Annotated in this window: 84 protein-coding genes (2 of these 84 cut by a window edge); 36 read left to right on the top strand and 48 right to left on the bottom strand. The window is 45.2% G+C overall.

What is annotated here, in order from left to right:
* Together FHS57_RS21355 and FHS57_RS21350 are read right to left on the bottom strand one after the other, a co-directional pair.
* A protein-coding gene (locus FHS57_RS21355) for an ABC transporter ATP-binding protein (protein WP_183977257.1) crosses the window boundary here: on the bottom strand, nucleotides 1–151 show its beginning. The gene continues 1,631 nt to the left of window position 1, outside the view; the window shows 151 of its 1,782 coding nt (coding positions 1–151); it begins with the start codon at nucleotides 149–151; its stop codon lies off the left edge, out of view.
* Between the two features lie 5 nt (nucleotides 152–156).
* Nucleotides 157–1,476: a hypothetical protein gene (locus FHS57_RS21350; protein ID WP_183977255.1), complete on the bottom strand. Its 1,320-nt coding sequence runs from the start codon at nucleotides 1,474–1,476 to the stop codon at nucleotides 157–159.
* A gap of 174 nt (nucleotides 1,477–1,650) precedes the next feature.
* Between FHS57_RS21350 and FHS57_RS21345 the strand changes: the two genes are divergently transcribed.
* The 5 genes from FHS57_RS21345 to FHS57_RS21325 are packed head-to-tail and all read left to right on the top strand — an operon-like array spanning nucleotide 1,651 to nucleotide 8,256.
* On the top strand, nucleotides 1,651–3,690 hold the full coding sequence (locus tag FHS57_RS21345) for an ATP-binding protein (protein ID WP_183977253.1): 2,040 nt from the start codon (nucleotides 1,651–1,653) through the stop codon (nucleotides 3,688–3,690).
* A 15-nt stretch (nucleotides 3,691–3,705) separates the two neighbouring features.
* On the top strand, nucleotides 3,706–5,742 hold the full coding sequence (locus FHS57_RS21340; protein ID WP_183977251.1) for a tetratricopeptide repeat-containing sensor histidine kinase: 2,037 nt from the start codon (nucleotides 3,706–3,708) through the stop codon (nucleotides 5,740–5,742).
* A 17-nt stretch (nucleotides 5,743–5,759) separates the two neighbouring features.
* Nucleotides 5,760–7,577: a tetratricopeptide repeat-containing sensor histidine kinase gene (locus tag FHS57_RS21335; RefSeq protein WP_183977249.1), complete on the top strand. Its 1,818-nt coding sequence runs from the start codon at nucleotides 5,760–5,762 to the stop codon at nucleotides 7,575–7,577.
* A gap of 37 nt (nucleotides 7,578–7,614) precedes the next feature.
* A complete protein-coding gene (locus FHS57_RS21330) occupies nucleotides 7,615–7,965 on the top strand; it encodes a type II toxin-antitoxin system RelE/ParE family toxin (protein ID WP_183977247.1) in 351 nt (116 codons plus the stop codon).
* Between the two features lie 6 nt (nucleotides 7,966–7,971).
* Nucleotides 7,972–8,256 (top strand): helix-turn-helix domain-containing protein, encoded by a 285-nt coding sequence (locus tag FHS57_RS21325; protein ID WP_183977245.1) that lies wholly within the window; start codon nucleotides 7,972–7,974, stop codon nucleotides 8,254–8,256.
* 6 nt (nucleotides 8,257–8,262) lie between these two features.
* On the opposite strand, the gene FHS57_RS21320 is transcribed toward FHS57_RS21325, so the two are convergent.
* Entirely contained in the window at nucleotides 8,263–8,910 is a 648-nt protein-coding gene (locus FHS57_RS21320; RefSeq protein WP_183977243.1) for a response regulator, read from the bottom strand.
* A gap of 163 nt (nucleotides 8,911–9,073) precedes the next feature.
* Between FHS57_RS21320 and asnS the strand changes: the two genes are divergently transcribed.
* From asnS to FHS57_RS21280, 8 genes are all read left to right on the top strand, one after another.
* On the top strand, nucleotides 9,074–10,525 hold the full coding sequence (gene asnS, locus FHS57_RS21315; RefSeq protein ID WP_183977241.1) for an asparagine--tRNA ligase: 1,452 nt from the start codon (nucleotides 9,074–9,076) through the stop codon (nucleotides 10,523–10,525).
* A gap of 122 nt (nucleotides 10,526–10,647) precedes the next feature.
* Nucleotides 10,648–11,742, top strand: a complete 1,095-nt coding sequence (locus tag FHS57_RS21310) for an AAA family ATPase (RefSeq protein ID WP_183977239.1) — start codon at nucleotides 10,648–10,650, stop codon at nucleotides 11,740–11,742.
* Complete coding sequence (locus FHS57_RS21305; protein WP_183977237.1) at nucleotides 11,735–12,247, top strand: hypothetical protein; 513 nt, start codon at nucleotides 11,735–11,737, stop codon at nucleotides 12,245–12,247. The genes FHS57_RS21310 and FHS57_RS21305 overlap by 8 nt, the downstream gene beginning before the upstream one ends.
* A 25-nt stretch (nucleotides 12,248–12,272) precedes the next feature.
* On the top strand, nucleotides 12,273–12,596 hold the full coding sequence (locus FHS57_RS21300) for a DUF3467 domain-containing protein (RefSeq protein WP_183977235.1): 324 nt from the start codon (nucleotides 12,273–12,275) through the stop codon (nucleotides 12,594–12,596).
* A gap of 112 nt (nucleotides 12,597–12,708) precedes the next feature.
* On the top strand, nucleotides 12,709–13,572 hold the full coding sequence (locus FHS57_RS21295) for a bestrophin family protein (protein ID WP_183977233.1): 864 nt from the start codon (nucleotides 12,709–12,711) through the stop codon (nucleotides 13,570–13,572).
* Between the two features lie 87 nt (nucleotides 13,573–13,659).
* Entirely contained in the window at nucleotides 13,660–14,580 is a 921-nt protein-coding gene (locus FHS57_RS21290) for an aspartate carbamoyltransferase catalytic subunit (protein WP_028523540.1), read from the top strand.
* 24 nt (nucleotides 14,581–14,604) lie between these two features.
* Nucleotides 14,605–16,392, top strand: coding sequence for a family 43 glycosylhydrolase (locus FHS57_RS21285; protein WP_183977231.1), 1,788 nt, complete (start codon nucleotides 14,605–14,607; stop codon nucleotides 16,390–16,392).
* A 183-nt stretch (nucleotides 16,393–16,575) separates the two neighbouring features.
* Nucleotides 16,576–17,196, top strand: coding sequence for a putative polyvalent protein kinase domain-containing protein (locus FHS57_RS21280; protein WP_183977229.1), 621 nt, complete (start codon nucleotides 16,576–16,578; stop codon nucleotides 17,194–17,196).
* A gap of 101 nt (nucleotides 17,197–17,297) precedes the next feature.
* On the opposite strand, the gene FHS57_RS21275 is transcribed toward FHS57_RS21280, so the two are convergent.
* A complete protein-coding gene (locus tag FHS57_RS21275) occupies nucleotides 17,298–19,871 on the bottom strand; it encodes a phosphoenolpyruvate carboxylase (protein ID WP_183977227.1) in 2,574 nt (857 codons plus the stop codon).
* A gap of 215 nt (nucleotides 19,872–20,086) precedes the next feature.
* Between FHS57_RS21275 and FHS57_RS21270 the strand changes: the two genes are divergently transcribed.
* The 4 genes from FHS57_RS21270 (at nucleotide 20,087) to FHS57_RS21255 (ending at nucleotide 25,135) form a co-directional block, all read left to right on the top strand.
* On the top strand, nucleotides 20,087–22,144 hold the full coding sequence (locus FHS57_RS21270) for a ComEA family DNA-binding protein (protein WP_221225693.1): 2,058 nt from the start codon (nucleotides 20,087–20,089) through the stop codon (nucleotides 22,142–22,144).
* Between the two features lie 95 nt (nucleotides 22,145–22,239).
* Entirely contained in the window at nucleotides 22,240–22,755 is a 516-nt protein-coding gene (locus FHS57_RS21265; RefSeq protein ID WP_183977225.1) for a hypothetical protein, read from the top strand.
* Between the two features lie 91 nt (nucleotides 22,756–22,846).
* Nucleotides 22,847–24,061, top strand: a complete 1,215-nt coding sequence (gene mraY / locus FHS57_RS21260; protein ID WP_183977223.1) for a phospho-N-acetylmuramoyl-pentapeptide-transferase — start codon at nucleotides 22,847–22,849, stop codon at nucleotides 24,059–24,061.
* Nucleotides 24,062–24,244: 183 nt separating this feature from the next.
* Nucleotides 24,245–25,135, top strand: a complete 891-nt coding sequence (locus FHS57_RS21255) for a porin family protein (protein WP_183977221.1) — start codon at nucleotides 24,245–24,247, stop codon at nucleotides 25,133–25,135.
* Nucleotides 25,136–25,174: 39 nt separating this feature from the next.
* Here FHS57_RS21255 and FHS57_RS21250 read toward each other — a convergent pair whose 3' ends face one another.
* The 4 genes from FHS57_RS21250 to FHS57_RS21235 all read right to left on the bottom strand — a co-directional run bounded on the left by FHS57_RS21250 (nucleotide 25,175) and on the right by FHS57_RS21235 (nucleotide 32,154).
* Nucleotides 25,175–25,480, bottom strand: a complete 306-nt coding sequence (locus tag FHS57_RS21250) for a winged helix-turn-helix domain-containing protein (RefSeq protein ID WP_122932904.1) — start codon at nucleotides 25,478–25,480, stop codon at nucleotides 25,175–25,177.
* 38 nt (nucleotides 25,481–25,518) lie between these two features.
* Nucleotides 25,519–26,154, bottom strand: coding sequence for a hypothetical protein (locus FHS57_RS21245; RefSeq protein WP_183977220.1), 636 nt, complete (start codon nucleotides 26,152–26,154; stop codon nucleotides 25,519–25,521).
* Nucleotides 26,155–26,172: 18 nt separating this feature from the next.
* Nucleotides 26,173–26,547, bottom strand: coding sequence for a diacylglycerol kinase family protein (locus FHS57_RS21240; RefSeq protein ID WP_183977218.1), 375 nt, complete (start codon nucleotides 26,545–26,547; stop codon nucleotides 26,173–26,175).
* Nucleotides 26,548–26,670: 123 nt separating this feature from the next.
* A complete protein-coding gene (locus FHS57_RS21235) occupies nucleotides 26,671–32,154 on the bottom strand; it encodes an alpha-2-macroglobulin family protein (protein WP_183977398.1) in 5,484 nt (1,827 codons plus the stop codon).
* 714 nt (nucleotides 32,155–32,868) lie between these two features.
* Here FHS57_RS21235 and FHS57_RS31690 point away from each other — a divergent pair.
* From FHS57_RS31690 to FHS57_RS21215, 4 genes are read left to right on the top strand one after another with little or no spacing between them, the layout of a single operon-like run.
* Nucleotides 32,869–33,564 (top strand): sensor histidine kinase, encoded by a 696-nt coding sequence (locus FHS57_RS31690; RefSeq protein WP_221225692.1) that lies wholly within the window; start codon nucleotides 32,869–32,871, stop codon nucleotides 33,562–33,564.
* Nucleotides 33,565–33,567: 3 nt separating this feature from the next.
* Complete coding sequence (locus FHS57_RS21225) at nucleotides 33,568–34,248, top strand: LytR/AlgR family response regulator transcription factor (protein ID WP_183977214.1); 681 nt, start codon at nucleotides 33,568–33,570, stop codon at nucleotides 34,246–34,248.
* A gap of 37 nt (nucleotides 34,249–34,285) precedes the next feature.
* The gene (gene vapB / locus FHS57_RS21220) at nucleotides 34,286–34,495 is read left to right on the top strand and encodes a type II toxin-antitoxin system VapB family antitoxin (protein ID WP_183977212.1); all 210 of its coding nucleotides are present in this window, start codon (nucleotides 34,286–34,288) and stop codon (nucleotides 34,493–34,495) included.
* A 5-nt stretch (nucleotides 34,496–34,500) separates the two neighbouring features.
* Nucleotides 34,501–34,878 carry a type II toxin-antitoxin system VapC family toxin gene (locus tag FHS57_RS21215; RefSeq protein ID WP_183977210.1) on the top strand — a complete coding sequence of 126 codons (378 nt, stop codon included), beginning with the start codon at nucleotides 34,501–34,503 and terminating at the stop codon, nucleotides 34,876–34,878.
* A 63-nt stretch (nucleotides 34,879–34,941) separates the two neighbouring features.
* Here FHS57_RS21215 and FHS57_RS21210 read toward each other — a convergent pair whose 3' ends face one another.
* Entirely contained in the window at nucleotides 34,942–36,567 is a 1,626-nt protein-coding gene (locus FHS57_RS21210) for an ABC-F family ATP-binding cassette domain-containing protein (RefSeq protein ID WP_183977208.1), read from the bottom strand.
* Between the two features lie 158 nt (nucleotides 36,568–36,725).
* Between FHS57_RS21210 and kynU the strand changes: the two genes are divergently transcribed.
* Nucleotides 36,726–38,012 (top strand): kynureninase, encoded by a 1,287-nt coding sequence (kynU, locus tag FHS57_RS21205; protein WP_183977206.1) that lies wholly within the window; start codon nucleotides 36,726–36,728, stop codon nucleotides 38,010–38,012.
* A 114-nt stretch (nucleotides 38,013–38,126) separates the two neighbouring features.
* Here the strand turns inward: kynU and FHS57_RS21200 are convergent, their stop codons facing one another.
* The 24 genes from FHS57_RS21200 to FHS57_RS21085 form a co-directional block, all read right to left on the bottom strand.
* Nucleotides 38,127–38,735: a transposase gene (locus tag FHS57_RS21200; RefSeq protein ID WP_183977205.1), complete on the bottom strand. Its 609-nt coding sequence runs from the start codon at nucleotides 38,733–38,735 to the stop codon at nucleotides 38,127–38,129.
* A gap of 125 nt (nucleotides 38,736–38,860) precedes the next feature.
* Nucleotides 38,861–39,706, bottom strand: a complete 846-nt coding sequence (gene lgt, locus FHS57_RS21195; protein ID WP_183977203.1) for a prolipoprotein diacylglyceryl transferase — start codon at nucleotides 39,704–39,706, stop codon at nucleotides 38,861–38,863.
* 203 nt (nucleotides 39,707–39,909) lie between these two features.
* Entirely contained in the window at nucleotides 39,910–41,226 is a 1,317-nt protein-coding gene (locus FHS57_RS21190; RefSeq protein WP_183977201.1) for a TolC family protein, read from the bottom strand.
* A gap of 32 nt (nucleotides 41,227–41,258) precedes the next feature.
* Nucleotides 41,259–41,921, bottom strand: coding sequence for an ABC transporter ATP-binding protein (locus FHS57_RS21185; RefSeq protein WP_183977199.1), 663 nt, complete (start codon nucleotides 41,919–41,921; stop codon nucleotides 41,259–41,261).
* Between the two features lie 211 nt (nucleotides 41,922–42,132).
* Entirely contained in the window at nucleotides 42,133–43,635 is a 1,503-nt protein-coding gene (rny, locus tag FHS57_RS21180) for a ribonuclease Y (protein WP_374758003.1), read from the bottom strand.
* A gap of 159 nt (nucleotides 43,636–43,794) precedes the next feature.
* Nucleotides 43,795–44,103 (bottom strand): cell division protein ZapA, encoded by a 309-nt coding sequence (locus FHS57_RS21175; protein ID WP_183977195.1) that lies wholly within the window; start codon nucleotides 44,101–44,103, stop codon nucleotides 43,795–43,797.
* Between the two features lie 10 nt (nucleotides 44,104–44,113).
* Nucleotides 44,114–44,527, bottom strand: a complete 414-nt coding sequence (locus FHS57_RS21170; RefSeq protein WP_183977194.1) for a hypothetical protein — start codon at nucleotides 44,525–44,527, stop codon at nucleotides 44,114–44,116.
* 9 nt (nucleotides 44,528–44,536) lie between these two features.
* Nucleotides 44,537–46,966 carry a phenylalanine--tRNA ligase subunit beta gene (gene pheT / locus FHS57_RS21165; protein WP_183977192.1) on the bottom strand — a complete coding sequence of 810 codons (2,430 nt, stop codon included), beginning with the start codon at nucleotides 46,964–46,966 and terminating at the stop codon, nucleotides 44,537–44,539.
* Nucleotides 46,967–47,120: 154 nt separating this feature from the next.
* Nucleotides 47,121–49,514 carry an ABC transporter permease gene (locus FHS57_RS21160; protein ID WP_183977190.1) on the bottom strand — a complete coding sequence of 798 codons (2,394 nt, stop codon included), beginning with the start codon at nucleotides 49,512–49,514 and terminating at the stop codon, nucleotides 47,121–47,123.
* 43 nt (nucleotides 49,515–49,557) lie between these two features.
* Nucleotides 49,558–50,472 (bottom strand): winged helix-turn-helix domain-containing protein, encoded by a 915-nt coding sequence (locus tag FHS57_RS21155; protein ID WP_183977187.1) that lies wholly within the window; start codon nucleotides 50,470–50,472, stop codon nucleotides 49,558–49,560.
* 47 nt (nucleotides 50,473–50,519) lie between these two features.
* Nucleotides 50,520–51,644 carry a ligand-binding sensor domain-containing protein gene (locus FHS57_RS21150; RefSeq protein WP_229601413.1) on the bottom strand — a complete coding sequence of 375 codons (1,125 nt, stop codon included), beginning with the start codon at nucleotides 51,642–51,644 and terminating at the stop codon, nucleotides 50,520–50,522.
* Nucleotides 51,645–51,845: 201 nt separating this feature from the next.
* Entirely contained in the window at nucleotides 51,846–52,952 is a 1,107-nt protein-coding gene (locus tag FHS57_RS21145) for a ligand-binding sensor domain-containing protein (protein WP_183977185.1), read from the bottom strand.
* A gap of 120 nt (nucleotides 52,953–53,072) precedes the next feature.
* Nucleotides 53,073–53,699, bottom strand: a complete 627-nt coding sequence (locus FHS57_RS21140) for an FISUMP domain-containing protein (protein WP_183977184.1) — start codon at nucleotides 53,697–53,699, stop codon at nucleotides 53,073–53,075.
* A gap of 102 nt (nucleotides 53,700–53,801) precedes the next feature.
* Nucleotides 53,802–54,254: a hypothetical protein gene (locus FHS57_RS21135; RefSeq protein ID WP_183977182.1), complete on the bottom strand. Its 453-nt coding sequence runs from the start codon at nucleotides 54,252–54,254 to the stop codon at nucleotides 53,802–53,804.
* A gap of 21 nt (nucleotides 54,255–54,275) precedes the next feature.
* A complete protein-coding gene (locus tag FHS57_RS21130) occupies nucleotides 54,276–54,686 on the bottom strand; it encodes a hypothetical protein (protein WP_183977180.1) in 411 nt (136 codons plus the stop codon).
* Between the two features lie 114 nt (nucleotides 54,687–54,800).
* Complete coding sequence (locus tag FHS57_RS21125; RefSeq protein WP_183977178.1) at nucleotides 54,801–57,209, bottom strand: ABC transporter permease; 2,409 nt, start codon at nucleotides 57,207–57,209, stop codon at nucleotides 54,801–54,803.
* A 144-nt stretch (nucleotides 57,210–57,353) separates the two neighbouring features.
* On the bottom strand, nucleotides 57,354–59,774 hold the full coding sequence (locus FHS57_RS21120) for an FtsX-like permease family protein (RefSeq protein WP_183977176.1): 2,421 nt from the start codon (nucleotides 59,772–59,774) through the stop codon (nucleotides 57,354–57,356).
* A 2-nt stretch (nucleotides 59,775–59,776) separates the two neighbouring features.
* On the bottom strand, nucleotides 59,777–62,194 hold the full coding sequence (locus FHS57_RS21115; RefSeq protein ID WP_183977174.1) for an ABC transporter permease: 2,418 nt from the start codon (nucleotides 62,192–62,194) through the stop codon (nucleotides 59,777–59,779).
* A 66-nt stretch (nucleotides 62,195–62,260) separates the two neighbouring features.
* Nucleotides 62,261–64,672: an ABC transporter permease gene (locus FHS57_RS21110; RefSeq protein WP_183977172.1), complete on the bottom strand. Its 2,412-nt coding sequence runs from the start codon at nucleotides 64,670–64,672 to the stop codon at nucleotides 62,261–62,263.
* 40 nt (nucleotides 64,673–64,712) lie between these two features.
* Nucleotides 64,713–67,076 carry an ABC transporter permease gene (locus FHS57_RS21105; RefSeq protein WP_183977170.1) on the bottom strand — a complete coding sequence of 788 codons (2,364 nt, stop codon included), beginning with the start codon at nucleotides 67,074–67,076 and terminating at the stop codon, nucleotides 64,713–64,715.
* Between the two features lie 78 nt (nucleotides 67,077–67,154).
* Nucleotides 67,155–69,587: an ABC transporter permease gene (locus FHS57_RS21100; protein WP_183977168.1), complete on the bottom strand. Its 2,433-nt coding sequence runs from the start codon at nucleotides 69,585–69,587 to the stop codon at nucleotides 67,155–67,157.
* 50 nt (nucleotides 69,588–69,637) lie between these two features.
* Nucleotides 69,638–72,019, bottom strand: a complete 2,382-nt coding sequence (locus FHS57_RS21095) for an ABC transporter permease (RefSeq protein ID WP_183977166.1) — start codon at nucleotides 72,017–72,019, stop codon at nucleotides 69,638–69,640.
* 52 nt (nucleotides 72,020–72,071) lie between these two features.
* Entirely contained in the window at nucleotides 72,072–74,501 is a 2,430-nt protein-coding gene (locus tag FHS57_RS21090) for an ABC transporter permease (RefSeq protein WP_183977164.1), read from the bottom strand.
* Nucleotides 74,502–74,544: 43 nt separating this feature from the next.
* Nucleotides 74,545–76,974, bottom strand: coding sequence for an ABC transporter permease (locus FHS57_RS21085; protein ID WP_183977162.1), 2,430 nt, complete (start codon nucleotides 76,972–76,974; stop codon nucleotides 74,545–74,547).
* A 278-nt stretch (nucleotides 76,975–77,252) separates the two neighbouring features.
* Between FHS57_RS21085 and FHS57_RS21080 the strand changes: the two genes are divergently transcribed.
* From FHS57_RS21080 to FHS57_RS21050, 7 genes are all read left to right on the top strand, one after another.
* Nucleotides 77,253–77,834: a restriction endonuclease subunit S gene (locus tag FHS57_RS21080; RefSeq protein ID WP_183977160.1), complete on the top strand. Its 582-nt coding sequence runs from the start codon at nucleotides 77,253–77,255 to the stop codon at nucleotides 77,832–77,834.
* Complete coding sequence (locus FHS57_RS21075) at nucleotides 77,809–79,344, top strand: type I restriction-modification system subunit M (protein WP_183977158.1); 1,536 nt, start codon at nucleotides 77,809–77,811, stop codon at nucleotides 79,342–79,344. The genes FHS57_RS21080 and FHS57_RS21075 overlap by 26 nt, the downstream gene beginning before the upstream one ends.
* A 96-nt stretch (nucleotides 79,345–79,440) precedes the next feature.
* A complete protein-coding gene (locus FHS57_RS21070; protein ID WP_183977156.1) occupies nucleotides 79,441–80,448 on the top strand; it encodes a PDDEXK nuclease domain-containing protein in 1,008 nt (335 codons plus the stop codon).
* A gap of 28 nt (nucleotides 80,449–80,476) precedes the next feature.
* Complete coding sequence (locus FHS57_RS21065) at nucleotides 80,477–81,727, top strand: restriction endonuclease subunit S (RefSeq protein WP_183977154.1); 1,251 nt, start codon at nucleotides 80,477–80,479, stop codon at nucleotides 81,725–81,727.
* Between the two features lie 134 nt (nucleotides 81,728–81,861).
* Nucleotides 81,862–82,479, top strand: a complete 618-nt coding sequence (locus FHS57_RS21060; protein ID WP_183977152.1) for a hypothetical protein — start codon at nucleotides 81,862–81,864, stop codon at nucleotides 82,477–82,479.
* 10 nt (nucleotides 82,480–82,489) lie between these two features.
* Nucleotides 82,490–85,840, top strand: coding sequence for a type I restriction endonuclease subunit R (locus FHS57_RS21055; RefSeq protein ID WP_183977150.1), 3,351 nt, complete (start codon nucleotides 82,490–82,492; stop codon nucleotides 85,838–85,840).
* 3 nt (nucleotides 85,841–85,843) lie between these two features.
* A complete protein-coding gene (locus tag FHS57_RS21050; RefSeq protein WP_262889953.1) occupies nucleotides 85,844–86,557 on the top strand; it encodes a M48 family metallopeptidase in 714 nt (237 codons plus the stop codon).
* A 7-nt stretch (nucleotides 86,558–86,564) separates the two neighbouring features.
* Here the strand turns inward: FHS57_RS21050 and FHS57_RS21045 are convergent, their stop codons facing one another.
* From FHS57_RS21045 to FHS57_RS20980, 14 genes are all read right to left on the bottom strand, one after another.
* Entirely contained in the window at nucleotides 86,565–88,973 is a 2,409-nt protein-coding gene (locus FHS57_RS21045; RefSeq protein ID WP_183977146.1) for an ABC transporter permease, read from the bottom strand.
* A gap of 2 nt (nucleotides 88,974–88,975) precedes the next feature.
* Entirely contained in the window at nucleotides 88,976–91,318 is a 2,343-nt protein-coding gene (locus FHS57_RS21040; RefSeq protein ID WP_183977144.1) for an ABC transporter permease, read from the bottom strand.
* A 243-nt stretch (nucleotides 91,319–91,561) separates the two neighbouring features.
* Nucleotides 91,562–91,786 carry a Kazal-type serine protease inhibitor family protein gene (locus FHS57_RS21035; RefSeq protein WP_183977143.1) on the bottom strand — a complete coding sequence of 75 codons (225 nt, stop codon included), beginning with the start codon at nucleotides 91,784–91,786 and terminating at the stop codon, nucleotides 91,562–91,564.
* Between the two features lie 64 nt (nucleotides 91,787–91,850).
* On the bottom strand, nucleotides 91,851–94,214 hold the full coding sequence (locus FHS57_RS21030) for an ABC transporter permease (RefSeq protein ID WP_183977141.1): 2,364 nt from the start codon (nucleotides 94,212–94,214) through the stop codon (nucleotides 91,851–91,853).
* Nucleotides 94,215–94,274: 60 nt separating this feature from the next.
* The gene (locus FHS57_RS21025) at nucleotides 94,275–95,363 is read right to left on the bottom strand and encodes a Gfo/Idh/MocA family protein (protein WP_183977139.1); all 1,089 of its coding nucleotides are present in this window, start codon (nucleotides 95,361–95,363) and stop codon (nucleotides 94,275–94,277) included.
* Between the two features lie 13 nt (nucleotides 95,364–95,376).
* Entirely contained in the window at nucleotides 95,377–97,839 is a 2,463-nt protein-coding gene (locus FHS57_RS21020; protein ID WP_183977137.1) for an ABC transporter permease, read from the bottom strand.
* Between the two features lie 195 nt (nucleotides 97,840–98,034).
* On the bottom strand, nucleotides 98,035–100,449 hold the full coding sequence (locus tag FHS57_RS21015; protein ID WP_183977135.1) for an ABC transporter permease: 2,415 nt from the start codon (nucleotides 100,447–100,449) through the stop codon (nucleotides 98,035–98,037).
* A 31-nt stretch (nucleotides 100,450–100,480) separates the two neighbouring features.
* On the bottom strand, nucleotides 100,481–100,774 hold the full coding sequence (locus FHS57_RS21010; protein ID WP_028523494.1) for a hypothetical protein: 294 nt from the start codon (nucleotides 100,772–100,774) through the stop codon (nucleotides 100,481–100,483).
* Nucleotides 100,775–100,778: 4 nt separating this feature from the next.
* A complete protein-coding gene (locus FHS57_RS21005) occupies nucleotides 100,779–101,081 on the bottom strand; it encodes a hypothetical protein (RefSeq protein ID WP_028523493.1) in 303 nt (100 codons plus the stop codon).
* A gap of 14 nt (nucleotides 101,082–101,095) precedes the next feature.
* Nucleotides 101,096–103,525: an ABC transporter permease gene (locus FHS57_RS21000; RefSeq protein ID WP_183977133.1), complete on the bottom strand. Its 2,430-nt coding sequence runs from the start codon at nucleotides 103,523–103,525 to the stop codon at nucleotides 101,096–101,098.
* A gap of 247 nt (nucleotides 103,526–103,772) precedes the next feature.
* On the bottom strand, nucleotides 103,773–104,615 hold the full coding sequence (locus FHS57_RS20995; RefSeq protein WP_183977131.1) for a DUF4097 family beta strand repeat-containing protein: 843 nt from the start codon (nucleotides 104,613–104,615) through the stop codon (nucleotides 103,773–103,775).
* Nucleotides 104,616–104,619: 4 nt separating this feature from the next.
* On the bottom strand, nucleotides 104,620–105,489 hold the full coding sequence (locus FHS57_RS20990) for a DUF4097 family beta strand repeat-containing protein (protein ID WP_183977129.1): 870 nt from the start codon (nucleotides 105,487–105,489) through the stop codon (nucleotides 104,620–104,622).
* A 23-nt stretch (nucleotides 105,490–105,512) separates the two neighbouring features.
* Entirely contained in the window at nucleotides 105,513–106,331 is an 819-nt protein-coding gene (locus FHS57_RS20985) for a zf-HC2 domain-containing protein (RefSeq protein WP_183977127.1), read from the bottom strand.
* The gene (locus FHS57_RS20980; RefSeq protein WP_183977394.1) at nucleotides 106,321–106,869 is read right to left on the bottom strand and encodes an RNA polymerase sigma factor; all 549 of its coding nucleotides are present in this window, start codon (nucleotides 106,867–106,869) and stop codon (nucleotides 106,321–106,323) included. The genes FHS57_RS20985 and FHS57_RS20980 overlap by 11 nt, the downstream gene beginning before the upstream one ends.
* A gap of 392 nt (nucleotides 106,870–107,261) precedes the next feature.
* On the opposite strand from FHS57_RS20980, the gene FHS57_RS20975 reads away from it, so the two are divergent.
* The 7 genes from FHS57_RS20975 to FHS57_RS20945 all read left to right on the top strand — a co-directional run bounded on the left by FHS57_RS20975 (nucleotide 107,262) and on the right by FHS57_RS20945 (nucleotide 114,375).
* A complete protein-coding gene (locus FHS57_RS20975) occupies nucleotides 107,262–107,780 on the top strand; it encodes a GFO_1088 family ECF-type sigma factor (RefSeq protein ID WP_183977125.1) in 519 nt (172 codons plus the stop codon).
* Nucleotides 107,764–108,522 carry a HEAT repeat domain-containing protein gene (locus FHS57_RS20970; RefSeq protein ID WP_183977123.1) on the top strand — a complete coding sequence of 253 codons (759 nt, stop codon included), beginning with the start codon at nucleotides 107,764–107,766 and terminating at the stop codon, nucleotides 108,520–108,522. The genes FHS57_RS20975 and FHS57_RS20970 overlap by 17 nt, the downstream gene beginning before the upstream one ends.
* Nucleotides 108,523–108,552: 30 nt before the next feature.
* Nucleotides 108,553–109,326: a DUF4097 family beta strand repeat-containing protein gene (locus FHS57_RS20965; RefSeq protein ID WP_183977121.1), complete on the top strand. Its 774-nt coding sequence runs from the start codon at nucleotides 108,553–108,555 to the stop codon at nucleotides 109,324–109,326.
* 24 nt (nucleotides 109,327–109,350) lie between these two features.
* Nucleotides 109,351–110,049 (top strand): DUF4097 family beta strand repeat-containing protein, encoded by a 699-nt coding sequence (locus FHS57_RS20960; protein WP_183977119.1) that lies wholly within the window; start codon nucleotides 109,351–109,353, stop codon nucleotides 110,047–110,049.
* A 141-nt stretch (nucleotides 110,050–110,190) separates the two neighbouring features.
* A complete protein-coding gene (locus FHS57_RS20955; RefSeq protein ID WP_229601412.1) occupies nucleotides 110,191–111,303 on the top strand; it encodes a sensor histidine kinase in 1,113 nt (370 codons plus the stop codon).
* A gap of 18 nt (nucleotides 111,304–111,321) precedes the next feature.
* Nucleotides 111,322–112,029, top strand: a complete 708-nt coding sequence (locus tag FHS57_RS20950; protein WP_183977117.1) for a LytR/AlgR family response regulator transcription factor — start codon at nucleotides 111,322–111,324, stop codon at nucleotides 112,027–112,029.
* Nucleotides 112,030–112,323: 294 nt separating this feature from the next.
* A complete protein-coding gene (locus FHS57_RS20945) occupies nucleotides 112,324–114,375 on the top strand; it encodes a M3 family metallopeptidase (protein WP_229601414.1) in 2,052 nt (683 codons plus the stop codon).
* A gap of 297 nt (nucleotides 114,376–114,672) precedes the next feature.
* Here FHS57_RS20945 and FHS57_RS20940 read toward each other — a convergent pair whose 3' ends face one another.
* A protein-coding gene (locus FHS57_RS20940; protein WP_183977112.1) for a metallophosphoesterase family protein crosses the window boundary here: on the bottom strand, nucleotides 114,673–115,343 show its 3' portion. The gene runs 226 nt beyond the window's last position; 671 of the gene's 897 nt are visible here — the last part of the coding sequence; its start codon lies off the right edge, out of view; it ends in the stop codon at nucleotides 114,673–114,675.

Below are 115,343 nucleotides of genomic sequence, written 5' to 3'. Positions count from 1 at the left end.
ACTGTACCCGATTCACGGTATATTCCATCACGAGGGGCGTCACTTGCGCCAACAGCGCCCCAATGGAGGTCAACACCAACGCCCCTACGAGGCTCTGGCGGTATTTTTGGACAAACGGCCAAAGTTTTTTTATCAACGTACCTGTGGACATAGTGCTTAGATTTTACGCATAAACTCGCGGGTATTGAGGGCTGCGTCGGATTCATAATCGTAGAATAATTCGACCATCGACGACACAATGTGCGGGTCGTCGGTCAGGAAAGCCGTGAGTTTTGAGGGGCGCCCGCTGGAATTGGAACCGCTGCCTAAGATACACACGCACAAGTTTTTCTGAATTCCAGGTTTGTTGTCGTTGGGCGTGCTAATAAAGAGCTGAATCGGTAAGGTTTTGTTCACTTTTGTCACCCGAACGCCCAAGTCTTGCATTTCGCGCATGGCCTGAGCGTGGTCGTTGTACAACTGCCGAATCAAGGCCGATTGAGCATCACCATTCTCCTGTCCATTGGTAGCAATCATAAACCGATTGTGGTGCGGCACGGCTTCGTTTACCGCCAAAGGAGAGTTGCTCCCGCTTCGGTAGGTTTCTACCGATACGTGTTCGTTGAAGATTTTGCCCAAATACTTCAAAAACGCGTGACTTGCCCCTTCGTTTTGGTCGTTGAGGGTCACAAATTCCACGCGAGCGTCGCTGCCAATTTTCTGAAGATAAATGGCCGTTTCTTTGAGTTTATTTTCTACGTCCGAACAATCCCGCAGTAAGCTTTCGGCTTTGCGGGCATAGTCAAACTGCGTAGCGTGACGAAGTTCGTGGGGTTTCAGGTCGGCGTGTTTTGCCACCAAATCCATCCGAAACGGCGAAATTGCCTCGATACGCGCCGTATTTGATAACACAAGCAGGTTGTTTCCTTGGGCTTTGGACAATTCTACGACCTTGTCGATACCTTCCAACACATCTTTGGTTCCCTCCATCAATTGCACCTTTTCATTCACTTTTCCGCTTACTTCGACCATAATCGAATTGAGCGACTTAGTGGCCTGCACGAGCAAGCTCGTCTGGGTCTTGAGATGATCCATTTCTTGCTGGTTGGTACGCTCCTTTTGGCGGTTTAGTTTTTCGGTCGTGACTGTCAGGTACAAGCCAATAAAAATCCCGATAATTCCTCCCACCAAGCCCGCTATGTCTAGCTCACGGATGTATTTATCAATTCCTGGACTAAAATAGGGATGGCCGTCCGACCACTTCCCGCCTTGCAGTTGGTGCTCCGTCAAATAATGCGAAGTGTCAGTAAATACATAGTACCATTTGAACCCCAAGGAGATGAGCAAAATCACGAACGGAATCAGAAAAAACACCGTAAACAACACGGGGTGCTTTTTGGTGATGTCGAACAATACGCTAAAAAAGCCTTCGTCTTGCACTTCCACGTCCGTGTGTTTGGGGGCTGGTTCGGACAAATGCGTTGTAGTAGGATTCATGTGTAAAAAGGTTGACGATTGAACACAACAAAGGTCTTTCAAAATCTCCCCCTCGTAAATCCAGAAACACCTACATTTCGGGTATAGGAAAACCTGTATTTTTGGTATTTACGCTTGTGCTAGATGCTCTTTTATCGTTAATTTTCACCAAGTTCTCCAACTCGTTACACGCTCATGAAGAAATGGTTGTTTTGTATTTGGTGGTTTTCACTGGCAGCTCAAGCCCAGAAGGCAGATTCGTTGGTAGGAGTTTTGAAAAAAGCCCCCCGTGACACCAACAAAGTGAACACTCTTTTTGAAGTAGGTAGGGCCTATTGGCGAGAAGGAAATGACTCTTTGGCGCGGCTTTACTGTGACCAATCCATTGCTTTGGCTCAGCAGCTCCATTATCCACGAGGGGAGGTCAAAGCGCGTTTACAGTTGGTCAGAATCGAATTTGAGTACCTCACCGACCTCAAAACCGCTTATGCGCATTTGGACATCGCGCTGAAAAATGCCCAATCCATCCCCGACAAATCACTAGAAGGCCAGGTTTATCTTCGTCGGGCGCAGCTGTACGAGTCGTTTTTTGAGAAACAATCGCAAGTCAATCCTTTATTAAACAAAGCATTACGCTTGTTTATCGAAGCCAACGACTTGGTTTGGCAAGGCACTGTGTATGCCGAAATGGCCACGCTACTTACCAACGAAGGGAAATACGCCGAAGCCGTTGATTTGATGCTAAAAGCCCGACGCCTCCAAGAAAAAGCCAATGACATCAACGCGCTGCGCTCTACGATACCTAATTTGGGGACATTCTACGCTTCATTGGGTCGGTACAAAGACGCGCTCCAATGCTATAAAGACGCCGAAAAAATCGCCGACAAGCTCAACGATTTACGCCTTCGAGCGTACGTCATCGGGCAGCGCGCTGACATTCACGAAAAACAAAAACAATACCCCGAAGCGCTCAAGGCTTTCCAAGAAGCCGCCAAAATCCACGAAATGACGCGCTCTACCCAATGGCTCCCGCGTACGTACGGACGCATAGGCGGGGTTTATTTTCAACTTAAAGACTACAAAAAGGCGCTTTATTATACGACCATTGCCGACAGTGTTTACAAAAACGAAATTGACTCCAAAGAATCGTTGGAACACGTGTGTCAAATCAATTTTGGCAACATTTTTTTAGCCCAAAAACAGTATGATAAGGTCATCAAGTACGCTACTGCGGGCATCGAGTGGGCTTCGTCGTCTCAGCCTCCACTTCGGAGAGAATTGGCCGAATACCACCGTCAGTTGGCTGAGGCGTACACCCATTTGGGAAAACCTGCGTTGGCATTGGGTCATTTTAAGCAATTTAAGTCGGAGTCGGACAGTCTCATCAACAACGAGGTATTGCAAAAAACCATGGTTTCGTCGATGACCTACGATTTTGAGAAAAAACAACAAGGCAACAAACTCCGCATCCAAACCCTTGAAAACGAAAAACTGACCCAAACCCGAAACATCCTCCTTGGACTTTCGGCCATTGGGCTGCTGGGATTGGCTTTTGTGCTCTGGTATAACCGCCGTTTGAAGCTTAAAAACCAAGAACTCAGCCGTAAAAATCGCGAAATTGAAGAAGCTTTGTTCAAAGGTCAAAAAATAGAACGCAAACGCGTCGCTTCCGAATTGCACGACAACCTAAACACCAAACTCGCCGCTCTCCGTTGGCATTTGGAAGCCATGCAAACCGACGAACTAAACGGTTTTAACCAAAAAATCCACGACAAGCTCCTCGAAATGGCCAATGACGTCTATGCCGATGTTAGGCTTATTTCCCACAATATGCTGCCCGCCGAGCTCGAAACCCATGGGTTGGCTTCTGCTCTTCAAAAACTGGTGGAAAAGTTGACCATTAATACCAAAACACAGTTTCATTTGGTCGTCACCAATCCTTTTCCTCGCCTCCCGTCGTCGGTTGAACACCAGTTGTACACTATTGTATTGGAACTGGTCAACAACGTTATTAAACACGCGCAAGCAACCGAAGTTTGGCTCAGCCTCAGCCACAACGAAAACCAACTTTCGCTGACCGTAAGTGACGACGGCATTGGGATGCCCCAAGAAATCCATTCCGATGGTATGGGAATGCAAAACCTAAAAAACCGCGTAGAAACCTTGCAGGGCGTATTACGCATCGAGAGCGAACCTCGCAAAGGCACAAAAGTATCCGTTACCATACAGCTTTAAGCCCGTATCGATCCCATGAAACTACGACTTGCCCTTGTATTTTTACTGCCCTTCCAGCTCTTTGCTCAAACTACCGACTCGCTTCTGCGGCTTGTTCGTTCGTTGCCTACAGGTGTTCATCGAGCAGAGGTGTTAATAAATTTGGGAAAAAACCTGTGGATTGAAGGCAACGACTCATTGGCGCGGCAGTACCTGAATGAAGCTATAAAGCTAGGACAAAAACATAATTTTGGAAAACACGAAGCAGAAGCAAGGTTACAATTGGTGCGTATCGAACGAGATAACCTCGCCGACGTCGCCACCGCCTATGCACACCTAGATGCCGTCGATTTGCTCGCCAAAAACCTTAACGACAAGTACTTGGAGGCATTTTCCTACATTCGACGGGCACACCTGTATGAGCCCAATTTTGAAAAACAAAAAGAGATTCCTAACCTTCTTGCCAAAGCCCAGCGCATTGTATCAGAAATCCATAACGACGAACTTCAAAGCTATATCTATGAGCGAGAAGCACTTCAGCTAATGAATCAAGCCAAAAACGCCGAGGCGATTGAGCGGATGTTTCAAGCCAAACGCTTACAAGAAAAATACCCAGATTTACGCATCCGTAGATCGTCGGTCGCGAATTTGGGCGTTTTTTTTCTTTCGGTAAACAAATATGACGAAGCCTTGCGGGCATTTGAAGAAGCCGCTGTGATTGCCAAACAGCTACATGACCCACGCGCCGAAGCGCATATAGCTAGTTATCAAGGGGAAATTTTGGAGAAAAAACACCGCTACGCCGAAGCGTTGGTGGCTAACCAAAAGGCTGTAGCCATTTTAGAAATGACCAAAAGCAGCGGCAAGCTCCCTCGCGCCTACGCCCGCTTGGGAGGCGTGTACATTGCTCTAAAGGACTACGACAAAGCCCTCAAATACAACCAAATGGCCGCCCAGTTATACCATAAAACAATGGGAGGAGAAACCATGCAACATCTTTCTCAGATTAATTTGGGGAAAATTTACCTCATTCAGAAGAAGTACTCTTTAGTGATTGAAAAAGCAACGGTGGGCCTCACATGGGCACTTGAGAACGACCCACCACTCTTGGAAGAAGCCGCCGAGTACCACCACCAATTGGCCATTGCCTACGAAAAATTGGGACAACCTCTCAAAGCCCTCGAACATTTTAGAGCGTACAAGACTGAATCGGATAGTATTCTCAACAACGAAGCAATTCAAAAAATTACCGCGTCGTCGATGACTTACGATTTTGAGAAAAAACAACAAGGCAACAAACTCCGCATCCAAACCCTCGAAAACGAAAAACTGACCCAAACCAGAAACATCCTCCTTGGACTTTCGGCCATTGGGCTGCTGGGATTGGCTTTTGTGCTCTGGTATAACCGCCGTTTGAAGCTTAAAAACCAAGAACTCAGCCGTAAAAATCGCGAAATTGAAGAAGCTTTGTTCAAAGGTCAAAAAATAGAACGAAAACGCGTCGCTTCTGAGCTTCACGACAACCTAAACACCAAACTCGCCGCCCTCCGTTGGCATTTGGAAGCCATGCAAACCGACGAACTAAACGGTTTTAACCAAAAAATCCATAACAAGCTCCTCGAAATGGCCAATGACGTCTATGCCGATGTCAGGCTTATTTCCCACAATATGCTGCCCGCCGAGCTCGAAACCCATGGGTTACACGCAGCTTTGCAGAAGTTGATGTTGCAACTGAATGTTAATTCTAAAACGGTGTTTCATTTTGTGACCAGTGGCTCAAATGAACGTCAACCCTCTCCAATAGAGCATCAACTCTACAACATCGCCCTCGAACTTATCAACAATGTCCTCAAACACGCTCAGGCTTCTGAAGTCTGGGTAAGCCTGAGTCAGTCTGACCACCAACTTTCACTTACCGTGAGCGACAATGGCGTTGGTATATCCGACGAAAGCAAGTCCGAAGGGATGGGCATGAACAACTTACGCAATCGGATGGAAGCGCTTTTGGGCGAACTAACCATCGAAAGCGCCTATACACAAGGCACTAAAGTCACCGTTGGAATACCGATATAGACAGAAATCGACCAACCATGAAGAAAATTGTACTGAATTTCTTTTTGTTGTATGCACTCTCAACGCCTTTGCTGGCGCAAAATCCGCTGCTGGATAGCCTCATTCAAAACATTGAAGGCTGGGGCAAAAAACCACCTTCGGTCGAGCGGGATACCAACCTTATTTTGAGCCTTAGCTTGCTTACCGAGCGCTCTATCAATCTCGGGGATGCCCGCAAAGTATTTTTTCTGGATTCACTGTCTCGCTTTACCCAAAAAGCCAACTGGCTCAAAGGATTGGGGTTGTACCAACGGGCTTTGGGTAAAAAAAACGACGTACAAGGCAATTATACCGATGCCTTTAACCACTACGAACAAGCGATTCAGCTGTTAAAAAAAGCAGGCGGTGATCCTTACGAGTTGGGATATGCTTACGTATTGGCAGGCTTTGTATTGAACAATAATAAACTGACCAACAAATGTTTAGAGTATCTTAACGAAGCTCTCCCTTACGCCAAAGCCACCAAAAACAAGAACAATTTATGCTGGATTTATGATTTTTTGGGAGACTACAATTACTATGACTCGTTTGGCGTCCGCAATTACAAAAAAGCACTATTTTACTACCAAGAAGTCGAAAAAAATATTCCGTTTACAACCAGCCCAACGCTCAAAGCTGATAACCCGCATTGTTTGGCCAATGTACATATGAAACTCGGGAATGAATCTCTCGCCAATCAGTACCGCGATAAAGCATTGACCATCGCGAAGCATTACAACAACCGAGTTGTGATTTTTGCTACTTATGCCGACCTAGCCGATATTTACCAACAACGAAAAGACTATCCTAAAGCCATTGAATACCGCCTTGCTAGTCTTGATTACGCGCGGCAATCGGGGTGGAAAGAGATGGAATCGCGGGCCGAAAATTACATTTACACTACATATAAGCTTGCGGGTGACTATCAAAACGCGTTGAAATATTTTGAAGCCCACAAGGCGCATGAAGATAGTTTGGGGCGATTTTCGGTTCAAAAAGCCTACGACGAGCTACAGGCCAAATACAAAACGGAACAACAACAACTTCGCATTACCGAACTTGAAAACGAACACCTCACCCGCACGCGCAACATCCTCATTACCTCTTTGTTGTTGGGCGTCGGGCTGGTGCTCTACATCATTTGGAGCAACCAAAAGTTACGTTCTAAAAATGACGAATTACAACGCAAAAACAAAGAAATCGAAGAAGCCTTGTTTAGAGGACAAACCATTGAGAGAAAACGCGTAGCGTCAGAATTACACGACAATTTAAACACCAAAATCGCTGCACTTCGTTGGCGGCTCGAAGCCCTTGACACCTCTCGCTATCCTCAAGCAGATCAAAAAATTCACGAGAGTTTGGTGCAAATGCTGGAAGATGTCTATGCGGATATTCGCTTAATTTCGCACAATTTGCTCCCTCCTGAGCTAGAAACCCAAGGACTTGTAGTGGCGCTGCACACCCTCACCGAAAAGCTCAATCTCAACACCAAAACGCATTTTCGGCTGGTTTCGGCCGACATTAACGAACGCTTTGACCCCAAAATAGCCTACCAGTTGTACAGCATTGCGCTGGAATTAGTGAATAACGTGCTCAAACACGCCCACGCCCAAAATGTCTGGATGAGTGTTTCAAAAAACGAGCGGCATATCATCCTGACCGTCAGCGACGACGGTGTGGGATTTCAAACAGAACACCAAACCGATGGGGTGGGATTGCGCAACATCAGCGCCCGCGTTGAGGCATTGGAAGGGCATTGGGAAGTCGAAACAAAACCCCATGTAGGCACAAAAGTAACGATTGAAATTCCTGTCTAAAATTTGAATATGTTATAGAATTATATAACTTTAAACCATGGATTCTAAACTTAGAGAAATCATCGCTTACAAGCACTATTTCCCTGAGTTCTTTCAGTCGTTACCCAAAGAGGTTCAGGAAAAATTTGTTTATCTTTTTAGGTTAATACAAACAGTACAGAGAATACCTGAAAAGTTTTTGAAGCATCTTGAGGGGACAAAAGGACTTTACGAAATACGTGTCATGGTAGGAAGTAATATTTACCGTGCCTTCTGCTGTTTTGACAAAGGCAATCTAGTGATTCTTTTCAACGCTTTTCACAAGAAATCACAAAAAACACCTCCAAAAGAGATTGAACTTGCGGAGAAACTAATGAACGAATATTTTGACCAAAAGAAAAACCAGTAAACGCTCATGTTAACTAATGTAGAATCGCTTATCAATGACTCATTTGGGCCCAAAGGCACACCAGAAAGGGATTCGTTGGAAGAACGCGCTGAGTTGTTCGTAATTACAGAAATGATTAAAGAAGCCCGTAGAGAAGCGCACCTAACACAAGCCCAGTTAGCCGAACGAATTGGCGCAAAAAAAGGCTATATATCTCGCATCGAAAACGGCAAGACAGATATTCAATTACGAACGCTCAAGCGAATAGTTGAAAAAGGGCTTGGGAAAAAGCTAAAATTAGTATTTGAATAACTCATTCTAAACCAATTTATGCTTCACGGCATACTTGATAATCCCGATGGAGTTCTTCACGCCTAATTTACGTAGAATATTATGACGGTGCGTTTCGACCGTTCCGACACTGATAAAAAGCCGTTCGGCGATTTCGGAGGTGGAAAGTTCTTGGGCTATCAATCGGATAATCTCTAACTCCCTTGCCGTCACCGCAATGGGCTGTCCTGGCGGTTCGTCGGTAGGGGTCGCTGTCAGCGCCGACGGGCTTAGAAGCTCTTTCATCACCGCTTCGCTAAAGTACTTTTCACCGCTTGCCACTGTTGTCAGGGCGCGTTCTAACTCAGCGCGATTGGCTTTTTTCATGACATAACCCGCAATTCCCGCCTGAAATGCCTTCCGAATCGTATCGGCATCTTCCGAAACCGTTAGCATCAAAATTTTAAGTTGGGGAAATTTACTCCGAAGTTGCAACGTCAAGTCCACTCCCGTCAGATACGGCATACTTAAATCCGTCACCAACACATCGGCTTCGTGGGTTTCCAAAAAAGCGAGTACTTTTCGGCTATCGTTAAGTGTACCTACCACTTCCATGTTTGGAATGATAGAAATAAGCAACGAAAGGCTATCGAGCACGATTTGATGATCGTCGGTAATAACAACACGAATTGGCATTTTTAGGGGAGATTAGGGCTATTCAAAAGTAAAAGAAGATTTTTGAAAAATCAAAACCTGATTTCAAATCCCTTCATTCTTTGTCCTGACGCTTTAAAACCCTAATTTTGTAGCCCTTTCGTGGTTATAGTTTATAACATTCACAATTTACCAATTACAAAAAGTGGGTCCGATACAGATTAAACAGATTCTTTCCGAGGCCAGTGTAGGCAGCGAAGTGGTAGTCAAAGGTTGGGTACGCACCAAGCGGGAAAGTAAAAACGCCATTTTTATCGCTATCAACGATGGTTCGACCATCCATAATATACAGGCTGTAGCAGAACCTGGTCAAATCGCCGAAGATACCCTCAAACTTATCACCACAGGCTCTTGCCTCAAAGTGACGGGCGAGCTCGTGGCGTCGCAAGGTTCGGGACAAGCCGTTGAGGTAAAACTCACGGATGTACACGTGTACGGCACCGCAGACCCTGACGAATACCCGCTTCAGCCTAAGAAGCACTCGTTGGAGTTTTTGCGCGAAATCGCTCACTTGCGCCCGCGTACCAATACCTTCAGCGCTATTTTGCGTCTTCGCCACGCGTTGGCGTTTGCCGTTCACAAATATTACAACGACAACGGTTTCTTTTACCTCCATACGCCTATTATTACGGCATCCGACGCCGAAGGAGCAGGTGAAATGTTTCGCGTAACAACCTTAGATTTAGATAAGCTTCCTCGGACAGAAGAAGGGAAAATCGACTTCAAAGAAGATTTCTTTGGGCGCGAAACCAACCTCACCGTATCGGGGCAGTTGGAAGGTGAACTTGGCGCCATGGCCTTGTCAAAGATTTATACATTCGGACCAACATTCCGTGCCGAAAACTCAAACACAACTCGCCACTTAGCAGAGTTTTGGATGATTGAGCCAGAAATGGCCTTTTTTGAGTTGGAAGACAACATGAACTTGGCTGAGGATTTTGTAAAATACGTGATTCGTTATGCGTTGGAAAACTGCGCCGACGACCTCAATTTCCTTCAAAAACGCCTCGAAGAAGAAGAAAAACAAAAGCCTCAAAACGAGCGTTCGATGCCATTGTTGGAGAAATTACGTTTTGTGGTTGACAACAATTTTGAACGCGTCACTTATACCGAAGCCATCGACATTTTGTTGAAATCAAAACCTCACAAAGAGAAGAAGTTTCAGTACAATGTGGAATGGGGCATCGACCTTCAATCAGAACATGAGCGTTTTTTGGTAGAAAAACACTTCAAAAAACCCGTGATTTTGATCAACTATCCACGGGCTATCAAGGCGTTTTACATGAAGCAAAACGAGCCAAATCCTGCCGAACCAGGGCCAACCGTACGCGCGATGGACGTACTGTTCCCAGGCATTGGCGAAATCATCGGTGGCTCGCAGCGGGAAGAAGACCACGACAAATTGGTAGCGCGGATGCACGAAGTAGGAATCGAACCCGAAGCTATTTGGTGGTACCTAGAAACCCGCAAGTTTGGAACCGCTCCACACGCAGGTTTTGGACTCGGCTTTGAGCGCTTAATTTTGTTCGTAACAGGCATGGGTAACATTCGTGACGTAATTCCATTCCCACGCGCACCAAAATCGGCTGAATTTTAAGCCCGTTTTGTCATCCGTAGGAATCTATTTATTAGGTCCGTATCGACTGTGTTTAAATCCTTTTTTGTAGCTTTGACAACTCTAACAGGGTTGTCAAAGCTATTTATAGACCTTTCTAATACATGAAAATAGAACTCCAAAATTTCGGCCCCATTGACCATTTCGAGTTTGATTTGGACAAAGACCTGTACGTGATTTACGGAGAAAACAACCTCGGTAAGTCATATGCTATGAGTGCTGTTTATTTGATTTTGAAGAATCTATTATTTGTATCAGAGAAAAATTTCAACGTACAATTAAAAGACCTGATTCGTCAATCAGTTGCCATATCTTTCCCTACGCAACTAACTAATAATCGGAATGCAAAAGGTGTTGAAATTCTATTAAGCTCTTCACAAGGCGCTAGTTATCAAATTCGTCTGAACGATTCTGAATCCCCTACCCTTACCTTGAATGAGTTCATGGATGTAAAAGATTTATATTTCCTAAAAAAATACTCCCTGCACTACTTACCTGCTTCACGTTCTGGGCTTTACAACGGCATAAATTCTCTTTCACCCATTATTGCTCAGTTATCACAATTGCGAAATTCCATTAAAGAAACTATTAGCATACCAACATATTCGGAGCCTATTTCTGATTACTTCTTACTACTAACATCTATTAATCAATTACCTAAAAACGAACCAATTACATCCATCGTTGAAAAAAAAATCTTAAAAGGAGAAGTTATTTTTGACAAGGTACAAAGAAAGCTTTTATTCAAACAAGAAGGGTTAGATTTTGACTTAGAACTCTCACAAACCTCTTCAATGATAGCTGAAATAGCTCCTTTAGTTGCTTTTATTAAATATATTGTCACCGATAAAAGTATCCTCTTCATTGAAGAACCTGAAGCCCACTTACACCCTAAAATTCAGGTTGAAATGATGAAGGTGTTTGTCGAGTTAGTTAAAGCAGGAGTCAAAGTAGTGATGACGACCCACAGCGATTACATGAAGGATACGTTAAGCAACTTGTTATTAGCAGGAGAAATTTCACCCGATAAAGTCGCAAGTTATCACTTTGTGATGGGGGAAAATGGAAGCTACGACGCAGGCGATATGAAAGCAACAGAAGAGGGTATTGAAGACCACAATTTTACCAGCGTGTCGGTGGCGTTGTACGAAGAACGTATGAAACTATTAGAGAAACGCTACGCAGGCAACCATGATTAGTGATATAAAAAACGATTTTATTCTCAAGAATTTTGTGAGAGAAAAGTGTGAAGACGAAGGACTCTGTGTTGACATTGATTCACGAATTCCACCAGAAAGAGTAGTGATTATCAAGGTTGATGATTATTATAATAGTTTCAACGTCGAAAAACGTCCTGCTTCTCCCGACTGTCTTATTATTGTTCAGTGCAGCGACACTACATTTTCAGCAACGATTGTTGAAATGAAAAACATTGATTATTCTGCGGGGTTCACGGTTGAAAACATGAAGGAAAAATTTGATACCTGCTTAAATGACTTTATGCGAAAACAGTTTGCCAAATATTTTGACCGAGAATTTAAAAAAATCACCTTGTTTTTCGTAAATAGAATTGAATTACATCGGGCTTCCGCTTACGATGACACTTTGAAAACGAAAATTTTGATGAATACGTTATTTACTTTTCGGGATCGTCCTTGTAAAATAGAACTCAGGTTTCCAACACCCGCCGTCAGGCCTTGTTAAACGATACAAAATACCAACATATACCATGCAAGAAGATAAACACATCGAAATCGAACAACAAATCAACGTCGAAATCTCAGAAGAAATGGCCGAAGGCGTTTATTCTAATTTGGCTATGATTGCCCATTCCAACAGCGAATTTATCTTAGATTTCATCCGTCTCATGCCTAACGTTCCCAAAGCGAAAGTGAAAGCAAGAGTTATTCTTACCCCCGAGCACGCCAAACGTTTGTTGGCCGCTTTAAAAGACAACATCCGTAAATTTGAAGATGCCCACGGCGACATTCGCCAATCTAGCGAAGAAGAGTTTCCCTTTATGAATTTTGGCGGCCCTATGGGCGAAGCCTAAATGGAGTGTCGAGGGTAGAGTGCAGAATGTCGAGTGAGTTTTATTCGACATTCTGCACTCTACCCTCGACATTCTGAATTCTTTACTCTGCATTCTCCCCTCGACATTCTCCATGATTAGTTATAATCCCAAAGATTGGTGGAAGCTTATTTTTGCGTTCCACAAAAGCGACACTTTTCGTTCTTTATTGCCTGGAATTCTGGGCGTTGCAGCTTACACAGTGGTAGTCGCCTACATCGAAAACGATATTTTTCACGCCTCTTTCAAAAACACGACGGTCGTTCACTCGTTGGTAGGTTTTGTGCTTTCGATGTTGTTGGTTTTTCGTACCAATACCGCCTACGACCGCTGGTGGGAAGGCCGTCGGCTTTGGGGAAGTTTTGTGAATAATTCGCGCAACTTAGCGCTTAAACTCAACGCGTTTTTACCCCATCATCCCGAAATCCGAAAGACGTTCAAAGTACTCATTACCAACTACATTCTTGCCGCAAAAGAACACTTGCGTTCGGGAGTGCATGTGAAGCACCTAGAGAATATAGGGGAATACGACAGCCAGTTTTACAGCAAAAAAAAGCACGTTCCCAACCAAATTATGGGGGCGATTTATGACGAAGTCAATACCCTTTACCAACACAAACAGCTTACGGGCGACCAGCTTTTCCTCATCAATGAAGAACTCCGCTCTTTTACCGACAACATCGGTGGCTGTGAGCGTATCAAGCGCACGCCCATTCCGTTTGCCTACAGTTTGTTTTTGAAAAAAGTCATTTTCTTGTACGTATTTACGATGCCCATTGGGTTTGTGGTAGAGTTTAAGTATTGGGCAGCCCCCATTGTAGCCATCGTTTTCTACATCTTCGCCAGCATCGAAGTATTGGCCGAAGAAATTGAAGATCCTTTCGGAACCGACGCCAACGACCTCCCTACGGATACCATTTACGAGACCATCAAAGCCAACCTCGACGAGATTCTATAAGCATACTTTTCAAGGTTTTTGAGGCAGAATATTTCGCAAACGTGCAGGGATTTGTACCTTTGCAAAACTTTTTTTGTGCTCCTGACCATGTCACAACTTTCCGTAAGGCACCTACTCGGCATCAAAAACCTCACCGAATCAGATATTTACACGATTTTAGATACGGCTACTCAGTTCAAAGACGTCATCAATCGGCCCATCAAAAAAGTCCCTTCTTTACGCGATGTGACGATTGCCAACGTTTTTTTTGAAAACTCTACCCGTACTCGTTTATCGTTTGAATTGGCCGAAAAACGACTTTCTGCCGACGTAGTTAATTTTTCTGCTTCGGGAAGTTCGGTCAAAAAAGGAGAAACCTTGCTCGATACCGTCAACAACATTTTGGCCATGAAAGTCGATATGATTGTGATGCGGCACAGTAGCCCAGGCGCTCCGCATTTCTTGTCTGAACGGATTCCTGCCAATGTCGTAAACGCAGGCGACGGCACCCACGAGCACCCTACCCAAGCGCTGTTAGACGCGTTTTCCATTCGTGAACAAATTGGCGATTTGGCGGGAAAAAAGATTGCCATCATTGGCGATATTCTTCACTCTCGGGTTGCGCTTTCTAATATCTTTTGCCTCAAAAAACTAGGCGCTGAGGTCCGCGTGTGTGGGCCCACTACACTTATCCCAAAATACATTTCTTCGTTGGGTGTGCAAGTAAGCCACAACGTAAAAGAAACGCTCCAATGGTGCGATGTCGCCAACGTGCTTCGTATTCAGCTGGAACGCTTGCAAGTAAAGTATTTCCCAAGCCTTCGTGAGTATTCGTTGTATTTTGGCATCAACCGTCAAATGCTCGACGAACTCGACCGCGACATTGTCTTGATGCACCCTGGGCCTATCAACCGTGGGGTTGAGCTTACGTCGGATGCCGCCGACTCGCGTCAAAGTATCATCTTAAACCAAGTAGAAAACGGAGTAGCTGTGCGCATGGCGGTGCTTTATCTATTGGCTCAACAGTAGTTGGGAGCTAATAGATAACCTATCATGAAAATACTACCAAAAAGTCGTGCGTTTACTACGCATACGGCTAAGGCTGTGGCCTTTTGCTTCTTGCTCTTTTTTGCATTTGGTTCAACTTTTGCCCAAACACGAACGTACTGCAACCCGATTAATCTGGATTATGGCTTTACTCCCATTCCCAATTTTTCGGAAGCAGGACGACATCGTGCCACCGCCGACCCCGTCATTGTCAATTTCAAAGGCACCTATTTTCTTTTTTCTACCAACCAATGGGGCTATTGGTGGAGCAAAGATTTGTCAACGTGGAATTTTGTAAGTCGTAAGTTTCTCCTTCCGCACAACAAAGTCTATGACGAACTATGCGCCCCCGCCGTTTGGGCCATGGACGATACGCTCTACGTTATTGGTTCTACGCATACCAAAGAGTTTGCAATTTGGAAAAGTACCAACCCCACGGTTGATGACTGGGAAATTGCCGTTTCGGCTTTTGAAGGGGCAGCTTGGGATCCTGCCTTTTTGTACGACGACGACAAACGTCTTTACCTTTACTACGGTTCTAGCAATTTTTACCCCTTGTACGGTTGGGAAATCAACCCCAAAACGCTCCAACCCATCGGCGAGCGCAAAGAACTCGTTCGCCTCCACGACGACCAACACGGCTGGGAACGTTTTGGCGATTATAACGACAATATTTTCTTAAAACCGTTTATCGAAGGTGCGTGGGTGGACAAACACAACGGAAAATACTATTTCCAATACGGCGCCCCTGGAACAGAGTTTAACGGATACGCCGACGGGGTTTATGTATCAGATAGCCCATTGGGGCCATTTACCTACCAAAAACACAACCCGTTTTGTTATAAACCTGGCGGATTTGTGCGCGGGGCAGGTCACGGCGGAAGTTTCAAAGATACGTTTGGCAATTGGTGGCACATCACGACGGGTGTTGTGGCCGTCAAAAACAACTTCGAACGCCGTTTGGTACTCTTTCCCACGGGTTTTGACAACGACGGCATTATGTATTCTAACACCACGTTTGGCGACTATCCCCATACGTTACCCACGGGCAAAGCTGACCACCTTACAAGTCGTTTTACGGGCTGGATGTTGTTAAATTACAACAAGCCTGTACAGGTTTCCTCATCATTGAGTGGTTTTACGCCCAACTTCGCCGTGGACGAAGACATCAAAACCTACTGGAGTGCTACTTCGGCCAACGCAGGCGAGTGGCTACAAAGCGACTTGGGCGAGGTATCGACGGTCAATGCCATTCAAATCAACTATGCTGACCAAGACGTGGATTCGATGTATTTGGGGAAATTTACCAATATCTACCACCAGTACCGTCTCTGGCATTCGCTAGACGGTAAAAAATGGCAGTTGTTGGTGGACAAAAGCAAAAACAAGACCGACGTCCCCCACGATTACATTGAGCTGAACAAACCCGTTGAAACGCGTTTTATTAAACTAGAAAATCTTCACATGGCTACGGGTAAGTTTGCCATCAGTGGGCTGCGGGTATTTGGAAAAGGAAAGGGGAAAGTGGCTAACGCCGTTAAAGGCTTTGTGGTACTCCGACAAGAAGACGACAAGCGGAATGCGTGGCTCAAATGGTACCCCGAAAGCGGCGCGCAGGGCTACAATATCCATTATGGTATCGCCCCCGACAAGTTGTATAGCAGCGTGATGGTGTACAACAAAAATGAATACTACCTCAAAGCCCTCGATAAAAATACGACTTATTACCTTTCCATTGAGCCTTTCAACGAAAATGGCATTGGGCAACGGACAGCGGTCATGAAAGTGGAGTAAAACCTTCCCGAAAATTTGAAACTTTCGGGAGGGTGAATGATTATGATATATAACAAAAACGAGTACTACCTCAAAGCCCTCGATAAAAATAGGGAAACGCACAGCGGTGATGAAGGTGGAGTGACGAGGGGTAAATCGACCTTTTGCTAAAAATCAGTTTCGTAGTTATCTTTGATAAAAAAAATGACCGATGAACTTAGACATATCCTTGAAGGAACTGGCGGAATTACAGAAACAGATCTTATCCAAACAACCCTCTTTTACCTTAGAAAAGGCCAAACAGCAAGTGGAAAGATTGAAAAATCAAAATTCGTCAATAAAGAAGACGAGGTAAAACACCTCACTACCTTTGCCTCTCGCTATCATCTTTGGTACACTGCAATACCTCAAAATGCCTATATTGGAGAAGGTGCCGAACAAAAAGTCTATCTGAATGAAGATGGAAAGAATGTTATCAAAATCAACGATACCATTTTCTATTTAAGCTGGGAAGACTATTTTGTCAGCTTACTGATCCACAATTATTTGTTCCCTAACACCGCTTACCAATTATTGGGTTTTTATCAGCAAGAGAACATCTTCTATGCTGTTGTTAAGCAGCCATTTATTGAATCTACAGAGCCTACTGACCTCTCTGCACTTAGGTTATTTTTGGAAAATAATGGATTTAAGCACAAGAAAAATAATGATTTTTTTCATCCAGAGTTAGGCATTATTCTTGAAGACCTTCACGACGAAAATGTATTAACTAATCAGGGGCTTTTCTTTTTTATTGACAGTGCTATTTATTTGATTACCCATTAGAAGAAAGCACTATTGAAAAATACGCCCCATAGCCAATCAATACGAAGAAGTTATCTCAACCTTCCCGAAAGTTTAAAACTTTCGGGAAGGTGAAAAAAGGATTAGGCAGAGTTACGCGCGGCGTTGATGATACCAAACATCGCCCGAATGACAAGTTTGTTATACACATCCACGTCGGCGGCAGAGAGTTCTCCGCTTTGTAGTTTTTGAAGCGCGTACTGCTGAATCGTCATCAACGGCAAGACAATTCGCTCCCGAATCTTGATGGATTCTTTGGTAACGGGATTTTGGTTAAGCAGGTCTTTCTCCCCCGAAAACTCCAACATCAACGCAATACTACGCTCGTATTCCTCAAACATCATGTTCCAAATCGTTGCGAACTCTGGATTGTCTTGGAGGTATTTGGTAGCTGGATAGTACGCCTTCATCAGCGACTGCATTGAGTTTTCGACCAACGTACGAACAAACAACGAACGCTTGTAGAGCTTCTTCAAAGCATCCATTTTCCCTTCGTTTTTCAACGTTTCCAAGCCCGACCCAAACCCGTAAAAACCAGGTACATTTTGTTTCATTTGGGCCCAAGAACCTACAAACGGAATGGCACGAAGGTCTTCAAACTTGAGTCCACCGCCGCTTCCACGCTTGTCGGGGCGGCTACCAATTTTGGTTTGTCCGTAAAAACGCAAAGGCGTAATTTTCTCCAAATACGGCACAAACGTCGGGTGGTTTTTGAGTCCCAAATACGCATGATATGCCGCATCGGCCAACTCCTCCATCAATGCCTTATCGGCTTCAGAAAGTTGGTCTTTGGTGTTTTTGGACATAAAAAGATTGTTTTCCAATCCTGCCGTAAACAATCTTTCTAGGTTATAAATGGCCGTTGGTACAGTACCATAGTTGGAGCTAATGGTTTGTCCCTGAACCGTCAACTGAATTTCTTTGTCTTCAATATCTTTCCCCAACGACGCATAAAACGCGTGGTTGTTGCCACCCCCACGACCTGGAGGCCCTCCACGACCATCGAAGAAGGTCACTTTGACATCGTACTCGCGCGAAATCTTTGTGAGTTGTTCTTTGGCCGAGAAAATTGACCAGTTTGCCCGCAAATATCCTCCATCTTTGGTTCCATCGGAGAAACCCACCATGATGGTTTGTTGATTGCCTCTCTTGGCTAAATGCGCACGGTAATACGGATTTTCGTACAACATTTTCATTACCTCCGACGCATTCGCAAGGTCATCTACGGTTTCAAAAAGCGGGACAATATCAACGTGCAAATCATCCGTTTTCCACACATTTTTAAACAGTGCCAATACTTCCACCACATTCAGCGCACTCGCACAGTTGCTGATGACGTAGCGGTGAGCCCCTTCTATTCCATTTCGTTTCTGAATTTCACGAATGGCTAACATCGACCCGTAAATATCTTGCGTAATCGGGTCTTTGAAATCGCTTTCTGCCAATTCTACCTGCAACGACAACAAGAAATCTATTTTTCGTTTTTCATCCCAACTTTCATAATCAGAGAATGAGAAAACAGGAACTTGTTTTTCAATTTTCGTAAGAATCTCCTGCCACGCCAACGAGTGTTTAGGACTTACTTGACGAATATCCAAACTAGCAAAGAAGAAACCAAATAGCTTGACTTTCAGCACTGTTTCATCCAATAACTCCACAAAGAGCGAGTCATGGTCGCGAACCAATACCTCTCGGGCTTGGCTCAAGTCCGCCAATAGTTCTTCGGCTTTGGTGTAGTGCTCTTGATCAGGGTAATAAATCGCGTTGTTGGTCTTACGCTCTGCCGTTGAGATAAACTCCTCTACGCCATTAAACGTCAATCGGCGCTTGAGGTATTTAATATCACGCCAATAGCACTTGAGCAATATTTGGCGCAAGCGGTCAGCCACCTCCAATGTCACGTCTGAAGTAACAAACGGGTTTCCGTCGCGGTCGCCTCCAGGCCAAAAGCCCAAGCGGAACAAACCCGTGTGTGTCCATTCGTGCATCGGTACTTCAAGGCCATTGAGCAGGCGCTGCACAAGCATCGGAATGGCTTTGTAAAATACGTTCTCCAAAAACCAACACAACGTCATGGCTTCATCCAGCGGCGTCGGCTTGTTTTTGTTGATAAAACCCGTTTTTCCCAACTGCAACAGAAGATGGTTTACTTCCACAAAGTCATTGTCTTTGATGGATTCTTCCAAATCAGTAATGATACCGAGTACTTTGCCTGGGTAAAACTGCGTAGGGTGCGCTGTCAACACGATGCGTACGCAAAAATCTTCCAACTTACGAAGGAGTTTTTGGCGCAAATCGTCGCTATCGACGCGATTGAGCAGCTGCGTAATCGACCCTTGCCCATTGCTGTCATGTGTGTGGTCAAAACCCGCATCTTCTACGGAATCAAACAATACAACCTGCCGTTCGATGAACTTGATTAAGTTAAATAGCAAGTCGCGACGTTCATCTTCGGTCGCATTTTCGGTGTATTCCTCAAAAAACGACTCGATGATTTGCAAAGGGCTTTTGCCCGCATTAAACCCTTCCTCACTCGCCTGAACAAGCAACGGAAGAAGCGTACCCGTACGGTAGATGTCCTGAAACGGTAAGCTCAGAAACAGGCTGTTGAAAATGTTATATTTCGTTACAACAGCGTCTTGATAAACGTTAGGCATGTGGGTTGTTAATGTTAGGTGGGTATTAGACAGCGAATAAAAGCATAAAATTGTACATTTTCAAGAAAAAAGGCCAATTCTTATCAATTTTAATAATTAAAGTAGGGGTTTTATTGAAAATTTCTTAATTTAACCCTAACAATCATACGTTATGTTCAATTCTCAAACACAAAGAAGAAACCATTGTATGTTTAAACGTATCCATTTTTACTCGTTTGAAATCACTACTTTTTCTCTCGTTTGGGGTTGGCTTAGTTGGAACCGTTTCCTATGCGCAAGAATTTCGCCGCCGCGAAATTGACCCCACTTCATTTGTTCAGAACCTGCTGCCCATCACGGCAGAAGACCTCAATTATGGCACGGTCTATGAGAATCTGATTCAGCTCTACACTGCTCCGCTCGACCTCAACACCTGCACGCGCGAAGAACTAGCCGCCACGTATCTCCTCAATGAACGTCAGCTCAATCGCTTCTTTGAGTACCGCGCTCAGTTTGGCATTTTCCTCTCTATCTATGAGTTACAGGCTATTCCTGAGTTTGAGCTAGCACTCATTTACCGATTGCTCCCCTTCGTCACTGTTGCCCCTCAAAACCGAAAATTATGGAATGGATTGACCAATCCTAGTGACCATTATTTTTTGGTAAGAACAGAGCAACTTTTGGAACAAAAACGCGGAGCTACGGCCGACGCACCCCAGTCACGCGATGGGACATTGCAGAAATTTGCGGGTAGTCCGCTGCAATGGTACGCTCGCTATCGCTACAGCCGAAGCCGCGACTTTAGTTTTGGCATTACGGCCGAAAAAGACGAGGGAGAAGCTTTTTCGTGGAAGCCTTCGGCGCACAAGTACGGCCCTGATTTTTTATCATTTCACGCCCAAGTACAGCACCGTGGTCGCCTCAAAAACCTCATTTTGGGCGATTACCAACTCCAAGTAGGACAAGGGTTAATTTATTCGGCGGGTTTTTCGCTGGGGAAAGGCATGGAAACCGTTTATACCATTCGTCGCCCCACGACAGGCATCCGCCCCTACACTTCTGTCACCGAAACGGGCTTTTTTCGCGGCATTGCGGCTACGTATTCTTTGGGCAAGCGTCTCGAACTCACCACGCTACTTTCTCGGGTTCGGCAGAGTGGAACACTCACCGCTCAACAAACCGTCAGCTCGTTCCAAACCGACGGGCTTTTTCGCATTCCCAACGAACTCCAATACCGCGCCAACCTCGTAGAACAAAACGCGGGAGCGCATTTGGTGTATCATCTTGACCGTGGGCAACTAGGTGCTACCTATCTTCGTACTTCTTTTGACTATCCGTTGCAGAAGGCAGAAGCACCACGCAATGAATTTGAATTTCGGGGAAAACATAATCACCTTTTGGGGCTTCATGGCAATTATGTTTGGCGAAACTTTCATTTTTTTGGTGAAACAGCACGCTCCAAAAGCGGTGGAACGGGTACCGTTGTGGGCGTACTCGCCAGCCTCACCAAACGCTGGGATGCTTCCCTCCTTTTTCGGAATTTTGACAGAAACTTCCATAGTTTTTATGCCAATGCTTTTGGTGAAAACAGCCGTACTATCAACGAAGCGGGGCTGTACTTGGGGGCAAAATACAGCGTTCATAAGCGACTAAAATTAGCGACTTACGTTGACCTCTATCGCTTCCCTTGGTATAAATATTTAGTCGATAAACAACCTACCAAAGGTTGGGATTATCTGGTACAGGGCACGTGGACACCTTCCAAAAAATGGACGTTGTACGCCGTTTACCGCCAAGAGCAAAAAGAAAAAAACATCGCGTCTGATTTGTCAAAACAAAAATTTGTAACCCAAACCCTGCGCCGTACCCTCGTGCTGAATGCCGAATATGCTCCCCACCGCAGTTGGTCGTTTCGCAGTCGAATCCAGGGAGGGACGTTTGGTTACCACGGCTTCAAAGCCGACAAAGGATGGTTGGTGCTGCAAGAAGTAACGGCCAAGTGGAACAAATTGGCGGCTACCGCCCGCGTTTCTGCGTATAATACCGATAGCTACGACGCTCGGCAATACGCCGTAGAGCAGGATGTACTATACGCGATTTCGATGCCTGCTTATTACGAACGTGGCTTTCGGCATTTTTTGTTGCTGCGGTATTCGGCAAATGCACACACAGATATTTGGTTGCGGATTTCGCGCACAACCATGCCCGAACGCGAAGCCCTCAGCTCATACGTGGACGAAATCCAAGGTACAAACCGAACAGATATTAAATGCCAAGTACGCTATCGTTTTTAGTGATTTTCAACAAATTTAACTTTGGCATAACTTTTGATAAGTGATGGTTAACGTATCTAAAAGGTATATAACCCTCTGCTTTTCAATTGTTTTTTATGAATCGTTTTTACCGCTTTGGAATTTTAGGGATTTTAATGATTGTATTTTTAGGCTGGATGATTAATTGTACTGGCACAAAAACCGCATCGCATACTCCCTCGTTTATTAACCTCAATACTTCCGAAGTAATTACGTCGGACTGGATTGATGCCAACCAATGGGTGACGACAACGGTATTTGGCTTACCCGCTCGTACTTGCGAGCTAACGTCCAAACAATTAAGCCCGTCGTTGTTAGAAGGGAATCAGTTGTACGTCTATTCTAAAATTGACGAGCAAATACATCCCATGCCTTTTAACATTCGCCAAAACAGCGCCGAATTGCGTTTTGACTATACCATGCCTACGCCCTCTACCCTAAAAATTGTGATGATTGGCTTGAAAGGCAACCTAAAACCCATGGGCGAGCAGCAGTACCGCTATGTGTTAATTCCAAATTCGTTGGTCAAAAAATCCCCGATTAACATGGGCGATTATGAGATGGTCAAAACGGCTTTTCATTTAGAAGACTAATTTCTTTTTCTGATTTTCTTAAAAATGCCTATACTTGCCGACATCGTGCCAAGTATAGGCATTTTTGCGTTTGCCTAACCTCCAATTTACTATGCTTTATTACCTATTTTCGTATTTAGACAAGACCTTCAATTTCCCTGGGGCAGGGGTATTTCAATATATTTCGTTTCGGGCGTTAGGAGCTACCGTCACCTCGCTCCTCATCGCGGCCATTTTTGGACGACGTATCATTGATTTTTTACGTACCAAACAAATTGGCGAAACCATTCGTGACTTGGGACTTCATGGACAGATGGAGAAAAAAGGAACCCCAACCATGGGCGGGTTTATCATCTTGGCTTCTTTGTTAGTTCCCGTGCTTCTTTTTGCCAAACTCTCCAACGTCTATATCGTTTTACTGCTCATCACGGCGGTTTGGACAGGCTTGATTGGGTTCGTTGACGATTACCTCAAAAAATTCAAAAACAACAAAGAAGGACTTCATGGAAAGTTTAAGGTAGTAGGCCAAGTAGGGCTCGGATTGATTGTTGGGATTACGTTGTCGTTTAACCAACACGTTAAAATTCGGATTTATGACAAACCCCTCATTAGCTCGGCCATTGGCGAGGTTCAGCGTTATAATGACCTCATTAACCCTACCGTTACGACGCTTCCTTTCATCAAAAACAATGAGTTTGACTATTCAAACCTTCTTTTTGGACTTCTTCCTGACAGCTATTCTTGGATTATTTATACCATCGTTGCTATTTTCATCATTACGGCTGTGTCCAATGGCTCCAACATTACCGACGGTATCGACGGTCTTGCCGCGGGTACTTCTATTATTATTGGACTTACGCTGGGCGTTTTGGCTTATGTATCGGGAAATGCCAAATTTTCGCAGTATCTCAACGTCATGTACATTCCTAACTCTGGGGAGATGGTAATTTTCGTGGCGGCTTTTGTGGGGGCTTGTATTGGATTTTTATGGTACAATTCCTACCCCGCCCAAGTGTTTATGGGCGATACGGGCAGCTTGATGCTCGGGGGCGTCATCGCCGTTATTTCGTTGGCGATTCGGAAAGAGTTACTGATTCCTATTATGTGCGGAATTTTCTTTGCCGAAAGTCTCTCCGTCATTATGCAAGTGAGTTATTTTAAATATACCAAGAAAAAATTCGGCGAAGGGCGGCGCATTTTCTTGATGTCGCCGCTTCACCACCATTTTCAGAAAAAGGGATACCACGAAGCTAAAATCGTGGCACGTTTCTGGATTGTGGGCATTATTTTGGCCATTGCCACCTTGGTTACGTTGAAACTCCGCTAACCAAACACATCTTTTTTTGCAACGGCGAGCAACTTCTATAAGTCACTCGCCGTTTTTGTTTTACACATCCAAAACAAGTAAAAACACGTAGATAAAAACCGTACAATCCCTCAGAAGGGTACGGGTAAAAATCTGCACTTTTGTAAACTTTTTAAATCAGTGTTTTCCTAACTCCAACAAATCATGAATAAGCTCTCGACACTGCTGCTGTGTGCCGCTCTTTTTGTTACTGGATTTTCACAAACTACCCTTGCTCAAACGCAGCCTACTCCAAGTATGCAAGAGCAATATGATAAACTCCACGGAATCAAGCCTAAAACGCCGACCACTGATAAATCAAAAGAAAAAACGAAAACTACTACCCAAAAACCTGAGAAAACCACCGCTCCCTCTAAACCTCCCAAGCAGGCCAAAACGGTTGAGCCAGCCAAGCCCAAAACTACTAAACCTATCCCTGCACCAGCACCCGCGATGGCAAGCGAAGGTGGATTTGGGGTAAAAATAGGTCTTAGAGGCGGTGTCAATTACAGTTCTATCACTTCAGATGCCATCACAGCCAGCGGAATCACCGTTGACCCTCTGTTGGGCTACCACGGTGGGTTGGTGGTAGAACTTGGTGGAAAAACGTTTTCAGTTCAGCCAGAAATCCTGTACTCTCAAACAGCCTATAAAATCAGCGCCTCGCAAGCAGGAAATTTGCTCGTGGGCGAAAGCCGCCTCAACAGTGTGACCGTCCCGCTTTTGTTCAAAGTATCGCTTGGTAATGGCCCCACGAAGTTTTTTATCAATGCAGGAGGCTTTGGAAGCTATGCCCTCAGTGGCAAGGCGAAAACAACCTTTAGTGGCATTACGACCACCACTGACTTGAAATTTGACTCGGGTGATCAACGTCTCGAATACGGAGCTGTGGGAGGTGCAGGGGTAGCGTTGGGACTTGGAAGGGCACAATTGCTCATTGAAGGACGCTACTATTATGGTCTTGGTAGCGACGGGGATGTGCCTGCTGCGAGTAAAATGTTTACGCGAAACATCCAAGGGTCGGTAGGGCTATTGATTCCGCTTGGGGGGAATTAATCACAAACGAAATGAGCGCGTGAGTATAAATTCACGCGCTCATTTCGTTTCTTGAAAAGTTCCTGAGCGAATAAATGCTTCTAGGGTATTGAGGTGCTGCGTAAACGCCGTGCGGCCATCGTCGGTAGCGGCGTAGGTAGTGTTGGGTTTTCGTCCAATAAATTGTTTTTGAACACTCACATACCCTTGCTCTTCGAGCGCGCGCAGGTGCGTAGCGAGGTTTCCGTCGGTCAGTTGAAGGAGGTCTTTGAGGGCGTTGAAACTCAACGACTCATTGACAATCAACACCGACATGATTCCTAACCTTGCCTTACTCTCAAAAGCTTTATTGAAATGTTCGAGCATTTAGTGTGTCTTTTCTTTAGTTGCAGTAGGGTAATCTGCTAGCGTTTTATGTCGTACTTAAAATACATGTAAGTTCCATAAACAATGTGAAGAACTCCAAATCCTAGCGCCCAGACCAGTAAGTTATACCCCGTCATAAACAGTGAAATCAAGCCTAAAATTACTTCACAAATACCCAGGTATTCGACGTCACGAACGGTGTATTTACTAGCATTGAGCAGGGCTAATCCGTAAAAAATGAGGGTTGCGGGAAAACTCACCCACAAAATACCTCTATAAAACATCGCTAAGCAAAAAATCCCTCCCGTTACGAGCGGAATCATTAAACTAATGACCAAGCGTTTTGATGTACTATTCCAAACACTTTGCCCCGACTTCTTTGCTTTACGGATGGTAAAGAATACCCCAAAAATTAATGCTAAAACCAAGACGATGGTTCCATCGAGGAGCACAAAACGCATCATTTCACCGCGAGTGAGCTCCGAAACGTCGCTCATGCCATCGTAACTCAGCGCATCGGTTTTGAGACGCAAATACGCCACTAACGCCCCCCCGAGTGCAACAATACCAGCGAATATCCCTGACAAACCACTTAAAGACAGGAATTTTGACGAACGCTGCATCAAATCCCGAATCTCGGTCAAGGTTTCTAATGATTGATTGTGAGAATCCATCTGTTTATTTTATGGAATTTACATATTCAAGAACCAACACCACAGCTTACCGCCAAACACAATCGCTCCCACCACTACAGCCACTACCGATGTTATCATTACGCCTGCCGCCGCCAAATCTTTGGCCGCTTTGATTTGTGGATGGTAATCGGGTGAAACCAAATCGCACAACTTTTCAATGGCCGTATTAAACGCTTCTGCTGCCCAAACTGCTCCTACTACTATCGCCACCAGCGCCCACTCGAAGCGCTCTAACCCAAGCACCATTCCTAACAAAACTACTCCAAAAGCCGCAATAAGGTGAAAACGCGCATTGTTTTCGTAACGAAATAGTGCTACAACTCCTTCAAAGGCATAGCTAAAACTACGAATCATTTTGCGAATATCAACCATCGAATTTATTCATTCAAAACGCTTTCTACTAACAAAACGTTTTTTTCGTTTGATGCAAAGATAGGGAGAAGACATCAGAAAACTAACGTCCACTCCCTATCTAAGCACTTTTCGGCTAGGTTTTTAGTCCACTTTTACCTTTCCACCACCCGAATAACTTCTAAAATCGCCCGAGTACATGGCATCAGCACTTACGGGGCCAAGCGTGAATGTGCCTTTGGTAATGACTCGAACCATGTAATAAAACGTTTTGGGTTCGGACGTGGCGGTAGTATAATAACTGATACGGTCGTCGCGAATGTCAAAGTGATCGGGAACAGTAGGTGCCTGAATCCACGGCATATCGCGGGGTTCGGTCAAACGTGGGTTTTCGATTTCAAACGACGCTGGGAGCAAATCCGTCACCACCACATTTTCAACTGGCGAGCCGTCGGTGCTGCTGAGGCTAATCTTTACCACCACCAAGTCGTTTTGTCGGAACGTGCTGATTGGTTGTCCAAAGCGATTGAAGAATTGTTTACGAACGCGCAAACCTGCATCTTCTTCCGTGTAAGTTCCTGTGGCACTGATGCCCTCCGTTTGGGCAAACCAATAGACCGAGCCTTTGCCCGAGGCAGCCCCCACCCCGCGAAGGGGGCTATTTGTTGAAACTATCAACTCTTTTCCATCAAATTGATACCCTTTGCCATTGATAGTCATTTTGGCAGTTGCCGTCGAATTCGCGTTTTTCTTGGCCAATTTACCCAACGCCAAAAACGAGAACGCCGCTTCTTGGGTATTGAGGTACGAACTCGCTGCCATCGCTTCTGATAAGCGTCGGGCAAGTCGAGGAATCTGGAGGTTATTCGGGTCGGTTTCAATGAGGGTATTAACCGTCAAAGCCAAGTTACGAATCGGACTAGCAAAACTTCCGCCTAGCCCTCTAGCTCCTACTGGAGGCACATAATCGGCGGGCAATAACGCTTTATAACTGCGTTCGTCACCGATTTGCTTGTACGCCGCTGCCAATAAATAGCGCGTGTCGAGCGTCAATAACTGTTGATTTTGTTTGTAATAATTCATCGACGCCCGATTGGCTTTTCCACCCAAGGCCAAGGTGTACAACGAATACATCGTCGTGCGACTCGCAATCGTCAACTGCGTATAGCCGCCTGTTTCGTTGTAAACATAATCGTATTCGGTCGCGGCCGTTCCTGCTTTGGTCGTCAGGTAGTCCAACATCCGCCCCAGCGCCGACGCATTCACCTCAAAACCAGCCCGCTGAGCTTCCAACAAAAAGTGTGTTGCGTAGGCCGTGCCCCAGGCCGACTCCTCGGTACTAGCAGGCCAATAACTTACCGCACCGTTGGGCAACTGCATACTTTCTACCTTTTGAATGGCCGCTTGGACGTTGAAAGTCGGGTTAAAATCGCTTTCGCCTGCTTTGAGGAGGTAGGTTTTGGGAGCAATCGTTTTGGCCAACTCCCCAAAATAAAGCTGGGGAAATGCCTTCGAAATCGTTTGCTCAATGCAACCATGTGGATAGCCGAGCAGGTAGTCGAGGGCTTTGGCGTATTGGACCATCGGTGAGCGACTCACTACGATTCGGCTCGTTACGGTTGACGGGATAAAATCATTTCCTCGCAAATCAATGGTAGCAGTGCTACCGCCCGCAATTACTCCCGACTGACTCGCTTTGAGCAACGAAGCGGCAGGGCGCACAGTTAACTCCGTTTTTTCGACAAATTTCTCTTTGCCATTATTCACCGTCACCACCACCGAGCCATTGCCCATCGCCTCGGCCGCTTTGATGGTAAAATACGTTCTGGCTTCTTTTTCGGGGGCAATGCTTAGGCGCTGAGTTACCTGACTAACCGCCGATAACTTCCCGCTGATAGCGATACTTGCCGTGACATTGGCCGCTGTTTTTTCGGTGTTGCTAATATTTACGGGGACAATTACCTCATCGGTTGGGCTCAAGAAGCGCGGCAGAGCCGTACTAATTACAATAGGGTCGGCCACTTTCATATTTTTGTTGTTCGACCCAAACGCATTGTCTTTGTAGGCGACGGCCATAATGCGTAAATCGCCCGAAAACTGCGGGATGTCCACCTCAAACTCGGCTTCTCCGCTCAGTCCTGTTTCAATTTGTCCCGACCAGTACGCCACCAAATTTACTCGCCCGTTGGAAAGGGGATTGATGCGTTTTTCCAAATCGTAGCCGTCTCCCCCGACGCTGCTTGTGGAGGCCAACGATAGTTCGGGAAAAAGGAACGGATATAAGTCGTGGCTATTGACTTCTAAGGCTCGTTTTTGGTAGAAAAACCCGTGAATGTCGGGGGTTTGGAAGTTTTTGATTTGCAAAATTCCTTCGTCCACCACCGCGACCGTTACTTGGGCATTCCGCGCCGTTTTGATTTTTATTTTCTGCTTCGTCTTTGAGCGCGACTTTTCAACCGCCACAATTTCTACGGGAATTTTGGTATCTTCTTCTTCCACTTTCACCGAGGCAAAACCGTGCGCTACTGTCAGCGGTAGATTTGAATTATCCAACGGACGAATCAAAGTAGCAGTAACGTAGGCATTGGGCAAATGCTCATCGCCCAACGAGAAAGTAAATTCGGCCGATTTGTTGTCGGTTTCTAGGTAATGATGCTCCAATACCTGATTGCGCTCCACCGTCACCAATAATTTTCCCGCAAACGGCGTTTTGAACAACACCTTTGCCTTATCCCCGACTTGGTAAGCTGGTTTATCGAACTCCATCAACACCTCCCCTTCGTTGCTTACTTCAAACGACGAAGCCGACGTACCTCCCCAACCGTACGCGTAAAAGTGCGTCACCGAATACCCTGCCACGCCGCTTGCCCGACGAATGCGAACTTCGTATTCGCCCGACACTGTGGGCACGTATCGTACTTCGGATAGGCCATTTTTAAACGAAACTACGTTGGAATACACTACTTTTTCCCGCTTTTTGGACGCGTACCGTAGCTGGTCGTTTTGTTTTTCTACGACGGTTTGATACTCCATCCGCACAATGTCCACGTGGGCCGTCGCGGTTGCTTTGGGGCGACCGTCTTTGTCCACCGCCACCAAACCAATCGGAACAGGGGCGTTGAGCCCGACGTAGCTATCGGGCATTCGTACCCCATAAAACACGTCTTGGGTAAATACGTCAAAGCGCTTGAGGCGATTGACGGGGCGGCCTGTTTCGTCAAAAACCGTTACGTAAATTTTTCCTTCCAACACACCCACATCTTGGTACGTAGCAGGAAGCACAAAGCCCTCTTTGGCCTGCCCGTTGTCGTCGGTTACTCCTTGACGTACGGTGTTTTCGTATTTGCTATTGTTGGGTATATCAAAAATATATTCCTTGTATTTTTCGGCAAAAAAGGCTTTTTTCTTCAACGAAAATTCCATTTCGTAGTTTCGCCCCGAGGCAGGTGGGCCAAACAAATTGAGGGCCGTTGCGTTGAGCTGAATGGTTTGCCCCGTACGGTAATGGTCTTGATTTGCTTTGACGTCCACCTTAATACGGTCGGGCATAAACTCCTCAATGCTCAGTTTTTTGGAGGTCAGCAACACATCATTGGCATTATACACTTCGACACTGTACCCACCCGTGACGGCCGCTTTGTCGAGTGCTACCGAAGTTTCAACGGCTCCTTGGCCGTTGGTAGTGACCCGAAACGTCTTCAATTCTTTTCCATTGGGCAAAATCACTTTGATTTTCAACGGAATTTCACCCACGCTTTTCCAATTTTGTTGACGAACAACGGTATTAAAGTGCACCGTTTCCCCTGGACGATAGATGTCGCGGTCGCCATACACAAACGCCTCAAAACCCGACGCATTATCGCGTTTGCCTTCTACCTCAAAACGGGAGGTTTCGACTTGGGCATCTTCCAACAACAAGTAGTTAAAGTCCTGAACCGTGTTATCCTCCGAACGCGGCGTTTGGGCCACAATCATCGCAATTTTAAAATTCGGCGCTTTTTCCGACAACTTCTCAAATTTCACCACCCCGTCTCTGTCGGTTTTCCCTTTTACGACGGTTTGGTTGTTGGTCGAAACCAAGCTAACTTCCAACTTACCGAGCGGCTCGGCGGTTTTAATCGAGTTGGCAAACACCCACAATTCATCTTTACCTTGTTTGGCAATGAGCCCAATGTCCGACAACGACACCATTTTGATGGCGCGGTTGTACTGTTCATCTTTCGACTGCACCGTCACCACATAAATTCCTCGAAACTCATTGGTCGCGTCGGGAATCCCCAAATTCAACGCTGAAACGCCCTTTACTTTGGGCAAATTATCGGTTTCCACCGTTTTGTCCACTACTACATCGCTGAATACTTGGTTGTAATCTTCGTCGTAGTTGTAATTTCCCGTAGGCCCCCAATTATCCTCACCTCCACCCAAATACCCGTATTCTTCGTAACGGTTGCTGCGGAGGTACTGCAAAATGTTATTTTCGTAAATTTTCGCAATTTTTACCTGTACTTTCGGAACGTTCACAATCTGGATGCCCACATTTCGCGCGCCTTTTGACGAGAGGTAAATGGCTTTTTTGTTGACAAACGAAATACTGGCAGGCATCAGCCCAAAAAACAAATCTTTACTGACGGGTTCTTCCAAACGCGCGCCCAAAACTCCTTGCACTTGGTCGGTGAGGGTGAGCACGTAGGTATCAGTTTCGTTAAAATCACCCCGAATGACGAAGCCATTTTCGGTCAATTCGGCTTTGGTCTGTACGGCAGGCTGAATGGTGTAATAGGTGCTTAAATCCTCGTTTTTCAGTTCTTGCGTCGTAATGACCCGCACCATACCTCGGTTGTTTTCAAAGCCCGTTTTGACGTCTTTCACTTCGAGCGTTGTGGCCGATGGGATGCTACTCGACAAGGCCAAAGGCGCTGTGCTTGTGTAGGTTGTGTTAGGAACTTTTACCCCTTTTTCAACGGCTACTTCGAGCGGTTGTTCATTTTTATCGGCGAGGGCTTCCCCCAAAGCGACCGTCACCACGGGCGCATTTTGCGTAGGAATGACGGAAGGATTTAACTTTTTCTCATCGCTTTTGGCACTGAGTTTTCCGCCAATTTCACCACTGCTGAGGTCATAATTAAAATATAACTTGGTTTTTGCCAAGGGTTTACCCGTTTCGCGCGACTTAGTCCAGTAGGTTTCGGCCTCGGTAAGTTGGAGGTAAGGCGTATGAAACGTCACATCGTCGCCCGATACGTCGTAGCGTTTGTCGATGGTTTTCTTGGCCAACTCCTTACTCAATTCGGCGCGGTATTCGGTCGCAGGTTCAAACCCACTCGCGGGCGAAAACACCAATTCGTTGGGAGCTGTCCACTTAAATTTTCCCGCCACGGCAGGAATAAACTCAATAAATTTGGTCGATTCCCAGCTGTTGAGTTCGGACGTGGGAACGATGTCTTTGTTGAACGTAAAAACCAAGTTTTGAGCGAGGTTGATTTCGTCTTCAAAATTTCGACCTACTACTCGAATTTCGTTGAGTTTTCCACATTGTGAGAGGAAGGTGGTGGAAAAAAGCGTGAGTAGAGCGAGTAACCTCACCCTAAATCCCTCTCCTGCTAGGCGAGGGACTCTGAAGTGCTTCATAAAGGAGCGCATTGGAAAGACGGTTTAGAATTTGGCCAATAAACGATGAAAGTTCGGTAAATTGTGAACAGTACGCAACAAAAAGTACGGCCAATTATTTGACGGCTTCGCGAGGGCCTTTTTTGCTATTTTTTAGGGGGTACAGCACGTGTTTTGAAGTACTCACCACATTTATTTTTATCGCTCCGATGGTTGTATTTGCTTTGGGGCATCATCTTAAACCATACAGCTATGCACATCAATAAATGGCGATTGTTCTGGATTCATTATGGGATTTTATTGCTCTTACTTTTAATATGGCATTTTTTTACAAATAACTACTTCGAAATTTATCATGTTAAAAACGTAACCATTTTTATACCATGGCAAATTATTGCTATAAACCTATTTGCAAAGAAAGATGCCCCATTTATTTGGGCTTTTTTGGCTACCTCTGTATCAACCTACTTTTATTTATCCATTTTTCAGCTCCTGCTTCAAAAGCAGTTTAAACGTTTTGCCATTAAATTTTGCCTCCTTATTGGAGCCCTACTAATACTACAAATTATTCTGTGGGCTTTTTATGATTGGCTTCTCTTCAATTATACCTACGAATATGAAAAAAACCAGGCTTGGATTGAAACCCAAAAGGAAAACGGAAACCTTTTCCGCTCTTTTTCAGCTCTTTTGCTTGATTCGTTTCATATCCTTACCCAAAACAGATTTGTCTATGGCTTGCTTGTTTTAGGAGTAGATGATATTATCTTCTATCTCCTCTACACTGCCTTTTTCACCCTCGTCATGTACGTTTGGCAAAATCGTAAGCGGGAAGAAGCACTGGAAAAGCAGCAACGCGAAGTAGAAATTCAATCGTTGAAAGCGCAGTTAAACCCTCACTTTCTGTTCAACTCGCTCAATACCATTTACAGTTCGGCCCTCACCGAAAAAGACACGCCCACGGCGCAGTTGGTACAACAATTATCGGGGATTTTACGGCACAGCGTAGAAGAAATTCGTCACGAAAAAACATCGTTGGAAAAGGAACTGGCATTTATTGAAAAGTACCTCGCCCTCCAACGTGCCCGCTTGCCGCAACACCCCCACGTATCCATCAATACGTCAATCCATTGGGACCAAGAACCCGCCGATATTGCACCGTTGTTGTTGATTCCCTTCATTGAAAATGCGTTCCAATACGGCATCAGTTTGGACGCGCCTAGCTTTGTCACTATTCGCTTAACGATTGAAGACAAAAAACTCCACCTGCGCGTTGAAAATAGCCTTCTAACGGTACAAGATCCCCAAAAAGGGGCAGGAACGGGCCTAGCAAACGCCCAAAAGAGGCTGGAGTTGCTGTATCCCCACCAATATACCTTGGCGTTTGGCCCCGAAAAAAGTACTTTTCTCGTAGATTTGACGCTTCAATTGTAAACCATGAACGTTTCCTGCATCGCCATCGACGACGAACCTGCGGCTTTGGCCGTTATCGAAGAATATACCCACCTTGTGCCATTTTTGGACCTAAAACAAACCTTTGTGAGTCCCAAAGAAGCCCTAGCTTTTTTGAAAAAAGAACGCGTCGATTGCGTGTTTTTGGACATCAAAATGCCCGATTTACTTGGCACCGATTTCGCACGGATTCTTCAGGGACAAACGCAGGTTATTTTTACCACCGCCTACCCCGAATTTGCCGTGCAAGGGTTTGACGTTCAGGCATTGGATTATTTGCTGAAACCGATTGAGTTCCCCCGTTTTTTACAAGCCGCCAATCGCGTCTATGCCCAGCAAAGCCAACGGGTGGAAGGGCAGGGTTACATTTTTGTGAAAGAGGGCTACGATTGGGTGCGCGTGTCGCTGGGTGAAATTCAGTACATTCAATCAGACACCAACCTGTTGTTTATCTACGAACGCAGCCGTCGCGTCATTACACGCATGACTGTCACCGAACTGCTTCGCATTTTACCTCCTGAGCGTTTTTTACGCGTTCATAAGTCGTATATCGTCGCCATTGAGGCAATCCTCAAAATTGAACGACATCAATTGGTATTGACCAAAACCACCATTCCCATTGGTGAATCGTACCGTGAAAGCGTGGAAAGAGTGTTGTTGGGATAAAAAACAAAAAAGTTTAAATTTGTAGAAAAAGCATAAAATGGCGACCGAACAGTTACTGTTAGAAGAATTCAACAAATTACCTACCCCGTTACAGCAGGAGGTTTTGGACTTTATTGGTTATTTATCTTCAAAATACCATTCAAAGCGTTCTGCGCCAAAACGCAAAGCGGGAAGTATGAAAGGATTGGTCACGTATATGTCTAATGACTTCAATGCTCCTTTAGAAGATTTTAAAGATTATATGTAGTTCCAATGATGTATTTACTAGATACGCATACCATGTTATGGTATTTAGAAGATAACCCCCAATTATCATCTAAAGTAAAAAAACTGATTGAGAATGAGACCTGTTTCGTTCACATAATTTCTTTTTGGGAAATCGCAATCAAAATTTCTATTGGGAAACTATCTCTTTCATATGATCTTGATCAATTGATTTCACAAGTACAAAAAGAAGCCATTACCATTTTACCAATTTCCGAAAATGCAATAAAAACAGTAAAAGAACTGCCTCTCTACCACCGCGACCCTTTCGATAGGCTACTCATTGCCGAAGCTCTTTCTAATAATTATGTTTTTCTAAGTGTAGATAATCAAATAGACCCTTATCCCATTAAAAGAGCTTGGTAAAAAACAAAAGCCGCTCGTTTAGTTGAGCGGCTCAAAATTCTGCAATTAATGTGATGCACTGCTTTACACCAACGCCCCATACAACGCTTCGCGTTGGGCTTTTACGCGTTCGTCGGTGATGTATTCGTCGTAGGTCATCATCTTGTCCAAAATACCATTTGGCGTGATTTCGATGATGCGGTTGGCAACCGTTTGGATGAATTGGTGGTCGTGCGAGTAAAACAACATCGCGCCTTTGAAATCAATCAAGCCGTTGTTCAAGGCCGTAATAGATTCCAAATCCAAGTGGTTGGTTGGGTCGTCTAAGGTAAGGAAGTTGGCCGCCGAAAGCATCATTTTCGACAACATACAACGCACCTTTTCTCCTCCCGATAACACACTTGCTTTTTTGAGCGACTCTTCGCCTGAAAAAAGCATCCGTCCCAAAAACCCACGGATAAAGCTTTCATCTTTTTCTTTCGAGAACTGACGTAGCCAATCCACCAAGTTATCTTCGGTTTTGAAGAAGTGATCGCTGTCTTTCGGGAAATAAGCATTCGTAATCGTTACGCCCCATTTGAAGTCGCCCGCATCTGGTTTGATTTCCTCGTGCAAAATTTCAAACAAGGCCGTTATTGCCAATGTATTACGCCCGATAAAAGCAATTTTATCTTCGCGATTCACACGGAATGAGATATTTTCAAACAACTTCGTACCGTCTTCGGCCGTTTTCGACAAGCCTTCTACCGCCAATATTTGATCACCAATCTCGCGCTCAGGCTTGAAGTTGATGTACGGATACTTACGCGACGAAGGCTGGATTTCGTCCACGTTGAGTTTGTCCAACATTTTCTGACGCGCCGTTGCTTGTTTTGACTTCGCTACGTTGGCACTAAAGCGGCGGATAAACTCCTCCAATTCTTTGCGCTTTTCGTCAGATTTTTTGTTCTGGTCAGCACGTTGTTTCAACGCCAACTGGCTTGACTCGTACCAGAAGGTATAGTTACCACCGTACAACTGTACTTTGCTAAAGTCAATATCAACCACGTGCGTACACACTTGGTCAAGGAAGTGACGGTCGTGGGATACTACGATGACGATGTTTTTGAAGTTGTTCAAAAAGTTTTCCAACCACATTACCGTTTCTACGTCCAAGTTGTTGGTAGGCTCATCGAGTAGCAAAATATCAGGGTTTCCGAAGAGTGTCTGAGCCAACAACACCCGTACTTTTTGGCTGGGGTCGAGGTCAGTCATTTGGGCATAGTGAAGGTCTTCCTTAATTCCCAAACCACTCAACAACGACGCCGCTTCGGGTTCGGCTTCCCAACCGTTCATTTCGGCAAACTCCGCTTCAAGGTCAGCGGCTTTCTCACCGTCGGCTTCGGTAAAGTCTTCTTTGGCATAAATCGCGTCTTTTTCGAGCATGATTTCGTACAAACGCTTGTAGCCCATCATTACCGTTTGTAAGACTTGGTACTCATCAAACTCAAACTGGTTTTGTTTCAAAACCGCCATCCGTTGACCAGGCGTAATCGCTACGCTTCCTGTTTGTGGGTCGATTTCACCTGAAAGAATTTTTAAGAACGTTGACTTGCCTGCTCCGTTGGCTCCAATCACCCCGTAGCAGTTTCCTGGGTTAAATTTAATATTTACTTCGTCGAAAAGCACTCGTTTACCGTAGCGCAACGACACATTTGAAACCGTTACCATTTAATGAATTGATATTTTCTGTGAAAGATGGTGCAAAATTACGAATTTTTCGGGTGAAAGTTGGCACTTATTCCTATCTCTGTTTGAAGAGTTTCTTGGAGGTAATTGTTTCAAATTTAGGGTTTATGTAGGTTTGTACATCAACAAACGACATTCCATTGAAGACGCTCGACCTACGCTCGCTTTCGGCAGATGAACTTCACGCTTGGGCTTTGCAACAAGATGCCATCGACCCACTTCGCAAGTTTCGTTCTCAGTTTTTTATTCCTGAACAAAACGGTACTCCTTTGACTTATTTTTGCGGCAATTCGCTTGGTTTGCAGCCTAAAACGGCCCGAACGGCAGTTGAGCAAGAACTCACTACCTGGCAGCAACACGGCGTAGAAGGATGGTTTGAGGGAGAAAAACCTTGGCTAAGCTATCATCGGTATTGCCAACAAGCGCTTGGGCAAGTCGTGGGGGCTTTGGCCGAGGAAGTTTGTCCGATGAACCACCTTACCGTGAATCTTCACTTGATGCTGGTATCATTCTACCAACCTACCCCTCAGCGGTATAAAATTTTGACCATCGCAGGTGATTTTCCGTCGGACCAGTATGCCCTTGAAACCCATCTAAAATTCCGTGGCTATGACCCCGCCGAGGCCCTCATCGAAGTAGCTCCTCGCGAAGGTGAATATACCATTCGACTAGAAGACCTCCTCGAAGCCATCGAAACCCACGCCAACGACCTCGCCTTGGTTTGCATGAGTGGCCTCAATTATTACACGGGGCAGGTCTTCGACATGCAAACCATCACCGCAAAAGCCCACTCATTAGGCATCAACGTCGGGTTTGACTTAGCCCATGCCGCTGGAAACATTCCAATGCAACTGCACGATTGGGGCGTGGACTTCGCCGTTTGGTGTTCGTACAAATACCTAAATTCTGGCCCAGGCGGGGTATCGGGCGTGTTCGTTCACCAGAAGCACCATTCTTCCAACCTTGTACGCTTGGCAGGCTGGTGGGGCTACGAAGAAAATCGCCGTTTTGAGATGACCAAAGGCTTTGTCCCCATGGAAGGTGCCGCAGGGTGGCAATTGAGTACTCCCAACATCATGGCGTTGGCCGTTCACCGCGCCTCGTTAGCTATTTTTGAAGAAGCGACCATGCCTCTTATTCGTCAAAAAAGTGAAGCGCTAACGGGATTATTGGCAGAAATTATCCGTCGATTGAATGAATCGGGGACCAAAATTGAAGTGATGACGCCCACCGACCCCTCGCAACGGGGAAGTCAGCTTTCGCTGTTGATTGAGGGAAAAGGTAAAGCTGTTTTTGATTATTTGGTCGAAAACGGCGTGATTGGCGATTGGCGCGAACCCAATTGTATCCGCCTTACGCCCGCCCCGCTTTATAATACCTTTGAAGAAGTGTGGCGAACAGGAGAAATGTTACGAGCGGTGATTTAAGCAACAGCTTCCCGAAAGTTTTTAGAAGCAAGACCTTCCCGAAAGTTTCAAAAACTTTCGGGAAGGTATGACACAGACATTCCAAGTTTCAAAAACTTGGAATGTCTCCACTATTTATTTCAAATCCGCTAATTTATCCAAATCAATATCGCCAAGCACCGACTTTATTTTGTCGATACCCACACCGTTTCCGCGCACATTCACGATGTAGCGATTGGCGACTAGGACCGAAATTTCACCGTCTTTTGAGTCGGAATTGTATTTTTCAAACGCTTTGTGACCGTCGTATTCGGTTGTTTTTTCGTAGCCGTGCTCAGTTTCTTTATCTACCGACGCCATCGACCACGCAGCCATTCCCATCAGCGCTACGCCCGTACCCGCTACGTCCACAATTTCGACATCAATGCTTTGCCCGTTATCGTCGCTGTAATCGGCCTTAGCAGTAGATACGCCGAATCCCATCGCCGCCGTTTTTTCACTCGATGCTTCTTTGCGTTTGAGACCATCGGCATCCGCAGGTAGCAATGCTTTCAGCAATTTAGGGTCAACCGTCTCTTTAGGGCCTTCTTTCGACATTTTCTCGGCTTCGTCCGCTATTTTTTGCAGGGCTTCCAAACCATTTTTAGGTTCTTCTTTGGCTTTTTCTTCTTCCGATTTCCCAGCACAGTTCGACAGTACAACCGATACTGATAACAGTAGGGTTAAAAACGAAATCTTTTTCATGAGTTCAGGATGATTTTTGTTAATAAAAAAAGGGGACTAGATGTCCCCTCTAAATTACAGTTTTTTCAACACTAGACACCGTCTTACTTTTTAAAATTAGTATTCGGTTACAGCTATCTCGTATTTCACCCAATGCGGTTGGCTTCTTCTACCGAGGCATCAGTAAATATTTTTTGCTCTTTGTCTTTGTTCTTGAGGGCATATACCAAGAAAAACACCCCTAGTAGTACCGCAGGAACGCTCAAAATTTGTCCCATATTAAAGGTGAGTTCGTTTTCAAAAGCCACTTGGTTTTCTTTGAAAAACTCAATGACAAAACGAAGCCCAAAAACCCAAATTAGGAAGATACCTAACAATAAGCCCTGCGGAGTTTGTGCTTTGCGTTTGTTCCAAATCCAGAACAAAAGAAGACACAATACCAAGCACGCAATGGCTTCGTATAATTGGGCTGGGTGACGCGGGTACTGCGTAAACTCAAAGTTATGCGTAAAGACAAAACCCCAAGGCATGGTCGTTACTTTCCCTACAATCTCTGAGTTCATCAGGTTACCCATGCGAATAAAACAGCCTGCCAGGGCAACGGTAATCACAATACGGTCAACCACCCACAAAAAGTTGATTTTTTTGGAACGAGAATAAATAAACAAGCCCAACAAAATACCTATGGCTGCTCCGTGACTTGCCAAACCCGCAAACGGAGGGGTAATAACTTGAAGAGGGTTTTTAAGCAGAACCTCCGGTTCGTAAAACAAGAAATGGCCAAATCGTGCTCCTATAACGGTCGTAATCACCATTGTTAATAAGAGTGAGTCCAGTAACGTTTCTTTTAAGCCTTCCTTGCGAAAAATGTGAGACATGATGCGCTGGCCGACCAAAAATCCTGACGCAAATAACAATCCATACCAGCGAATCGAAAAACTACCAATGCTAAAAATTTCGGGATTAACGTCCCAGATGATGTAGCCAAACATAAATGACTGATTTTGAATAAAGGTATCAATGATACTAAAACCTCTACAAAAATCAACAAAGATTATTAGAAGTACATAATGCTTTGGCTCGAAATGTTGAAATTAGCACCTACCCTAACAACAAATTACTGACTATAAGCGAGTTAAATATATACCGTTTGAAAACAAGTTCAGATCGGAGGTTGCTTACAACCTCCGACGCATTAAAATTCCCACTTCCCTTTTTGGTAAAAGTCCATGATTTGACGTTGGAGCGTCAATTCGTAGTTGGAACGAATGGCATTGGCTTCGGCGCGGGCCAAGTTTGCTTTGGCAAGGGTATATTCAAACACACTGGCCGTTCCAGCGGTTAATCGACTTTCGGCGGCTCCAAAATTAGCCCTTAACGACTCCACTTGGCTTTGCGCAGCTGCGTAGCGGTCGATGGTCGCGGCCAGCAATTGCGTTCCTTGTTCAATCGCTTGGCGAAGTTGTTGTTTGACCGTACTTACTTGGTTTTCCGCCAACTGTTGCTGCACTTTCACCGTTTCGACGCGGGGGCGTATCTGCCAACGGCCCATGATGGGTACGTTCAAACCCAAACTCAACGAGCCGTTTCGGGTAGCGTCTAATTGTTTGAAATAGCTACGTTCGGCGTTTGATGACGCATAAAAAGCGCCAAAATTCCCTGATAAACTCAACGATGGCAGGTTATTGGCCTTGACGGCCTTGATTTGACTCGCAAAACTTCCCAAACGCAATTCACTGCTTTTGATTTCTGGCAACATTTTTACGGCATCTTCATAGATACTCTCGGCGCTCAATGTCGTTGCCGCTACATCTCTCGATTCGACAGGCGCAAAGGTGACGGTTCCATCGGGTGGCAAATTAAGCAATTGAAAGACGGATAAACGAGCCAATTGTTCATTGTTACGGGCTGTTACTTCGTCAAATTTATCGTTTGCCAACTGCGCCTTAATTTCGTACAGGGTATTTTGGCCTACCGTTCCTGCCGATACTTGGCGCTCTACTCGCTCCACTTGCTGCTGCGAAGACGTTACTTGTTCTTGGGCGGCTTTGTGCAAGGCTTCGGTCGCCAAAACTTGGACGTAGGCTTGCAGCAATCGAATGATTTGCTGGTTGAGGGTCGCTTCTTGGTTTTTAAGGGCGGCATCACGCAGGGCTATCCCCTGCTGAATTTGGTGCTGAATCTGGAAACCTTGAAAAAGAGGCATCTGAAAGCCAACCCCTACGTAGTTGGTATTATAAACTTGGTCGATGTACCCGTTGGTAAAACGGTCGATACTGCGCCCGAAGTTTAGGTTTTGGCCCGCATTAAAACCAATTTGTGGCAGCTGCTGCGATTTGTTTTGCTGCAATTGGGCCGACGCTCCCCGCGCTTGTAGTTGGCTCTCGCGGTAGGTAAGGTTATTTTTTTCAAGAATGCTTACGCACTCTTTGAGCGATACCGTTTTTTGTGCCATCACGGAAGTTGAAAACGCCAACGCTCCTATGGCTATCACCAATTGAATTGTTTTCATTGAATTTCTACCAATAAATATGACTCACTTCTTTATGAAACCCAGCCGTCTTTCAATCGAATGACTCGATTTCCGTAGGTGGCATTTACTTCCGAGTGCGTTACTTGTACGATGGATACTTTGTCTTTTTCGTTGAGTTCTTTGAACAGTTCCATAATTTGCTGGGCTTGTTCCGAGTGCAGGTTTCCCGTTGGTTCGTCGGCAAAAATGATGCTTGGTTCGTGGACAATGGCCCGTGCAATACCGACCAACTGCTGCTGCCCTCCCGAAAGCTGGCTGGGGAAAAGGTCTTTTTTAGCGACCATATTAAAGCGGTCGAGCAGTTCGGCTACCCTGCTTTTCCGCTCCGACGATGATGTTCCTTTGTACAACAACGGTGTTTCGATGTTTTCATAGACCGTCAGTTCGTCAATCAAATGGTACGCTTGAAAAACAAACCCAATGCGGTGGCGGTGTAATTCGGTGCGTTTTTTTTCGCTGAGTTTGTCAACGCGTTCGTCAAAGAAGAAATATTCGCCTTCGGATGGTTCTTCCAACAACCCTAAAATGTGCAAAAGAGTGGACTTCCCTGAGCCTGACGGACCCATGATGGACACAAACTCTCCTTCATTTATGTCTAAATTGATGTTTCGTAGTACGTACGTTTTCCCAAATCCTGCGGGATAATACTTAGAAATACCTTTGAGCTGAATCATGAATTGTGCTGTTGTATAATGTATAGTTTGTAGTAATTACACGAGTTGTGCCAGTATGCTATTCTGTTGATTATCAAACCTAAAGCCATACCGCAAAAATAAAAAACGTCCGAAAACGGACAACATTTGTACGCCTTCGGACGAAGAAAATATCGTTTATTTAGACCTAGGCAAAGCGCATTTGCTCTTTGCCTATTTGTCTTTTGCTTGCTTATTTAGCGTAAGCGACCGAGCGCATCTCGCGGATAACAGTCACTTTAATCTGGCCAGGGTACTGCATTTCTTTCTCAATTTTTTGCGAAATATCAAACGAAAGCTTGCTGGCCGTTTCGTCGTTTACAGTATCTGAATTGACAATCACGCGCAACTCACGACCCGCTTGAATGGCGTAACATTTGTCCACACCTGGGAAGCTGGTTGCCAAGTTTTCGAGGTCTTTCAAACGTTGGATGTACGATTCCATCATTTCGCGGCGAGCGCCTGGGCGAGAACCTGAGATAGCATCACACACCTGAATAATCGGCGACATCATGCTTGTCATCTCAATTTCGTCGTGGTGAGCCCCAATCGCGTTGCAAACCTCTGGGTTTTCTTTGTATTTCTTGGCCAATTCCATCCCCAAAATTGCGTGTGGCAATTCTGATTCTTCGGGCCAAACCTTTCCAATGTCGTGCAAAAGCCCCGCCCGTTTCGCCAATTTCGCATTCAAGCCCAACTCTGCCGCCATCGCTGCACAAAGACGCGCCACCTCGCGTGAGTGCTGGAGCAAATTTTGGCCGTACGACGAGCGGAAGCGCATCCGACCTACCATTTTCACCAACTCAGGGTGCAAGCCGTGTACGCCCAATTCGATAACGGTACGCTCGCCAATTTCGACGATTTCGTCTTCGATGTTTTTCTTGGTTTTTGATACTACCTCTTCGATACGTGCAGGGTGAATACGGCCATCTTGTACCAAACGGTGCAACGACAAGCGGGCGATTTCACGACGAACGGGGTCAAAACCCGAAATAACGATGGCTTCTGGCGTATCGTCCACGATGATTTCGCAACCCGTAGCGGCTTCGAGTGCGCGGATGTTGCGCCCTTCGCGACCAATGATTTTACCTTTTACGTCGTCACTTTCGATGTTGAATACTGAGACCGTATTTTCGATGGCATGTTCAGAAGCCGTGCGCTGAATCGTCTCGATAACGATTTTCTTGGCCTCTTTGGTAGCGGTAAGTTTTGCCTCGTCGATGGTGTTTTTGATAAACGCCGACGCCTGCGTTTGGGCATCTGCCTGAATCGCTTCGACCAACTGCTGTTTTGCTTGTTCGGCCGTAAGGTTAGCAATGCGCTCCAACTGCTCTACCTGAGAGCGGTGCATTTTTTCGGCTTCTTCGCGGCGTTTGGTCGCTACTTCCGTTTGTTGTTCGAGATTTTTACGAAGACCTTCCAACTCATTTTCGCGACGTTTATTTTGTTCCGTCATCTGGTTGAGTTGCTGCTCGCGCTGTTTGATTTTCTGCTCGTTCTGAAGAATAATCTGTTTCTTCTTGTTTGAATCTTCCTCAAACTCACTTTTCAATTTGAGGTATTTTTCTTTGGCCTCAAGGATACGGTCTTTCTTTATATTTTCGGCCGAAATTTCTGCATTCTTGACAATCTCAGCGGCGCGCTGTTGAGCATCATCTTCCATCTTTTTATTGGCTTTTTTGATGGCAAAATACATGATAGCTGCTCCAACGGCTGCCGAGATGGCGGCATCAAGCAATAATATTGGATCCATTTTTTTGTGCTGTGTGTTTGTTGGTTTAACATATTCCCAACGCCCATCAACGAACGGAGCAAGACTGATTGGTTCAAGAACGATTTCGACAAAAAAGCTGGCTTAGGGCTGTGTTGTCGATTGGAAGTTATTTTGTATCGTGTCTAAATTCTTGAAGACATCTTCTTTCAATGTCCTCAAATCATAGTCGCCTTTTAAGCGTGCTACTGTAGCATCAAGGCAAACCATCGACAGTATTTCTTCTAAATGTACTTCTCCTTTTTTATTTTTCATCCGATATTCTATTTGCTCTGTCACCAGTTTGGCGGCTTTCCGTATCAATTCTTCCTCAAACTCAGAGCTTGTACGAAGTTCAAACGATTTGTTACCAATTGTGATATTGATAGGAGGCCGTTTCTTTTTGGATTCCATTGGTGTCAAATCAAATAGTTCGTAACAGCGTTATCGTTTCCTCTATGTATCGAATGTAATCGTCCAATTTGCTATTCAGTTCCGTTATCGCGTTGGCGTTTTTCGGGTTTTTTACAATTATAGACAATTGTTTGAAATTATTTAACTTTTCCTTCAAAGAAACTTCTTTTTCGCGCAATTGTTTGTTTTCTGTTTTTAAGGTTCGTAACTGTTGTCGGGCTTCTTTTAGTTCTTCACTTTGTTTTTCGTGCGCCTTTTCGAGCTGTTCAAAACGCATTTTCAGCTCCTCGTGCGTCACTTTTTCAAACTGTAAAGTAACTTGCAACGTATTGATACGCTGTTCTATCTGGCGAAACTGCATATTGAGCCGTTCCAGCACATCGCTATTGCCATACGTTACAAGTTTCCGTTCAAAGTCTGGCATCGCTTAGTACTATTTACGAATCACTGCTCCCAACTCTTTCTCAAAAGCCATCATAAGCTTTTGCATCGTTTTGTCAATCACCTTGTCGGTGAGTGTCTGTTCGGTGTCTTGAAGGGTGAAGCTCACCGAGTACGATTTCTTATCCGCTCCGATGTTTTCACCTTCATACACGTCAAAAACGTTCACATTCGTCAACAAATTGCGTTCGTATTTTTGAGCCAACTGACGAATCTGTTCAAAACTCACCGTTTTGTCCAACACCAACGACAAATCGCGGCGTACTTCGGGGTATTTTGATACTTCCGTAAAGCGGACTTTGTCTTGGTATTGTTTCAACAAATACGCCCAGTCGAAGTCGGCATAAAACACAGGCTGCTTGATGTCGAGCATTTTGGTGTGTTTGCCTTTTACTTGTCCAAAACTCACCACTGGTTTTTTCTTTACGGTGTACGTAAGCCCGTATTCAAAAACTGTTTTATCCTGAATCTCTTGTTTTTCAACGCCTTGTACTCGAAAAGCACTGAGCACCAAATGTACCATAGAGGCTAAATCGTGGAACGCCAGCTTTTGATCTTTGGCTACCCAACTTTCGGCGTGCTGGTGTCCTGCCATCAACAACACAAGGTGTGCAACGTCTTTGTATTTGCCTTCTACTTTGTGGTAAGTTTTTCCAAACTCACAAATTTTGAGGTCGCGCTGACGGCGGTTGAGGTTGTAGGCCAAGGTTTCTAACCCTGAAAATAACATCGTTTGACGCATCACCGACAGGTCTTCGCTCAACGGGTTGAGCATCACTACATCTTCCCCAACTAAACTCGCCCGCACTGCTTCGTTGTAGGCTGGTTTGGTGAGCGAATTGGTCATGGTTTCGTTGAAACCATTTCCTGCCAAGATGTTAGCAATGCGCAATTTTTGCTTGTCGGGGTCCACCAACGGGAAGCCCGAGAGGAAGTTGGCCGACAAGTGTTCCGACAACTCGATGTTATCGAATCCATAAATCCGCAGAATTTCCTCCACAATGTCCGCCTCACGCGTCACATCAACGCGGTAAGGGGCGACCGATGCCAAGAAACCTTCGGGTGTTTCGTTTTGGATTTCGATGTCGAGGCTTGTCAAAATCTGCTTAATCAAGTCGCGGTCAAGCGATTTTCCAATCAAGCGGTCAATGTTGCGGTATTTTACCGCTACCTCGTGGTTTGGAATGGGATTAGGGTAAATGTCCACTACTTCCGACGCAATGTGCCCACCTGCCACTTCCAATATCAGCAATGCCGCCCGTTTGAGGGCATAAATAGGCATGTTAGGATCAGTTCCACGCTCAAAACGGAACGATGCATCGGTTTTGAGGGTGTGGAAAGTACCCGTTTTACGAATCGACGCTGGAGAAAAATAAGCAGATTCCAAGAAAATCGCCGTAGTGCTTTCAGTCACGCCCGATTTTGTTCCCCCAAAAACACCCCCGATACACATGGGTTCTTCGGCATTACAAATCATCAAGTCACGCTCAGAAAGTTTGCGTTCTACGCCGTCGAGGGTTACAAAAGGAGTTCCTTCGGGTAGGTTTTTCACGATGACTTTATTGCCTGTGATTTTTGCGGCGTCGAAAGCGTGCAGTGGCTGCCCCAATTCGTGACAAATGAAGTTGGTGATGTCCACGATGTTGTTAATCGAACGCACTCCCACTGCTTGCAACTTTTCTTTGAGCCACTCGGGCGACTCACCCACGGTCAAGCCTGCCAAGCAAACACCCGCATAACGTGGCGCAGCTTCGGTATTTTCGACAGTTACTTCAATAGATGACGGGAGATTGGTTACGGGCAACTGGTCAAATGCCGCTACCGACGGCTTGGTCAGTTCACGTCCCCAAACAGCTTTCAAGTCGCGAGCCACACCAAGGTGCGACGCTGCGTCGGCGCGATTGGGAGTAAGACCAATTTCAATCACGTAGTCGGGCAATACGCCAAAATACTGCGCCGCGGGAGTTCCGTTGGGCAAATCGGTGTCTAGCACCATGATACCCGCGTGAGAATGACCGATACCGATTTCGTCTTCGGCGCAAATCATCCCTTCCGACGGCTGGCCATAAACTCTACGTTTTCCAATCGTAAACGGCTCGCCTTCGGTAGGATAAATGGTTGCCCCGACGGTAGCGACAATCACTTTTTGTCCCGCCGCCACGTTGGCCGCTCCGCAGACAATCGTGCTTGGTTCGCCTGCGCCAGTATCAACGGTGGTGAGGTGTAATGTTTTTTCTTTGACAGTAAACGGCTCGCAGGTGAGAACTTCTCCTACCACGATTCCTTCCAATCCGCCTTTGACACGTTCGACGGGGTCGATTCCTTCTACTTCCAAGCCCGTTGCGGTCAATAATTTACCAACTTCTTCGGGAGACTCCTGAATATCAATGAGTTGTTTAAGCCAATTGTAGGAAATTTTCATAGATAACCCAGCCCCCTGCCCCAATGGGGAGCTTTTTTATGGTACGTACAAATCCCCCTTTGGGGTGAGGGGCTTTATTTGTATCGCAAAATTAGGGGTTTTTAGGGAAATTTATGACTTTATAAAGTGGGTTGTTGCGGCCAAAGGCGCTGTATTACTCTGACCGCAGCGAATCTACGGGATTTCTCAGCGCCGCTTTGATGGATTGGTAGCTGATGGTGAGCAAAGAAATGAAGAGCATAACCAAGGCCGTGTAACCAAAAATACGCCACGAAACCTGTATTCGGTAGGCAAAATCCTGCAACCATTGCTCCATAAAATAATAAGCAATCGGCGAAGCTACCACCACAGATATTAAGACCAACTTTAAAAAAGAATTGGAAAATAAGAACACTATGCTCGGTACCGAAGCGCCCACTACTTTACGAATTCCTATCTCTTTGGTACGTTGCTGAATGGCTAAGTGCGTCAATCCAAACAAGCCCATGCCGCAAAGGACGATTGAAAGCAAGGTAGCGAAGCCAATGATTTTTTGCCAACGTTGTTCCTGAAGATAATCGCGGTTGTTGAGTTCATCCATAAAATTATAGGCATAAACGGCGTTAGGTAGGGCTTTTCGGTAAATCCGTTCAAAGGCGGTGAGGGCTTCTTGCTGGTGATTTTTGTCAATTTTAAGCCAAATACCGCCATTATACATGTCGTTGGTAGCCATTACTAAAGGTGGGATTCGTTCGCGCAATGAACCAAAATGAAAATCTTTCACTACCCCCACGATTAGCGCGGGTGTTTTCAGAAAAAAGTCTTCCGTAGTCACCAAAGCGCCAATAGGGTTTGTCAAACCCGCCTCCCTCACAAACGTCTCATTCACAATCACTTCTACTTTGTTCGCATTTAAAATAGCTCTCCCCTCTTTTAAACGAACCCCCAACACCGCCAAGTAATTGGAATCAATGTTTTGGTAAGTGCTTTTCACCGTGCGTTGATTCGCTTTGGTTTTGAAATTGGAACCCCGTTCGTCCCCAAACGAAATTTGCACAATGGATGACTCTTTGGCTACTTCGTTTCTGATAAACTCCGCCAAGGGTTTGGTTTCGCGGTTGCCACTGATGTACGTCCGAATGACTTGGTACGGATTATACCCCAAATCCTTGGTGCGCACAAAGTTCATTTGTTGGTAAAAAACGATGGAAGCAATGAGCAAAATAGCCGCCAACGAAAACTGAAGAACCACCAAGCTTTTTCCGAAAAAACCACTTCCTGATAATTTTTGCTTATGGTATAAAACTTCGGTAGGGTTGAACTTGGAAAGAACAAAAGCAGGGTACAAACCCGACAACAAAACATTGCCCAGCAACAGCCCGCCAAAAGCAAAGAAGAGCTTCCATTCAAAAACTTCGGAGAGAAGAATTTCTTTATTGGCCAACTGATTAAACACAGGCAGCAACAACAATACAAGCACAAAAGCCAGAAAAAACGCCGCCACACACAGCAAGGCCGATTCGGCTAAAAATTGAACAATAATTTGCCCTTGGCGACTGCCCGTTACCTTGCGAATCCCCACTTCTTTGGCCCGTTTGAGCGAACTTGCAATGCTGATATTGACAAAATTGATACTTGCCATCAACAGCATAAACAGAGCTATCCCCAAAAAAATATAGGAATACAGCGGGTTGCTATAATTGATGGCGCCGCCTTCCCCGCCCGTTTGGAGTGGGTATAAATGAAGGTCGGTAATGGGTTGAAGACCATAGGTAACTTGGGGGTCGTGGCCGTTTTCTTTTATTTGTTCTTTGGCGAGTCGGGCGTGAACTTGGTTGAATTTCTTACAAACCAACGATTTGTCGGCTTTGGGATTCAGCACCACAAACGTACCGAGGTAGGCATTCAGCCAAGCGGTATCCGTAAAACTCAGTTCCATGAAGCTGAACGGATGCAGTACGTCAAACTGAATGGACGAATTTTTGGGAGGATTTTCCACCACACCCGAAATCACCAACGGTTTCCCCAAACGGTCGGCCGAAGGGTCGGCTTCCATGTGTAATAGTTGGCCAACGACGTTGGTAGAGTTAAAAAATTTCAGCGCTGTTTTTTCAGTAATCACCACCGAACCCACATCGTTTAACACCGTTTTTGGGTTTCCGTGAAGGAGTTTAAAGCTAAAAACATCAAAAAAATGACTGTCCGCAAACAGCAACTGTAGTTTCAGGGCTTTGCGGTTGGTGCGAATATCACCAAAAATAGCCCCTCCCATGATTCTGACATAATCCTCGACTTCGGGCACGGCCGCTTTGAAAGCTGGGCCTTGTACTTGCCCCGTTCCTCCCGAGGTGTGTGGGTCTTCGCCTTTGTTCTGAATAGCTGTTGTCGTAATTCGGTATAAATGAGGGCTTTTTTGATGAAAATTATCAAAGCTATGTTCGTCTCGGATGTATAAAATCGCCAACAACACACAGCCAAGTCCAAACGCCAAACCAATGGTATTGATGGCCGAATACAGCCGATTGTGCCAAAGGTGGCGCAGCGCGATTTTGAAATAATTACATAGCATGGGAAAAAGAGAACAGTTATTTATTGACGGTTATCCGTGTATTTTAGGAAACAGTCACTTCCAAGCGATAGCCAACACCGTGAACGGCCACAATTTTTAGGGAAGTATCCTCCTGGAGTAATTTTCGTAGGCGCGAAACAAAAACATCAATACTGCGCCCCACAATAATGCCCTCGTCTTCCCACACCGATTTTAGAATAAACTCTCGTTCAAGGAGTTGGTTCTTATTTTTCACAAACAAGTGGAGCAATTTTGCCTCGCGATAGGTCAGGTTATGGTGCGTGTTGGCAATATAAAGCAGTTGATTTTCTACATCCATGCTCGACGCTCCGAACGTCAGCCGCGTGGGTTTTTCGATGGGCTGTTCGTGAGGTGTTTCAATGGCTGGCACAGTGCTTGTTTTTTTTCGCGACCATACGCTGTACGAAACGCCGACCAAAACTAAGCCCAGCCCCAACGTCCACCAGACGGGATTCGTTGAGCTAGAAGGATTGGTAGAAGATGCAAAGGTTACTTTTACGTTATTACACCCCAAGAGCTGTTCACGTCCGATACAGGCCACTTCTTTACTTTTGGAATAATCTAAAAAGTTATACCCTAGTTGCAGTTCGTTGGTTTTACAGTCGATGACCGCTACATCGTAGTTATTTTTGATACCATGAAGGTCAAAAGATTCTTGTAACAAGGACGGCAACTGGCTGTAATTGAAGGCTCTACTGAGTTGTAATACATACGTACCCTCCGCCGTTTTTTTGACCGCAGTAATGCGAGACGTAGAATCACCGCTTGCTAACAGCAGGCGGTGGCCCGTACGACGAAGTGCCAGATTGACTTTCTCCTCGAACCGTTGCGAAGTGCTCGACTCGGGAGTAGAAGTAAACCAAGCAAACCGCCCAAACAGCAAGCTGATGACCAACAATGAAGCCCCAATTGCCAATTTCCCCGTCATGATTTCCATAAGTTCTGTATCAAATTTAGTAGAAATAGCTTACAATCAGTAACGCCCTACCAAGGGCCGTTCTTTTTCACTTGATAAAAGCGCTTGCCATCAAAGCGATAGAGCCCTTGTCCCGTACCCCACCACATATTTCCTGACTTATCCTGATACATACTTTGAACACAGCAAGTGAATCCGTCTGCTACTGTAAACACGGTAAATGCTTTAGGATTCGGCAAGGAAACAGAAGGGTCAAAGCGCGTCGTACTGCCTCGGGCGGTAACCCAAATGATACCTGATTGCTCAATGATGATTCCCCAAAACTCCGTTCCGCCTAGGCCGTCTTTGGACGTGTATTCGGTAAATCTTTTCCCCACTTCCTGTTTGGGATCGTACTTACAAATACCGTTTTTCATGGTAAACCACATATTACCCGCTTTGTCTTGGGCAATTCCTCCCGCGTAGTTCTCACCCAATTGCTCTTTTTCGGCCACATGAGTAATGGCATTATCACCTTTCTGCTCAGGGTCATAACGAAAGACCCCCTGATTAGAAGACGCAAACCAGATGTTACCGTCTTTGTCCTCCATGACGCCAGCAACGTTTACAGTAGCAAGTTCTTTGAACAATGAAAAACTTTTTCGTCCCTCGCTATCGGCCACAGGATCATAGCGGTAAACGCCGCCGTGCGTACCAACCCAAACCATGCCCGATTTATCAACAAGAATGCCTTTTCGGGTAATGTCAACGTGGTTTAGGCCATCTTTTTGGTTGTAATTCTTAAACGTTTTTCCGACTGCCCGTCTGGGATCGTACTTATACACCCCTTGGTCGGTGCCAAACCACATATTTCCGTCTTTATCTTCATTGATGGCATAAACGGTTTGGTTATAAAATCCGTCGGGATTGGAAAAGTAGGTCAAGGTTTTTTGATCGTACCTCACGACGCCATCCCCTATAGTACCAAACCATAGATTCCCTTTTGAATCCTGAAAAATACTTCGGATGTATTGGCTGACCAAAGTCGTGTCAAAATCGGGCGCCAACCCCACGGACTTAAAGTTTTTTATGACTTTGGGACTTGGTTTGGGCGTATTTAAGCCTTTTTGTGTATTTGTTTTTTCTTGTCCGCTGCAAGATGTACAAAAAATAACCACAGAAACCAATGCATAAATAGGCAAGTATTTCATCATTTTTTGAGATGTTAAAAGGGGCGCTATTTTTTTCTAATTTTATTTTTTCCCCGCAGAAAGCCGCAGAATTACAAACGCTGATTCTCGCTGAAAAAGGGCTTTATATGGTCATTAATCAGCGACTTCTGCGACTTTCAATCGGCGTAAATCAGCGGGTAATAGTTAAAGAAAGCTGCCTAGCAATATAGCTTGTTGGCTTAGTTAATATCTTCGTTCAAAAGACTTTCCATTGAAACGATACACCCCATTGGGGCCTCCGCCAAACCACAATTCACCCGCTTTGCTTTTGTAAATAACCCAAGTAAAGTCACCATCCAGACCATCTTTTTGGGTGAAATTCTTCATGGTATGCCCGTCATACCGCCACACACCTGACGCTACTGTTCCAAACCAAATGTTACCCAAACTGTCCTCACCTATCGAAAAAACTCTGTCCAGGGAATTACCTTTGGTATCTTCTTTTCTTAATTGGTGTTGTTTGGTAAAATGGATGAATTTTTTGCCATCATATTTTAATACCCCGATGCCCCCAATTGGACTGCCACCGCTATTGTTTCCAATCCATAAATTACCTTTGCTGTCTTCCATTATGCACCGAATATGCAGAGATTCGGTTGGGGGGCCATTCAATCCTAATGAGTCATCGGTATATATTTTAAATTGCTTACCATCATGCCCAACCAAGGCATTATAAGTTCCAAACCAAACCGTTCCATTTTTACTTCTGACAAAAGGTGTTGAAATTGAATAGGCGTTTTCCTCTCCTAATTTTGATTTTATGGGGAAGGTGCGGTAATAGAGGTTTTTTCCATCATATTGATACACGCCCGGTCCACCTTCAAGTTTTTTGTAACCCGCAGTTTCATCCCCTTTAAACCAAAGGTCACTCTCCGTTAATTTCCACCCGTTTTTTGAATCATACTTTCTTTCATTGTAAACAGTCATTTTTTCACCATCGTATCTACTTAACCCAATTCCACATTCAAACCAGATAATACCATTTTTATCTTCATAAATGCTTCTCACCTGGTTGTCACTCAATCCGTTTTGGGTTGTAAAATAGTGCAACCGACCATTCTGAAGCATACACACACCTTCGTTGTGACTGCCAAACCAAGTATTTCCTTTACTATCCTCCAAAATTGAACGAACTCCTTTGGTGTATTTCAACCGTGTGGTGTCAATTTGAGAATGAACAATCTGATTTTCCTTAGTTGATTGACTTTGACTATTGCAAGAGTTGATTACTATAATCAAAACTGTCCAGCCAAGACCAAACAGGTTTTGTCTATCTGATTTTACTTTCATTGTAAAGGTGTCTTTTAGTATGACGCACAATAGATAATGATATTGATTAATGATAATTGACAAATGATTTTAAACTCAACGATTCATATTATTTCTGACCCGCTGCATTCACTGGATAAATCAATCCCGAACACAACGAACAGATTCTGCGTAAGAAACAGAGGCAGGGAAACGGAACGCTTTTGTTTTAAGTGGTTTTTCCCCTGGGCCACCATAGCTGAAGTTCCATCCCCAGGCTTTACCCTCCTGACCCGAGGGTGTGGACGTCCACCAGAAACCCATAACACTCATCACTTCATAAAGATTATTTCTGCGAATACCTGCTGGATGACCGTTAAACCCGCTGCTGTTAGTACCGTTGCCGTCTTCTGCCCAGCCACTGACGCTTTTCAAGACTTCGCCAGCCTTATCCATTCCACCAAATTTAGTCACCAGCATAGACCATTCCCTATCCGTTGCCAAATGCCAACCGCTGGGGCAGGCTTTTTTCGCGGCTTCCCAAGTGTAAAGCAAGCCGAGCTCTTTTCGATTGCTCTCTTTGTCATCATAAGCGTAGCTCTCCTGTACTTTGTAGTTCAGGTTTTGGGCCATCCAAGTAACCGTGGTGTCGGTCGAGGCATTTTTAAAGCTGAACGTTTTATACGTTTGCCCATCGCGTGAGTCGGTAAAAGTGCCCGTGGATTGGGCAATGCCTACCTGAGTAAAAAACAAGACAACAAGTAGCGTAATGGTGTGCTGTTTTATCATGTAATGTGTTGTTAATACTTCGGATTGAAGCTACGTGGTCAGACGGTAGTCAGACCACGCATCCTACTCTGGGGTCTGACTACCGTCTGACCCCTTCAATGCCTAACAGCCGTCGCCATTTTCAGCCGTCACTTTCTTGAAATTAAGCGGGAAAAGGTATTTGGTAAATACCACTTTAGGCTTTTGGTTTTCGGCCGCATTTCCTACGGTTTCTACCACCAACGCGTCGCCAAAACGTGCCCGTGACACCAAAAAACCAATTTCAGCTTCGTATTGCTCTTTCCCGTTGGTTTGCCCTCCAAAACTCACTTTTTGGTCACCGCGTTTTAGGTAAATACGGAAAGGCATTTTTGACTCTGACTCTAACGAATTTACGGTCAAAACACCACTGCTCACGGTCGATAGCTCCGTTTGGTTCAGTGGTTGGCCGTCTAAGAGCAAAGCCACGGCCATTTTAGCGTCGTTGGTCGAATTAGCGGTTGGAACAACGGTAGTTGCCGCTACGAAAACAAGCATACCGAGGGCAGCAAGTCCAATAAATGATAGTGTTTTCATGATTGTGAAGAGATTTAATAGTTAGTGAATTACGATTTCGTTGTGAGGGAGTGCGTAGGAGTCTTTTAACGTCAATAGCACGATTGCGTCTCCTTTGTTGCACTTTGAAAGCACGTTTTTGATGTCCACTTTTTGGTACACCTCCTTCGAGAACATCGTCAACGTTTTGCTGTTTTTGTCCCGAATTGCCACCATGAAGTCAATCGCTGCTGTTTGGCGCCATTGGTTGTTTTCGTAGGTCGCTTCAGCCACCGAAAGCGTCCCCTGCGCGTCTTGCGTCAGCGAACACTTTCCCGTGGGAGAATAGTCATCGACCACCACCCTGTTGTCTATAAAAACCGCCGAACAATTTGAAAATTTGGTCTGCGCTTGCCCTATCAATGATGCGCCTACGAAGCCCGCCACGCACCACATTCGTTTCAGTGTTTTCATTCTCTTTAGGTTGTTTATAGGTGTTTACTCCCTTGATGTTGACAAAGGTATTTTCACCCACAAAATCTTCTAAATTTTTCCCGTAAAAGAATGTAAACGAAATGTAAAAGTTTGTTATTCGACTTTTATCGAATGCGTAGGGTTTGATAATGAAGCTTTTATGGTTTGCACACTTACCAGAAGAATAATAACAATTCCGAAACTACCTGCCACAAACGCAAACGATGTCCAGCTCATTTCGACCCGATAGGCGTAGCTTTGAAGCCAATTTTTCATACTCACAAACACCAACGGAAACGCGACTACCGTTGCCAAGGCCGCTACCACCAAAAACTCCTTCAAAAACAAGCCCACCAAACTCGCAGGTGAAGCGCCCAAGACCTTACGAATTCCGAGTTCTTTGGTACGACGCGTCACACTGAGCGACACCATGCCGATGACTCCTAACAATACAATGATGATGGCCAACAACGTAGCTGTGTGCGCGGCTTTTTTGAGGCGAATTTCGGTTTGGTAGAGCTTTTGAAGCATGTCGTCCAAAAACTTATACTCAAAAGGAGCGCCTGGGAGTAATTCTCGCCATTTGTGTTCTACCGCCGCCACACCCGCTGCCACGGTAGCAGGGCGCAATTTGAACGAAAAGTAGCGATAGTTATTCAGGGTTTTGAGGTGAACAAAAGCCAAAGCCCCCACTTGGTCGCGCATGGATTGAAAATGAAAATCTTTGGTGACGCCCACGATGTGGAAAAGTTGTCCAAAACCCACCAAACGCACTTGCTGACCAAGGGCGCTTTCGGGCGTGAAGCCGAGTTTTTTAGCCGCCGATTGGTTGATGACGAGCGGTACTTGAGTACCCACCGCTGGATTTTGTCCAAAATAAATCCCGCTCGCCATCGGAATCTGGTAGGTTTTGGCATAATGTTCGTCGGTTTGCAACACAGGCATAAACGTCGCTTGGGTAGAATCTTGCCCCAGCTTAAAAACCCCCGACTGAAAACCTGTACGTCCGTCGGGGATTTCGTACGACAACGATACCTCGCTCACCTCCGGCAAACGCGCCATTTCATTGCGAATGGTTTCCATTTTGGCCACCCCTTTCGCCGACCAGTCGCGCGGGACAGACGCCCACACAATCGCCTCTTTGGAGTATCCCAGTTCTTTTTCAAAAAAATAATTGACCTGATTTGTGATAATAACTGCCGCCCCAAACACAAACAACGCCACCGAAAACTGTCCCACCATGAGCGAATATTTAAAAAGGCGGTTTTCTTTCACGTTTTTGAGCTTGCCTTTGATGGACTCCACCGAAGGCAACGAAGAAAGCACAAACGCAGGGTATGCGCCCGCCAAGCCACCCACAAGCATTCCCAAACCGATGCCCACCGACAAAAAAGCCAATGGGGCGCTCGTAAAAGGAAGGAGGTCTTTCCCCAAAAATTCACTAAACGATGGTCGTAAAAGCTCGTACAACCCCCACGAAACAACCGTGCTGAACAAGGCCAAAATGGTTGATTCGGCCAAAAACTGCCGCATTAATTGGGTTTTGGTACTTCCAAGCGACTTCCGAACGCCAATTTCTTTGAGACGTGCCGCCGAACCACCCATCGAGAGATTGACGAAATTGACCACGGCCATGAGCAAAATAAAAAACGCAACCAAGCTCAGTGTGGCGATTGTTTTGTTGACCAAGCCGTTGTTTTCTTCGCGGTAAAGTGTGGAAAGGGGCGTAGGAATCACTTCGATGTTTTCTTGAATGACTTTGGACGAATGGGTGGCTATCTGCTGTGCAATGGCTCGTTTCAACGCGGGAAGGCTTGCCCCTGTTCGGAGTTTTAGGTAATTGACCACATACACGTTGTCCCAAGAGGTCATGGCTCCGTCGCGGCCAAAGAATGCCAAACTCTTCAGCGGAAGTAAGAGGGGGATTTCGCTCGACACAAATTGCGTCACGGAATTGTAGGGGATAGTGGCCAAAACCCCCGACACCATGAAATCGCGGCGCTCGCCCGAAAATGACTCAATTTGAAGTGTTTGCCCCACGACGTTGGTTTTTCCAAAATATTTCAGCGCCGTTTTTTGCGAAATAACCACCGAATTGGGTTGACTCAGGGCTGTTTTCGGGTCGCCTTCCAACAACGGGAATCCATACATCGACAAAAGGGTAGAATCGCCTAGTTGCAGGTCTTCTCGGAAATTTTTATCTCCTTTCGATACCACCGACGTCACGGCGTCAAAATGATAGTAATCTTCTACCAACGAAGGAAAATTTTCTTTCAACGCTTTGGCCAGCGGCGCAATGGTCGTGATTTCGATGCCCATGTTGGGCTGTTTCCATTTCGACTTGAGGATGTATTGGCGGTCGAGGTCTTTTAGCTCGGCGTTTACCCGCCATTCTCCCCAAACGTAGCTTCCCATGAGCATCGTAAAGGTAATGCCTACTGAAAGTCCAAAGACGTTGATGATAGCGTATAACTTGTTCTTTTTCAGGCTGCGCCAGCCGATTTTGAAGTAATTCTGAAGCATGGTTTTGTACGTTTAAAATGGCGCAGCAAGGTACGTACAAAACGCATTGACGGTCTGTTAAAAAACCTTAATTGTTTGAACAACAAGACTTACCAAGTTTGATTACAATCGCACTGGCTAAACTTGGTAAGTCTAAAAAAGAAATCATTCTGATTTCAACGATTTTACGGGATTCATCAAGGCCGCTTTAACCGACTGAACGCTGACCGTCAGCAACGCCACCGCCAACACCCCAACCGCCGTAGCAGTTACGACCCACCAGCTGATTTCGGTCTGGTAGGCAAACTCTTGCAACCACTGACGCATCAGATAATACGCAACGGGCGTGGCCAACAGGACTGCAAAAGCAATCAGCTTGAGGAAATTGGTCGAGAGCATCACCGTAATGCTAAGCACCGACGCGCCCAACACTTTACGAATGCCAATTTCTTTGCGGCGGCGCTGTACATTGTAAGCCGTCAGCCCCAAAATACCCAAGCACGAAATCGCAATGGCAAACACGGCAAAAATGCCAAACACTCGATTAAATTGGCGCTCATTTTGGTATTGCTGGGCAAAGTTTTCGTCCAAAAACCAGTAACGAAACGGCTCTTCGGGGTAGATTTTTTTCCAAGCAAACTGCATACTTCCAAGCGACGCTTCCAATTGGCGGGCATTCATTTTTAAGGTCAAATACCCCAATTCTTGCGGCGCAAAACAGTAATAAAAAGTAGGCTTAGGCGCACTTTTGAGCGATTCGATGTGAAAATCTTCGACCACCGCTCCTACCGTCATGGAGGCATTATTTTCGCTATTTTCGTAAGCAATTTGCTGACCAATGGCCGCTTCGGGCGACGGGAAACCGAGCGCCTTTCGCATGGTTTCGTTGATGGTAATGGTGTTAAATCGCGCTACGCGGTCAGGGAAAAACTGGTGTTTTCCTGCCAACAATTGAACCCCAAACAAAGCAAAAAAGTCTTGGTCGGTTTCCACAAAATAGGAAGTGATTTTGGCAAAATCAGGTTGCTTCACCCAATGAAGCGGGCGGTTGCTTCCCGCGATGGTATTGATACCCAACCCTGGAACGATGTTGGACGAAGACGCACCTTCAATCCCCGCAATCTTTGCACATTCCGACTTGAAAAGCGCTAGTTTTCTAAAAATCGTACTGTCTCTGGTGTCTTCAGACGCAGGTACTTTGACCGACACCAACTGGTCGAGTTGTACGCCAAGTTCATGGTTATTTAGGAAATGTAATTGTTTTTCAATCACCAATACCCCAAAAATCAGCCCCGCCGAGCAAGCAAACTGAACCACCACCAAGCTTTTGCGAAGCGTTTCGGTGTTACCCGCCACAAATCGCCCCCGCAACACTTCCACGGGTCGAAAACCCGAAAGCTGCAAGGCAGGATATAGCCCCGCCACAAACCATATCAAGACAATAAACCCAATACTTACGCCCCAATACACCCCATCTATGGTGTTGCTCACCGATAAGTCGCGGCCAACGATGCCCCCAAACCAGTCAAGTGAAAGCTGTACGCCCACCACTGCTGCCCCGAAGGCAATGCTGCTTATGACAAAACTTTCCCACAAAAACTGTTGGGTGAGCGTACCACGGCTTGCGCCTAGCACTTTTCGTACGCCTACTTCTTTACCGCGTTCGTTGGCAAGGGCCGTTGTTAAGTTGATGTAATTCACAAAAGCAATCACCAATATCACCAAAGCAATGATACCCAAAAACTGCACGGTACGCGCACTACCGTTGGGTTCGAGTTCGTAGGTAAGATTGGAATGGAGGTGAATATCTTTAAAGGGCTGAATCACGAGCTGAATTCCTTCTTTTTTGAGGAACGTCTGGTTGATTTCGGCTAATTTTCTGGTCACTCCGTCGGTCGAAGCATTGGGCGCTAATTGGAAATAATTATAGTCCCAGTACGACTCAAAGTTGTCTTCGTGCCCCCGCGCATACCGTGAAGCGTACGACACCAACATGTCAAACTTTAGGTGGGTATTTTTGGGAGGGTCTGCCACCACTGCCGTCACGGTGTAAGTTCCTGCTAGGCGACCATCTTTGAGACGCAGCCCCTTGCCCACTGCGTGTTCGTTCCCAAACAAGCGCTTTGCCGTTGTGCTGGTCAAAATGACCGTATGAGGTGCCGTCAAGCAGTTTTGGGCGTTTCCTTCCACGATTTTTTGGGGAAACATGCGCAGAAACCCTTGGTCGGTGGCGTAATAACGACGAATATCAAAAGGCTGATTGCCGACTACAACCGTAGCTTCGGGCGTATTGCCACAGTACAAACGGGCGTAATCAATCACACTTGGCACGGTTGCTTTGAGGGTAGGCCCTACGGCGCTGTGCGTGTTGGCATCTTGGTTAACGACCGTTTTTCCGTTGAGGGTTTGATTATACACCCGCCAAATCGACCCCGCGTGGGGGCTTTGTAAATCGTACGTTTGTTCGTAACGCACGTACCGAAACAACAACAAACTCGCCGCCATACCCAACACAAGTCCCACGAAATTGATGGCGGTAAAAATCGGTTGCTTCCGAAGCAAAATTTTGATGTAGTGTAGTAGCATGATTATTCCGTTTTCAAGGTATTGGCAGGATTGGTCAACGCCGTTTTAAGGGCTTGGTACGCAACGGTTCCGAGGGCAACCACCATCGCTATGACGCCCGCAAACACAAACACCCAGGCATTTATCTCGACGCGGTACGCAAAGTCTTGGAGCCATTGATTCCCAAAGTAGTAGGCTACGGGACAAGCAATGAGAATGCCGATAAGCACCAGTTTCAGGAAGTCTTTTGACAAAAGCGCCACAATGCTCGTTACGCCTGCCCCCAGCACTTTCCGAATGCCGATTTCTTTGGTACGTTGTTCGGTTACGAAAGTGGCCAAGCCAAACAATCCCAAGCAGGCAATCAAAATAGCCACCAGCGACGTATAGGTCAAAATTTGCTTCCAGCGCAAGTCGTCGGCGTAGCGTTCCATCCGAAAATCTTCCAAGAAATAATATTCCAAAGGAAGGTAGGGAACGTACTTTTTATACACTTTCTTAATCTGCGCCAATGCTTCTTTTTGGTGGTTGGCAGTAATTTGAACGTGAACACAACCCGCTTGCCGAGGGGTATCGCGTGCCCACACGATGGGTTTTATTTTCTCCTTAAACGAAGCATAGTGAAAGTCTTTCACAATCCCGACGATGTTCAATGCTTTGTCCTGTTGGCGAATAGAAAGGGTAAATGGATTTTGGCCTTTGGGGACAAATTCCCGTACAAAAGCTTCGTTGACGATGATATTTGAAACCGTATCCAACGCATATTTTGGCGAAAAATACCGCCCTTGCACCAACGGAATTCCCATCAATTGCAAATGATTTTCGTCGATGTACTCGTAGTAAGTATAGTCGGTGCTTTTGCCATTGATTTGGTAAATGGTGCTGTTCCAATCCCCTGATTTGCTGGAAACTTTTTCGACGTACGGCAATTGCGCCAACTCATTTTTGAGTGGAGCGGCTACTTTTTCTATTTGATCCCAAGGCAACCAAAAGCGAAGAATGTTGTCGGTTTTATAACCAAGCTCGGCCTGAGCGATGTAATTAAACTGACGAGTCGCAATAACCGTCCCGATAATCAACACCCCTGCCAACACAAACTGAAACACGACCAATGCTTTCCCGAACGTTTGTCGGCCTGTTAGTTTAAACGGACCACGCAACGTTTCGATAGGACGAAAACCTGACAGCACCAACGCAGGGTAAAACCCAGCTAAAAGCGCCACTAAAAACAACAATGCGCCAAAAAGCAACAAAGTAGTCGGCTGAAAAAGGTACGTGCTTTCGAGGTGTTTGTCGGTCAATTCGCTGAACGTAGGCAGCAACAGGTAGGCCAACAGCCACGACGGAACAAACGCCAAAGCCGTCAGCAAAAACGATTCTCCCAAGAACTGCGCTAAAATGTGCTGACGCGTGCCTCCCGTTGCCTTTCGGATGCCAATTTCTTTGGCGCGTTTGAGCGAGCGAGCCAACGTAAGGTTTACAAAATTGATACAGGCAATGACCAAAACCAACAACGCCAGCCCCGATAAAATCTTCGGATAACGCTCATTTGACCAGTATTCCAAGCCATTGGAAGCATAATACTCAGGGTTTAAGTGCATTTCGTACAAAGGTTGCAGCTTAAACTTCATTTCGTAGGTTTTGCCCTCATTGTTCTTTTTACGCACTTCGGTCAGAAAATCAGAGGTATATTTGGCCGTCACGGACTCCATTTTTTTGTCCAACCGTGCCACGTTTGCTTTGGGATTGACCAACAAAAACGTGTTCAAACTTGCATTAAACCAATTTTCGTCGTTGGCGCGCTGCTGAGGGTCAGGTGAAATGAGGTGGTCGATAGACATCAACATATCAAACTGAATCGACGAGTTGGCGGGTGGGTGTTTGACGACGGCCGCCACCACAAACGGCTTAAAAGCCGCCCCTTCATCCCCGATTTGCATTAGTTTACCCACGGGGTCTTGGCTTCCAAAATACTTTTCGGCCATTCGGTCGGTAATCACCACGTTTTTTAAATCCTTGAGGGCTGTGCGGGCGTCTCCTGCCACTACCTCAAACGAAAACATGGTCAACGCCGAGTTGTCGGCGTACATCAAATTCTCTTTAATCCCTTCATTACCTTTCTTCACGAGGGTATTCCAGCCGTTTTTAAAGCGGCAATACGCTTCAAAATCACCTAGTTCGCGCACAAACGCGGGGCCTTGCGGCATCCCTGTGTTTCCCATTTTACTCAGATTTCCTTGCAGGTCTTTGCGGTCTTGTATCAACCGAAAAATCTGCGGGCCTTTCGCGTGCATACGGTCAAAGGACAAATCATCTTTGACGTACAGCATAATCAGCATCACCACCGTCAGTCCGAGGGTAAGTCCTGAGAGGTTAACAAAGGAATACACTTTGTTTTGCCAAAGGTTCCGAAAAGCGATTTTGAGGTAATTGCGTATCATGGTGGTATAATTGTTATGGCGATGACGTAGAGACGTTGCATGCAACGTCTCTACCAATACGTCGAATTATTCAGATTTCAATGATTTGACAGGATCCATCAAGGCGGCTTTGATGGATTGGTAGCTGATTGTCAGCAGAGCGATGGAAAGGCTCAGTAATGCCGCGATTGCAAAATACCACCAAGTAATTTCAATGTGGTAGGCAAAGCCTTTAAGCCAAGTAGTAAGGAAATAATAAGCAATGGGGAAAGCAAGAACAATGCCTATTAAGACAAGTTTCAGGAACTCACCCGAAAGTAACCCGACAATGCTTGCGACACTTGCCCCGAGCACTTTCCGAATGCCTATTTCTTTGGTTCGGCGTTCGGCCGTAAAAGCCGTTAATCCAAACAAGCCCAGACAGGCAATTAAAATGGCCAAACCCGTAAAAGCAAAAATGATTTTGCCCGTGCTGATTTCATAGTCATAGAGTTTTTGATAAGCTTCGTCTAGGAAATAGTAATCAAAAGGTCTTTCTACTTTATAACTATCATACACATGCTTCATAACGGCGAGTTTTTCCTGAACATTGGCATTTTTTGCCAGTTTGACGTAGATGTATTCGTGAAACAAATCGTTTTTACCAATAAAAAACGCCATTGGACGAATCTGCTGGTGAAGAGAGGTAAACGGAAAATCTTTAACAACACCCACCAGATTTTTGGGCGTTCCACTGCCGATATCAATAGGTTGTTGGTAGTTTTTGACATTTATACCCAGTTCTTTTGCGGCGGTCTCATTGATGATAATACTGCCCTTACTACTTAGTGCATCCTTTTGGGTGGGTGCAATCGCCCACTGTACACGCATCGTTTTGATGAATTCTTTATCGACGGGAAAACTATTAGCGCTGACCACTTTAGCGGAATGTAGGGTCTTAAGATTCAAACCGTTCATATAACCACCATAAATGGGCAACGATGAGGCTGTTACGGCTTCTACGCCACTGATTTGGCCGAGATTAGCTCTGAGTGATGAGTAATGTTTGTCAATACCCGTTTCATCATCTAAACGAATTCCTATAACCCGTTCGCGCTCCAAACCTACGTTTTGCCTGAGAAACAAATCCAACTGTTCTTTGATCAGAATAGAACCGATAATAAGCGCAATGGAAATGGTAAACTGAAAAACGGTCAGTGATTGTCTTAATGTCGCCGTGCCTTTCCCCATCCCCAATTTACCCTTTAAAATAGAGATAGGTGTAAAGTTAGACAGCAAAAGCGCTGGATAACTGCCTGAAAATAAAATACTCACGAAGTAGAAACCAATGGCAGGTACCCAGAAGTAGGGGGTAGATACAAACGATGTATCAATCTTAAGTTGTAATGTGTTGTAAAAAAAAGGCTTTAATAAACTAAAAAAGACCAACGCAAATCCAAAGGCTAAGGTCACATACAGCGTCGATTCCAGATAAAACTGAACAATGAGCGATTTGCGAGCCGCTCCCACCACTTTTCTGACCGAAACTTCTTTGGCGCGGATGGTTGCGCGGGCAGTAGTGAGACTCACATAATTGATGAGCGCCAAGCTCAGTATCAATACCGCGATAATTCCGAAGGTATTAACGGTCTTTTGAACTGATTTATAGGAAGTATCAAAGTGATAATTGGGCAGCGCGTACAAATAATACTTATCGTATTTGCTTCTAATCTTTGCTTTTTCGCTCAAAAGCGACGGGATTTTACGCGCTACGTTGGCGGCGGCATTTGCATTTTTTAGCAAAAAATAAGTATCAAAACTACCTGTAGCTCCAACCGATTCGAGTTGTTCATTCGTTTGTTTTTCATCCATGAAACTACTGTACATGGCGCGGTCCATAGCACGTTGGGCTTCTATATTGGCTAAAAAGCTAAATTGAATAGAAGAATTGAGTGGAGGGTCTGCAACAACTCCGACAACTTCAAAAAGATGCTTTTTGTCATAAGTAATCGTCTTTCCAATGGGGTCGGCGTTACCAAAATACTTTTTAGCCATCCGTTCAGTTAGCACTACCGTATTCGGACGAGAAAGCACCGTTCGACGGTCGCCTTTCAGTAATGGAAAAGAAAATACCTCAAAGAAACGATTGTCGGCAAAACCAAAGCCCGATTCGTAGTTTTTATGCTGTACATCGGACATGATTTGCTTAGTGGAATAGCTACCCACTTTAATGCGGGCATAATTTTCAACCTCAGGCGAAGCCTGCTGAACAGCTTCCGCAAAGCGATAAGACATCCAGGGGACAGTATATGTTTGGTCACCTTCCTGATGCTTAAACTCTACTTTTACAATGCGGTCAGCGTGTTCGTGAAAACGGTCAAAGCTGTACTCATGAGCTACGTACAGTACAATCAACAACGTGACGGCCAAACCTGTGGCCAAACCTGCAATGTTGATAAAGCTGAAGAGGCGATTGTGCCAAAGGTTCCGAAATGCGATTTTGAGGTAGTTGCGTATCATAACGATATAATTTTTATGGTGGTGACGTAGATACGTCGAATTATTCCGATTTCAATGATTTGACAGGATTCATCAGGGCGGCTTTGATAGATTGGTAACTCACCGTAAACAAGGCAATAACGACGGTTACAAGCCCCGCTAGCACAAAAACCAAAGGATTGATGGTGATTTTGTAGGTGTATTCATCCAACCATTTATTCATAATCCAGTACGACAGCGGACTCGCAATCAGAAAGGCCAATAGCACTGGCGTAACAAACCCTTTTGACATCAATAGCACAATTTGCCCTATTCCCGCTCCTAAGACTTTACGAATGCCAATTTCCTTGGTTTTTTGCTGGGCTAACGACGTGGCCAAACCAAGTAAGCCTAAACAAGTGATAAAAATGGTCAAGAACGCAAAACCTTGTGCCATAAACGATAACCGCTCTACACTTGCAAATTTTTCATTGTAAGCATCGTCCACAAAATGATACTCAAAAGGGTAATTGGGATTGTATTTCCTAAAAATGGCTTTTGCATTTTCTAGGTTTTCTTTGATAGGTTTTTCGGGGTTGTATTTGACATGAATCGCGTTGAAAAAATTCATTTTCGCCCCCGCAATTGTCACCGCGTTCACTTCTCGAAAAGGCGATTGCATCACAAAATCTTTCACCACCCCAATCACCTGAAACTCCCAACCTCCGTCGGTAATTTTTTCGCCAATGGGGTTTTTGAAACCCATCATCTTCTTGGCTGTTTCGTTAATAATTACCCCCGAAGAATCGGTTGGGTAGGCTTTTAAATCAAAATCGCGCCCTTCGATAATCTCTAAACCAAGCGTTTTTACAATTTGGTCGTCTGCTCCAAAACGGTCAATGTTCCTGTGGTCGTCTGTCGCTTTGCCCCGCCATTTCATTCCGCCTGTGTTACTCCACGTTTCGGTAATAGGTGAAAATGTTTTTACGACCGAAACCGCCACGTTGTTTTTCAACAATTCAGCTTTTATGAGGTCAAAGTTTTTAGAAATATCGCCCTCTACGGGGTGATAGACCAGGTTTGCTTTGTCGTATCCTGATTTTCTGTTTTGGGCATAATCCAACTGTTGCTTGATAATCATGGTACAAGAAATGAGCAAAACAGAGAACACAAATTGACAAACGACGAGTATTTTTCTGGGAGTAATTGGAGAAGAGATATTGAAATAACTTCCTTTCAATACTTGCAAAGGGTCAAAACTCGAAAGGAATAGCGCAGGATAAGACCCTGCCACCAATCCCGTGACAACAACAAAACCCAACGAATAGGCAATCCATTGAGCATCCCACCAATCAATCACAATTTTGGACTCAATGAGTTGATTGAACGCGGGGAGACTGACCATAATAATGCCAATTGCCAACACCCCTGCCAACAATGAGGTGAGAATAGACTCGGAATAAAACAGCTTAATGAGGGATAAACGGCTAGCTCCCGACGCCTTTCGGACTCCTACTTCTTTGGCCCGTTTGTCGCTTCGGGACGTGCTCAAATTCATGAAGTTGATGCACGCAATCAGCAATATCAAAAGGGCAATGACCGTAAAGTTGCGAACTTGCTCAATTTTACCACCTTCTTCCACTCCATTTTTAAAGCTTCCGTAAAGCCGCAATCGCTCAAAAGGATACACGAAGGTCTCCCAAGAGGCGGTTTCTTTGTCATACTGCTTTCTTAGATGTTTGACTTTTAAGTTGAATGCCTGAGCGTCAGTGTTCTTTTTTAACAACACATAAGTAGTGGTAGAGTTGTTGCCCCAGTGCAAACTCTCCATGTTATTGACTACCTTGAAACGCCACGGCACCAAACAATCAAAATTAAAATCGGTGTTGGTTGGAAGTGATTTCACTACGCCTGTCACCACAAAATCGCTTTCGTTATTGAGCTTGACGATTTGGCCAAGTGGCTCACTATTTCCAAATAATTTTTTGGCAAAACCTTGCGTAATTACCAAATTATTGACCCCGTTTAGGCAGGTTTTGATATCTCCTTTGAGCAATGGAAACGTGAATACGTCCAAAAAAGTAGAATCCACTATCTGAACCGTCCCTTTTATTTTTGTGTCTTTCGCTTGAACCAAATATTTGTCTGCCCAATCGACCCGCACCATTTTTTCAACTTCGGGATAGTCTTTTTGCAGGGCGGGTCCCATGGATTGCGGCGTAACGTTCCAACTACTGGTTTTGCCTTTTTCGGTGACTTGGTTCCACGCCTGAAAAATCCGCTCTCGGTTTTCGTGGGTGTTTTCAAAGTTCATTTCGTCATTGACCCAAAGTAAAATCAATGCCGATGCCGAAAATCCGATGGCCAAGCCTAGGATATTGATACTGCTAAATACTTTGTCGTTCAGTAGGTTCCGAAATGCGATTTTGAGGTAGTTTCGTAGCATAACGATGTAATTTTTATGGTGGTGACGTAGAGACGTTGCATGCTGTGGAGACGTTGCATGCAACGTCTCTACGGGAAATTACTCCGATTTCAATGATTTGACAGGATTCATCAGGGCGGCTTTAATCGACTGGAAACTAACCGTCAAAAACGCCAACAACATCGTAGCCACGCCCGCTGCCACAAAAATCCACCACGGAATTTCGACCCGAAACGCGAAGTCTTCGAGCCAAGTGTTCATCGCGTAGTAGGCCAACGGCGCGGCAATCAAAAAGGCGATTCCTACCAATTTCAAAAAGTCTTTGGAAAGAAGTCCCACGATGCTCCACAAGCTGGCCCCCAGCACTTTCCGAACGCCGATTTCTTTGGTACGCTGCTCGGCGATGTAGGTAATGAGCCCGAACAAGCCCAAACAAGCAATAAAAATTGTCAGAATGGCAAAAATGAGCGCAATGGTACCGACGCGCTGTTCGGCCTGATACATTTCGTTGAAAGAATCATCAAGAAAATGGTAATTGAACGGCATCCCCGTCGAGAGTTGTTTCCACTTTCCTTCGATTTGTTTTACCAATTGTTGCGACTCCGACGTATTTATTTTAAATGCCATATCCCAGCCACTACGCCCGTACCGAAAGCACAAAGGGCCGACGTTTTCTCGCATCGACGAATAATGAAAATTTTTCACCACTCCAATAATCGTCAGCGTACTTGTTTCGGAAGCATTGCCAGTACCCGCATAGAGATTTTTGCCCACGGGGTCATCATAGCCTAACATCTTCGCCGTTTCTTCATTGATAATAATCGAGCTAGAATCTGCCCCAAATGCTTTGGAAAAATTACGCCCCTTGATGATTTCCATGCCCAAAGTCGGGATGTATTCTTCATCAATCACCCAGTTTTGCATATTAAACCCATTTTTCACGTCGATAACCGCCGTTTTAGAGTAAGTATTATCGCTGCGCGACGAGTTGGCCACGGGTAAATACCCCGCAAAAGCCCCCGCTTTTACCCCCGCCATTTTTTTGACTTCTTCCTTAAAAACGCGGTTATTTTCGCCCAACGACGACGTACCCGTCACCACCAACACTTGGTCTTTTGAAAACCCGAGGTTTTTGTGTTGGATGTAATTGAGTTGGCGGTAAATGATAAAAGTAGAAATGACCAATACCAACGACGTCACGAATTGGAACGTCACCAACGCATTTCGAAAATTAGAGCGTTTAAAATTGGCATTGAGCTTGCTTTTGAGCACTTCAATTGGCTTAAACGACGACAAGAAAAAGGAAGGATAATAACCTGCCAACGCCCCAACGCCAAGCGGCAACGCCAATAAAAAAGGCAAGTACGCAGGCTGGTAAATCGTAGTCGGCGTAAATTCTTTGCCCGCAATTTGATTAAAATAAGGAAGCAATGCCGTCGTAAATACCAACGCAATACCAAATGCCAAATAACTCGTCAGTATCGACTCCGCCATAAACTGTCGAATCAAGCTGTTTCGTTCGGTGCCTAATACCTTCCGAATCCCCACTTCTTTGGCGCGGTTGGCCGAGCGAGCCGTGCTCAAATTCATAAAATTGATGCAGGCAATGAGCAGTAAAAACAAAGCTACAATCGAAAAGATATACACATATTCGATATTACCGTTGACCCCAAACTCGTATAATTTGTTGGATTTTAGGTGAATGTCCAGCAGCGGCATCAGCGAATACTGAATGTAATTCCCCGCTTTTTTGAACTCGTCCATGCTCTTAATATCTATGAAGGCTTTGGCTTGAGGAAGAATATATTTGTTGATAAAGCCATCAAATTTTTTCTCAAACTGCTTATAATCAACACCTTCTTTCAATTTAACATACGTATAAAAATTGTGACTCAAGAAGTTTCCAAAGGTGTAGTCCACATTTTTGAAAGAAAAAATAATATTCGTCCGAAGGTGAGAATTCTGTGGTATGTCTTCATAGACCGCCGTTACTTTATACTCTTGGGGATTGTTAACTCCCGTCGAAAGGATTTTCCCCACCGCAGGGCCATCGCCAAAGTATTTCTTCGCTACCGACTTACTAATAGCCACTGTATTGGGGGCATTGAGGGCTGTTTTGCCGTCTCCTTCGAGCACATGAAGTGGAAAAACCTCAAAAAACGTCGAATCCGCATTTACGCAGTTGTTTTCTACCAAAAACTCATTGCCTTTTCGGATAAATCGGCGACTGTTTTGGGCGAACAAACGCACGTATTGCTCCACCTCAGGATAGTCTTTTTTGAGCGTTGGGCCAAAAGGGTCGGAGCTCAAGGCCATTTTCATTTCGGTTCCCCCAAATTTGATGTCCGAATGTATGCGATAAATACGAGCCGCGTCTTTGAGGTAGCGGTCGTAGCTCAATTCATCGACTACGTACAGCGAAATCAGCAAAAAACAGGTAAGCCCAATGGCCAACCCGAAAATGTTGATGATGCTGTATAGTTTGTTTTTGAGGAGGTTTCTCCAAGCGATTTTGAGGTAATTCCGTAGCATGATGATATGATGGTTATGACAATGACGTAGAGACGTTGCATGCAACGTCTTTACTCCGATTTCAATGATTTTACAGGATTGACCAAGGCGGCACGTAAGGTTTGGTAACTGACCGTCAGCAACGTAATGACCAATGCACCAGCGGCAGCTATCGCAAACACCCACCACGAGATTTCGACGTGATAATCGTAGCCTTTCAACCAATCGTTGAGGTAGTAGTACGCAATAGGGCTGGCAATGAGGCTCGAAAGTAATACCAAACCGACAAAATCGCCCGAGAGCATTCGCCACAAATTAGGCACGCTTGCGCCCAACACCTTCCGAATGCCGATTTCTTTGGTGCGTTGTTCGGCCACGAAGCTCGCCATTCCGAAAAGTCCCAAACACGAAATCAGGATGGCCAAGACCGCAAAGTAGAGCGAAAGCGTACCGATACGCTCTTCGGCCTTGAACTTATTACCGTATTGTTGGTCAATAAATTCGTACGAAAAAGGCACATTCTGTACGTACTTTTTCCAGATACGTTCGAGGGTGGCGATGGATTTGCTCGAACTTTGAGCAGGGTTGAGTTTGATGGTAAGATTATACAAATCCTTGTCGCGGGTATGGTACAACGACGGGCGCACGGGATAAAACGGCGACTCGGCCATAATATCACTCACTACCCCAATAATGGTGTAAGGCTTGCCACCCCATTTTAAAATTTTGCCAATGGGGTCTTTGAACCCTAAAAACTTCGCCGCTGCCTCGTTGATGATAAACGCCGCCGAATCGGTGGCAAACTCACGCGAGAAATCACGGCCTTGTTTGATTTTCCAGCCCACGGTTTTGCCCCATTCTTTGGTAACGCGGCTGTTTGGAAAATCAACGCCCAAATTCGGGTCTTTCCCTTCCCAATCGAAACCGCCGTTGGTATTCCATACGCCCGTAAGTGGGCTGTTGGACGCCGTCAATTCTTCAATTGCTCCCGCCGATTTTAGCTCCCCTCTGAATGCTTCAAAGTGATCCTGAATCTCTTTATCCATCCCCATGCTTATCAGGCCGTTGCGTTCGTAGCCAATGGGGCGATTTTTGGCGTGTTGAATTTGCTGATACACAACGATGGTTCCAATAATCAATACCACCGAAACCGTAAACTGAGTCGTTACCAATACCTTACGCGGAATAGCGGCCCATTTACCCACTCTAAACGTCCCTTTGAGGACTTTTAAGGGCTGGAAAGACGACAAGTACAAAGCAGGATAGCTCCCTGCCAATAGACCTGTGAGTACAATAAAGGACAAACTAAGCAACCAAAAAACGGGGTTCGCCCAAGGAAGTTCTATTTTTTTATCGGCTACTTCGTTGAAAAACGGGAGACACAGCATGACAAGTAAAAGTGATACTACAAAAGCAAACACCACCACCATGTACGACTCCGAAAAAAACTGATTGATTAACTGCGTGCGAACCGACCCCACTGCTTTGCGGATACCCACTTCTTTGGCGCGTTTTTCGCTGCGGGCGGTGGCTAGGTTCATAAAATTGATACAAGCCAACATCAACACAAATACCCCAATGATACCAAACATCCATACGTAGCGAATGCTTCCGCCCGTGTTGATGCCTTCTTTAAACTCACTTTCCAACGCCCACTTGCTCATCGGATGCAAAAATGCCTCCCATTTGTACTTCAATTCTTCCTTATTAAGGTTGTTGGCTTTGACATTTTTAATGCGTTTCGATGCAACATCCATGGTCACATTATCAGCAACTTGAACAAAGGTTTGGCTAAAGTTGCTGTCCCAAGGATCTTCCATTGTTTTTACCCAGGGATTATCTATCAACCAAAGCGACCACGGCATGATGACCTTCACGTTGCGAAACGAGGTATTGTAAGGCAAATCTTCGTAAACGCCCGTCACTTTCACGTCGTAGGTTCGGTTGATTTTTAGCGTTTTATCCAGCGGGTTTTGGTCGCCAAAGAGCGATTTAGCCACCGATTCCGACAACATAATCGAATAGGGGTCTTTCAAACCTGCGTACGTTCCGTAGCGCATCTTGAGGCTAAGCATCTCAGGGGCACCTTCTTCAAAGTAAATCCCCGATTTTGTTACGTGGTTATCCCCTAGCGATAACACGTACGAGCCTTCCCACGAGGCTTGCACTACGTGTTTGAAGCTACTTCCGTATTTTGCCCGAATTTCGGGGCTCATTTGGGCAGGATTAGAGGTTTGGGTTCCCACTTTTCCGTTGAAAGTAGCGTGTTGCATAACCTGCGCGATGCGCTCATAATTTTGGTGATAGGTATCAAACGACAATTCATCGTTGACCCAAAGTCCAATCATCATGGCTACTGCCATTCCCACCGCCAGTCCACCAATATTGATGAAACTGTACATTTTGTTTTTAGTGAGGTTGCGCCACGCAACTTTGAGGTAATTCCGTATCATGATTGTATAGGTAAATTGTGATATTGGAGTAGAGACGTTGCATGCAACGTCTCTACTCTGTTTTCAATGATTTCACAGGATTGACCAGGGCGGCACGAATGCTTTGGTAACTGACTGTCAGTATCGCAATTCCGATAGCGATGGCACCTGATAGCACAAACATCCACCATTCAATTTCGATGCGATAGGCAAATTTGGACAGCCATTGCTTCATTACGTACCATCCCAAAGGTGAGCTAATGACCATCGCCATCCCAACGAGCTTGACAAAATCAATAGAGAAAAGCCCAAAAATATGCGCCGTAGTCGCACCTAATGATTTACGAATCCCAATTTCCTTGGTGCGTGATTCGGCCATAAACGAGACGACACCGTATAATCCCAAACAGCCGATAAAGAGGGCAATCACTGCCAAAAGGCGAAAAAGTGCATAGCTACGTTCTTCCCCTTGGTAAAAATTGGCAAGGGTTTCGTCCAGAAATTCGTACGAAAAGACAAACTCAGGAAAGGTGCTTTGCCACGCGGTTTCTACCTCTTTCAGTAATTGACTAATACCTTTAACTCCTCCTTCTTGGCCTGCCAGTTTCATTCCTAAGGTAGTATAATTGCCTCGTTGGGTCGTCAATACGCTTGGTTCTACCTGATCACGGAGCGAAAACACGTTAAAGTCTTTTACAACCCCCACAATTTGTTTTTCAATATCCTCCCCAGCTACTTTCATTTTTTTCCCAATGATTTGTTCGGGATTCTGAAAGCCTAAGCGTTTTACAAATGTTTCGTTGACAATCAACTCTCTAATTGTATCAGCGGGCAGGTAATTACGTCCTGCCAATAATTTTAACCCATACGTCCGAATGTAAGAAGTATCTGCGGGACGCATCACGACGCCGTAGTCGGGGTCTTTCTCTTGGTTTTCGAACCGAAAACCAGTACTCCAGTTGAATGCAGAAGATGGCGTTGTCATCGAAAAACTAAGCGATTGGACACTGGGTAAGCCTGCGAGTTTAGCCCGTAGATTTTCCAACTGACCTGGTTCATTTCCAGGAAGCTTTACTGTCAAAATAGCATCGCGGCTAAAACCCAAATCGGCCGAACGGAAATAATCCATTTGGTAATACGCAATGATGGTACCGATGAGCAAAAATTGAGACACTGCAAACTGCCCAATAATCAGGCCCCGACGCAACGTAAAATAATGCGCAGAGCGGGTTGTTTTCATTTTTCCTTTAAGGGCCAAAATAGGCTGATAACCCGACAGAATCAACGCAGGATAAAACCCCGCCAGCACGGTGGTGAGCACGCCAAGTCCTGCCAAAAAGACCAATATGACAGGGCTAAATAAGCTTACAGCCCCTGTTGGGATATTTAATAAATCACCGACGTAAGGCCATGCAAGCTCTGCCACTAAAAGAGCCAGCATCACCGCAATGCTTGTCAACACGCTCGTTTCGCCCAAAAACTGTCGTAACAGCTGACTACGAGTGCTCCCCAGCACTTTTCGTACGCCTACTTCCCGCGCCCGACGAATTGCCTGTGCGGTCGCCAAATTGACGAAATTGATACAGGCCGTTACCAAAATAAAAATGCCAATTAGGGCCATTGCCCAAATCATTTCGATGCTCACACTACGTCGAGCAAAGTTAGTGGTATTCGTTGCGAAGTGAATGTCGGTCAGTGGTTGTAACGCATACTTAAACTTCTTGGCATCCTCTGGAGAATGGTATTTTTTTACGAAACTGACCAATTGGCTTTCCATTCGAGCCAAAGTGAGCGATGGAGGCAACAACAAGTAAATCTGCGCCCCACCATAGCTTGATTTCCAGTCGTCGATGGGAGAAGTATTTCCAAACGCCACCACAGAAGCATGGGTCAGAAAGACATCGAAGGGAAAACTACTGGTAGCAGGCGGCGCTTGCACAATACCCGTCACCACAAAATCCATCTGGTTATCTATCCGAATTGTTTTGCCCATTGGGTCGGTATTCCCAAAATACTTACGCGCCATTCGCTCCGAGAGTACCACCGTATTCGGGTTAGTGAGCGACTGCGGGCTACCTTTTTTCCATTCATAATCAAAGAGATTGAAGTATTCAGGTTCGGCAAATGTAATTACTCCATCAGGCTCCTGAAACCGTTTTTTCTCCGTTGCAGCAGTTCCTCCTACCGATACTACCGCTCTTCTCACACGGCTTACCATCGTCAGTTGGTGTTTCAATTCGGGGAAATCGTTTCGTAGCGCTGCCAATGCAGGGAAGGTAATTCCCGTATTTGGCGTTTCGGGAGAACTTTTAGAGACACCAAGCATTCGATAAATACGGTCAGCATGACGATGATGACGGTCAAAACTTAGTTCATACCGAACTGCCACAAACAAAACCACGCAACAAGCCAGGCCCAAGGTCAGACCTAAGACATTGATGACAGAGTAACTCCAATTACGTTTTAAAGCACGAATGGCTGTTTTAAAATAACTTATAAGCATTGTTTTTTTTATTTCAGGTGGACGCCCCGTAGGGACGTATGGATTATTCTGTTTTCAATGATTTCACAGGATTCATCAACGCTGCTTTGACTGCCTGAAAACCTACCGTTAGCAATGCAATCACGATGGCTAATAGCCCCGCTACTGCAAACAACCACCAGCTAAGTGCGATGCGAGAGGCAAAATCTTTCAGCCATTGTTCGGTCAAATACCACGCAATCGGCGATGCAATCAGAATCGCAATAAGCACCAACTTGAGGAAGTCTTTGGACAACAATGCCATGATTCCAAGCACCGAAGCTCCTAGCACTTTGCGAATTCCGATTTCTTTGGTACGAGACTCAACGGTGAAAGTGGCCAAGCCGAACAATCCTAAGCAAGCAATAAAAATCGCCCACAACGACGCCGTCGTGAACATACGGCTGTATTGTTGTTCAGAAACATAAAGTTTGTTGTAATTGTCATCCACAAAAGAGTAGTCAAACGGATTGCCAGGGAAATAGGTCTTGTACAACTTATCCAAGGCTGCTATTTTTTCAGGCATTCGGTCGGCGGTCAATCGGATGGTGAAATAGGTGCTGTTGTTTTGGGGGTAAAAAATGATAGGGTCAATCGTTCTTTTCAATCCTGTATGATGGTAGTTTTTCACCACCCCGATTACGTCCAAATAACGCTCATCCCACTTGATTTTGGTGCGAAGGGCTTCTTCTGCATTGGCAAATCCTAGTAACTCAACCGCTCGTTCGTTGAGCAATACTTTACTATTTTGGTTCCAATCTACGTCGCATTCGGCGGGGGTAAAGTTGCGCCCCGCTTTGAGGTCGATTTGGTACGTTTTTAGAAAACGGTCGCCAATGATGGCAAACGAGTACGAAATCAGTTCGTCGCCTGGTTTGGATTTGGGTTGGGTAAAGCCTGCGGTCGCAAAATTGTACCAGCCACTCGGCACCGCCCCTGAGGTCGCGTAGTCTTTCACAAACGTTTGTTGCATTAGCTCGTTCTGAAACGTCGTTTGGCGCACTTTATAGGTCGCATCTTTGCCTACTTCTGGCCCACGAACCACCAACAATTGCTGCGGATTTAGTCCCAAACTTTGCGTTTGCATGTGGTGTAGCTGACGATAAATAACGAGCGTTGTAACAACCAAACACACCGAAATAGCAAACTGAAACACCACCAGCGATTTCCGAAGTAGTCCTCCCCCCGACGTTTTGGCCAACTGCCCTTTCAGGGTTTTGATAGGGTTGTAACTGGAGAGCAAAAAGGCCGTGTAGCCACCCGAAAGTAGGGAGCCAAAGAGCAAAATACCCAGTCCCCACGCCCACACCGACGTAGCGCCCAAGGAGGCAAAAGACAGTGGCGTCCCGATAAGTTCATTAAAAAATGGCTGAAGTAAGACTACGATTAGCAGAGCCAATCCAAAACTTAGGAGATTCACCAACAGCGATTCGCCCAAAAACTGCCGCACCAAATGGCTTTGCGTTGCGCCTACCACTTTCCGAACTCCCACTTCGTTGGCGCGTTTGAGCGACTGAGCCGTCGAAAGATTGACGTAGTTGAACCAACCAATCACCAGAATCAAAAACGCAATTCCACCCAACATATAGACGTATTTTAAATTACCCTGCGTGAGGTAGGTATCGCTCAATGAAGCCGCCAAATGCACGTTTTTGAGAGGTACAAGACGAAACTTTACGCCGTCATTTTCTTTGCTGAGTTCGTTTCTTAGGGCTGTTAGTTTTTTCTCAAAAGCGGAGGAAAGAACGTTGTTATTTAGTTGAAAAAACGTATTAATATACTGGTTATCAAGATTTTCTAAATTAGCCCAATCGTTCCCGTGCAAGTTGGCGGGGTTACGCAAGGTTTCCAACGAAAACACCATGTCGTATCGAATGTCTGAATTGGTAGGCATATCGGCATAGACCCCTTCTACCGTAAAAGGGTTGGTGTCAAATTGATTGGAAAGCATCAACACTTTCCCCAAAGGGTTTTCGGTACCAAAATATTTTTGGGCATAAGAGGCCGACAAAAACACTACGTTTGACTTTTCCAATGCCTTGGGAGAACCTGCAGTAAGTGGAAAATTGAAAAACGAGAAAAAATTACCTTCGGCGTAGCTGATGTTGGTTTCGCGGAATGCTTCGGTTTTAGCACCTTCACGCCGCACAATGCCTTGCGCCATCCCGTCCGCAAAACGACAATAGTCTTTGATTTCGGGAAAGCGTTGCTTGGCGCGCGTAGCCCAGCCTGGTTCTACCTCACTCCACATGCCACCTTTGACATCTTCGTTGAGAAGTCGATACATGGAAGGCGCATTGGCATGAAACTGGTTAAAACTCTTTTCGTGGCTTACGTATTGTAGAATCAGTAAAAAAGCCGCGATACCCATCGCCAAGCCAGTGATGTTGATAAAACTATACACTTTGTTTCGGAGCAAGTTCCGAAAAGCGATTTTTAGGTAGTTCTGTAGCATGGGATGTTCAGGTTTATCCTCTTAGTCCCAAATGCCATACCAGAAACATAATTCACTGTAAATCAATTTTTTATGCCAAATTAAAACAAATAAAAATGTCCATAAACGGACAAATTCAGTTCGTTTATGGACAGGGGCTTTAGAAGAACAAATATGTATCAGTAAGGTAATTATCTTTAACAAAAACCTTTTATTTTAGCAAATTTGAAGCTTTGTACAAAAAAAAATATAAATATTTCATTCTTCTTTCTTACTTTTGTGCACACTTTAGTAATACCATGAATCTAAAACTGTCTGAAATTGCTGAAATCCGATTTGGGTATTATGATGCTCCGTCAGAAGACGGAGAACTCCATTATTTGCAGGCAAAACATTTTGACGAAAGTGGTATATTAACTCGTTTTGATGAGTCTTATATTCCCAAAGATGAAAAAAGTCAAAAACACATTCTAAAACCGGGCGACATTCTTTTGGCAGGCAAGGGCTATCGGTTATTTGCTTGGCAATACCGAGGTGAACCGACCCCAGCAGTAGCCTCCACTTTGTTCTTTGTTATCGAACCACTTGACAAAACGGTCATATTACCCGAGTATTTAACTACCTTCTTGAACTTACCACAAACTCAGGCTTATCTCAAACAATTAGGAGCAGGTACCAGTATTCCTTCGATTCGTAAAAACGAATTGAGTGACCTTAGTATTGCGGTACCAGATGCCTCTATCCAACAAAAAGTAGCCCAAATTTATTCGCTTCATATACAAGAAATAGACTTACTGCGACAACTAATTGTAGAAAAACAAGTCTTTATTGAAAATCTATTAAAAAAGATAATCCATGCTCCCCCTAAAACGAACCCTTAGCCGCGAAGAAATTGCAGCTGTTGTGTGGCGCGGCTGTGACACTTTGCGCGGTGCTGTTGACCCTACTCAATATAAAGACTATGTGCTCACAATGCTCTTTGTAAAATATTTATCAGATGTATGGAAAGACAAGGTTGAATACCACCGAGAAAAATACCAAGGTGACAACGAGCGTATTGAACGCGCTTTGCGCCGAGAAAGATTTTATGTACCCGAAGAGTGTACTTTCGATTACTTGTTTCAAAATCGTAATGATGACAACATCGGAAATCTCATTGACATCGCGCTCATGGGCTTGGAAGATGCCAACCGAACCAAACTCGAACGTGTGTTTCGAGCCGTCTCTTTTAACTCTGAGGCTCAATTAGGCCCTGCCATCGAGCGAAATCGGCGCCTAAAAAATTTATTACTGGATTTTTCAGCCCTTGATTTACAACCGTCACATTTACAAAACGCCGATGTCATCGGCGATGCTTACGAGTATTTGATTGGCGAATTTGCAGGTAAAGCAGGTAAGAAAGCGGGCGAATTTTACACGCCTGCTGAGGTTTCCGAGCTATTGGCAAAATTAGTGGCTCCTCGCCCTGGCGACCGAATTTGTGACCCGACATGTGGCTCTGGCTCTTTGTTGATCAAAGTAGCTGCGCAAGTAGGTAGTAACAATTTTTCTCTCTACGGACAAGAAAACAACGGCAGCACTTGGGCTTTGTGTCGAATGAACATGTTTTTGCATGGCATGGATAGTGCACGTATCGAATGGGGAGATACATTAAACAACCCCAAACTCATTGAAAACGATACCCTGATGCGATTCAACGTAGTCGTGGCTAATCCTCCTTTTTCACTTGATAAATGGGGTGCGGAAAAAGCACACGGCGACCCTTTTAATCGCTACCATCGAGGGATTCCGCCTAAGTCGAAAGCAGATTTTGCTTTTATCAGTCATATGATTGAAACAACTTATCCTACTGACGGACGCGTGGGGGTAATTGTGCCTAATGGCGTACTGTTTAGAGGAAGTTCAGAAGGTACTATACGGCAACAGCTCGTGGAAGAAAACTTACTCGAAGCAGTGATTGGATTGCCTGCCAATCTTTTCTATGGAACAGGCATTCCTGCCGCCATTTTATTGTTTAATCGAACTAAAGGCCAAAACAAAGATGTGTTGTTTGTGGATGCGAGCCGTGAGTTTGAGAACGGAAAAAACCAAAACCGCTTGAATACTGACGCTACACTCCATATTTTAGAAACGGTACAGCGTTTTAGAACTAGTGCACCCAACGCTACCTCGCAAGGACAAGTAGTCGAAGATAAATACGCCTACCGAGCTACCTTGGAAGAAATTAAAAGTAATGATTTTAATTTGAACCTCCCACGTTACGTAGATACCTTCGAGGAAGAAGAAGCGGTAGATATGACAGCCACAAAAGCGAAAATTCAGCAAATTCGCCAAGCCCTTGCCGACACCGAGCGACAGATGGAAAAGTACTTGACTGATTTGGGTTTCTAAATAATTGATGCCATGAACCTACCTTTCGTTGGACTTGTCCCACCAATTGACATAGGATATGAATGTTTTTAATCTCCCCCAATTTACTTTTTCTGCATGGAGCCGATTCATCATTTTACTGAAATTCTGACGTTGATTCAGCAGGCTCGGCAGCGGGCAGTGGCGAGTGTTAATCGGGAGTTGATAGACCTCTATCAAAAGGTCGGTGGGTATATCAGTCAAAAAATAGAAACCAGCGAATGGGGCGATAGTACTGTGGTACAACTCGCACGCTTTTTGCAACGACAACATCCTGATTTGAAAGGATTTAGTTACCGAGGTCTGTATCGAATGAGGCGATTTTATGAAGCCTATCAAGGAGCTGATGAAACTTTGACGGCACTGCTGTCAAAAATAAACTGGACAAATCATCTGACCATTCTTGCCCAGTGCAAAACATCGGAAGAACGTCAATTCTACCTGTTTCTCACCGCAAAAGAACGATATAGCACACGCGAACTCGAACGGCAGATTGCGGCAGGAGTATATGAGCGCGTCATGCTGTCGCCCAATGTGGCCGCTGTACAAACCCAATTGCAGGAACAAGGCCGTGAGGCGTTGGGGGAAGGTATTTTCAGGGACCGATACGTATTTGAATTTCTTGACCTGCCCGAACGCCCCACCGAGCGTACCCTGCAACGGGCGTTGATTCAAAACATGAAACGCTTCCTGCTCGAAATAGGGCGCGACTTTACCTTCATGGGCGAAGAGTACCCTGTACAGGTAGGAATGCGCGATTTTAGACTCGACCTGCTGTTTTATCACCGCGATTTGCGCTGCCTCGTAGCGTTTGAACTCAAAGCAGGGCCGTTTGAACCGGAATACCTCGGCAAGCTCAATTTTTATTTGGAAGCTCTTGACCGCGACGTGCGCAAACCCCACGAAAACCCCAGCATTGGAATTCTGCTTTGCGCCGGCAGCGACCAAGCCGTGGTGGAGTATGCCCTGAGCCGAACACTCTCGCCCACGCTCGTAGCCGACTATACCCGCCACCTACCCGACAAACACCTGCTCGAAGCCAAATTGGCCGAATTTTATGAACTCAACCAACCCCAAGCCGATTAACCCTTTTTGTTTGTAAACCCCACCCCACATGAACCCACAAAAAAAACATACCCTGCCCGAAGGATGGGAAATGAAGAAGTTAGGAAACTTAGCATTAAAAGTAGGAAGTGGAATAACCCCTAAAGGTGGAAGAGAGACATATTTATCAAGTGGAATACCAATTGTTCGTAGTCAAAATGTTGTTGATGGAAGATTAATTCTTGATGAAGTAGCTTTTATATCTGAAAAACAACACCAAAAAATGAAAGCGACTCATTTACGTGCTGATGATTTACTTTTAAACATTACTGGTGCATCTATAGGTAGAACATGTGTTGTACCTTCTGATTTTAAAGAAGGAAATGTTAATCAACATGTTTGTATAATTAGATTAGACTCAGCAAAGTCAGACTCTAATTTCGTAAATGCTTTTTTAAGCTGTGAATCTGGACAAAAGTTAATAGATAGTTACCAAGTAGGTGGAGGGCGTCAAGGGCTCAATTTTGAGCAAATTAAATCTTTTCCAATTCCCCTCCCCCCCCTCCCCGAACAGCGTCGCATTGCGGCCGTGTTGGGTACGTGGGATACCGCTATTGAGCAAACCACCGAGCTGCTCAACGCCCTCCGCGCCCGTCATCGCGGCTTGATGCACCAACTCCTTACGGGAAAAGTGCGCTTGCCGGGGTTTGGCGGTGAGTGGAAACGTGTGGTGTTAAGCGATTTATTTGAACGTGTAAATCGTCGGAATACTGAAGGAAATACCAATGTTTTGACAATTTCTGCACAACAGGGGCTGGTTGGTCAAGGGCGATATTTTAACAAAAATGTAGCCAGCGAAAATTTGGCAAACTATTTCCTGCTGTATCGAGGTGAATTTGCCTATAACAAAAGCTATTCTGCCGGTTATCCGATGGGTGCAATCAAACGCCTTGACCAATATGATAGAGGCGTTTTGTCTCCATTGTATATTTGTTTCAGGATGCGTAACGAAGCAGAAAATGAAGCTAAGTTCTTTACTCATTTTTTTGAAGCAGGTTGTCTCAACGAAGGTATTGGAGAAATCGCTCAGGAAGGAGCCCGCAATCATGGCTTACTGAATGTTGGCATAAATGATTTTTTTAGTTTACGAATTGTAGTTCCCTGTCTCGCCGAACAACGTGCCATAGCCCAAGTGTTGGATGCTTCGCTGAAAGAGATTCAGTACTGGGAGGCCAAATTGGAGGCAGTTCGGGAGCAAAAACGCGGCCTAATGCAGTGCTTGCTCACGGGGCAGGTACGGGTGCCTGCGGAAGTCGCCTAAAACATAAGCAGTCAAGGGGCTGCTTTTTTTAGGTGCCAAAAATTTATTTTGAAAAATTCTACAAAAAATATTTTTCAAAAAATGAACTTTTATAATTTGTACATAGTTTCAAAAATATAATTAATTATTAAATCATGGAAACAGTTATTACATTTACCCCGATTAAAATCAGCCAGTCGGACTTGCTTGATTTTGCCATGACCAGTGGTGTTGCTCAGCAAACCAAAGTTCGTGCAGTGAAGTGCCGTCCCGAGTACGACCCCAAAAATGATTACTGGAAACGCCTCCGCGACCGAATTACCAAAATGCACAGCAGAGAAGAACCCCTCACCGTCCTCGATGAATTGTGCACTCTGGTACCTGATTCGAAAAAGGCCAACTACACAAGAGCCGTCGAAGTCTATAAGCGGTTTTTACGGGGTAAAACCATTGAGTGGTTTAAACCTATTCACCGTATTTGGCGACATGGAGAGCTGGAAGTAAGTATCAACCCTGAGCTGGGTTTGGTCATCAACGGTACGCCACACGTGATAAAGCTCTATTTTCGTGAAGAAAAGCTATCAAAAGACAAAACAGCAGGCATTATTCAACTCATGGAAACGACTTTGGAAGGGTATCATCCCGAAGAAACCGTGTATAGTGTTTTGGATGTTCCGAATAACAAACTCTTAACCAAAAACCAAAAGCACGACCTGATGCCCCTGATTCGTGCCCATGCTTTAGCATTTGTTCAAATCTATCACGAACTATAATCTCAACGAAATGGAAACGACGCTCTCCTTGCTCGAAAACGACAGTAGTAAAATCCCTGCCCTGCACTTACTGGTACAAATGGGCTATATTCCCCTAACACCTACACAAGCCTTGGCAGAGCGAGGAGGGCGCAGCGGTGCCGTTTTACTGGAAGGGGTTCTTCGTCAGCAGCTCAACGCCCTCAACAGTATCACGTACCGAGGGCGTACGTATGCCTTTTCCGAAACCAATCTCAACGCGGCGGTTTTGGCCCTGCGCGATTTGCCCGTTCAAGATGGTTTTACAAGTGCCAACAAGGCCTTCTACGATTTGGTAACGCTGGGAAAGAGTTTCGAACAAGTGATCGACGGAGACCGTAAGAGTTATACCTTGCGCTATGTAGATTGGGAACACCCTGAAAACAATGTTTTTCACGTAGTACCCGAATTTAGTGTTTTACGCACCGAACGCCACGACGCCTATCGGCCTGACTTGGTGTTGTTTGTAAACGGAATCCCGATGGGAGTCATTGAATGTAAAAGCCCCAAAATACAACATGCCTTAAAAAAGGCCATTGCTCAACACATTGACTACCAATCGGACAGTGGCATACGAGCCTTGTATTATTATTCCAATTTACTGCTTGCATTGGCGGGTAACGAAGCTCGCTATGCTACCACTGATACAGGAAAAGAATTTTGGGCAAGTTGGCGCGAGCAAACCGCACAAGATATTCGTCAAGCAGATGAGGAACGCTTAACAAGGCTGGTAAATAATTCGTTATCGCCCGACTACGAAAACACGGTATTGGCATGTATGAACAATGACTCCCGCCTATTTTATCAAGAGCTCCGTAAGGCCCCAGTGAGTATCAGTGAACAAGATAGAATACTCTACAACCTCTGCCGCCCCGAACGCCTTCTTGACTTAATTTATAACTTTATTGTTTTTGATGACAACGTTAAAAAGATAGCCCGCTACCAACAATATTTTACTATCCGTCAAACTCTTCAACGCGTTAGCAAGCTAGACGAAATCTCAGGGAAACGAACAGGCGGGGTGATTTGGCATACCCAAGGAAGTGGAAAGTCGTTGACAATGGTGATGCTTGCTCAGCTTCTTGCCAAGCAGCCCGATATTCCTAATCCTAAAATAGTACTTGTTACCGACCGCGTTGATTTAGATAATCAATTGACCGAAACATTTCGAAAATGCAAAAAAGACGTAGTACAAGCAACAACAGGAGCATCGGATAAGATTCGGAAAAAACTCACCAACGATTCTGACGAAATAGAAGAATCGACAGAACCTATCCGCTACAAGTCAAATCGCCCACCGCGCGACACCAGCCTGTTGGCATTATTGCACGAAAAATCGGATGACATCATTACTACTGTCATCAACAAGTTTGAAGTTGCCTTAAAAAGCAACTCCGAACCGATTGATTCCCCCAATCTTTTCATTTTGGTCGATGAAGCCCACAGAACCCAACACGGCAATTTCCATATTAGTATGCGGCGCCTGTTTCCGAAAGCGTGCTTTCTAGGTTTTACTGGAACACCACTAATGAAAGAGCAAAAAAGTACGGCTCGTCAGTTTGGCGGATTGATTGAGCCTGCTTATACCATTCGTGATGCTGTCGAAGACGGGGCGGTTGTTCCGCTATTGTACGAGGGGCGACATCATCATATTACGGCTAATGCCTCTGCACTTAACCGTTTTTTTGATAAGGTATCAGAACCACTCAACGACTATGGAAAAGCGCAGCTGAAACGAAAATTTAACCGTATTGATATACTCAATGAAGCAGACCAAATCATTTATGCCCGTGCCTGGGACATAGCAGAACACTACGTAGCCAACTATCAAGGTACGGGAATGAAAGGGCAAATCGTAGTAGGAAAAAAATGGCAAGCGGTTAAATATAAGAAGTACATTGATGAAATCGGCAGCGCCAACGACGAACTTCGCGTTACGTGTGAAGTTATTATTTCGCCACCCGATGTGAGAGAAGGTGAAGACGGAGAGTCTGATGGGTACGATGGTGAAGTAAGAGGTTTTTGGAAACGGCAAATGGATCGTTACCGAAATGTCGAGAACTATGAAAAAACCTTGATTGGTGCTTTTAAAAAGCAAGAAGTACCCGAGTTATTGATTGTAGTTGATAAACTATTGACAGGTTTTGACGCCCCAGCTAACTCCGTTTTGTATCTAACGCGTAGTTTAAAAGAGCATACTCTATTACAAGCAATCGCACGGGTTAATCGGGTTTTTCCAGAAAAAACACATGGTCTTATTGTCGATTATTATGGAAATTTAGGGCACCTTGACCAAGCTTTAACCATGTATTCGGGCTTACAGAATTTTGATTTAGAAGATTTACAAGGCTCTCTCAATAGTATAAATTCCGAAACTGCTAAACTACCGCAAGCTCATGCAGAAGTCTGGTCGATTTTTGAAGGTCTATCAAATAAACTAGACCTAAAATCGTACGAAGAGTGGTTATTTAATGAGGAAAAAAGGCAACTTTTTTATGAGTCACTTTCAAGATATACTCGAATTTTACAGTTGGCACTTTCGAGTATTGCTTTTATGGAAACTACTCCAGCCGAGCTAATTAACACCTATAAAAAAGATGCTAAAGCCTTAATGGACTTGCGCGACATGGTCAAATGGCGCTACTCCGACAAAACAGACTACACCCTTTATGAGCAGCAAGTCCGTAAGTTGATAGATAAGTACATCAGTACAGAGGGTGAAACGCTGATTGTCACCCCTCAATTTGCATTACTAGACCAAGAGCAACGTCAACAGGAATCAAATTTACAACCTGAAAAGAGCTTAGCTGCGCAGGCTGACCACATTTCTAGTAAAACATTAAAGGCAATTGAAGTAAAGCTTAATGAAGCTCCAGAGCTTTATCGAAAAATGGCTGAGCTTATTCAAGAAACGATTGATGACTATCATTCTCAAAGAATTTCAGAACTTGAATACTACACGAGATCGAAAGAACATGAACAAAACTTTGAAAACGAACGCTTTGAAGGTGCTCCTAGTCCTTTACAGCAAAACCCTATTGCTATGGCCTTTTACGGAGTCACAAAAGTTCTTTTAGCTAAATTCGTAGATACTGACTTCGCAGACACCCTATACACAGGGTTAGCTTTAGGGATAGAGCAAAAAATTAGGGAGTCAGTCTTAGACAATAATCGTCCTCTGGTAGATTGGCAAAACAATTTTGATTTAATTGGAAAACTGAGAATCGAAATAGACGACTTTATTCTTGAACAGTGTAGTGAAATACAAATTAGACTTCCTTATGACCTTATTGATCAGCTCATAGAAGGATGCCTGAGCATTGCCACTTTAAGGTATGTATAAGCAATGGAGATAACAACAAATATACAGGTTCAATTAATTGACCAACTATTTTCATACGAGTTGAAACGCTCGGTAAGGAAATCTGTAAGAATCCAAATACATCCTAACGGAATGATTCAGGTAATCGCACCGTTAGAACTACCTCTCGAAGAAATTTCAAAGATAGTCAAGCAAAAAGGAGTATGGATTTTAAGACAGTTAAGGTTTTTTGAACAGTTTCGGCCTGCAACCTCCCCGAGTCAACATGTATCAGGGGAAACCCATCGCTACCTTGGTAGGCAATACAGGCTTAAAATACAAGTAGGTGAAGTAAAACATATCAGGTTAGTCGGCGGCTTTATTGAAATAAATATCCCTGAAAATCACCCCAGTAAAGTAGAGTCTTTTTTAAACCAATGGTATCGTGGAAAAGCCGAAATACATTTTCAAAGGATTTTAATAGAAGTAATGCCTCGTTTTGAATCCTATCAGCTACCTACTCCAGAGATAAAGCTTCGTAAAATGCCTACTCGTTGGGGCAGTTGCTCTTCCAAGGGCACAATCTATTTAAACCCCCAATTAATTAAAGCTTCTGGTAGCTGTATTGAGTATGTTATCATACATGAGATTTGCCACCTTATACACCATAATCATAATAAACTTTTCTACACTCTGCTTGAAAGAATTTTGCCTGATTGGAAACAACGTAAAAACTACTTAGAACGTCTAATGGCCTGAGAACTCCTTATTCCGATTTCAACGATTTTACAGGATTCATTAAGGCCGCTTTGATCGACTGCGTACTTACTGTTACCAACGCAATACCAACAGCCGTAAGCCCAGCTACCACAAACACCCACCATTCTATCTCAATTCGGTACGCAAAATCATTGAGCCAGTAGGTCATCGCATACCATGCCAAGGGCGAAGCAATAAGGATGGCTACCAAGACTAATTTCAGAAAATCGGCAGATAAAAGCGTTGTAATACTAACGGTGGATGCGCCAAGCACTTTGCGGATTCCAATTTCTTTGGTACGCTGTGCCGTGACGTAGGCCGACAAACCCAACAGTCCTAAACAAGCCAACAAAACGGCCAAGGCAGAAAAATACGTAAACACCTGATTGATACGATTTTCGTTGGCGTACATTTGGTTGTATTCGTCGTTTAAAAACGTGTAGGTAAACGGACGATGTGGCGCAAACGTTTTCCATTTGTTTTCCAAAAACGTCAATGTTTGTGGCAGATTATTTCCCGTCAACTTGACCAACAACACATTCCCCCAAGTGACTGGAAAAATCACCAACGGGCCAATCGGTTGTTTCATTGAGGCAAAATGGAAATCCCGAACAATGCCTTTGACTTCGCCCGTTCGGCCTCCCACACGTACTTTTTTACCAATCGCTTCGGCAGGCTTCCAGCCCAATTGCTTTATCATCGTCTCGTTCAGCAAAAAGCGGTAATCGGCTTGGCTTTCGTCTTTGCCTTTGAGCCGTTCTAGATCTTCTGATGACAAATCATTTCCTGCAACCAACTCCAAATTGAGCGTTTCGGCCATGTCTTCATCACAGGGAAATGCGGTAATCATTTTTTGCACAGGCGTCGCCGTTCCCACCGTTTCAAGCCCATCGCCCCACTTAATAAACGTGGGAGTTTCGTAGGCCAGCGAAATACTTTTTACATTCGGATTTTGCCGCAGTTCGTTCTTCAAGGCAGGCAAATTTTTGTTAGTTCGCTCGTCGGTTGTGAGCGCAATTACGTGTTGTTTGTCGTACCCCAGCTTTGTGTTTTGAATAAAATGCAGTTGATTCTTAACCACCAACGTTCCAATCACCAAAAACACCGAAATCATAAACTGCAACACAATCAACGACTTACGCAGAGCCAAACCCGACGCCGTATTCTTAAATGCGCCTTTTAGCACTTTAATAGGTTGAAAATACGACAACGCCACCGATGGGTAACTCCCCGCAATGCAACTGACAACCAACCACGCCCCTACCAACGCCCCTATTCCTGCGGGTTGAAGTAGTAGTTGCAAAGTCAGTTCGCGTTCGGACAGGGTATTAAATACAGGCAATAACACCACTGTCAGCACGATACTGAGCAGCAAAGCCACCAGCGTCACCACCATTGATTCGCCCAAAAATTGCCAAAACAATTGCCCACGTACTGCTCCCATCACTTTCCGAACCCCCACTTCTTTGGCACGCTCCGTTGCGCGGGCCGTTGTAAGATTCATGTAGTTGGTGGTTGCAATAATCAAAATGAGCAACGCAATCGCCGAGAAAATATAAATGTAGCGAATATCACCTGAAGCAATAATGCCGCCTTCGGCCTCCGACCGAAGATGAACGTCCGTCAAGGGTTCCAATAAATACGTGACAAAGTTTTTTCCCGTCATTTCAGTTTCTGCCGACTGCTTACGCATATAGACAGGCAATTTGGCCTGAAGCTGCGCCGCCGAAGTAGCAGGTTTCAACAAGAAGTAGGTAACATAATTGGCATTCCACCACGTCTCGGTTTTGGCGGCTGAGAGCGACATAAACGACGCAATAAAATCAAACTGAAGCTGCGAATTGGAGGGCGCATTGGCCGCAACGCCCGTTACGGTATAATCCACGCGATCTTCTAACCGCAGGATTTGGCCGATGGGGTTTTCATTCCCAAAATACTTGCGCGCCATCGCTTCCGTCACCACCACTTTGTTGGTACCGTTCAGAGCCGTTGCCGCGTCGCCTTTCAACAACGAAAACGAGAATACCTCAAAAAACGTAGAATCGGCCCACAAAAAGCGAGATTCATTAAACTGTTGTTCTCCTTTTTTTATGACCACTTTCTGCTGAGAAAAGGCGGGGTCAGCTACGCGTACAAACTGTTCAATTTCGGCAAAATCACGTTTCAACGCAGGCCCTACTTTCGTTCCCGTCATCACCGTTTTATTGGCCGTTCCTTCAATGCTATAGTGCATTACAGTACGAACAATTTGCTGCTTTTTTTGGTGGAATTGGTCAAAACTCAACTCGTGCTGAATGTACAACACAATCAACATGCAAGCCGTCAAGCCTGCGGCCAAACCAAAAACATTGATAAGCGTAAACGACTTGTGTTTCCAGAGGTTTCTCAGGGTTGTTTTTAGGTAATTCTGAAACATAGCTATTCGGATTTTAACGATTTCACAGGGTTTACTAAAGCGGCTTTGACCGATTGAAAACTAATGGTGACCAACGCAATGACAATGGCAATCAGGCTTACCCACACAAACGTCCACCCACTGATGGTGATGTGATAGGCAAATGACTCCAACCACCGATTCAAGGCATAGTAGGCCAACGGCGAGGCAATCACAATGGCCAAGGCCACCAATTTTAAAAAGTCTTTTGACAAAAGCGTTAAAATACCCACTACCGACGCACCCAACACTTTTCGGATGCCAATTTCTTTGGTGCGTAGTTCGGTCGAAAAAGTGACCAAACTAAACAACCCCAAACACGACACAAAAATCGTAAGGAACGCAAAGGCATTGAACAACGTCATCGTAAGGCGGTCTTTTTGGTATTCTTTTTCGAGGGTGCTGTCCAAAAATGAATACTCAAACGGCTCAAAAGGATAGTGCTTTTGCCAAACGGCGCGGAGCAAAGGCAGTTGTTCGGGGCTGGTTTTGAGCATCAGTGTATTGGGTGGATTAACGTTCCAAACCATCGCCATGGGCTCTACCAAATTGTGCAACGATTTAAAATGGAAGTTTTTGACCACCCCAATCACCGTTCCTTTTTTATTCACACCTTCTATTGGTTGCCCAATCGGCTGTTTCCAACCGCTCATTTTTACAAAAGCCTCGTTGACAATAAAACCGCTTCGTTTGTCCGAAGGATGGGCAGATGAAAAATTGCGGCCTTGGGCTAATTTAAGTTCAAGCGTAGGAAGATAATGGTCATCAACAAAAAAGAACAGGGTCATCACCTCTCTTGCTTTGCCATTGACAGTAAAATCGGTCGAAGCCAACGACGCAGGTTCAAACCCCGACCCCGCCGTAATTTCAGAAATAGCGGGATATTTTTTCAAACTAGCCGCCAGCGCGTATCCTTTCATCTGAGCCAACGAATCGGCGGGGAGTTGTATCGTCAGTACCTTATTTTTGTTAAAACCCAACGAATGGTTTTGCAGAAAATCCATTTGTTTGTACATCACCAACACGCCCGCAATCATCCCAACGGCCAGCATAAACTGAAAAACGGTGATTGTTTGTCGCAGTTGAAAACCGCCGCTCGCTTGATGCACTCCTCCGCGCAATGCCTCGGCAGGGCGAAAAGCCGAAAGCACAAAAGCAGGATACAACCCTCCGAGTAAGGTAGTGATAAGCAGCCCAACGGCCGCCCATACGCCCAGTTCCATACCCGTCATTTGAAATTGAGTTTGGAGTAAATCATTCATCAAAGGAATAACCAGCTGCAAAATCACAAGGCCAATTACGACCGAGAAGCTACTAATCAGCAGTGATTCAAACAAAAACTGCCAAATCAACTGAGAACGCAGCGCTCCGTTGGCTTTCCTGACGCCCACTTCTTTGGCGCGTTCGGTCGCTCGGGCCGTCAGAAGACTGATGTAATTGAGTAAGGCAATCACCAAGACAAACACGGCCAAAAAAGAGAATAAGTACCCGTATTGTTTGTTGCCTTTGGGGGTATCTTCCAACTTGCCTTGGCTGTAATGGACATCGGTCAGCGCCTCCGCTCGAAACTCCAGCGAATAGTCTTCCGAATCCATTTTTGTCAATTCGGGCTGGATATAGCGCCGACTGATGGCGGCCATTTTTTTCTCAAAAGCGGCGTTATCGGGCTTTCCACGGAATAAGACAAACGTATAAGCAGAAAGGTCCTCAATCCAAGAGTTTCCCTTGTCAAAATCGTGAGAAAGAAGCGCGCGGATTTTTAAATCGGTATTGGTCGGTAACTCCGCCATCACGCCCGTAATCTGATAAGGCTGCTTGTTGATTTGTACGGTTTTTCCCAACACATCAGTAGTACCAAAGTATTTTTTGGCCAATGTCTCCGTAAGTACAACGGTCTGAGGTTGGGTCAGGGCTTGACGGGCCTCTCCTGCTACCAGCGGAAAGGTAAACACGTCAAAAACCGAGGCATCGGCATAATATACGTCTGACTCGTTGTATAATTTGGTGCCTTGGCTAAACGTAGCCGCCATCGACTGAAACCGAACGGCTTTTTCTACTTCAGGATAATTTCGATTCAAAAAAGGAGCCAAGATATTGGGCGTATTGGCCAACTCCATCGGGGCTTCGGGGGTCTTTAAATGAGACGTAACCCGCAAAATCCGCTGGGCTTTTTGGTGAAAAACGTCGTAGCTCAACTCATGCCGAACATACATTGCCATCAAAGCACAGGCAGCTAGTCCTATCGACAGCCCAACGATGTTAATGCTTCCGTACAGTGCATGACGTCTGAGGTTACGAAGGGCAATTTTGAAGAAATTGAAAATCATACGTTTGAGAAAGTAGAAAAGGTGGCCAATAAAAAATGCAGAAAAGTGCCGCAACGACGACACTTTTCTGCTCTATTTTCTTTACTGTACTTATAAATGAATGAAAGGCTGTATGAATGTTGTTATTTGTTCTCCCAAAGCTATGCCAGCCCACTAACTCACTAAATAACAATCAATTACAACTCCATAAAAACAAAAAAGTGTCCGAATGTGGACACTTTTCGTACGCGAGTGGACAACTACTTAGTCTTTTTTACCGCATTCGCCTTTGGTGAAATTGGTAATACCAACAGTACCCGCTATACAGGCATTGCCGTAGGTTTTACCGTTGCACCCACAAACGGGGTCGTACTGCATTGTGCAAACCATGCCATTATTGGGCTTTTCTACACACTCACTTGCTATTTCTTCTTTTTGGCAGCCTACCAATCCTGCAAGTACCAGCGCCACAAATATTGATTTTTTCATCGCTATGACTGTTTATTTGAAGTGATGACGCCTTTCAGCACAAAAAGGTTGGAACAACTCTTCACTATTCTGTTCGGAGGGATTCGACAGGATTGACCAACGCCGCTCTGGTAGCGTAGTAGGCAATCGCTCCAATGGCTACCACCAATACAATGCCAAAGAATAGGCCCATCAAACCAATATTTAGCCCCGCATAGAAGGTGAACATCTTATTCATAAACATATTTTCGACTAACCCAATCGGCAAGGCGACCACCGCCGCGATGAACAACAGTTTCAAAAAGCTCCACGACAAAATCCGAACGATTTCCCACACACTGGCACCCATCACTTTACGAACGCCAATCTCTTTGTAGCGTTTTTCGGTGCTGTAAGTCACCATACCCAACAAGCCTAGCAACGCAATCACAAAGATAATGACCGACGCCAAGCCCATCATTTTCATGTCTTCGGCGGGATAATAGCGGTCGTACAGTTCTTTCTCGTACCACGAATACCCCAATTCTTTGTAAGGGCTGTATTTTTTCCAAAGGGCTTTCATGTCGGCCAAAAACGCCTCTTGATTGGCTTGTGGGTTTATTTTTATCGACACCATCGAAAACTGCGCAGGATTGTAATGAAACACCAACGACTCTTTCTGGTATTGGTAATGAAAATGACAAAAATCTTTGACCACCCCCACTACTTGCAAGGGAGTTGCGCCATTGAGAAACACCTGTTGTCCAATGGCTTCGCGCGGCGTACCGAGCCGCAAACGCCGCACACCCGTTTCGTTGAGCAGCACAAAATTTCCCGCTGAATCGTTTAAGGCCACGGGCAAATTTTGTCCCGCTACCAGCGTTAGCTTCATGTTTTCAATGAAATTTCTGTCCACCGAGTAATAATAGGTCGGCACATTTGCCTCTTTTTCGTGTACCTTGATGACTTGCTGCGACGGTACACTTCCAAAAGGCATCGACACAAGACCTACTTTTTCCACGTCTTTGTGTTTGCTGATTTCGTCCTTCAACAATCGGTAGTTCTGATCGGCCAACGATAGGTTAAAAATTCCTTTGCGGTTGAAGTTGTCGTTTTCAGTCGCCATGTAGCTAAACTGATTGTACAAATGACCAATCATAAACATAAAGCCCAACGTTGCCACAAACTGAACAACAATCAGGCTTTTTCGGAAGTTTATTTTTCCAAACGATACAGGCCCTAAAACACCTTTCAACACCAAAGCGGGCTGAAATTTTGACAAAATTAGGGCAGGTAATACCCCCGCAACTACTCCCACCAGCAACGTAAAAGCCACAAAAACTCCGCCAATCAGCGTACTGTTTTCGACCTCCCAGGTCAGCCATTGTACCTGTAAGTTTTGTTTCATCAAATACAGTAACACCAGCCCGACGCCAAAGGCAAAAAAGGCAATGATGACGGCCTCGCAAATAAACTGAAACACCAACTGCAACCGAATCGCGCCCATTACTTTACGGACTCCCACTTCTTTGGAACGGCTCAACGACCGCGCCAACGTCAGGTTGGTATAATTGAACCCTGCCAGCAACAAAATCATCAGCGGAATCCCAAAATTGAAGTAAATGTCCTGCATCGAATCCACGTAGGGGTTGTAGCGCAACTCTTCGACGCTTGGCGATATATCGGCCAATGCTTGTTTACGAAATACATTGCTTTTTTTGGCCGCCACAAGGTTAACGTTGGTCTTTTTGGCCACCGCCCCCAGTGCCGACTCCAAAGCGTTGGGCGCGGCATTGGGCTGGAGCCGCACAAACGTATGGGTTTCGTAGGTGCCCCACGATGCAGTTTGTTTGGCATCGGGACGTTTTTTATCAAAAGTCGCCATCGACACCATGACATCACTCCGAAACTGGGTTTGTTTTTTGAAGGGTTTTAATACCCCCGTCACCGTCATGGCACCGTAGGTAGCGTGCATCAATGTTTGCCCGATGGGATTGGCCTTGTCAAAAAACTTTTTAGCAGCCTCTGCGCTCAATATCAAGGTATTGGGAGCAACGGGCACACTTCCTTTGGCCAACGTAAAACCAAATACCTCAAAGAAAGTAGGCTCAACGTACAACGTATTGACCCGCAGCGATTTAAAAGGCGTGTTGAGTTCCCAACCAAAATCGCGCACCACTTTGGTCGCTTTTTCGATGTAGGTGTAGTTGTTTTTTAATTCGTCCGACAACAAGTAAGGCGATGACGCATACTTCGTAACGGTTCCGTCTCGGGTGACTTCGTTGGTTAAGATTCGGTAAATGCGGTCGGAATGAGGGTGAAAATTATCAAACTCAAACGTGCTTTGGAGGTGCATCAAGGCCAAAAGCGCAAACGGAATGGCCAGACCCAAGCCCATGATGTTGATAAACGAAAAAAGTTTGTTTTTCCAGAGATTCCGAAAGGCTATTTTGAGGTAATTTTGTAGCATCTTGAGGTCGTTTTGCTATCCTTGAAAAAGTAATGTATGCATAAAACTTTCAGTAGCGTATTACCACTTAATACCTACTTTATTCCCTGAACGCGCCGCTTTATATACAGCTTCAATCACTTTCATGTCTTTCCAGCCCTCAATGCCGCTGATATGGTCAAGCATGGGCTGATTGTCTAACAATAGCTTCCCGATGGCATTCATTTGAGCCGCTTGTTGGTTGATTTGTGGAAAATCCATTTCTCCTTTGGTAGAGCGCCCCCGAAAAGGCCCATAACTAATCGCTGGGCTAAGTTCAAAGTGTCCTTGTTCGGCACTGGCATACAGCCTGTCGATACCCGCTGCACAAGTGGTGGTTGAGGTACAAATCGCTCCACTAGGGAACTCCATTTGCCACGTAATCGACTCCTCCACTTCGGAAAAAAGTTCTTTACGCAATACAGGACCAAACTGAGCCGTGACGGCCACAGGGTCTTCGCCCGTGATGTACCTCCCCGCCTGAATACAGTACACGCCCAAATTCATCAAAGGGCCGCCACCCGCCAATTTTTTGTTCAATCGCCATTCGCCCGCTTGACCTGAAAAATAACCCAGTGACGCCTCCACAATTCGCACTGAACCAAATACTTTCTCTTGCCCTAGCCGTTTCATTTCAAGGTTATAAGGCTCAAAATGAAGTCGATACCCCACCGCGAGCTGTACGTTGTTATCTTTACAGGCTTTCATCATTTCTTCGCATTCGGCAGGATTAAGTGCCATCGGTTTTTCCACAATCACGTGCTTCTTTGCTTTTGCCGCCCGAATCGCAAATTCTTTGTGCATCGCATTGGGTAAGATAATGTACACTATATCAACGTCAGGGTTGTCCTTGATTTGGTCGAAATTCGTGTAGTTGTAGCGGTTTTTTTCAGGAATATTGTATTCCTTTCCCCACGATTCGGCTTTTGAAGGCGTGCCTGTCACAAGTGCTCTAAATTCGCAGTACTGGCTTTCTTTCACCTGATAGGCCATGTACTCGGCATAGCGTCCTAAGCCCACCAAGGCCACCCCCAATTTTCTAGCAGCAGGCGGTGAGGGAATTACCGAAGAAGCTAACGGGAGTACCGACGAAGCCACTGAAACATTGCGAAGAAACGTTCTACGGTTCATAAAATAGTGTCTTTTATTCTGCTTTTAGTGATTTTACGGGATTCGTTAAAGCCGTTTTAAACGACTGATATCCTACGGTCAAAAGCGCAATCAATAAGGCTGCTGCACCCGTTGCCACAAACATTCCCCAGCCAATATCAATCCGATACGCAAAATCGGCTAGCCATTTGTCTATCAAATAATACCCAATGGGCGAAGCAATCAAAAGCGCAATCAACACAAGTTTCAAAAAATCTTTGGATAAAAGGGCTGTTACCGACAAAACCGAAGCACCCAACACTTTCCGAATACCGATTTCTTTGGTGCGCTGCTCTGACATAAATAAGGCCAAAGCAAACAGTCCCAAACAACCAATAAACAACGCCAAACCCGTAAAAACCATGATAATAGAAGCCGTATGTTGTTCGGAACGGTATAAATTGGCAAACGACGCATCCAAGAAATCATACTCAAAAGGCACATTAGGAATCGCCCGTTTCCACATGTCGGTTGCTTTCTGAATCGTAGCCTTTTCGGTTCCTGGCTGTAGGCGAACGGCGAGGTAAGAACCCCACGTTCGGTACGTTTTTGATGATTCGTGGAAAAGCGCCGTCGGATCTATTACCGTCCGCACCGACCCCAAATGAAAATCTCGCATGACGCCTATCACCTGAAAACGCTGGTTTGCATTGCCTGGGTAACGCATCCATTTTCCAATCGGGTTTTTCCAACCAATGGCCTTCACCGCTGTTTCGTTCAAAATCACCGCCGCCGAGTCGGCAGGGCTGTTGGGGCGAAAGTTCCGTCCCGCAATGATTTCTAGTTTTAGGGTAGGCACAAAATGCTCGTCGGTCATAAACGAACTTATGGGTAAATTTTGGGCGACCGCATTGGCTTGTTCGCCCTGTTCGGGTTCGTAAAAATCGCCAAAACTCCCCAACGAAGGCAAAAAGGTAGAATGGGTAGCTTCGCTGACTTCGGGAAGCTGTTTGAGTTGTTGACGAAATACCTCCCGCTCCGACAGATTGGCAAAATGCCGCCCGTTTTTGATAATCAGCACATTTTCTTTTTCCATTCCGAGTTTGGAATGTTGAGCAAAATACAACTGACGGTACATGGCCGTCACTCCCAACATGAGCACAATCGCCACCGAAAACTGAAGCACCACCAAGCCGCTCCGCACCAAGCTAAAACCGCCGTGGGCACTACCTGTCGATTTTTTCATGCTATCGGTGGTCTTGAAACGCGAGAGGTACAGCGCAGGGTACAAACCTGCGACCAAACCCGTTATGACGGGCAACGCCACGATGATGCGCATCACCTCCATAGAAAAGAGATCATCGGGCGTAAAGGCAATCTGGGTCAATTGGTTAAACAAGGGCAACACGCTCCACGTGACTGCCGATGCCAGTAAAAAGGCCACACCACTCAACAGCGAAGACTCGACTAAAAACTGTCCTACCAAACTGCCTTTTGAAGACCCCAAGGCTTTACGTACCCCCACTTCTTTGACACGTTTCATAGACCGCGCCGTCGATAGATTGATAAAGTTGACACAGGCCAACAACAATATAATAAGTCCACCAAGGGCAAGCGTCCGAACTTGATTTCCGTCACCGATTGTAGTGAGGCGACTTGATAGCTGTGGATACCCCAAGTGGAGTTTTGTCAACGGCAACAACCGAACATTGTATCGGTCGCCGCGTTTGATTTGTTCCTCAAAATTTTGTCCTACCCGCTCAAAAGCCGAGGGCGCGTGTTTGCGCACCATCGCAGGGAGCTTGGTTTCAAGAGCGGCGATGTTGGTTTCAGTCAACGGTTGACGAAATTTTACCCACGTATCCATCTGTAGCCATATCCAGCTCCACATAAAGTTTTCAACCACCCGAAAGTCTTTGACAGGAGCCAAAAAGCCAAAATTTAGGGAAGAGTTTGTGGGCAGGTCTTTGACGACTCCCGTTACTTTAAACAAACGGTCATTGAGCGAAAGTGATTTTCCGACGGCCTGCGTTGTTCCGAAGTATTTTTGAGCCATTTTTTCGGTCAAAACAAGGCTTAACGGCGCATTGAGTGCATTTTTATCGCCTTGCACCATCGGAAATTCAAACAACGACAAAAAGGTAGAATCAACCGCCAACGCATTGGATTCACTAAAAACGGTACTTTCTGTTCCCTCACTTTGGCGAATCAGGACATCGCCCAGCGCAAACGTCCGTGCCGTCATTTCGACTTCTGGGTATTCGGCCAAACGCATTCCCAACGGCGGTGGTGTGTTGGTGGTAACGCCTTCGGTATCGCCCATTTTCAAGTCCAACGCCGCCGCCGCAATACGGTTGACAGGGGGCAAAAAAGTATCGTATTGTTTTTCGTGAAAATAATAGGTCGCCAAAAGCCAACACGCTACCATGCCAATGGTCAATCCAACGACATTGACCAGCGTATAAAACGGCTGACGAATGGCGTTTCTAAAAGCCAGCTTTAAATAGTTGAGAATCATTTTGGGAGAACGATTTAGTACATTATCAAGTAAACCATTTCAATTATCTCACCCGCAGATGCCGCAGACGAATACAAACGCAGATTTTCGCCGAAAAAGGACTTAATGAAAGAATTCATCTGCGCTTATCTGCGGCTCTAAATCTGCGCCAATCTGCGGGTAAAACTTTACACAACCTTCAGCTAGCTAGCACACTTATTCTGTCTTTAAACTCTTGACAGGATTAGAAAGTGCGGCTCCGATGGCTTGAATACTCACCGTCGCAAAGGCGATACCCACCGCAATGAGCCCCGTGACGACAAAAATCCACCAATAAATTGGGGTTCTATACGCAAAATCAGCAAGCCAAGCATCCATGGCCCACCACGCCAACGGCGACGCAATGACGATGGCAATGGCTACCATTTTGAGGAAGTCAATCGACAATAAGAGTGTAATGCTACCCACCGATGCTCCCAACACTTTACGAATCCCCACTTCTTTGGTACGTTGTGAAATCACCATGATGGCAATGGCAAATAAGCCCATGCACGAAAGCAAAATCGCCAACGTAGCGGCACTAAAAAACATTTGTGCCATGCGAGATTCGCTTTTGTATTGGTTTTCAGCATTTTCATCCAAAAACGACCCTTGGAATTCCGATTTAGGCGCGAGTTCGTGGTAGGTTTTCTTCAACAAAGCGATGGTTTCTTCCGTATGGTCAGGGGCAATTTTTACAAACAAATAATTCAACCCAAAACCATTCATGAAGAATGTGACGGGTTCTATTTCGCGGTGAAGTGACTCAAAATGAAAGTCTTTAACCACTCCTATGACTTTTTCTTTGTTCTCGGTATTGAGGATAACGCCCAGTGGATTTTTGACGCCCAATTGTTTGGCCATCGTTTCGTTGATAACCACCGAGTTGACGGTATCGGTAGGGTACGCTTGCGAGAAGTCGCGGCCGTCTATCAGTTTTAGCCCCAACGTTTTCACGTAGTCGTAGTCGGCAGTTCGCATATTGGTCTGAATAGTGCGGCCATTTTGTTCAAACCCTAACATTGATTTAGAAAAAGACCCATCTAGCCCGCGTCCCAAATTGACATCACAGCCCGTCATGCTGTAAATGCGCGGCTGACCTGCCAAACGGTTCCGAAAATGCTGCAACAAGCGCTTGCCCGACACCTCGTTCCCAATCGGAATGCTATATACTTCGGACGTGCTGAAACCGAGCGGTTTATCGCGCAAAAATTTTATTTGAGTCCACACAATCATCGTACACGCAATGAGCAACACAGCCATGGCAAACTGAAACACGATGAGCGAATTACGAATTCCCCCCGAACGACTACTGAGTTTGATTTTCCCTTTTAGTACTTCAATCGTATTGAAACGGGTAACGGCCCACGCAGGATAGCCGCCCGCAATGAGGGTAATGAAGGCAAAGCAACTCAACATAGCTACCAGCAAGATGGGTTCGGTCATGGTTTTAAGTGTGATGCTGGTTTTAAAAATCGCGTTGTATTGGGTATTCAGCAAATACGCAATCGCGATACCCAACCCAAAGGCAAACACACAAATGATAAATGCTTCACCCCAAAATTGGCCTACAATTTGGGTTTTAAGCGCTCCAAGGGCCTTACGCATTCCCACTTCTTTGGCCCGTCCAAACGATTTTGCGATGGATAAATTGACAAAATTGATGGCGGCAATCAGCAAAATCACGATGCCAACAATCAACAGCACATACGGAAAAAACTTGTTGATGGCGCGGCCTCGTCCCCCTACTTTGGTATCAAAATGCGTATCCGACAGCTTCATAATTCGGGTACTCATTACCTCACCGCGTTCGTCTATTTTTGCGCCTTCTTTTTTAAGCTGCTCAATGCTGCCTTTGTAATATTTGGCCGTAAAAGCCTTTAATCCTTTCTCAAATGTGTCTGGATTGGTTCCTTCTGCCAATTGGATGTACAACGAATTTTGGCTTGCATCCCAGCGGTCTTTGTTGTTGTTATACTCGCCTAGGTTCTCCATCCGCACCAGCATTTCGTTGGCGATACTGGTGTTTTCAGGGCCTTTTTCAAGGATACCACTTACCACAAACGCATGGGGCAGATTGTCATAAATCAAGGTGATGGTTTTTCCCAATGCGGGCTGTTCCCCAAAAATACTTTTGGCCACATCCTCCCGCAATACCACGTTACTCAACTCACTCAATGCCTTCTTGGGGTCTCCTTGGAGCAATTGATACCCAAACATTTTGAGGTAATCTTCATCCGTGAACGCCATCCCTCTATTAATAAGTTTGTCATCTTTTAACACCTGACCTGGACTTGTCACGATGCGTGTGGCGGCTTTTACCTGTGGGTAATCGGTTTTGAGGGCAGTCCGCATCGGTAGCGGCATGGTATTGCCGTATTTGGTCTCTTCCGCGTTGTTGATTTTGTCATAAACCCGATAAATATCTCCCTTTTTTTCATGAAACATATCGAAGGTGAGCATGTCGTAGGTAGTCAGAAACAACAAACTACTAACGCCAAACGCTACGGACATTCCAATGAGGTTGATGAACAAATAGGTTTTGTTCTTCCACAAGTTTCTAAGGGCAATTTTTAGATAATTTTTAAGCATGGCTTACTGAGATAAGTATTTTTTTAGGTTATTATTTTTGAAGAAACAACGCGTGTTGTCTTTCTAAATCTTCTTTTTTGACAAAAGTAATAGGCACAAACTCATCCGTAGGAGCCCCTATGTAGTACAGTGACCAATCGTGGTCATACGACGAAAGAATATGCCGCAGGCAGTCGGCGCGGTCAACGCTGGGCAGGCCGCATTCGTCCCAATAAAACAATTCTACGCGGTAATGAAGGGCTTGCTTTTGACCATTGATAGTTACCTCAATTTCAATGTCTTGCTTCCCTAGCTGGGTTGGAATCGGAATTGCGATGTGTGCCATGTCGTTAAGGATTTAGAAGTGAATACAAAAACGGTGAAAGCAGAATCAGTTCTTTTTTCCTGACAAAAGTCACTTGTATCGACTTGTCGGTGGGTAATCCGATGTAATACAGCGACCAATTTTGGTCATACGTTGAAATGATGTGGTTCAAGCAATCGGCACGGTTGGCGGGAGGTACCCCGTATTCATCCCAATAAAACGACTCCACCCGATAGTGCAAAGCCTGCCGTTGCCCATTGATGCTGACCTGTACATCAATGTCTTGTCGTTCAAGGTTCGACGGAATCGGTATAGCGATGTGTGCCATAGGGTAACGGTTTTTTATTCTGATTTTAAACTATTTATTGGGTTTGTCAGGGCAGCTTTCAGTGTTTGGAAGCTGACGGTAATTAACGCTATGATAATGGCAGAAGCACCGACACCAGCAAAAATCCACGCACTGATTTCGATGCGATAAGTGTAGCTATCCAGCCATTTTTGCATCAGAAACCAAGCCAATGGAATGGTGATGGTCAAAGCAATAAGTATCAGTTTGATAAAGTCCTTTGAAAGTACAATGACGAGGTTGGGAAGACCAGCTCCCAACACTTTACGGATACCGATTTCTTTGGTTCGCTGTTCAATCACCAGCAAGGCAACCGCAAACAGCCCCAAACAAGATAAGAAAATGGCAATCCCCGCCGCTAGGCTAAAAACCTGCGACATCATTTCTTCATCTTGGTACCAATCGTCAATGTTTTTATCCAAAAATGTGCCCATAAATTCGGCCTGCGGCGCTACTTCTTTCCATACATTTTTCAATTTGTCCATTGAGCTAACCAAGCTTTGGGGCGTGACTCGAACAAAGATATAATGAATGGTTTCGGTGTTAGAAATGTGCATCGTAATCGGCCTACTTTCTGAGGTCAACGAATACAAATGAAAGTCAGGGACAACCCCGATGATTTGGGATTTAGTACTTGTCGTATCGCCATCATCTCCCAACAGCAAACCCACTGGATTCATTTCGCCCATCGCGTTGGCCATACTCTCCGTAATCACCAACCGATTGACCGAATCGCTTGGATAAGCTGGGTCAAAATCCCGTCCTGCTGCTACTTTGATATTCAGCGTTTTGAGGTAATCATAATCCACCAACAACCAGTCGGTGGCTACTTTTCTGCCTTTGTAAGTGAACCCAACCACCGATCTCGAACTGACACGATCTTTACCTTTCCCCAAATTGACGCCTGTACCCGTTACAGAAACGATGGCAGGGTCATTGGCCAATTTATTCCTCATTCGTTGAAGTACCTGCCGACCATTTGTGTAATTGCCAACAGGAATACTGATGACTTGTTCTTTTTGAAAACCGAGCGGCTGTTGACGTAAATAACCGACCTGTTGAAGCGCAATAATGGTGGCACAAGCCAGTAAACAAGACATGGAAAATTGCACGACAAGGAGTGAATTTCGTAAAAGCCCTGGACGTTTTAGGGAAACTTTCCCTTTTAGTACTTCTACAGGATTGAACTTAATCATTTGCCAAGCAGGATAACCTCCCGCAATAAATGTAACCAAAACGAACAGGAACAGCATCACGACCATAAACCCAGGCTGGAATGCGTACTCAAGTTGAATTTTAGCATTAAATTGGGCATTAAACTCAGACAAAAACGAAAAAGCCAGAAGAATACCCACCCCAAACCCTATAAAGCAGATGATGGTTGACTCGCTCCAAATTTGAATAAATAGCTGTTTTTTTAAAGCACCCAACGATTTTCGGACACCCATTTCTTTGGCACGTGTAAACGAACGGGCGATGCTCAAATTGATAAAATTGATGCAGGCAATCAACAAAATAAAGAAACCTATACCCAACAGCACATAAATCAAAGCAATAGGAGTTCCCTTGCCCCCATCAATATCCCGAGCAAAATGAACATTGGCCAAAGGCTGTAACCGAAGCGTAAACAAATCACCACGCTCATCGGGCTTGACACCTTTTTTGACAAGTGTTTCAATCACTCCCGCATAGTATTTTTTTGCAAATGACTTTAACCGATTTTCGAATGAAGCTTGCGTTACTTGTGGGTTTGTTTTGACAAAAACCAAGTGAGAGTTATTCGACCAGTTATCCTTTTCAGATTGGTAATTGGCTAGGTTTTCAACCCTAATCAAAGCATCGTACTGAATCGTCGAATTATAGGGGGCATCACTCAAAATACCCGTAACAATGTATTGTTTCTGATTACCTTCATTCCCAATTTTTAATGATTTTCCAATGGGGTCGTCGTTTCCGAATATGGCCTTGGCGGTGTTTTCGCTAAGTACAATGCTGCTCAATTCTTGAAGGACTGCTTCGCGATTCCCCTTGAGCAAAGGAAACGAAAACACCTTCATAAAATCTGGGTCGGTAAGGGTTACCAATTTATCAAAGTATTTCCCTTGGTATTCAATCAAACTTTTTCGACCAGCTATAATTCTTGCCGCTGCTTCAATCTCAGGATATTCTACTTTTAAAGCGGGCGTCAACGGTATCGGCATTGTACCCGATTTGCGAGCGCTTTCTGGGTCATTGTTGGCAAAATACGTTTGAAAAATTCGGTTGCTATCAGTATGAAAGGCATCAAAAGTTAGCTGTAAATAGGCTATTAAAAACAGAAACAAGCAGATACATACCGCCACCCCAATACCTATTACATTGATAGCGGCATAACCTTTGCTTTTAAGCAGGTTTCGATAAGCGATTTTGAGGTAGTTACGTAACATAGCTGCATTGGGTTTTCATGTCTTAATCTACAGCACGAGGCAATACTTATGCCACATACATATCTATTTAATAATCAGAAAATTACACAAACCCACAAACACAAAAATGTCCGTAAATGGACGATTTTTCGTTCACTTACGGACAGGAGATTCCTTGTTAATTGTATTTATGCAACCATATAAGACATATAAGAGATTATAAGAAAAACTTATATGCCCTTATATGTCTTATATGGTTGAAAAAAACCTACTTCGCTTTGCGGATGTAAATATTGCCGTGCATGTTTTTCATCATCACTTCACTGCCACCGCCGTTGACTTTGCCTTGAATCCAATCGTCGATGCTCACTTTGTACATGCCGTCTTTGGTGACTTTGTTCGATTTTGGCTCGCTTTTGTCGGCATCAACGTCAAAATCGCTGTAAATCTCGCCACGGTCGGATTTGAGTTTTACGTTAAACTTCGCCGAAGGTGGGAACGTCACGTCGATGCGACCATTGAGCGACGTAAAAGCCATCGGAGTATCAGAGGTCACGCTTTTGAAATTGGCTTTCACTTCGCCGTTGACCGTCGTCGCTACCGCCGAACCTGACACGTTGGTGAGGGTAATGGCGCCGTTCACGTTGTTTACCTCCAACGTCCCCGTTACATTTTCAACGACAATATCGCCTTGATTGATGGTGCCAACTTGCAACGAAAACTGCTGAGGAACTTTGATAGACAACTCTACGGGGCGCTTCATCAAATTGGAGGTCACTTTTACGTGGTTATTGCGCTCCTCGGCGGTGAGTTCAATCCCCCCACGGCTTGTTAATTTTTTCATACCCGTCGCCAATTCGTCGTTTTTACTTTCAGTTTTTTTGCCAGTGTAGGCGTCAACTGTAGCGTCGATGATGACATCTTTGCCCGAATATCCCGTGATTTTGATGGAACCGCTGATGATTTTTAGCTGCAAACTCCCTGGTTTGCTAGGGTCAGAAAGAGGCACGACCAATTGTTCCTTGATTTCTCCTTGGGCGTAGGTCGGTGTTGCGAGGTTCATGGCTGCAAGCGCAACAACCGAAAAAATGGTTTTGATGCTGGTTTTCATACAATTATGATTGTTTCTTGATATAAATATTTCCGTTAAATGTTTCAAATCGGAACAGTTTCCCGCCATTCCCAATCCGCACCGACGTTTCGGTATTGAGTTTATAGACGGTGGTTTTGTCGCCGCGCTGTTCTTGATTTTTTACCACTTTCACGGGTAAGGTTTCTACATTGTCAAAGTCGGTGTAAAATTCACCTCGGAAGCTTTTAAACTCGCAGTCGGCCGACAACGCAGCAGGGTAACTGATACGGATGTCGCCGTTGAGGGTTTTGTACGACGATTGGCCTGGCGGAATGGCCGTGTAGTTGGCGTCCACGTTGCCGTTGACAGTTCGTAATTTAGTCGCGCCTTTTACATTTTTCAACGTAATGGCACCGTTTACGTTTCCAACCTCCAGCATCCCTGTCACGTCGCTCACCAGCACTTCCCCACCGTTGACGGTCGATACGTGTAGGTTCATCGAATAAGGCACTTTCACTTTAAAATCTAATTTGTAGTGGTATTCGATACGCCGATTGTTGTTGCGGTCGTTCCAATTGCGGTTAGGCCGCGAATCGTAGGGCTCGATGAGGTACGCCACCACGGTATCCGCATTTTGTTCCATCACAAACTTAAATTCAGCTTTACCTTGTTCCAAGATTTCTTTGGTTTTTCCCGAAATGGTTTTATCCACGTCGATGATGACTTTATCGCCCGAATATCCCTCGACTTGAATCGAGCCGTTGATGTTGTAAATGGCCAAGGTACTGCTAGCAGCGTTTTGGGTCAAGGTAAATTCTTTGGTCGTGTGTTCTTTAAATTCCTGCGTTTGCGCGGTGGAATGGGCACAAGAGAGCACCACCCCCGCTAACAAGGGGAGAATGATTTGTTTCATGGCTATACAGTTGGATGGTTAAATTAAGATAAGTCTTTGATGGTTTGTTGGAATTTACTTTTCACCAAGTCGTTGAGATCTTCTCGGCGAAGCATCTGTTTGAAGGCTTTAATGGAGCGTTTTTCTTGGAGTTTTACCATTATATCGGCCAACGCCACTTGCACCAGCGGGGATTCTTGTTTTGTCAACGACAGCACCAACCCTTGCCGAACGTCGGGGTCATGGGCTAGTTCGGCCAATGCCTCCAACGTCACGAGGCGCACGTTTACGTTGGGGTCATTGTTGAGCGTGGTAAAGAGCGCTTGTACCACTTTATCGTCCACATCGGTGATTTCTCGGGTATAACTTACGGCTTTGAGGCGCTCGCTGGCCGACGGGTTTTCAATCAGCGAAAGCATCATCATTTGGCGCATTTCTTGGACTTCTTTGGTGAGCGTATCCATTTTTTCTTGGTACGCTACTTCTTTGGGGCGCATCAAAAAATACCCACCTAGCACCCCCACACTCATCAAACACACACTGTAAGCCACCCGCAGTGCCAAACGGGGCGTCCAGAATTGCTGTATTTTCTCAAAAATCGCCTTCCACTGGCTCCGACTCGACGGGGCTTCGGTTTGTTTATAGGTTTCGAGCATGGCATAAAACCCTTCGCGCATGTGCTCGGTGTTGGCTTTAGGCGCGGGGACCTGCCCCATGAGCTTCCACAGTTGGCGGTCGGCGTCAAAGGCTGCTTTGCACTCGGCGCACTCTTTCAAATGAATATGTATGGCTGTTTGTTCGGACTCTGTTAGTTCGTTGGTCAGCCAGCCCGTTAGCCGTTCTTTTGCTTCTTCACAGTTCATGAGCTTTGCTTCCTTTTTCTGAGGTCAAAAAATTCTTTTTCAATTCTCCCAGCGCTCGGTGTACCCGTACTTTCACTGCGCCTTCGGTAATGTTTAAAATACGCGCAATTTCTTCGTACTTTAGTTCTTGGTATCGGCTCAAGACCAACACTTCGCGGTGGTCGGGACTGAGCCGCGCCATGGCATTTTGCAAAGCATCGAGTTCTTGTTCTTTTTCCAATTGCTCATCGGCGGCCACTCCGCCTCCGAGGCGATCCGACAAGTCGGCAATATCATAAGCATGTCCTCCCCAGCGCTCTTGTTGTCGAAACGAATCGTTCAAAACATTCCGCGCCAAATGATACATCCACGTTCTAAATTCACCCTCACCGTTAAAAGTATGTCGGTACTTGAGCATTCGGTAAAATACATTTTGTGCCAAATCTTCGCACGCATGGGCTTGTCCCGTCATGTGGTACAAAAAAGCGAATAACGGCCGATGGTAGCGCTCAAAGAGCAGCCCCATCTTGTCCAAATCTCCCGCTTTTACTTTAAGCATGAGTGCGTTATCCGATAGTGTATTCAAGCGATGATGGCTGTTTGTAGGTGATTTGTACGTGGAAACTCCCGAAGTGGGGGAAGGTTACAGGAAAAAGAAAAAATTTTAAACATTTATTTTAAAACACATAGCACACACAGGTTAAACGCATTAGAAAACAGCCTCGGAGAGGCAAAACCTTTGTAGAAAAAGTGAAAGAGGTCACCGAGCGTCGGCCGCCCCGATGGGGCTTTAGGCGAGGCTAATTATTTCTTTCTACGAAGATTTGGCTCCTCTGGAGCAATAAATAGTCACTTTTTATTTTTAATGCGTTCAGCTCTCAGCCGCCAAATTCAAAAAAAGTTACCGCTAACTTGTAATGTTTTTTCAACTCGCTCGTCTATGCCCTTGAAATGGAACTCAAAGCGTTTACCCAACTCATCCTCCCAACCCAAGGCCGTCTTTTTAGATTGGCCAAGTTGTTTCTTCGCAACCGCGAAGAAGCCGAGGATACGTTGCAAGAAGTATTGATGAAGCTTTGGTCCCATCGGCAGCAGTTAGAATCGTACCAAAACGTAGAAGCGTTTGCCGTGCAAATGACCCGTAACCTCTGTCTCGACAAGCTCAAATCGAAAGAATGGCAAAGTCGCGCAGGGGAAGCCAACTGGGAAGAGGTAGAAGAGCAGAAAGTATCGCCCTACCAGCAAGTGGAGCTATCAGACAGTGCGGCACTGATGCGCAAACTGATAGACGAACTACCCGAAACGGCCAAGTTGATTCTGCATTTGCGGGACGTAGAAGAGTACTCTTTTGAGGAAATTGAGCAAGTAACGGGGATGAACGTCAACCATATTCGGGTGGTGTTGTCGCGGGCGCGGAAAGAGGTACGAGATAAGTTTTTAAAAATTCAGGCGTATGAATCTGGACATTGAACAATTGATAGAAAAGTATTACGAAGGCGAAACAACCCTGGAAGAAGAGCAGGAATTACGTGCTTTCTTTTTGAGCGAAAATGTTCCCGCTCACTTGGAAAACGAGGCCAAGCAGTTTCGGTATTTTGGCCAAACGCGCAAAGAACAGCCTTCGGCGGGGGTAAGCTACCGCACGGTTACGCAGCTGAGCAAACGAAGCAAGGTGCGCTCGTTGAACTCGTGGGGCTTACGAATCGCCGCCAGTCTCACGTTGTTGGTGGTAGGTTTTGGGGCGGGGATTTGGTACACACAGCACGAAGGGGGGCTTTCGGAAGAAAATAGCCACGTGGCTGAAATGAAAAAAACGTTACAAGCTCCCGAACAAACCTCGGCGAGTGAACGCATTTTGGCCGTCAACCAGAGTTACGAATTGGCGCAAGGCGACGAAGAAATCACGCAGATTTTGCTCAATACCATGAATTTCGACGAAAACGTCAACGTCCGTCTCGCGGCTTGCCAAGCCCTGCAACGCTTTGAAAATGAGCAAATAGTGCGCGACGGATTGATTCAATCATTAAAAATCCAAACCGACCCGAGTGTTCAGTTGGCACTTATCGAAGCATTGGTATTGATGAAAGAAAAGCGAGCCGCCTCCGAAATGCTCCGTTTGGCTCAAAATCAAAAAGTACTGGAAATTGTACGCCTCAAAGCCGAAGAAGGGGTGTTCCACCTAAAACAAGAAAAACAAACGAATAATACCTAACAATTAACGGTGCGCAAGCACTCAAAAACCATGAAATCAACCGTGTTAGTATGCGCCCTGTGGATGGGGTGTAGTATGGGGCTTTTTGCCCAAGAATTTAAAGCGAAGTTGGCCAACAGCAAAGACCGTAAAATCAGCATCGAAATGGATGCCAGTACCCTCAAAATCGAAGGCTACGACGGCGACGAGCTTATTATCAAGGGAAACGGCTTTCAGGAACCACCAGAACAAGCCAAAGGGCTGCGGTCGTTGTATAACTCGGCCGTCGATAATACAGGCATCGGACTGGCCGTCACTACCCAAGGCAATGGCCTGAAAATCGAAAAAGCATCGCGCAAATCGACGTCGTATATCCTCAAGGTTCCTAAGAAAGTAGCGATTTTGTACGAACAGGTCAACTGGAACGGAGGCAACATTTCTATCAGCAACGTAGATGGTGATTTGGAAATAAAAACCAACAATGGCAAAATCGACCTCCTTAATGTCACGGGTCCCGTAGTAGCCAATAGCACCAACGGCGACATCAAAGTGGTGTATTCCAGCCTCAATCAGGAAAAACCCAGCGCCATTTCGTCCATCAGCAGCGCCATTGATGTGAGCCTGCCCGCCAATGCCAAATCAAGCCTTAGCATGAAGTCAATCAGTGGTGAAATCTACACCGATTTAGACCTTGACTTGAAAAATGCCAAGGAAGGGATGTCTCGCGTGGGCGGTGGCCATAGCATCAACGCAACCACCAACGGCGGTGGCGTAGCGATTAAACTTAGCAGCATCAGCAGCAATATTTATTTACGTAAACAATAACCCTTTTCTACTACCCATATAGCCATGAAAACTTTTTCACTGGTGCTCTTTGTGAGCACGTTGGCCCTAACGGCTTGGTCACAAAAAATTATTACCAAACAATTTCCGTACGCCGCTGACCAAACCGTCAACCTTAACCTCAAGTTTGCTGACAGTATTCGGGTGCGGTATTGGGATAAAGCCGAAGTATCGGTTCGGATTTCGGTTCTTATCAACGGCGGCCGACTTAACGACGGGTTGACCGTAGAAAACACCACAAATGCCCAAGAGATTAGCCTAAAAACGAATTTTGACAACGAAATTCTAAAAAAAGGAAAAGCCGAAGACTGCCCCGATTCAAAACACAGCTGGCGTACCCAACGCGACGGCCAAGACATGTACGTTTGTAGCACGATTCATTATCAGGTGTTTTTGCCCCGCAATGCCAAATTAAAACTCGAAACCATCAACGGCAACGTGGACATTCAAGGAGCAGCAGCGCCCGTTTTTGCCAAGAGCATCAGCGGCTACATTGATTATAGTTTGCCTAGATCAAAAGGGGCAAACTTGGCCATGAAGACCATTACGGGCGAAGTTTATACCGACTTAGACATTGACTTCAAGTCCAAACGCCAAAAAAATCCGATAGTAGGTTACTTGTTGGAAGGCTCCGTCAATGGCGGCGGCCCCGACATCCGCTTGGAGTCGATTAGTAATAACGTATATGTTCGGAAAAAAGACTAATCCCGCCCCAACCTCCACACCAACCCTCATGCAGCGGCACGCAGCTATCCCCCTCTCCAGCAAGGAGAGGGGATAGAAGTGAGGAGAAAACCATAAGGAAAGTTCTACGATACAGCGAGAAAAACCCCCTTTCCGTCGAATATGTTTGGGATTCCACGCGCATCTCCCCAACTTAGTCGCTTTACTTGTACGCGCATGGAACTAACCAAACCAACTAGCACACTCACGGTGGTTTTACACATAACCGTTTGGTCGCTGCTTGGCTTCATCGTTTTATTCTATCCTCCCCTTACTTGGGACTTTAAGGTACCGCTAGGATTTTGGATCAAACAATTGGCCAATTTCATTATGATGGTAGCGGTTTTTTATTTTTCTGCCTACTATCTGGTTCCCAACTATTTAGTAAAAGGCAAAAAGCTTCTTTTTTCCCTTTCTGCTGTTTTTTTGGTTGTCCTCTATTTGGTCATTGCCCGCATCATTGAGGTGCCCATTCTGAACGTGCCCAAACAATTGGCTGCTGTTAGAGGGTGGAAACATGCCAAAAGTATTTTTAGCATTGATGTCCATTTGTTCATGGTCGTAACGATGGTGACGGCCATCAGCATTGGGTTTGCCATGATTCAGCGGTGGCAGGCGGCGGTAAAATTGCACGAACTCGTTGAAAAACAACAGATAACTTCCGAATTGGCGCTATTAAAAGCCCAAATCAACCCCCACTTTTTCTTCAATACCCTCAATAACATTTATGCCCTTACCTACTCCGACGTGCCGTTGTCGCGCGAGGCCATTCTGAAACTATCACGAATGATGCGGTACGTCCTCTACGATACCGTCCTTGACCGAGTGTTGTTGAGCCAAGAAATATCTTTTATGAACGATTACATCGAACTGATGAAGTTACGGCTACATTCGTTCACGAAAGTGACCATCGAAGCGCCCAAGCCCGACCAAGATTATTCGGTAGCGCCCATGCTTTTGTTGCCTTTTATTGAAAATGCGTTTAAGCACGGGACGAGCTCGCTTCACAAAACCGAAATTTTGATTGTGATTAAGGCTCAAAATGGCGTTTTGGATTTACACGTTTGGAATCAAATTCATGCCAATACCGATGCGATTCCCAACGCAGGAGGAGGTATTGGATTGGTAAACACCCAGCGCCGCCTTAATTTAGTGTATCCTGAGCGGCACGAACTGATCATTCAAGAAGACACCAACCTTCGGACGTTCACCGTTGATTTGAAAATACAGCTATAATACTTACGCGTTCCTGCCATGAAATTAAATTGCATCACCGCCGACGACGAGCCGCTTGCCCTTGGGCTTATCAGCGCGTTTGTTCAGCAAACGCCGTTTTTAAACCTTGTTGGTCAATACGCCAACGGCGTCGAAGCCCTGCAAGCCATTCATAATCAACCTGTTCATCTTATTTTTTTGGACATCCAAATGCCCAACTTGAACGGGATGGAACTGGCACGGATCATTAGTCAAACTTCTTCTTTGGGACAAACCAAAATCATCTTTACGACGGCTTACAACCAATTTGCCGTGGAAGGTTACAAAGTCGATGCGCTCGATTATTTGATGAAACCGTTTGGATACGAAGAATTTTTAAGGGCGGCCACCAAAGCCAAAAACTACGTTCAACAATGGTCGGAAAACAACAGCCACGGCTGCATGTTTGTGAAATCAGACTACAAAATGGTGCGAATTGATTTTGACTCCATTCTTTACATCGAATCGTTTAAAGACTACGTGAAAATACACCTTGTGGGAGGACAGCCCCCCGTGGTGACGCTTAGTACCCTCAAGCTGATTGAGGATAAACTGCCGCCTTTTAAATTTTTGCGCATTCACCGTTCCTTCGTTGTGGCCATTCCCAAAATCGACTCATTAAGTCGCAATACCGTCCAGATTGGAAATATATCCCTTCCAGTTGGAGATTTATACAAAGATACCTTTCAAGAACTGATGGGTTTGTAAAAAGACGGGGTTTACGAGAAAAATTTGCGTTTCTGTCCATAAATACTGCCCTTCTAACTGGTATTTGTTGCCAGCATCCACCTTGAGACGTACCTTTGGATGTTTATAAATAAATAGAATGGTAGTGCATACACCGCTTTTGTGATACATTGGCGGTGTTTTAGTGCCATTTTTGCTTCTAAAGGCTTACCTTTGCCTTTATTCCCCAACTTCATTAACACTTTTTCTATGCAAAAATCACTAGGCAAATCCATTCTCATTGGCCTGTTTAGCACTTGTTTTGCCACCAACATCATGGCCCAAAACCCGTTTTTTGACACCTACAAAACGCCTTTTGGCGTGCCTCCTTTCCACCTCATCAAAAACGAACATTTTGAACCTGCGTTTGTGGAAGGAATCAAACAACAAACGGCCGAAATCGCCGCTATTACCAATCAAAAAGCAGCTCCTACGTTTGCCAATACGATTTTGGCACTAGAAAATAGCGGGGATTTGCTCGACCGCGTTGGAGGGGTATTTTTCAACTACAACAGCGCCAATACCAGCGACGCTCTCCAGAAAATCGCTCAAACGCTTTCGCCCCAACTCTCGAAGCACCGCGACGATATTCAGCTCAATGCCGAGTTGTTCAAACGCGTTAAAGCCGTTTACGACCAACGTAATCAGCTCAAACTAACGACCGAACAACTCACTTTACTTGAAAAGACCTACAAAGGATTTGTAAGAAGCGGAGCAGCCTTGCCTGCCGACAAGCAAGCACGTTTACGTAAAATCAACGAGGAATCGTCGTTATTGACGCTCAAGTTTGGCCAAAACATTTTGACGGAAACCAACGGTTACAAACTGGTTATTGATAAAAAAGAAGACTTGAGTGGCTTGCCTTCTTCGCTCGTGGCTGCTGCTGCCGAAGACGCAAAAAAACGCAAACTCGAAGGAAAATGGGTATTTACGCTGCAAAATCCGAGCATTATGCCGTTTTTGCAGTACGCCGATAACCGCGCCCTTCGCGAACAAATCTTCAAGGCGTATTTGGAACGCTGTAACCACAACGATGCCTCCGACAACAAGGCGATTATGTCTAAAATCGTGGCACTACGGGCCGAAAAAGCAGCGCTGCTGGGTTATGAAAACCATGCGGCTTACGTGCTAGAAGAAAGCATGTCGAAAACCCCTGCTAAAGTGAGTGATTTTCTAAACCAACTTTGGACCGCTACCGTCCCTGTCACTCAGCAAGAAGCCTCGGAATTGCAGACATTGATGGACAAAGAAGGTAAAAACGAAAAATTGGAAAGCTGGGATTGGCGCTACTACGCCGAAAAGCTTCGCAAGCAGAAATATGACCTTGACGAAGAAGAGCTTCGCCCGTATTTTCCGTTGGAAGGGGTACGTCAAGGAATTTTCACGTTGTGCAAAAAACTATACGGTCTCACGTTTGAACGCCGCACTGACATCCCTGTTTACCACGAAGAAGCCGAAGCGTTTGAAGTAAAAGAAGCCAATGGACAACACGTTGGGGTGATTTACATGGATTTTCACCCACGGGCGAGCAAACGCGGCGGCGCTTGGATGACAAGCTACCGCAAGCAAGAAACCGAAAACGGCAAACGCTCTGCCCCCGTCGTTTCTATTGTTTGTAATTTTTCTCGTCCTGCGGGCGACGCCCCTGCCCTCTTGAGCTTGGACGAAACGCGTACATTTTTCCACGAATTTGGACACGCACTTCACGGGCTACTTTCCAACGTGACGTACGGTAGTTTGTCGGGCACGTCGGTTCCCCGCGATTTTGTAGAATTACCTTCTCAAATCATGGAAAACTGGGCAACCGAGCCTGAAATGTTGAAGCTATACGCCAAGCATTACAAAACAGGTGCGGTCATTCCTGATGTGCTTATCGACAAAATGGAAAAAAGTAGCTTGTTTAATCAAGGGTTTCTAACAAGCGAATACCTAGCGGCATCGTTGTTGGACATGAGCTATCACACCCTCAAAGCTGACCAAGCACCTACCGACGTATTGGCGTTTGAAAAAGCGGCCATGGATAAAATTGGATTGATTTCGCAAATTCCTCCTCGTTACCGTACTACTTATTTCCAGCACATTTTTGCGGGCGGGTATTCTGCGGGTTATTACAGCTACATTTGGTCAGCGGTGTTGGATGCCGATGCCTTTGAAGTGTTTAAACAAAAAGGCTTATTTGACCAAAAATCAGCCCAATCGTTCCGAAAAAACGTCCTAGAACGCGGTGGAACTGACGAACCGATGAAACTCTACCGCAATTTCCGTGGCGCAGAACCTGACATCAAACCGCTCCTTCGCCGCCGTGGATTGCTGAGAGAAGCGAATTAAATAAATGGGCAAATTTGCAAGTAAGACAAAAGGCAAAATCCTCAGGTTGAACGCATTAAAATAAAAGTGACTATTTATTGCTCCAGAGGAGCCAAATCTTCGTAGAAAGAATGAATGAGTCTCAGCTAAAGCCCCATCGGGGCGGCCGACGCTCGGTGACCTCTTCCACTTTTTCTACAAAGGCTTTGCCTCTCCGAGGCTGTTTTCTAATGCGTTTAACCTGATAAATACTTAAAATAAGCCGAATAAAAGCCCCAAAGTACGATTAACTTGATTAGCCGTACTTTGGGGCTTTTACTAATGATGATGCTCGTAGTACGTATTTTCCACCCTGCCATCTTCGTATAATTTCAGAATAGCGTAGCCTGGAGGCGTTTCTTGATAATAGCCTGGTTGAGCTGATTTTGCATCGCCTTTATCCCACCAAAAACCGCTCATAGCGCCGTTGCAATAATAATGAACGTTGTTGTAAACCGCTGCATCCAGTAAATGCTGATGCCCGCTCAAACACACCCGAACTTTGTCTCTGTGTTCATAAAATAACGCTTTGAGTTGTTTATGGTCCTTGTGCTGTCCGCCTTCCCACGATGCGGTTACGGTCAAGATGGGATAATGTGACATGAGCAACACAAAATGCCCTTTAGGAACGGCTTGGAGTTCTTTGCGGAGCCACTCCATCTGTTCGTCGTCCAGCGAAATGCCTGGGTTATTGCCATCCAACACCATAAAGTGCCAATTCTTTTTGCTGAAACTATAATAGCGGTGTGGCATCTTCGCCCTTTTTACCACATAACCAATACCATACATTTCATCATCTTTGGAAGGAGCGGCCCACCAAGGGTCATGATTCCCGATGCAGGTGTAAAGTTCGTAGCCATCAAAACTCGACTTACATTCGTCCCAAGCAGCCCATTGTTCCAACACGCGCTCACGGGTAATCTCCTTGTAGTCAGCGGCATGTATTGAAT

Source organism: Runella defluvii, assembly GCF_014195535.1.
Taxonomy (GTDB): Bacteria; Bacteroidota; Bacteroidia; order Cytophagales; family Spirosomataceae; genus Runella; species Runella defluvii.
This window is presented reverse-complemented; position numbering and strand designations above follow the sequence as displayed.

Coding starts and splice junctions, on each gene's coding strand:
- FHS57_RS21350 (WP_183977255.1), bottom strand. CDS start 1,476: ATGAATCCTACTACAACGCATTTGTCCGAACCAGCCCCCAAACACACG.
- FHS57_RS21345 (WP_183977253.1), top strand. CDS start 1,651: ATGAAGAAATGGTTGTTTTGTATTTGGTGGTTTTCACTGGCAGCTCAA.
- FHS57_RS21340 (WP_183977251.1), top strand. CDS start 3,706: ATGAAACTACGACTTGCCCTTGTATTTTTACTGCCCTTCCAGCTCTTT.
- FHS57_RS21335 (WP_183977249.1), top strand. CDS start 5,760: ATGAAGAAAATTGTACTGAATTTCTTTTTGTTGTATGCACTCTCAACG.
- FHS57_RS21330 (WP_183977247.1), top strand. CDS start 7,615: ATGGATTCTAAACTTAGAGAAATCATCGCTTACAAGCACTATTTCCCT.
- FHS57_RS21325 (WP_183977245.1), top strand. CDS start 7,972: ATGTTAACTAATGTAGAATCGCTTATCAATGACTCATTTGGGCCCAAA.
- FHS57_RS21320 (WP_183977243.1), bottom strand. CDS start 8,910: ATGCCAATTCGTGTTGTTATTACCGACGATCATCAAATCGTGCTCGAT.
- FHS57_RS21310 (WP_183977239.1), top strand. CDS start 10,648: ATGAAAATAGAACTCCAAAATTTCGGCCCCATTGACCATTTCGAGTTT.
- FHS57_RS21305 (WP_183977237.1), top strand. CDS start 11,735: ATGATTAGTGATATAAAAAACGATTTTATTCTCAAGAATTTTGTGAGA.
- FHS57_RS21300 (WP_183977235.1), top strand. CDS start 12,273: ATGCAAGAAGATAAACACATCGAAATCGAACAACAAATCAACGTCGAA.
- FHS57_RS21295 (WP_183977233.1), top strand. CDS start 12,709: ATGATTAGTTATAATCCCAAAGATTGGTGGAAGCTTATTTTTGCGTTC.
- FHS57_RS21290 (WP_028523540.1), top strand. CDS start 13,660: ATGTCACAACTTTCCGTAAGGCACCTACTCGGCATCAAAAACCTCACC.
- FHS57_RS21285 (WP_183977231.1), top strand. CDS start 14,605: ATGAAAATACTACCAAAAAGTCGTGCGTTTACTACGCATACGGCTAAG.
- FHS57_RS21280 (WP_183977229.1), top strand. CDS start 16,576: ATGACCGATGAACTTAGACATATCCTTGAAGGAACTGGCGGAATTACA.
- FHS57_RS21275 (WP_183977227.1), bottom strand. CDS start 19,871: ATGCCTAACGTTTATCAAGACGCTGTTGTAACGAAATATAACATTTTC.
- FHS57_RS21265 (WP_183977225.1), top strand. CDS start 22,240: ATGAATCGTTTTTACCGCTTTGGAATTTTAGGGATTTTAATGATTGTA.
- mraY (WP_183977223.1), top strand. CDS start 22,847: ATGCTTTATTACCTATTTTCGTATTTAGACAAGACCTTCAATTTCCCT.
- FHS57_RS21255 (WP_183977221.1), top strand. CDS start 24,245: ATGAATAAGCTCTCGACACTGCTGCTGTGTGCCGCTCTTTTTGTTACT.
- FHS57_RS21250 (WP_122932904.1), bottom strand. CDS start 25,480: ATGCTCGAACATTTCAATAAAGCTTTTGAGAGTAAGGCAAGGTTAGGA.
- FHS57_RS21245 (WP_183977220.1), bottom strand. CDS start 26,154: ATGGATTCTCACAATCAATCATTAGAAACCTTGACCGAGATTCGGGAT.
- FHS57_RS21240 (WP_183977218.1), bottom strand. CDS start 26,547: ATGGTTGATATTCGCAAAATGATTCGTAGTTTTAGCTATGCCTTTGAA.
- FHS57_RS21235 (WP_183977398.1), bottom strand. CDS start 32,154: ATGAAGCACTTCAGAGTCCCTCGCCTAGCAGGAGAGGGATTTAGGGTG.
- FHS57_RS21225 (WP_183977214.1), top strand. CDS start 33,568: ATGAACGTTTCCTGCATCGCCATCGACGACGAACCTGCGGCTTTGGCC.
- vapB (WP_183977212.1), top strand. CDS start 34,286: ATGGCGACCGAACAGTTACTGTTAGAAGAATTCAACAAATTACCTACC.
- FHS57_RS21215 (WP_183977210.1), top strand. CDS start 34,501: ATGATGTATTTACTAGATACGCATACCATGTTATGGTATTTAGAAGAT.
- FHS57_RS21210 (WP_183977208.1), bottom strand. CDS start 36,567: ATGGTAACGGTTTCAAATGTGTCGTTGCGCTACGGTAAACGAGTGCTT.
- FHS57_RS21200 (WP_183977205.1), bottom strand. CDS start 38,735: ATGAAAAAGATTTCGTTTTTAACCCTACTGTTATCAGTATCGGTTGTA.
- lgt (WP_183977203.1), bottom strand. CDS start 39,706: ATGTTTGGCTACATCATCTGGGACGTTAATCCCGAAATTTTTAGCATT.
- FHS57_RS21190 (WP_183977201.1), bottom strand. CDS start 41,226: ATGAAAACAATTCAATTGGTGATAGCCATAGGAGCGTTGGCGTTTTCA.
- FHS57_RS21185 (WP_183977199.1), bottom strand. CDS start 41,921: ATGATTCAGCTCAAAGGTATTTCTAAGTATTATCCCGCAGGATTTGGG.
- rny (WP_374758003.1), bottom strand. CDS start 43,635: ATGTATTTTGCCATCAAAAAAGCCAATAAAAAGATGGAAGATGATGCT.
- FHS57_RS21175 (WP_183977195.1), bottom strand. CDS start 44,103: ATGGAATCCAAAAAGAAACGGCCTCCTATCAATATCACAATTGGTAAC.
- FHS57_RS21170 (WP_183977194.1), bottom strand. CDS start 44,527: ATGCCAGACTTTGAACGGAAACTTGTAACGTATGGCAATAGCGATGTG.
- pheT (WP_183977192.1), bottom strand. CDS start 46,966: ATGAAAATTTCCTACAATTGGCTTAAACAACTCATTGATATTCAGGAG.
- FHS57_RS21160 (WP_183977190.1), bottom strand. CDS start 49,514: ATGCTATGTAATTATTTCAAAATCGCGCTGCGCCACCTTTGGCACAAT.
- FHS57_RS21155 (WP_183977187.1), bottom strand. CDS start 50,472: ATGGAAATCATGACGGGGAAATTGGCAATTGGGGCTTCATTGTTGGTC.
- FHS57_RS21150 (WP_229601413.1), bottom strand. CDS start 51,644: ATGATGAAATACTTGCCTATTTATGCATTGGTTTCTGTGGTTATTTTT.
- FHS57_RS21145 (WP_183977185.1), bottom strand. CDS start 52,952: ATGAAAGTAAAATCAGATAGACAAAACCTGTTTGGTCTTGGCTGGACA.
- FHS57_RS21140 (WP_183977184.1), bottom strand. CDS start 53,699: ATGATAAAACAGCACACCATTACGCTACTTGTTGTCTTGTTTTTTACT.
- FHS57_RS21135 (WP_183977182.1), bottom strand. CDS start 54,254: ATGAAAACACTATCATTTATTGGACTTGCTGCCCTCGGTATGCTTGTT.
- FHS57_RS21130 (WP_183977180.1), bottom strand. CDS start 54,686: ATGAAAACACTGAAACGAATGTGGTGCGTGGCGGGCTTCGTAGGCGCA.
- FHS57_RS21125 (WP_183977178.1), bottom strand. CDS start 57,209: ATGCTTCAGAATTACTTCAAAATCGGCTGGCGCAGCCTGAAAAAGAAC.
- FHS57_RS21120 (WP_183977176.1), bottom strand. CDS start 59,774: ATGCTACTACACTACATCAAAATTTTGCTTCGGAAGCAACCGATTTTT.
- FHS57_RS21115 (WP_183977174.1), bottom strand. CDS start 62,194: ATGATACGCAATTACCTCAAAATCGCTTTTCGGAACCTTTGGCAAAAC.
- FHS57_RS21110 (WP_183977172.1), bottom strand. CDS start 64,672: ATGATACGCAACTACCTCAAAATCGCATTTCGGAACCTTTGGCACAAT.
- FHS57_RS21105 (WP_183977170.1), bottom strand. CDS start 67,076: ATGCTACGAAACTACCTCAAAATCGCATTTCGGAACCTACTGAACGAC.
- FHS57_RS21100 (WP_183977168.1), bottom strand. CDS start 69,587: ATGCTACGGAATTACCTCAAAATCGCTTGGAGAAACCTCCTCAAAAAC.
- FHS57_RS21095 (WP_183977166.1), bottom strand. CDS start 72,019: ATGATACGGAATTACCTCAAAGTTGCGTGGCGCAACCTCACTAAAAAC.
- FHS57_RS21090 (WP_183977164.1), bottom strand. CDS start 74,501: ATGCTTATAAGTTATTTTAAAACAGCCATTCGTGCTTTAAAACGTAAT.
- FHS57_RS21085 (WP_183977162.1), bottom strand. CDS start 76,974: ATGCTACAGAACTACCTAAAAATCGCTTTTCGGAACTTGCTCCGAAAC.
- FHS57_RS21080 (WP_183977160.1), top strand. CDS start 77,253: ATGAATCTAAAACTGTCTGAAATTGCTGAAATCCGATTTGGGTATTAT.
- FHS57_RS21075 (WP_183977158.1), top strand. CDS start 77,809: ATGCTCCCCCTAAAACGAACCCTTAGCCGCGAAGAAATTGCAGCTGTT.
- FHS57_RS21070 (WP_183977156.1), top strand. CDS start 79,441: ATGGAGCCGATTCATCATTTTACTGAAATTCTGACGTTGATTCAGCAG.
- FHS57_RS21065 (WP_183977154.1), top strand. CDS start 80,477: ATGAACCCACAAAAAAAACATACCCTGCCCGAAGGATGGGAAATGAAG.
- FHS57_RS21060 (WP_183977152.1), top strand. CDS start 81,862: ATGGAAACAGTTATTACATTTACCCCGATTAAAATCAGCCAGTCGGAC.
- FHS57_RS21055 (WP_183977150.1), top strand. CDS start 82,490: ATGGAAACGACGCTCTCCTTGCTCGAAAACGACAGTAGTAAAATCCCT.
- FHS57_RS21050 (WP_262889953.1), top strand. CDS start 85,844: ATGGAGATAACAACAAATATACAGGTTCAATTAATTGACCAACTATTT.
- FHS57_RS21045 (WP_183977146.1), bottom strand. CDS start 88,973: ATGTTTCAGAATTACCTAAAAACAACCCTGAGAAACCTCTGGAAACAC.
- FHS57_RS21040 (WP_183977144.1), bottom strand. CDS start 91,318: ATGATTTTCAATTTCTTCAAAATTGCCCTTCGTAACCTCAGACGTCAT.
- FHS57_RS21035 (WP_183977143.1), bottom strand. CDS start 91,786: ATGAAAAAATCAATATTTGTGGCGCTGGTACTTGCAGGATTGGTAGGC.
- FHS57_RS21030 (WP_183977141.1), bottom strand. CDS start 94,214: ATGCTACAAAATTACCTCAAAATAGCCTTTCGGAATCTCTGGAAAAAC.
- FHS57_RS21025 (WP_183977139.1), bottom strand. CDS start 95,363: ATGAACCGTAGAACGTTTCTTCGCAATGTTTCAGTGGCTTCGTCGGTA.
- FHS57_RS21020 (WP_183977137.1), bottom strand. CDS start 97,839: ATGATTCTCAACTATTTAAAGCTGGCTTTTAGAAACGCCATTCGTCAG.
- FHS57_RS21015 (WP_183977135.1), bottom strand. CDS start 100,449: ATGCTTAAAAATTATCTAAAAATTGCCCTTAGAAACTTGTGGAAGAAC.
- FHS57_RS21010 (WP_028523494.1), bottom strand. CDS start 100,774: ATGGCACACATCGCAATTCCGATTCCAACCCAGCTAGGGAAGCAAGAC.
- FHS57_RS21005 (WP_028523493.1), bottom strand. CDS start 101,081: ATGGCACACATCGCTATACCGATTCCGTCGAACCTTGAACGACAAGAC.
- FHS57_RS21000 (WP_183977133.1), bottom strand. CDS start 103,525: ATGTTACGTAACTACCTCAAAATCGCTTATCGAAACCTGCTTAAAAGC.
- FHS57_RS20995 (WP_183977131.1), bottom strand. CDS start 104,615: ATGAAAACCAGCATCAAAACCATTTTTTCGGTTGTTGCGCTTGCAGCC.
- FHS57_RS20990 (WP_183977129.1), bottom strand. CDS start 105,489: ATGAAACAAATCATTCTCCCCTTGTTAGCGGGGGTGGTGCTCTCTTGT.
- FHS57_RS20985 (WP_183977127.1), bottom strand. CDS start 106,331: ATGAACTGTGAAGAAGCAAAAGAACGGCTAACGGGCTGGCTGACCAAC.
- FHS57_RS20980 (WP_183977394.1), bottom strand. CDS start 106,869: ATGCTTAAAGTAAAAGCGGGAGATTTGGACAAGATGGGGCTGCTCTTT.
- FHS57_RS20975 (WP_183977125.1), top strand. CDS start 107,262: ATGGAACTCAAAGCGTTTACCCAACTCATCCTCCCAACCCAAGGCCGT.
- FHS57_RS20970 (WP_183977123.1), top strand. CDS start 107,764: ATGAATCTGGACATTGAACAATTGATAGAAAAGTATTACGAAGGCGAA.
- FHS57_RS20965 (WP_183977121.1), top strand. CDS start 108,553: ATGAAATCAACCGTGTTAGTATGCGCCCTGTGGATGGGGTGTAGTATG.
- FHS57_RS20960 (WP_183977119.1), top strand. CDS start 109,351: ATGAAAACTTTTTCACTGGTGCTCTTTGTGAGCACGTTGGCCCTAACG.
- FHS57_RS20955 (WP_229601412.1), top strand. CDS start 110,191: ATGTTTGGGATTCCACGCGCATCTCCCCAACTTAGTCGCTTTACTTGT.
- FHS57_RS20950 (WP_183977117.1), top strand. CDS start 111,322: ATGAAATTAAATTGCATCACCGCCGACGACGAGCCGCTTGCCCTTGGG.
- FHS57_RS20945 (WP_229601414.1), top strand. CDS start 112,324: ATGGCCCAAAACCCGTTTTTTGACACCTACAAAACGCCTTTTGGCGTG.